The organism is Streptomyces parvulus (assembly GCF_014648855.1).
Classification (GTDB): domain Bacteria; phylum Actinomycetota; class Actinomycetes; order Streptomycetales; family Streptomycetaceae; genus Streptomyces; species Streptomyces parvulus.
Window position 1 is genome coordinate 1 of record NZ_BMRX01000016.1, and the last position, 115,343, is coordinate 115,343.

The window sequence follows — 115,343 nt, forward strand, 5'->3', positions numbered from 1 at the left end:
GGTAGGCGGTGAACTTCGACAGGTAGTGCGAGTACGGCAGCACCGCGTGCGACTGCGCGTCGAGGAAGTCGCCGTACCAGATGCCCAGCAGGCCGAGGAGGAGCGGGGCGTTCGCCGGGGCCTCGGCGTTGCGGAAGTGCTCGTCGACGATGCGGAAGCCGTCGAGCATCTCCCGGAAGCGGTCCGGGCCGATGGCGATCATCAGGGACAGGCCGATCGCCGAGTCGTAGGAGTAGCGGCCGCCGACCCAGTCCCAGAACTCGAACATGTTGGCCGTGTCGATGCCGAACCCGGACACCTTCTCCGCGTTCGTCGACAGCGCCACGAAGTGCTTCGCCACCGCCTTCTCGTCGCCGTCGAAGGCGTCGAGCAGCCAGGAGCGCGCCGAGGTCGCGTTCGTGATCGTCTCGATCGTGGTGAACGTCTTGGACGCCACGATGAACAGCGTCTCGGCCGGGTCCAGGTCCCGGACCGCCTCGTGCAGGTCGGCGCCGTCCACGTTGGACACGAACCGCAGGGTCAGCGAGCGGTCGGTGAAGGCCCGCAGCGCCTCGTACGCCATCGCCGGACCCAGGTCGGAGCCGCCGATGCCGATGTTGACGACGTTGCGGATCCGCCGGCCGCTGTGACCGGTCCACTCGCCGGAGCGGACCTTCTCCGAGAAGGCGGCCATCTTGTCCAGGACCGCGTGGACCTTGGGCACGACGTTCTCGCCGTCGACCTCGACCACCGCGTCCCGCGGGGCGCGCAGCGCGGTGTGCAGGACCGCCCGGTCCTCGGTGATGTTGATCCGCTCGCCGCGGAACATGGCGTCCCGCAGCCCGAACACGCCGGTCGCGGCGGCCAGGTCCTGGAGCAGCGCCAGGGTCTCGTCGGTGACGAGGTGCTTCGAGTAGTCGATGCGCAGGTCTCCGACGCGCACGACGTACCGCTCCGCGCGCCCCGGGTCGGCGGCGAACAGCTCGCGCAGGTCCGGTCGCGCCATGGCGTCCGTGCGGTGGTCCGCGAGCGCGGTCCACTCGGGGCGCCGGTTGAGCTTCGGGGAGTCAGACATGGACGGGGGTCTCCTTGCCGGCCTCGCCGCGCAGGGCGATGGCGTACATCTCGTCGGCGTCGAGGCGCCGCAGCTCCTCGGCGATCAGTTCGGAGGTGGGGCGCACCTTCAGGGCGAGGGAGCGCGGGGGCTGACCGGGCAGGGTCATCGTGGCGAGCGGGCCCTCCGGGCGGTCGATGACGATCTCGCCGTTCGCGGTGCCGAGCCGGACGGCCGTGACCACCGGGCCGTCGGTGACCACGCGGTCGACGGTGACGCCGAGGCGTGCCTCCAGCCAGCGGGCCAGCAGTTCGGCCGCCGGGTTGTCCGCCTCGGCCTCGACCACCGCCGAGGTCACCGGCACCCGCGCCTGGTCCAGCGCGGCCGCCAGCATGGACCGCCACAGGGTCAGCCGGGTCCAGGCGAGGTCGGTGTCGCCGGGCGCGTAGCAGCGGACCCGGCGGGCGAGGACCTCCATCGGCCGCTCGACCGCGTACAGGTCGGTGATCCTGCGCTGCGCCAGCGCGCCCAGCGGGTCGCCCGCGGGGTCGTCCGGGGCGTCCACCGGCCACCACACGACGACCGGGGCGTCCGGCAGCAGCAGCGGCAGCACGACCGAGTCGGCGTGCTCGGACACCTCGCCGTACATGCGCAGCACGACGGTCTCACCGGTGCCGGCCTCGGAGCCGACCCGGACCTCGGCGTCGAGGTGCGAGCGGGTGCGGTCCCGCAGGTTGCGGGGGTGGCGCTTGATGACGACCAGGGTGCGCGAGGGGTGCTCGTGCGAGGCCTCCTCGGCCGCCTTGATCGCGTCGTAGGCGTTCTCCTCGTCGGTGACGATGACCAGCGTGAGCACCATGCCCACGGCCGGGGTGCCGATGGCCCGGCGGCCCTGCACCAACGCCTTGTTGACCTTGCTTGCCGTGGTGTCGGTCAGGTCGATCCTCATGGCCTGCGCCAGCTCCGTCCGTCTCGTGCGAGCATCTCGTCGGCTTCCCGCGGTCCCCAGCCGCCCGAGTCGTACTGTGCGGGCCTGCCGTGGGTGTCCCAGTACTCCTCGATCGGGTCGAGGATCCGCCAGGACTCTTCCACTTCCTGGTGGCGCGGGAACAGGTTGGCGTCGCCCAGAAGGACGTCCAGGATCAGCCGTTCGTACGCCTCGGGACTCGATTCCGTGAACGACTCGCCGTAAGCGAAGTCCATGGAGACGTCCCGGATCTCCATCGACGTGCCCGGCACCTTCGAGCCGAAGCGGACCGTCATGCCCTCGTCGGGCTGGACGCGGATGACGATCGCGTTCTCGCCCAGCTCCTCCGTCGCGGTCGAGTCGAAGGGGGAGTGCGGGGCCCGCTGGAAGACGACCGCGATCTCCGTGACCCGGCGGCCCAGGCGCTTGCCGGTGCGCAGGTAGAAGGGGACGCCCGCCCAGCGGCGGTTGTCGACGCCCAGCTTGATCGCCGCGTAGGTGTCGGTGGTGGAGGCCGGGTCGATGCCGTCCTCCTCCAGGTAGCCGGGGACCTGCGCGCCGCCCTGCCAGCCGCCCGCGTACTGGCCGCGCACGGTGTGGTCGCCGAGGTCGTCGGGCAGCCGCACCGCCCTGAGCACCTTGAGCTTCTCGGTGAGCAGGGAAGCCGCGTCGAAGGAGGCGGGTTCCTCCATCGCGGTGAGCGCCATCAGCTGCAGGAGGTGGTTCTGGATGACGTCGCGGGCGGCGCCGATGCCGTCGTAGTAGCCGGCCCGGCCGCCGATGCCGATGTCCTCGGCCATCGTGATCTGCACGTGGTCGACGTAGGACCGGTTCCAGATCGGCTCGTACATCTGGTTGGCGAAGCGCAGCGCCAGGATGTTCTGGACGGTCTCCTTGCCCAGGTAGTGGTCGATGCGGAAGACCTGCTCCGGGTCGAAGACCTCGTGCACCAGCGCGTTCAGGTCCCGGGCGCTGTCCAGGTCGTGCCCGAACGGCTTCTCGATCACCGCGCGCCGCCAGGAGCCCTCGGGCGCGTCGGCCAGCCCGTGCTTCTTGAGCTGCTGGACCACCTTCGGGAAGAACTTCGGCGGCACCGAGAGGTAGAAGGCGTAGTTGCCGCTGGTGCCGCGGGAGGCGTCCAGCTCCTCCACGGCCTTGCGCAGCTGTTCGAAGGCGTCGTCGTCGTCGAAGTCGCCCGGGATGAACCGCATGCCCTCGGAGAGCTGCTGCCAGACCTCCTCGCGGAACGGCGTCCGGGCGTGCTCCTTGACCGCGTCGTGGACGACCTCGGCGAAGTCCTGGTCCTCCCAGTCCCGGCGGGCGAAGCCGACCAGCGAGAAGCCGGGCGGCAGCAGACCGCGGTTGGCCAGGTCGTACACGGCCGGCATCAGCTTGCGGCGGGACAGGTCGCCGGTGACGCCGAAGATGACCAGCCCGGAGGGGCCCGCGATGCGGGGCAGGCGGCGGTCCTGCGGATCGCGCAAGGGGTTGCTCCAGTCGAGCGGTGTCACGGGTGTGACGCCCTTCCCGTCCGCGGCCTTCCCCTTCGCGCTCTTGGCGGCGCGGGCCGGCGCGGTCTTCTTCGCGCCCCGCCGTGCCTTGGCCGGCCCGGCCGGTTTCGCCCCGCGGGTCGCCCCGGCCTCCTCGGCCTGCTCGGCGTGGAGCGGGCCGGCGGCCTCCTGGGCCATCCGGGCCTCCTTGGCCTCCTTCGTCGCCTTGGTCTCTTCGACCGTCGTAGCGGGAAGGTCCTCGCTCATTCCCCGTCAACTCCCTTGCTGTCGAGGGACTTCGTCACGGCACCGAGCAGGTCCCGCCAGGCGTCCTCGAACTTCGCCACGCCCTCCTGCTCCAACTGCTCCACCACCTCGTCGTACGGCACACCGAGCCGCTCCACGGCCGCCAGGTCCGCCCTCGCCTGGGCGTACCCGCCGGTGACCGTGTCACCCCTTACGTCGCCGTGATCGGCGGCGGCGTCCAGGGTGGCCTCCGGCATCGTGTTCACGGTGCCGGGGGCGACCAGCTCCTCCACGTACAGGGTGTCCCGGAATGCCGGGTCCTTCACCCCGGTCGACGCCCACAGGGGACGCTGGGGGTTGGCGCGGGCCCCGGCCAGGGCGGTGAAGCGGTCCCCGGCGAAGACCCTCTCGTACGCCTCGTAGGCCAGTCGCGCGTTGGCCAGCGCCGCCCTCCCGCGCAGGGCGAGGGCTTCCTCGGTGCCCAGCAGCGTCAGCCGCTTGTCGATCTCCGTGTCGACGCGGGAGACGAAGAACGAGGCGACCGAGTGGATGCCCGCCAGGTCGAGCCCGGCCGCGCGGGCCCGCTCCAGACCGGCGAGGTAGGCGTCCATCACCTCGGCGTAGCGCTCCAGCGAGAAGATCAGCGTGACGTTGACGCTGATGCCGGCGCCGATGACCTCGGTGATCGCCGGGAGCCCCGCCCGGGTCGCCGGGATCTTGATCATCACGTTGGGGCGGTCGACCAGCCAGGCCAGCTGGCGGGCCTCGGCGACCGTCGCCCGGGTGTCGTGCGCGAGGCGCGGGTCGACCTCGATGGAGACCCGGCCGTCCCGGCCGCCGGTCGCGTCGTACACCTCGCGCAGCACGTCGGCGGCGGCGCGGACGTCGGCGGTGGTCATCATGCGGACCGCCTCGTCGACGGTGACGCCTCTGGTCGCCAGGTCGGCCAGCTGCTCGTCGTAGCCCTCGCCGGAGCCGATGGCGGCCTGGAATATCGACGGGTTGGTGGTCACGCCGACCACGTTCCTCGTCCTGACGAGCCCGGCGAGACCGCCGGACTCGATCCGCCGCCGCGACAGGTCGTCCAGCCACACGGACACGCCCTGGTCGGCCAGGCGCTTGAGTGCTCCCGCGGTCGCGGTTGCTTGGGTCACAGTGATCATCTTCTCTTTCTGCGGTCGGACCGGTCGATCCGGTCGATCCGGTCGGCTCAGCCGCGGGCGGCGGCCAGGGATTCCCTGGCGGCGGCGGCCACGTGTCCGGCGGTGAGGCCGAACGCGGTGAACAGGGTCTCGGCGTCGGCGGAGGCGACGAAGTGCTCCAGGGAGACGATGCGCCCTGCGTCCCCGACGTACTTGTGCCAGGTCAGCCCGATCCCGGCCTCCACGGCCACCCGGGCCCGCACCGACGGCGGCAGCACGCCCTCGCGGTACGCGCGCGGCTGCTCCTCGAACCACTCGACGCACGGCATCGACACCACGCGCGTGGCGGTGCCCTCCGCCTCCAGGGCCTCCCGCGCGGCCACGGCGAGCCGCACCTCGGATCCGGTGGCGATCAGGACGACGTCCGGGGTACCGGTGGACGCCTCGGCGAGGACGTGGCCGCCGCGCGCCGCGTCCGGCGCGGGCGCGTACGTCGGCACGCCCTGGCGGGTCAGGACGAGGCCGTGCGGGGCCGGGTGGGCGGTGTGCCGCCGGAGGATCTCCGCCCAGGCCGCCGCGGTCTCGTTCGCGTCGGCCGGCCGGACCACGTTCAGACCCGGGACGGCGCGCAGCGCGGCCAGGTGTTCGACCGGCTGGTGGGTGGGGCCGTCCTCGCCGAGGCCGACGGAGTCGTGCGTCCACACGTACGTCACCGGCAGCTGCATCAGCGCGGACATGCGCACGGCGTTGCGCATGTAGTCGGAGAAGACCAGGAACGTTCCGCCGTGGACGCGGGTGTTGCCGTGCAGCGCGATGCCGTTCATCTCCGCCGCCATGGAGAACTCGCGGATGCCGAAGTGGACCGTGCGGCCGTACGGGTCGGCCGTGGGCAGCGGGTTGCCCTCGGGCAGGAAGGAGCTGCCCTTGTCGATGGTGGTGTTGTTCGAGCCGGCCAGGTCGGCGGAGCCGCCCCACAGCTCGGGCAGCACCGGGCCGAGCGCCTGGAGCACCGCGCCGGAGGCGGCACGGGTGGCCAGGGACCGGCCGGGCTCGAACACCGGCAGCGTGTCCTCCCAGCCCGCGGGCAGCCGGCCGGCCACCACGCGGTCGAACAGCGCAGCTCGCTCCGGCCGCTCCCCGCGCCAGGCCGCGATCCGCTTGTCCCAGGCGGCGTGCGCCTCGGCACCGCGGTCCAGGGCGGCGCGGGTGTGGGCCAGGACCTCGTCCGCGACCTCGAAGGAGCGGTCCGGGTCGAAGCCGAGGAGGCGCTTGGTGGCGGCGACCTCGTCCGTGCCCAGGGCGGAGCCGTGGGCGGCCGCCGTGTTCCGGGCGTTCGGGGCGGGCCAGGCGATGACCGTGCGCAGGGCGACGATGGAGGGGCGCCCGGTCTCGGCGCGGGCCTCGGTGAGCGCCGCGTACAGCGCGCGCACGTCGACGTCGCCGTCCTCGGCGGGTTCGACGCGCCGGGTGTGCCAGCCGTAGGCCGCGTACCGCGCCAGCACGTCCTCGGAGAACGCGGTGGCCGTGTCGCCCTCGATGGAGACGTGGTTGTCGTCGTAGAGGAGGACGAGGTTGCCGAGCCGCTGGTGCCCGGCGAGCGAGGACGCCTCGGCGGAGACGCCCTCCTGGAGGTCGCCGTCGGAGACGATCGCCCAGACGGTGTGGTCGAAGGGGGACTCGCCCGCCGGCGCCGCCGGGTCGAACAGGCCGCGCTCGTAGCGGGCGGCCATGGCCATCCCCACCGCGTTGGCCACGCCCTGGCCGAGCGGTCCGGTCGTCGTCTCGACCCCGGCGGTGTGCCCGTACTCGGGGTGGCCGGGCGTCTTGGAACCGTGCGTGCGGAAGGCGCGCAGGTCGTCCAGCTCCAGCTCGTACCCGGCGAGGTAGAGCTGGGTGTAGAGGGTCAGCGAGGTGTGGCCGGGGGAGAGGACGAAGCGGTCACGTCCGGTCCACTCCGGGTCGGCGGGGTCGTGCCGCATCACCTTCTGAAAGATCGTGTACGCGGCGGGGGCCAGGGCCATCGCCGTGCCCGGGTGGCCGTTCCCCGCCCTCTCCACCGCGTCGGCCGCCAGAACACGGGCGGTGTCGACGGCACGCCGGTCGAGTTCGGTCCATACGAAGGGGTCCGCGCCGTCCGCTGTCCGCGTGCTCATCTTCAAGAAATCCTCGATCGGAGCGGGAGAACTGATCTGACGCCTTCAAACTTAAAAGTCTGACTTTTGGGAGTGAAGGTCGTCCTGTGCCAGCCTGTGGTGAAACTGGGACACGCCCCGGCTCCGGGGCGCACGGGCGGGACGGCGCGAGAAGGACATGGCGGACAAAAACGGTCGGGGTGGCGGCGAAGGCGGCGACGGGATCAGAACGTTCCCCTTCCCGGTCGATCTCAGCCTCCTCGGCGTCGGCATGCAGGTCGGTCCCATGGGCTCGGGGCGCACCTGGCATGCCCACGCCCCACTGCACCGCGTCCACCGCATCGACTTCCACGTCGTCATGCTCTTCACCGGCTCCCCGGTCCGCCACATGATCGACTTCACCGAGTACGAGGCCGCGGCCGGCGACGTGCTGTGGATCCGGCCGGGCCAGGTCCACCGCTTCTCGCCGGACAGCGAGTACCGCGGAACCGTGCTCACCATGCAGCCCGGCTTCCTGCCACGCGCCACCGTGGAGGCCACCGGCCTCTACCGCTACGACCTCCCGCCGCTGCTGCGCCCCGACGAGGCGCGGCTCGCCGCGCTGACCGCCTCGCTCGGGCAACTGCGCCGCGAGTACGAGGACGCGACGACCCTGCCGCTCAGCCTGCACACCGCGGTGCTGCGCCACACGCTCTCCGCGTTCCTGCTGCGCCTGGCCCACCTCGCGGTCAGCTCCGCCCGCCAGGCGCGCGAGGGGCGGGCGGACGCGCCGTGGGACACGACCTTCACCCTGTTCCGCGACGCCGTCGAGCGGGGCTTCGCCACCAATCACAGCGTCAGCGCCTACGCCGACGCGCTCGGTTACTCCCGCCGCACCCTGGTCCGCGCGGTGCGCGCCGCCACCGGCGAGACGCCCAAGGGGTTCATCGACAAGCGCGTGGTCCTGGAGGCCAGGCGGCTGCTCGCCCACACCGAGATGCCGATCGGCCGGGTCGGCGCGGCCGTCGGCTTCCCGGACGCCGCGAACTTCTCCAAGTTCTTCCAGCAGCACACGGACCAGACGCCGGCCGCCTTCCGGGCGGAACTGCGCTGAGCTCGGCGGCGGAACGCGACGGACACGACGAAGGGGCCCCACGGACGCGTGGAGCCCCTTCGCCCTCCTGCGGGGGCCGGTCGCCGCTCAGCGGCCGAAACTGAACCAGTTCACGTTGACGAAGTCGGCCGACTGGCCGCTGCTGAACGTCAGATACACGTCGTGGGTGCCCGTCACCGCGCCGATGTTCGCCGGGATCGTGCGCCAGGACTGCCAGCCGCCCGTGTTGCCCACGGCGAAGCTGCCGACCGGCGTACTGGTCCGGCTGTCCAGGCGCACCTCCACCAGTCCGCTGACGCCGGCCGGGGCGCCGCTCGCCACCCGGGCCTTGAACTGGGTGGCCGGGGTCGAGCCGAAGTCGACGCCCTTGTACTGGACCCAGTCCCCGTTCGCGAGGGCGCCGAGGTTGCGTCCGCCGCCCGAGTCCGAGGTGCCCTCGGTCATGGTGCCCGACTGGGCGTCGTACGACTCCGCCTCGACCGCGGCGTAGGCGTCGCGGCCGCCGCCGGACGGCGGCGGGGTGGTGCCGCCCCCGCCGGACGACAGCACCTGGACGTAGTCCACGAGCATGGAGTGGCCGGGCTGCGTGCCGGCGTCCGGGCCGCCGCCGAAGGCGTCCGGGAAGCCGCCGCCCATCGCCACGTTGAGGATGATGAAGTAGCCGTGGTTGGTCGCGTTGGCCCAGGTCGTGGCGTCGACCTGGTTGGCGCGGACGGTGTGGAAGTTGTTGCCGTCGACGTAGAAGCGGATCTCCTCCACGGCGGTGGAGCGGTCCCACTCCATCCGGTAGGTGTGGAAGGCCGCCTGGCAGGTGGCGCCGGGGCAGGCGGTGCTGCCGCCGATGCCGCTGGTCTCGTTGCAGGGGCCGCCCGGCGATGTGCCGCAGTGCATCGTGGACCACACGGTGTTGAGGCCCTGGGTGTTCTCCAGGATGTCGATCTCGCCGACTCCGGGCCAGTTCCAGTAGTTGCCCCGGTAGGGGCCGCCCAGCATCCAGAACGCCGGCCAGTAGCCCTTGGCCGCGGCGCCGGTGACGTTCGGGACCTGGATGCGGGACTCCACCCGCAGCTTGCCGCCGGCCGGCGGCTCGAAGTCGGTGCGCTTCGTCTCGACGCGGCCCGAGGTCCAGTTGCCGGCGGCGTCGCGGCGCGGGGTGATGCGCAGGTTGCCGCCGCCGTCCAGGGAGACGTTGCTGGTCGACGACGTCATCGTCTCGATCTCGCCGGTGCCCCAGTTGGCGGGGCCGCCGGGGTATCCGGTGCCGGTCGCGTACTGCCAGTTCGCGGTGTTCACGCCGGAACCGGCCGCGCCGTCGAAGTCGTCGGCGAAGACCTGGGTCCAGCCGGACGGGGGCGGCGGGACGGTGGCGTTCGCGGACGGACCGGTCACCGCGGTCGCGGTGGCGGCGAGCGCGAGGGTGCCGACGACGGCCACCAGCGCCCGGCGCAGCGGCCGGCGCCCGGGCGGGTTGCCGGATCTCTCTCTCATGGGGGGTCGCCTCTCGAATGCGGGAGTGGGAAGCGGTACGCCCCGAGGGCGCGGCGTCTTGAGAGCGCTCTCAGAGTGCGGCCAATGTGCTCTCGGGCGCGGCCGCCGTCAAGAGGTGAAGCCGAGAAAGTCCGCTCCGTGCGGGGGAGTTCAGTCCGTGAACGCCGCGAACGCGGCGAATCCGCGCAGCCCGCGACGGCATCCGCGGCACCCGGCACCCCGGCGCCCTTGCGGGCGCCCCGTGCCGGTCGTGCGGGGCCGCGGGCCCTCGGTGTCCGGCACCCGGCGTCCGTCGGGTCGCTCGGTGCGCGTGTCATGATCGGCGGCAGGTGGAGGTTCGGCCGGAAGAGGGAAGGGCACTGCCGTGAGGCTGACGATTCTGGGCGGCGGCGGGTTCCGGGTGCCGCTCGTGTACGGGGCGCTCCTCGGCGACCGGGGCGAGGGGCGTGTGACCCGTGTCGTGCTGCACGACCTGGACGCGGCCCGGCTGTCCGCGGTCGGCCGGGTGCTGGCCGAGCAGGCCGCGGGCGTGCCCGACGCGCCCGAGGTGAGCGTGACGACCGATCTGGACGAGGCGTTGCGCGGCGCCGACTTCGTGTTCTCCGCGATCCGGGTCGGCGGCCTGGAGGGGCGCGCCGAGGACGAGCGGGTGGCGCTCGCCGAGGGCGTGCTCGGGCAGGAGACCGTCGGCGCGGGCGGCATCGCCTACGGCCTGCGGACCGTCCCGGTCGCCGTCGACATCGCGCGCCGCGTGGCACGGCTGGCGCCGGACGCCTGGGTCATCAACTTCACCAACCCGGCCGGCCTGGTCACCGAGGCCATGTCCCGGCACCTCGGCGACCGCGTCATCGGCATCTGCGACTCGCCGGTGGGCCTCGGCCGCCGCGTCGCCCGGGTGCTGGGCGCCGACCCGGACCGCGCCTGGATCGACTACGTCGGCCTCAACCACCTGGGCTGGGTGCGCGGCCTGCGCGTGGCCGGCCGCGACGAACTCCCCCGGCTGCTCGAAGACCCCGCGCTGCTGGGCTCGTTCGAGGAGGGCCGGCTCTTCGGCCCGGACTGGCTCCGCTCGCTCGGCGCGATCCCCAACGAGTACCTGCACTACTACTACTTCAACCGCGAGACGGTCCGCGCCTACCGCGAGGCCGACCGCACCCGGGGTGCCTTCCTCCGCGACCAGCAGGCCGGCTTCTACGACGAGATGCGCGACCCCGGGGCCCCGGCGCTGGCCGCCTGGGATCGCACCCGCGCCGAACGCGAGGCCACCTACATGGCGGAGAACCGGGAGACCGCCGGCGCCGGCGAACGCGAGGCGGACGACCTGTCCGGCGGCTACGAGAAGGTGGCCCTCGCGCTGATGCGGGCGGTCGCCCGCAACGAACGCACCACGCTGATCCTCAACGTCCGCAACCGCTCCACCCTGTCGGTCCTCGACCCCGACGCCGTGATCGAGGTCCCCTGCCTGGTCGACGCGGGCGGCGCGCACCCGGTGGCCGTCGACCCGCTGCCGGGCCACGCCACCGGCCTGGTCTGCGCGGTCAAGGCCGTCGAGCGGGAGGTCCTGGCGGCGGCGGACACGGGCTCCCGCACGGCGGCCGTGCGCGCCTTCGCCCTGCACCCCCTGGTCGACTCGGTCGCCGTCGCCCGCCGCCTCCTCGACGGCTACACCGCGGTCCACCCGGGACTGGCGTACTTGCGCTAGGGCGCCGGGAGTCCTGGGACCCCGGGAGTCCTAGGGCGCCGGGGCCACGGCGTGGGCGGCGAGTGGGGCCGGTGCGGTCGGGGCGGGGGCTGGTGCGGTGGTGAGGTCCGCGCGCTGCTGGGGCAGCGACACCGGCCGCAGCGGCCGGGGACCGGACACCACCGTGTAGTCCTGGCCGAGGAAGGGCGGCTCCAGCTCGCCCGGGTCGTCGCCGAGGGCCAGCCGGACGGCCGCCCACGGCACGTTGACCCCGCACAGCGCCAGCTGGTGCAGCCCGCCGGCCGGCCGGGTGTTGACGTCCATCAGGACGGGCCGGTCCCCGTACATCCGGAACTGCACGTTAGACAGGTGGTGCAGCCCGAAGGCCTCCGCGATCCGCCGCGCCGGCCCGAGCCACCGCTCGTGCAGCGTGAAGCCGCGGCGGCGGCCGTTCTTGGTCCGCCCCACTGCCAGGCGTACCCGGTCGTCCGGGCCGGTGAGGCAGTCCACCGACACCTCCGGCTGCTCCAGTCGAGGCATCACCAGCCAGTCGACCGGCTCCTCGGCCGCCCGCAGCGCCTCGACGACCAGCGGCAGCGGAACGGACGGGCTCGGGAACCCGTTCAGGTGCGTCAGCGAGAACGGGTCCCGGGTGACCATCCGGAACCCCACGCCTCCGGCGCCCGAGGCCGGCTTGAAGCAGGCCCGGTGCCCGAGCCCCTCCAACTCCTCGACCGCGCACACCAGTTCCTCGGCCGTACGCACCCGCCACCACGGCGGCACCGGCACACCGACCGCGCGGACCGCCTCGTAGGCGACCACCTTGTCCTGGAAGACGGCCACCGCCTTCGGGGGCGGCGCGAGCAGTGCCGTACCGGCCGCCTCGAACTCGGCGCGGTGCGCCACGACGGCGGACTGGTGCAGGCGCGGCACGAACACGTCGATGCCGCGGCGCGCGCACTGGTCCAGGGCGTACTCGACGTAACCGGCCGGGGACAGGCCCTCGGGCTCCAGCTCGGCGGTGTCCGCGGCGGCCAGCACCGGGGAGTCCGGGTCGCCGTGGGTGGCGTGGATCTCGACCGCCCGGTCGGCGGGATTTCTGCGCAGCTGATCCATGAAGAAGACGTTCTCCGCGTACGTGCGGTTGAGCCAGACGCGTACGGGAGAAACCATGCAGGCCGCCTTCCGGGGTTCGCGGGCAGGGCGGAGCGGGCCGTGCCCGGCCAGGGGGTTGGAGGGACACCGGGGCCGCTCGGCGTGAAGCCAGAGTCGGGGCAGCGGTGTTGGGGCGATCATAGGGGTACCCGCGGCCCCGAGCGCAACGAGCGTCACACGGATGCCCCGGGCGGCCGCATGCCGCTCTTGTGACCGGGTGGGGTATGTGATCTTGTGGCGTCCGAACGCGTGTGACGAAGGGGTGGCGGATGACGTCGGGGTCCGGTGCCCGGGGCCGGCTGCGGGCGGTCGGCGACCTGCACGTGGGGTACGAGGAGAACCGGGCGGTGGTCGAGCGGACCCGCCCCGGCTCCGACGACGACCGGCTCCTGGTCGCCGGCGTCGTCGCGGAGACGGTCGCAGGCATCCGCTGGGCGCTGAGCACCCTCGCCGGCCGCTTCCGCCGGGTCGTCCGGATCCCCGGCGACCACGAGCTGTGGACGCACCCCAGGGACCCGGTCGCCCTGCGCGGCGTCGCCCGCTACGAGCACCTGTTCGAGACGTGCCGCGAGCCGGGCGTCACCACCCCGGAGGACCCCTGGCCCGTGTGGGAGGGCGAGGGCGGTCCGGCGGTCTGGTGCGGCACCGACCGGACCGTCGAGTGGCACCGCCGGTTCCGGGTGGCCACCATGGTCTACGGCCACCTGCACATCCCGCGGACCACCTGGCACGAGGGCGTCCGGTTCGAGGAGGTGCCGGTGGGCTGTCCGCGTGAATGGCGCAGACGGACCGGGTCTCCGGGACGACCGCGCCGCATCCTGCCGCCGCCGTCGCCCGAGGAGGCGTCCCCTTGACCGTCCCCCTGCTCGAGGAACTGCTGCCCGGCACGGTCGCCGTGGTGGAGGCCCGGGACCTCGACGGCACCGGATACCTCCCGCTCCTCCCGGAGGAGGAGCCGCTGGTCGCGCGGGCGGTCGCCAAGCGGCGGCGCGAGTTCACCGTGGTCCGCTCCTGCGCCCGCCGCGCCATGGAGAAACTCGGCGTGCCCCCGCAGCCCGTGCTGGCCGGCGACCGCGGGGCGCCCCGCTGGCCGGACGGCCTGGCCGGCAGCATGACCCACTGCGACGGCTACTGCGCCGCCGCGCTGGTCCGCCTCACCGACCTGGCCTCCCTCGGCGTCGACGCCGAACCCGACGGGCCGCTCCCGGAGGGCGTCCTGGCGAGCGTGGCGCTGCCCGCCGAGGTGGAGCGGCTGCGGCGGCTGGCCGAACTGCGGCCCGGCATTCACTGGGACCGGCTGCTCTTCAGCGCCAAGGAGTCGGTCTACAAGGCGTGGTTCCCCCTCACCGGGCGGTGGCTGGACTTCTCCGAGGCGGACATCGAGATCACCGTCGACCCGGAGGATCCGCGCCGCGGCACCCTGCGCGCCGACCTGCTGGTACCCGGCCCGACCGTGGACGGACGGCGCCCTGCCCACTTCGACGGCCGCTGGAACGCCCACGACGGGCTCGTCGCCACCGCGGTCACGGTGCCGCGCGCCTGACGCGCCGCCCGCGGCGGGCCCGCCCCCCCCCGACGCTCAGGCGTGCGGGCCCGCGCCGCGCAGGAGCCGGAAGAACTCCTCCTCGTTGCCCGTCAGCCCCGCCGCCTCCAGCGCCCGGTCGGCCTCCGCGAGCACCGAGGGCGGGACTACCGGCGGGCGGGCGGCACCGGCCGGCCCCGCCGCGATGTCGAAGCCGGCCCGCACGGTGTGCAGGAGGCGCAGATAGGCCTGAACGGCGGTGCGCTCGTGGTCGGTCAGTACGGCGGCGGTGGTCATCGGCCGGCTCTCCCCACAACGACGTCAGCGGTCACGCGCCCCCGCACGGCGGTGGCACCCTTCCAGCTTGCCGCCCACCACTGACAATCCCCTCCGGTCACGCCCGCGCGGGCGGTCCGTTCCTCCCGCCGGGGGCCTCAGCCCAGGTAGCCCAGCGACGCCCCGATCCGCCCCGCCAGATGGTCGCGCTGCACCGGGCCGCGCAGCGCCGAACCGGCCAGCCAGGTACGGCACTTGCTGGCCAGCAGCAGGCCGAAGGCCTCCGCCTCCTTCTCGTCGGCGAGGTCGAAGCGGGAGCGCGCGGCGACCGCGCGCACGGTGGCGCGCAGCGCGTCCTCGTCCCGCCGCGCGCCGTCCCCGGCCGGCAGCCGGGCCGCGACGCCGGCGCCGTCGACGTGGTGGTGGCCGCGGTGCCCCGCCTTCATGTGCCACAGCTCGTGACCCAGGATCACCAACTGGTGTTCGGGTGCCGTGCGTTCCTCGACGACGACCAGGTCCCGGTCGGCCATGTCGAGCCACAGCCCGCTGGCGGTCCCGGGAGGAAACACGGCCGTGCGGAACACGACGGGACGGCCCCGCCGGCGGCTCATCGCCCCGCACAGCGCCGCGTACAGCTCCGCGGGCGGCGCGGGCGCCGGGAGGACCAGCTCCTCGACCAGCTCACCGCACAGACGGCGCATGCCCTTGCCGATGCCCACGGTTCTCCCCATGCTCACGACGGGCTCACGACTCGGGCCGCTTGACGCTCTCCAGGAGCATGTCCAGCCACTCGGCGACCTTGTCGCGGTGCTGGTCGGTGGGCAGCTGGGCGGCGCGCCAGGCGATGCCGCGCACCCCGTGGTCCTGGAGCAGCCGCTCCAGCGGGTCGCCGGCGACGGCCGCCGCCCTGCGCTCGCGGTCGGCGAGCTGCTGGAGCAACTCCTGCTCGGTGTGCTGGAGGGCGCCCACGAGCGCCTCGGGGTCCTCGGCCGTGAGGAACCCGGCGTGCACGCGGAAGAAGCGCTGGATCGCGTCGCAGTGCTCCATGGTCGGCCGCCGGTCGCCGTTGATGAGCGCGCCCGCCTGCTGCCGCGACATGCCGGCGCCGTCGGCGATCTCCTGCTGGGTGTACCTGCGGCCGTTCGGCTTCAGCCGGGTGCGGCGCAGCAGGTCGAGGCGCTGCACGAACCGCGTCTGCACGTCGGGCTCACCCGCCGGGCGCCCGCCGAGCAGGGCGCCGACCACGGGCTCGGGGACGCCGGAGGCCGCGGACAGCCGTCCGACGTCGAAGACCTCGGCGTGCGGCACGCCGAGCCGGTCCGCGAGCGCGGCGACCCGGGCGACGACGGCGGCCGGCGCGGTGGCCGGCAGGGCGCCCGGATCCTCGAAGCCACCCGTCACCGACAGCTCCCCTATGTCTCTCACAGGCCTCACAGGCTTCTCACGAGCGGTTGCCGTGAACTCCCGGAGAGTAGCCTGCCGCTCGAACTCACATCCAGGTCTCGCCACAACTGTGGCCTATTTCAGCCGTCAACAGGCACGAAATGCCACGATAGTTGACACGCCTCGCGTCGGGGCACCAGGATCGGGACGCCGCGAGAAGGCCGCATAGGCAAGAGGGGTGACCTCCCGATGGCATTTCAGGCAGGAGGGCAGCGGCCGGCGCCGCCGCCCGGCCCCGCGACCCCCGAGACCCAGGCGTATCTCCAGGACTACACGGTCCTCCTGGACGCCCTGCCCTTCCCCTCTCTCGTCGTCGACCACCGCTGGGACGTGGTGCTGGCGAACAGCGCCTTCCGGACACTCTTCCGGTGCGCGGGACCCCACCCGACGGCCATGCCGGACGACAACTTCCTGCGTTTCGTGCTGTTCCACCCCGACGCCGCCGAGATCCTCGGGGAGCACGAGTCGAGTTGGTGCCTGCCCATGCTGGCGCACTTCTCCGCCGCCCTGGAGCGGCACGGCCACGACCCGGGCCTCCAGGCGGTCCGCCGCGACATCGCCCAGGACCCGATCATGGAGGCCGCCTACCGCCAGGGTCTGCCGCACTGGATCCGCGCGGTCGGCGCCCGCGCCGTCGAACACGACGGTGCCGTACGCCCGCTGCACCACCCCGACCCGCGCCGCGGCACCACCGAGTGCCGGGTCGTGGTCGAGACGCCGCCGGTGCTGGAGGAGTTGGGCTACACCCGGCTCACCCTCGTCCTGCGCGAGCCCCGCCGCAGCCCGCACCGCCCGCCGCGCGCCCGCGCCGCCTCCCACCTGAGGGTCGTCCCCACCGCCGAGTGAAGGACCGTACGGCCGCCCGTCGCACTGTTCCCAGAACCTGTGCTGTGTGACATAGTACTGGCGTGAAGGAGCCGCTGACCTGCGATGTCGTGGTGGTCGGAGCCGGAATGGTGGGCGCCGCCTGCGCCCTGTACGCCGCCCGCGAGGGGCTCGACGTGACCGTCGTGGACCGCGGCCACGTGGCCGGCGGCACCACCGGAGCGGGGGAGGGCAACCTCCTCGTCTCCGACAAGGAGCCCGGCCCCGAGCTGGAACTCGCCCTGCACTCCGCCCGCCTGTGGACCGCGCTCGCCTCCGAACTGGGCCGGGAGGTCGAGTACGAGGCCAAGGGAGGCGTCGTGGTCGCCGCCACCGCCGAGGCGCTGGCCGGCCTGGAGGCCTTCGCCGCGGGCCAGCGGGCGGCCGGGGTGGAGGCTCGGGCCGTGCCCGCCGACCGCCTGCACGACCTGGAACCCCGGCTCGCCCCCGGCCTGGCCGGCGCCGTGCACTATCCGCAGGACGCCCAGGTCATGCCCGCCCTCGCCGCCGCCCACCTGCTGCAGACCTCCGGTGCCCGCCTGCACACCGGCCGCACCGTGACCGGCGTCCTGCGCGGCCCCGGCGGCGCGGTCCGCGGGGTGCGCACCGACCGCGGCGACCTGCACGCCCCCGCGGTCGTCAACGCGGCCGGACCCTGGGGCGGCGAGGTGGCGGCGCTGGCCGGCGTACGGCTCCCCGTCCTGCCCAGGCGCGGCCACGTGCTCGTCACCGAACCGCTTCCGCCCCGGATCCGGCACAAGGTGTACGCCGCGGACTACGTCGCCGACGTCGCCAGCGACTCGGCGGCCCTCCAGACCTCACCGGTCGTCGAGGGGACCGCCGCCGGGCCGGTGCTGATCGGCGCCAGCCGCGAACGCGTCGGCTTCGACCGCTCGCTCTCCCTCCCCGCCCTGCGGGCCCTCGCGGACGGCGCCACCCGGCTCTTCCCCTTCCTCGCACGGGTCCGGGCCGTACGCGCCTACACCGGGTTCCGGCCGTACCTGCCCGACCACCTCCCGGCCGTCGGCCCCGACCCCAGGGTGCCCGGCCTCTACCACGCGTGCGGGCACGAGGGCGCCGGTATCGGCCTGTCCACGGGCACCGGGCATCTGATCGCCGCGCTGCTGAGCGGCGGGCGGCCCGCTCTCGACCCCGTCCCCTTCCGCCCCGACCGCTTCGCCGAGGAGGTCCGGTGAATCCGCTGCGACTGGCCCGGGCTCGGCCCGCGCCCCCCTTCACGGTCACCGTCGACGGCAGGCGCACCGAGGCGCTGCCCGGCCGTACGGTCGCCGCCGTGCTCTGGGCGGCCGGCATCACCTCCTGGCGCAGCACACGGGGAGCGGGCCGCCCGCGCGGGGTGTTCTGCGGCATCGGGGTGTGCTTCGACTGCCTGGTCACCGTCAACGACCGGCCCAACCTGCGCGCCTGCCTGGTGCCCGTGCGGCCGGGTGACGTCATCCGCACCCAGGAGGGCACCGGCCATGCGGACTGACCTCGTGGTCGTGGGCGCCGGCCCGGCCGGGCTCGCGGCGGCCCTGGCGGCGGACGCGCGCGGGGTACGGGTCACCGTCCTCGACGGCGCGGACCGGCCCGGCGGGCAGTACTACCGGCAGCCCGCCGAGGCCCTGGACGCGCGTCGCCCCGAGGCGCTGCACCACCAGTGGCGTACCTGGGAGCGGCTGCGGGACGGGCTCGCCGCCAGTGGCGTGCGCGTCCTGACGGGCCACCACGTCTGGTACGTGGAGGCGTGCTCCGAGGGCTTCGCCGTGCACGCGCTGCTCGGCCCCGGGCAGGAGGAGCCGGCCACGGTGCGCGCCGGCGCGGTGCTGCTCGCCACCGGCGGCCACGAACACGTCCTGCCCTTCCCCGGCTGGACGCTGCCCGGAGTCGTCACGGCCGGCGGCGCCCAGGCCATGCTCAAGAGCGGGCTCGTGGTGCCCGGACACACCGCCGTCGTCGCCGGAACCGGCCCGCTGCTGCTGCCCGTGGCGGCCGGGCTCGCGGCGGCCGGGACGCGCGTCGCGGCCCTCGTCGAGTCGGCCGACCCGTGGCACGTCGCCCGCCGGGCCCGTGCCCTCGCCGGCAAGGCCCCCGAGGCCGCCGGTTACGCCGCCCGGCTGCTGCGCCACCGCGTCCGCCCCCGCACCCGGCACGCCGTCGTCCGCGCCCACGGCGACGACCGTCTCACCGGCGTCACCGTCGCCGCCCTCGACGCCGGGGGACGCGTACGCCGCGGCACCGGACGGTATCTGCCCTGCGACACCCTGGCCGTCGGCCACGGCATGCTCCCGCACACCGACCTCGCCGACGGGCTCGGCTGCCGTACGGACGGACCGGCGGTGGCCGTCGACGCGGAGCAGCGCACCAGCGTCCCCGGCGTGTGGGCGGCCGGCGAGACCACGGGCATCGGCGGCGCCCAACTCTCCCTGGCCGAGGGGCACATCGCCGGGCTCTCGATCGCCGCCCGGCTGCGCGGCACCGAACCCGACCCCGCCCGGTGGGCGCCGGCCGCCAGGCGCCGGGCGGGGCTCCGGCGGTCCGCGGACGCCCTCGCCGCCGCCTTCGCGTCACCCGCCGGCTGGACCGCCCAGGTCACCGACGACACCCTCGTCTGCCGCTGCGAGGAGGTCACCGCGGGCGCCGTCCGCGAGGCCGTCGGCGAGCTGGGCGCGGGCGACGTACGCACCGTGAAGCTGCTCACCCGGGCCGGCATGGGCTGGTGCCAGGGCCGGATGTGCGGTGCCGCCGTCGCCGGCCTCTGCGGCCACGAACCGGGCCCCGCACGACGCCCCTTCGCGCACCCCGTCCCACTGGGCATCCTGGCCCGGCAGGAGCCCGTCCCGCACGCGGATACGGCCCCGCACGCGGAGCACGCCTCGCCCCGGGACGCGGCCTCGCACGCGGAAGAGACCCCGCACGCGGATGCGGCCCCGCACGCGGAGCACGCCTCGCCCCGGGACGCGGCCTCGCACGCGGAAGAGACCCCGCGCCCGGATGCGGCCGCGCACGCGGAGCAGGCCTCGCCCTGGGACGCGGCCTCGCACGCGGAAGAGACCCCGCGCCCGGATGCGGCCGCGCACGCGGAGCAGGCCTCGCCTCGCGACGCGGCCCCGCAGACGGAAGAAGCCTCGCACTCGGACGACGCCTCGCACTCGGACGACGCCTCGCGCCCGGACGACGCCTCGCGCCCGGACGAGGCCCCGCGCCCGGACGAGGCCCCGCGCCCGGACGCGGCCCCGCACGCAACACACGCCCCGCCCCCGGGCACCGCCCCGCCCCACGAAGAAGCCCCGCAGGCACAGGCATCCCCGTCCGCACCACAGCCCCCGCGCGCACAAGAACCGGACCAGACGGAAAGAGGATCCTCATGAGCGAGCACCGTCCCTGGCGCGGCGTCCTCGTCGCCACCGCGCTTCCGCTGCACGACGACCTCTCCGTCGACCACGACGCCTACGCCGAGCACTGCGCCTGGCTGATCGCCAACGGCTGCGACGGCGTCGTGCCCAACGGCTCCCTCGGCGAGTACCAGGTGCTCACCCCCGAGGAACGCACCCGGGTCGTCGAGACCGCCGTCGCCGCCGTCGGCGGCGAACGCGTCATGCCCGGCGTCGCCGCCTACGGGTCCGCCGAGGCGCGCCGCTGGGCCGAGCAGGCGGGCGAGGCGGGCTGCGGCGCGGTGATGCTGCTGCCGCCCAACGCGTACCGCGCCGACGAGCGTTCCGTACTCGCCCACTACGCCGAGGTCGCCCGGTCCGGGCTGCCGGTCGTCGCCTACAACAACCCCATCGACACCAAGGTCGACCTGGTGCCCGAACTCCTCTCCAGGCTGCACGGCGAGGGGTACGTCCGGGCCGTCAAGGAGTTCTCCGGCGACGTCCGCCGCGCCTACCGCATCGCCGAACTCGCCCCCGACCTCGACCTGCTGATCGGCGCCGACGACGTCCTGCTGGAACTGGCGCTGGCCGGCGCGAAGGGCTGGGTCGCCGGCTACCCCAACGCCCTGCCCGCCTCCTGCGCCGAGCTGTACCGCGCCGCCCTCGCCGGCGACCTGGACACGGCCACGCCCCTGTACCGCGCCCTGCACCCGCTGCTGCGCTGGGACTCCAAGGTCGAGTTCGTCCAGGCCATCAAGCTGTCCATGGATCTCGCCGGGCGGCGCGGCGGCCCCTGCCGGCCACCCCGCGTGCCGCTGCTGCCCGCGCAGGAGGCCGCCGTCCGCGCCGCCACCGAGAAGGCCCTCGCGGCCGGACTGGCGTAGCCGGAGCGACGACGAGGAGCAAGGAGCCCCATGCGCAGCAAGCTCGTCCTGCACGCCGTCGACTCGCACACCGAGGGCATGCCCACCCGGGTGATCACCGGCGGTATCGGCACCATCCCGGGCGCGACCATGAACGAACGGCGGCTGTACTTCCGCGAACACCGCGACGACGTCAAGCGGCTGCTGATGAACGAGCCGCGCGGCCACGCCGCCATGAGCGGCGCGATCCTCCAGCCGCCCACCCGGAGCGACTGCGACTGGGGCGTCGTCTACATCGAGGTCTCCGGCTACCTCCCCATGTGCGGCCACGGCACCATCGGCGTCGCCACCGTCCTGGTGGAGACGGGCATGGTCGAGGTCGTCGAACCCGTCACCACCATCCGCCTCGACACCCCCGCCGGAGTCGTCGTCGCGGAGGTCGCCGTCGAGGGCGGCGCCGCCCGCGCGGTGACCCTGCGCAACGTGCCGTCCTTCGCCGTCGGCCTCGACCGCCGGGTCACCCTGCCCGACGGCCGCACGGTGACGTACGACCTGGCCTACGGCGGCAACTTCTACGCGATCCTGCCGCTGGAGCGGCTCGGCCTGCCCTTCGACCGGTCCCGCAAGGACGACATCCTCGCCGCCGGCCTGTCCCTGATGGCGGCGATCGACGCCGAGGACGGCGGACCCGTACACCCCGAGGACCCCACCATCCGCGGCTGCCACCATGTCCAGGTGACCGCACCCGACTCCACCGCCCGCCACAGCCGGCACGCCATGGTGATCCACCCCGGCTGGTTCGACCGCTCGCCCTGCGGCACCGGCACCAGCGCCCGCATGGCCCAGTTGCACGTCCGGGGTGAACTCCCCACGCACACCGAGTTCGTGAACGAGTCCTTCATCGGGACCCGGTTCACCGGCCGGCTGCTCGGCACCACCGAGGTCGGCGGACTCCCCGCCGTGCTGCCCAGTTTCACCGGGCGCGCCTGGATCACCGGCACCGCCCAGTACCTGCTGGACCCCGAGGACCCCTTCCCGGCGGGGTTCGTGCTGTGAGCGCCTCCGGTCCCGCGCTGCCCGTCCTCGGCGGCCGCAAGCCCAGCCACCGCGAGCGGGTCGTCGAGGCGCTGCGCGCCGCCCTGATCGCGGGCGAACTGCGCCCCGGCGAGGTCTACTCGGCGCCCGGCCTCGCCGCCCGTTTCGGTGTCTCCGCCACCCCCGTTCGCGAGGCGATGCTCGACCTGGTCCGGGAGGGCCTGGTCGACACCGTGCCCAACAAGGGCTTCCGGGTCACCGCCGTGTCCGAGCGGCAGCTCGACGAGTACACCCACGTCCGCTCGCTCATCGAGATCCCGACCACCGCCCAACTCGCCGCCACCGCCGACACCGACGCCCTCCGGGCCCTGCGCCCGGTGGCCGAGGAGATCGTCGCCTCGGCCCTGGCCGGCGACCTCATCGCCTACGTCGACGCCGACCTCCGCTTCCACCTCGGCCTGCTCGAACTCGCGGGCAACGCCCACCTGGTGGAGGTTGTCCGGGACCTGCGCCGGCGCTCCCGGCTGTACGGGCTGACGGCGCTCGTGGAGCAGGGACGGCTCCAGGCGTCCGCCGAGGAGCACCTGGAGATCCTCGACGCGCTGCTCGCCCGCGACGAGCGGGCCGTGCGGGCGGTGATGACCCGGCACCTGGGCCACGTGCGGGGGCTGTGGGCGGCGCCCGGACCGGTGAAGCCACCCCGATAGGGCCACCGGGACCACTTCCGTCCTGCGGAAACACGCCGCCCGGCGAACCGCTCCGGCAAGTTACCCGTGCGTTCCGCACGTCGGAGTCATGACAGCGGTAACTGTCCGCAGCGGTACGCCGCGTGACAGCGTCATCCCCGTCACCGACCGGTGGGAGGGAGAAGGCGTGAACAAGGGCTACGCCGTGTACTGCGACGCGGATCCGTCCTTCTACGACGCTCCGCACCGCACCGCCCAGCGGACCGGCACCCGGGACTCCCGGTACGCCGCCGCCTCGGCGCCCGTGCCGGCCGGATGGCAGCGCAACGAGAGCGGGGACTGGCTCGCCCTGCGCCCGGTGGAGACCGGCCTGCCCGACCAGGGCTGGAAGATCCACGTCTCCGCCTGCCTCGACAACGCCGAGCGGGTGCTGGAGCGGGTGTGGCGGCACTGCGTCGAGGGCGGGACCGCCTTCAAGTTCGTGCCCAGCCGCTACCTGCTGCACCAGCGCAACGCGAAGTACGCCGACCGCGCCGGCAGTGGCAAGTTCATCACCGTGTACCCGGCCGACGAGGCGGAGTTCGAGCGGCTCGTCGGCGAGCTGTCCGCCCTGCTGGCGGGCGAACCCGGCCCGCACATCCTGAGCGACCTGCGGATCGGCGACGGCCCCGTGCACGTGCGCTACGGCGGCTTCACCCGGCGCAACTGCTACGACGCCGACGGCGAGCTGCGGCCGGCCGTGACCGGCCCCGACGGAGTCCTGGTGCCCGACCTGCGCGGCCCCGTCTTCCGGGTGCCGGACTGGGTGAGCCCGCCCGCCTTCCTGACCCCGCACCTCGACGCCCGCTCCGCGGTGACGGTGGCCGAGCTGCCGTACACCATCGAGTCGGCGCTGCACTTCTCCAACGGCGGCGGCGTCTACCTCGCCCGCGACGGCCGCACCGGCGAGCAGGTCGTCCTCAAGGAGGCCCGCCCGCACGCCGGGCTCGCGGCCGACGGCGCCGACGCGGTGGCCCGGCTGCACCGCGAACGCCGGGCGCTGGAACTGCTGTCGGGCCTCGGCTGCACGCCCGAGGTGCGCGACCACTTCACCGTCGGGGAACACCACTTCCTCGTCCTGGAGTACCTGGACGGCAAACCGCTCAACACGTTCTTCGCCCGCCGGCACCCGCTCATCGAGGCCGACCCGGGCGAGCGCCGACTGGCCGAGTACACCGACTGGGCCCTCGGCGTCCACGCGAGAGTGGAGCGCGCCGTCGCCGACGTGCACGCCCGCGGCGTGGTCTTCAACGACCTGCATCTGTTCAACATCATGATCCGCGAGGACGACAGCGTCGCCCTGCTGGACTTCGAGGCCGCCCACCACGTGGACGAACCGGGCCGGCAGACCGTGGCCAACCCCGGCTTCGTGGCCCCCGCCGACCGGCGGGGCGTGGCCGTGGACCGGTACGCGCTGGCCTGCCTGCGGCTCGCGCTGTTCCTCCCGCTCACCAGCCTGCTCGCCCTCGACCGGCGCAAGGCGGCCCACCTCGCCGACGTGGTGGCCGAACAGTTCCCGGTGGACCGGGCCTTCCTGGACGCGGCCGTCGACGAGATCACGGCCGGGGCCGACGGCACCCCCGCCGCACACCGCGCCGCCGGGCCCGTGGCACCGGTCCGCCCGGACGACTGGCCCCGCAGCCGCGACTCGATGGCCGAGGCCGTCCGGGCCTCCGCGACGCCGTCGCGCACGGACCGCCTCTACCCCGGAGACATCGCGCAGTTCGCCACCGCCGGCGGCGGCCTCGCCTTCGGCCACGGCGCGGCCGGGGTGCTGTACGCCCTCGCCGAGAGCGGCGCGGGGCGGCACGAGGACGGCGAGCAGTGGCTGCTGGAGCGGACCAAGCAACCGCCGTCGGGCATGCCGCTCGGCTTCCACGACGGCCTCGCGGGCGTCGCCTGGACCCTGGACCGGCTCGGCCACCGCGACCGCGCCCTCGACCTCGCCGAACTCCTCCTCGACCAGCCCTTCGGCGACCTGGCGCCCGACCTGCACAGCGGCACCGCGGGAGTCGGCCTCGCCCTGGACTCGCTCGCCGCCACCACCGGGGAGAGCGCGCTGCGCTCGGCGGCCCTGGAGTGCGCCGACCTGACGGCGGCCGCCACCCGGGCCGGGGAGCACGAGACCCGCCGGCCCCGCGCCGGACTGCTCCACGGCGCCACCGGCCGCGCCCTGCTCTTCCTGCGGCTGTACGAACGCACCCGCGACGGCGCCCTGCTCGACCTCGCCCGCGACGCCCTGCGCCAGGACCTCGCCCGCTGCGTACGCGGCGCCGGCGGTGCCCTCCAGGTCGACGAGGGCTGGCGCACCATGCCCTACCTGGGCGCGGGCAGCGTGGGCATCGGCATGGTCCTCGACGACTACCTGGCGCACCGCGAGGACGAGGAGTTCGAGCGGGCCAGAGGCGAGATCGTGGCCGCCGCGCAGGCCATGTTCTACGCCCAGCCGGGCCTCTACCGGGGCGTGGCCGGCATGGTGCTCCACCTCGGCCGCACCACCGCCACGGCACCCGGCACCGGCCCCGAGGCCGTCCGGCGCCAGCTGGACGCGCTGTCCTGGCACGCCATGTCCTACCGCGACCGGCTCGCCTTCCCCGGCGAGCAGATGATGCGGCTGTCCATGGACCTCTCCACCGGAACGGCCGGATGCCTGCTGGCCGTCGCCTCCGTACGCGGCGACGCGCCCGCCTCCCTGCCGTTCCTCCCGCCGCCGGGCACACCCGGCGGCCCACCGGCTCGGCCCCGTCAGGGGTCGTGAGTAAAGCAAACCCGTTGCCGTACGAAGGGAAAAGTCATGAACCTGTACGACCTGCAGTCGATGGAGACCCCCAAGGAAGAGGCCATGGGCGACGTCGAGACCGGCAGCCGCGCGAGCCTGCTGCTCTGCGGCGACAGCAGCCTGAGCGTCACGACCTGTAACTGACGCCGGAGCTGACCGCCGCGGCGGCACGGTGAGCCGTGTCGCCCCGGCACTGGCGCCCCGGGTTCTCCCGGGGCGCCGACGCCTGCCCGCGCGCCCCACGGCCGTACGGCCCCCGGGGCGCGCGACCGGCGTCCCGGCACCGTGGGACGGACGGAAGGTCGTGGCTGGTGCGAACGAGCAGGTCCCGGGCGTCGCGGGCGCCCGAGGCGCGGGACGGGGCCGCCGCCGGTCCCGGGCGCGCGCCCGAAGTACTGGTGCTGCTGTGCTCGGTCGCGGCGGCCCTGGCAACGGTGGCCCAGCCGGTCGTCCTCGGCCGCACCCTCGACCTGCTGCTCCGCGACGGCGACGCGGCACCCTGGCTGGCACTGAGCGCCGCACTGCTCGTCAGCGAACTCCTCCTGGACAGCCTCACCGCGCTGTTCACCGGGCGCTGCAACGCCACCTGGACGGCACACGTCCGCGCCCGCGCCCTCACCGGCCTGCTGGACGCCGTACCGGACAGTGCAAGGCCCTTCTCCCCGGGGGACGTCGGAACCCGGCTGACCCTCAACGCCACCGACGCGGGCGGCGCCCCCGCGGCGCGAGCCGCGCTGGCGGCCTCCCTGGTCACCCCGCTGGGCGCCCTCGTGGCCCTGGCCCTCGTCGACCCGTGGGTCGCGGCCTGCGTATGCGCCGGCCTGCCCGCGCTCGCCCTCGTACTGCGGACCTTCGCCCGCGACACCGGCGCCTCCGTCGCCGCCTACCAGCGCACCCAGTCCCGGATCGCGTCGGCGCTGCTGGAGGCCCTGGACGGCACGGCGACGATCGGCGCCGCGGGGACGGGGAAGCGGGAACGCGCCCGGATCCTGGCACCGCTGGCCGAACTCGCTGCCCAGGGACGGCACATGTGGGCCCTGCACGGCCGGGCGCTGGCCAGGAGCGGCGTCCTCGTCCCGCTGCTGACCCTCGTCGCCACGGGCGTCGCCGGACTGCGCCTGGCCGCCGGCGACCTGAGCGTGGGCGAACTGCTCGCCGCCGGTAGGTACGCGCAGCTCACGGCCGGAGTCGGCGGCGCCGCGTCCCTGCTGGGCGCGATCGTGCGGGGCCGCGCGGCCCGCGACCGGACCCGCGAGCTGGAACGGCTGCCCGCGCTGGCCCACGGCACGGAGCTACTGCCCCCGGCCGGTACCGGCGAACTCGAACTGCGCGCGGTGCGGGTGGTGCGCGACGGCAGGGAGGTGCTGCGCGCCGACCACCTGAGAGTCCCGGGCGGCAGCACGGTCGCCGTGGTCGGCCGCGGCGGCGCGGGCAAGAGCGTCCTCGCGGCCGTGGCCGGACGGCTGATCGACCCCGACGAGGGGCAGGTGCTGCTGGACGGTGTCCGCCTCGACCGGCTGACCCGCGAGGCGCTGCGCACCGAGGTCGCCTTCGCCTTCGAACGACCGGTGCTCGGCGGGGGAACCATCGCCGACGCCGTCGCCGCCGGGGCGCGGCGGGCGTCCCCCGACGAGGTGGAGCGGGCGGCGTGCGCGGCCGGCGCCGACGGCTTCGTACGCCGCTGACCGGGGCGCCGCTCTCGGGCGGGGAGCACCAACGGCTCGGTCTGGCGCGTGCGTTCGCCCAGGCCGGGCGGCTGTTGGTGCTCGACGACGCGACGTCGAGCCTGGACACCGCGACCGAGCACGAGGTGAACCTCGCCCTGCGCCGCTCGGTGCGGCCCGGGACCCGGCTCGTGATCGCGCACCGCCCGTCCGTCGCGGCCCGCGCGGACCTGGTGATCTGGCTGGAGGCGGGGGGAGTACGGGCCCTCGGCACCCACCACGAGCTGTGGCACACCGCCGACTACCGGGCGGTCTTCGGCCCCGCCGACGGCGCGGCCACCGCCGAAGCCACGGCCACCGCCGAAGCCACGGCCACTGCCGAAGGCGCGGCTCCCGTCGACGGCACGGCCACCGCCGAAGGCATGACCACGGCCGAAGGCACGGCTCCTGCCGACGGCACGGCACCCGTCGACGGCGCGGCTCCCACCGCGGGCGTCGGCCCCGCCCGGCTGCCGGAGCCGCGTCCCAGGCCCGAGGAGGCACGCCAGTGACGCCCCCGCCCCCGCCCCCGTCCACGTCCGCCGGAGACCGGCCCGCCCCCGCACCGGCGGACGACGGATCGGGATCGCTGCGCCGCATCGCGCCGCCGGCCCGGCGGTTCCTCGCCCGGCGCCGGGGCGTGCTCGCCCGGCTCGCGCTGTGGTCACTGGCCGAGTCGGTGCAGGCCTTCCTGGTCGGCTTCGCCGTCGCACACGCCGTCGACGAGGGCTTCCTGGCCGGCGACACCCGCCGGGGCCTGCTGTGGCTCGCGGTCGCCCTGGCCGCCGTGCTGTCGGGCGCTCCGGTGGTACGGGGAGTCTTCGCGCAGCTCGCCGGGTTGACCGAGCCGCTGCGGGACGCGCTGGTGCGGCGTGCGGTGGACCGTTCCATGGCCCTGGCCGCCCGGGGCGGGCCCGGCGCCACGGACCGCGCGGCCGTCTCCCGGCTGACCAACCAGGTCGAGATCGCCCGGGACAGCTTCGCCGGGCTCGTCCTCACCCTCCGCTCGTTCGTCTTCACCGCCGCGGGTGCCCTGATCGGCCTGCTCTCGCTGGACCCGGCGCTGCTCCTGGTGGTCCTGCCGCCGCTGGCCGCCGGCCTCGGGCTGTTCCTGGCCACCCTGCGGCCCATGGCTGCGGCTCAGCGCCGTGCCCTGGCCGCCGACGAGGCGCTGGGCGACCACGCGACGCGGTCGCGGGCGGCCCTGCGCGACCTCACCGCCTGCGGGACGGGGCCCGAGGCGGAACGCGGGGGCGCCGAGCTGGTCGCCGAGGCCGCCGCGACCGCCCGCACCCTGGCCCGCTGGGCGGCGGTGCGCACCACGGCGCTCGGTGTCGCGGGCAATCTGCCCGTACTGGCGCTGCTGGTGGCGGTGCCGTGGCTGCGCGGCCGGGGCGTGACGGCGGGGGCGCTGCTGGGAGCCTTCACGTATCTCGTCCAGTCGCTGCTGCCCGCGCTGCACACCCTGATGACCGCCCTCGGCGCGGCGGGGGCGCGGCTGCTGGTGGTCCTGGACCGGATCCTGGGCCCCGCGCCGTCGGAGGAGGTCAAAGCCGCCGGGAGCACGCGAGACGCGACGATCACGGTGCCGCTCGCGGCCGGCGCGGCGGCCGTCACCCGCGCACCCGCACCCGGCCGTCCCGTCCCTGCCGTGGAACTGCGGTCCGTCACCCTCTCCTACGGCGCCCGCGCCGAACCCGTGCTCGACTCGCTGGACCTGCGTGTGGCCCCGGGCGAACACCTCGCCGTCGTCGGCCCGAGCGGCATCGGCAAGTCGACACTGACCCGCCTCGTCGCCGGTACGCTCGCCCCGAGCCGCGGCGAGGTCCGGGCGGCCGGACGGGCGGTGACCGGGCGCGCCCTCACCGAACTGGCCGCCCTGCGCACGCTGGTGCCCCAGGAGGCGTACGTCTTCACCGGCACCGTCGCCGACAACCTCGCCTACCTCCGGCCGGACGCGGACCGGGCGGACCTGGACACCGCCGTCGCGGCGCTCGGGCTCCGTCCCCTGGTCGAGCGCCTGGGCGGACTGGACGGTGCGGTACGCCCCGCCGAACTGACCCCCGCCGAGCGCCAGTTCCTCGCGCTGGCCCGCGCCCACCTGTCGCCCGCCCCCCTGCTGCTGCTCGACGAGGCCACCTGCCACCTCGACCCGGCCGCCGAGGCCCGCGCGGAGGAGGCGCTGGCCCGGCGGCCGGGCACGCTGGTGGTGGTGGCGCACCGGCTGTCGTCGGCGGTGCGGGCGGACCGGGTGCTCGTCCTGGACGGCGTGACGGCGGTGTGCGGCACCCACGAGGAGTTGCTGGACCGTTCGCCGCTCTACCGCGACCTGACGGGCCACTGGCAGGGCGAGCCGCCGCGCCGGCCGTGACCGCGGACGTCCGGGCCGCCCGCGGTCGCCGCACCGTGCGGCCGGGTCACGTCCAGCCGGCGCTCTGGACGATGCGTATCGCGTCGACGCGGTTGCGGGCGCCGACCTTGCGGATCGCGGTGGCCATGTAGTTGCGGACCGTGCCCCGCGACAGGTGCAGCCGCGCGGCGATCTCCGCGATCGGCGCCCCCTGGGAGGCCAGCGACAGCACGCCCAGCTCGCGGGTGGTCAGCGGCATCTCCGCGCCCTTCAACAGGGCGACGGTGAGCGTCTCGTCAAGGAAACGTTCCCCCTTGGCGACCGTGTGCACCGCCGTGATCAGCCGGTGGGTGGGGGCGTTCTTGTCCACGAGTCCGAGCGCGCCCCCCTCGAACGCCCGGCGCAGCACCCCGGGCCGCTTGGCGGTCGCCAGGACCACGAGCCGGTCCCCGTACCGGCCCCGCAGTCGCTCGCCCCGTACCTCGTCCTGCCCCTGCAGGCACTCGCCGTCCACGACGCACACGTCCGCCGGTAACTCCTCGGCGTCCGGCGTCCCGGTGTCGGGACAGTGGGCGGAGACCTCCAGTGTGTCGTCCGATCTGAGCAGCTGTGCCAGCGCCGACCGCAGCAGTTCCTCGTCGTGCACCACGACCGTACGAACCATTTCCCCCACCCCTTGTCCCGGCCGCCCGGACGAGCGGCCGATGGTCTGGCGTCCCCGCGCCACGAGCCATCTGCCCTGATCTGTTCCGGTGGAACACGTTGCGTACGCACGTGCGAACCGCACCCGAGTCAATTCGCCTTTGTCAGCGCCCGCCCGGGGCCGGAATGAAAGAGTCCGTACGGGAGAACTAGGCGGAGAACACACCAATCCGCAGCCGGTTCGGCTCCGTGTGCGACCCGCCGGACGCACCACCCCCGCCCGCCGGCCACCCCGGCAGCCCGGCCACGCTGGCACATCCCGCCGCCGACCTGTTCCCGCCCCGCAAACCGGACGGACCGAACAGCCATACGGTTGAGCAAGAATCGGCCGGAAACAGCCGTCCCCCAATCTGGCGCGAATCCACCGCCCGTTCCAGGGCGCTCGGAGGCCGCGCCGGGGAGCGTCGGCACGGGTCCCCCGGTCCGTCGCCAACATCGCGGCGACGCGACCCCGTTGGGTTCAGCCGACCGACCCCTTCGTCCCCGCCCCGCGGGGTGAGGCGTGCCAATGAACCGCACCGCGCACGCCCAGCCACTGCTCGGCATCCCAAGCACGGAACCGCTCCACCCGGGTGAACCCCAGCTTCGCCGCGAGGCGCATGGAGCCGGTGTTGGCGGTCTGCGTGGCGAGCACCACCGGCTCGCCGGGCAGTGCGCCGTCGAACCAGTCCAGTGCCGCCGCGCACGCCTCTGCGGCGTACCCGGCCCCCCAGGCCCGGGGCAGGAACAGGTAGCCGAGTTCGGCCTTCCCCGCGGCCGCGGGCCGATGGCGCTCGGACGCCCTCCTGAGCAGGATCTGTCCGATCATCGCGCCGTCGAGTTCGACGACGAAGCTCCCCGGCCACCGCTCGGGCACCACGGGCAGCTCGCGCTCCAGTTCCGCACGCGGCCTGGGGCCGCCGAGGTAGGTGTGCACCTCCGCGGAGGCGAGCAGCTCGACGAACACGGCCCGGTCCCGCGCCTCGGACCCGCGGAGTACCAGCCGCTCGGTCCTGATCGGGGCGGGAGGCCAGGCGACGGACCCGAGCTCGGTCATGCCGGCAAGCCAACCAGGCGCCCCGGCCGTGATCAACCCCCGCGCCCCGCCTCGCCGCCGACGATCCAGGTCAGCGACGCAGCTCCCGATGTGCCGTCTCCGGCAGGCGCAGGTACACCGCCGAGGAGAGCAGGCACAGGACGGCGACGTACCAGGGGAACAGGCCCGAGTGGCCCAGGTCCTTGAAGAGGGTTCCCACGTACGGGGCCGTGCCGCCGAAGAGGGCCACCGTGAGTGAGTAGGGGAAGCCGATGCCGGCCGCTCGCACGCGGGGCGGGAAGATCTCCGCGTTGACCGCCGCGCTGATGGAGGTGAAGCCGGTAAGCAGGATCATGCCCGCGCACTGGACGAGCAGCAGAACGGCGAAGGAGTCCCGCAGGGCGTGCAGCAGGGGGACGCTCAGGAGGGCGAAACCCAGGCCGAAGAAGAGGAGCAGGGGGCGGCGGCCGAAGCGGTCGGAGAGCAGGCCGCCGAGCGGCTGGAGCAGCGCGAAGAAGGCCAGCGAGATCGTGCCCGCGAGCAGCGCGTCGGACTTGTCGATCCCCGCGTTGAGTTCGGCGTAGGTCGGCAGGTACGACGTCCAGGTGTAGTAGGCGATCGTGCCGCCCGCCGTGATGCCGCAGATCAGCAGGGACTCGCGCGGGTGCCGGCGCAGCGCCTCGAACAGCCCCGGGCGGGGTCCCTGCCGCTGCTCCTCGCTCCGGGTCTCCCGCGCGCCCTGCCGGATCCAGAAGCCGACCAGACTGAGCACGGCCCCGAGGACGAAGGGGACGCGCCACCCCCAGCCGTTCATCCGCTCGTCGCTCAGCGTGTTCACCAGCACGGTCGCGACACCGGAGGCGACCAGCTGCCCGGCCGTCGTCGAGACGTACTGGAAGCTGGAGAACAGCCCGCGCCGGCCGGGGCCCGCCGACTCGACCAGGAAGGTCGTGGACGCCGCGAACTCGCCGCCCACGCTGAGACCTTGGAGCAGCCGTGCCACGACCAGCACCACGGGAGCCAGCACACCGGCCGCGGCGTACGTCGGGGTCAGGCCGACCAGCAGACTGCTGCCGCCCATCAGCAGGATCGTGACCGTCAGCGCGGCCCGCCGGCCGCGGCGGTCGGCGATCGCGCCCATCAGCAGTCCGCCCACGGGCCGCATGAAGAAGCCCACCGCGAAGACGGCGAACGTCGACAGCAGCGGCACCAGCGAGTTGTCCGCGCTCTTGGGAAAGACCTGGTCGGCGATGTAGGTGGCCAGGAAGGTGTAGGCGTACCAGTCGTACCACTCCACCGCGTTGCCGACGGAGGCGGCGAGGAGCTGGCGCAGCGGACGAGCGGGCCTGGTCTTGGTCGCGATGGTCTCCGTCATGATCCTGACCCCTGCCCAGAAGGATCCCCACCCACGCGCGGGAGCCGGCAGACGACCGGCGGGCGGGCGGCCGGCCTCGCGTCACCTCTCGGCCCGCAGCGCGGTGAGGTGGGTGCCGTCGGCGTGGACGAGCCGGTCGGGGCCCAGGAAGAACGGCGGGCCGCCGACGGTCCGGCGCCAGGTGATCTCCCCGTACACATCCACGGCGATCACCGTGCCCCGGCGGGCGGCACCGGGCACGTACCAGATCCCGTTTCCCAGCGGCTCCGCGTCGGGTGGGAGCTGTGCGGGGCGGAGCGCCGCGTCGTCCGGCTTCGCGGGGTCCGGATCCCGGAATCCGCGGCCGGCCCGGTAGGCGAGGACGCGGCCTTCGTGGGCCACCGGATACTCGCCGGGCCGCAGTCGCAGCCTGAACTCACCGTCGTAGTCGTCCCCGACCAGCGCACCCTCCGCGTCCGGCAGGGTGAGGCGGAAGCCCATCAACAGCGGGATCGCGGGATCCCGGCGGCAGCCGTCGCGGACCGCCGCCTGCGGTTGCTCCCAGACGAAGTCCCGCTGCCAGACCGGCGCGGGAGCCTGCTCCACCGTGTCGTACGCCGCCACCCGCACCCGGCACGCGGGGCCGTGCGGGGCCGTCACCACCAGGGTGCGGTAGGTGGTGGTGTACACCTGCGCGACCTCGCCCGGCGGCAGGTCCACCCGCCGGCCGTGGAGCCGCTGCTCTCCTTGGCCGAGGACTTCGATCCGGCCGTCGGCGACGAAGGTGAGCGGGCGGCAGGCGTCCTGCCCCGGCAGGCCCGGCACCTTCCGGCCGCGCTGTTGCCCGCAGGGTGCGGTGAAGACGGCGGAGCCGACCGTCCGCCGCGTCCACTGGACCTGGCCGGAGTACGGGTCCCAGGCGACCAGCGTGCAGGAGCCGCGCGTGCGGCAGGTCGCGGCCACGGCCTGGCGCGCGGAAGACAGGGTGATCATGCGCAACTCCCCGGCGGGACGCGACGGGGACGGCGCCAGCCGGAGGAACCGGCCGGTGCTCGGGTCCACGGAGGCAAGGGCCGGCAGCATGCCCGGCGGGGCGGCACCGACCAGTACGGTCGGGCTCGTTCCGGACGCGCCCGCGTGCGGCCGGCCGGGGTTCGCGGTCAGGGCGAACTCGGCGGGCAGGCGGGTCCGCCACAGGGTCCGTCCGTCCTCGTCGATCCTCGCGATCCATCTGCCCTGCCCGACGACCCCGTTGCGGGCGTCGACCAGCGACCAGTCACCCACCTCGTCGGTCGGTACGGGCAGCGGCACGCTGAAGGCACGTTCCGGCACCTCCGACGCGCTCAGGTCCGGCGGCTGGGGCGCGAAGCAGCCGCCGAGCGCGGCCAGCAGCACCAGGAGAGGCGGGACACGACGTCTGCGCATACGCGCCACGGTGCCCGAAGCGCGGCCGGCCGCGTGAGCACGGGACGCCACCGGATCGATCACAGTTCGGCGCCCGGGCCCCGCGGGCCCCGGCTCGGGCCGCCGTCGGCACCCGCTCCCGCCGGTCGGTAGCCTCTGCCCCCATGACGCGTGCCTGGACTCTGCCCATTCTGCTCGTACTCGGCGGCGCGGCTGTCGCGACCGGGCAGATCCGCGGCGGGAGCCCCGGCACGGCCATGGTGTTCCTGCCGGTCTTCCTGGCGCTCGCCGCCGTGTACTCACCGCTGGTCTTCCCGAGGCCGATCGGCGCGCGGGAGGCACAGCGCCGCAGCGAGGCCGACGGCCGGCCGGTCGTCTACTGGCGGCCGGGCTGCAAGTACTGCATCCGGCTGCGCCTCAAGCTGGGCCGCGGCGCCCGCCGGCTGCACTGGGTCGACATCTGGCGCGACCCGGAGGGAGCGGCGGCGGTGAGGGCGGCGAACGACGGCAACGAGACAGTCCCGACCGTCGTCGTGGCAGGCCGGCCGCACACCAACCCCGATCCCGCGTGGGTACGCGAACAGCTCTCCCGCCCCGTGTGAGCGGGCGCGGCCATCCCGTGGCCGACCGCCCGGCACACCCCGCGTACCGACGACTTTCACACCAGGGTCACCGCACCCTTCCCTGACGTTTGCTGCTCCTGGAACACTCCTTTCGCGCGCAATCCGTCATCATCCGGCACCGTCCGGCCGGTTGAACCCCCCAAGGCGAGAGGTCTCCCACCCCCATGCCAGATGTCAACCGGCGCAGGTTCCTCCAACTCGCGGGTGCCACCTCCGCGTTCAGTGCGCTGTCCGCGAGCATCGAGCGGGCCGCGGCCCTCCCGGCGAACCATCGCTCCGGGACGATCGAGGACGTCGAGCACATCGTCGTCCTGATGCAGGAGAACCGTTCCTTCGACCACTACTTCGGCAAGCTGCGCGGCGTCCGCGGCTTCGGCGACCCGCACCCCGTGGCCCTGGGCAACGGAAAGTCGGTGTGGCACCAGCCCGGCAGCGACGGCAAGGAGGTGCTCCCCTTCCACCCCGAGGCGGACGACCTCGGCATGCAGTTCCTCGAAGGGCTCCCGCACGGCTGGTCCGACGGTCAGGACGCCTACCACGACGCGAAGTACGACCGCTGGCTGCCCGCCAAGGGCACCACCACGATGGCGTACCTCACCCGTGAGGACATCCCCTTCCACTACGCGCTCGCCGACACCTTCACCGTCTGCGACGCTTACCACTGCTCCTTCATCGGCTCCACCGACCCCAACCGCTACTACCTGTGGTCGGGTCACACGGGCAACGACGGCAAGGGCGGCGGGCCGGTCCTCGGCAACGACGAACTGGGCTACGACTGGACGACGTACCCCGAGCGGCTGGAGGCGGCCGGGATCTCCTGGAAGATCTACCAGGACATCGGCGACGGCCTCGACGCCGCCGGCCACTGGGGCTGGATCGACGACGCCTACCGCGGCAACTACGGCGACAACTCGCTGCTGTACTTCAACAAGTACCGCAACGCGAAGCCCGGCGACCCCCTGTTCGACAAGGCCCGCACCGGCACCGACGCCAAGCGCGGCGAGGGCTACTTCGACCGGCTGCGGGCCGACGTCAAGGCGGACCGGCTGCCGAAGATCTCCTGGATCGCCGCCCCCGAGGCCTTCTCCGAGCACTCCAACTGGCCCTCGAACTACGGTGCCTGGTACATCTCCCAGGTCCTCGACTCGCTCACCGCGAACCCCGCGGTGTGGGCGAAGACCGCCCTGTTCATCACGTACGACGAGAACGACGGCTTCTTCGACCACCTGGTGCCGCCGCTGCCGCCGAAGTCCGCCGCGCAGGGCCTGTCCACCGTCGACGTCTCCCTCGACGTCTTCAAGGGCAGCTCCAGCCACCGCGAGGGTTTCTACGGACTCGGCCCGCGCGTGCCCATGCTCGTCGTCTCGCCCTGGAGCAAGGGCGGCTACGTCTGCTCCGAGACCTTCGACCACACCTCGGTCATCCGGTTCATGGAGCGCCGCTTCGGTGTGCGCGAGCCCCAGATCTCGCCGTGGCGGCGCGCCATCTGCGGCGATCTGACCAGCGCCTTCGACTTCTCCCGCAAGGACACCCGCCCGGTCGGCCTGCCGGACACCGACGCCTACGAGCCGCCGGACCGCGAACGCCACCCGGACTACCGTCCGACGCCGCCCGCGGACCCGGACATGCCCCGCCAGGAGCGCGGCACGCGCCCCACCCGGCCGCTGCGCTACGCCCCGCACGTCGACGGCGCCGTGGACGCCGCGGCCGGGAAGTTCAGGCTCACCTTCGCCTCCGGCGCCGGGGCCGGCGCCGCCTTCCTCATCACCTCCGGCAACCGCACCGACGGGCCCTGGACGTACACCGCCGAGGCCGGCAAGAGCGTCGCGGACACCTGGAACTCGGCGTACTCCAAGGGCGCGTACGACCTGACCGTGCACGGGCCCAACGGCTTCCTGCGCGTCTTCAAGGGCCCCAACAAGAGTGCGGGCCCCGAGGTCACCGCCCGGCACACCGGCTCGACCGCGCCGAGGCACTGTTCACCGAGGCCCTGCGCGCCTACGAGACCTCGGGCTGGAGCGGCGGCCACCTCTCCCTGGCGCACGCCTACGTCGGCCTCGGCCACCGCAGGCGCGGCCGGCTCAGGGAGGCCGAGAAGTCCCTGCGCGAATCACTGCGCATCGCCGAACGCGTGGGCCGCGGACTGCCGTTGTACTGGTCGGCGATCTGCAACCTGATCGACACGCTGCTCGCCCGCGGCCACGTCGCCGAGGCCGCATCCCTCGCCGACCAGTACGGCTTCGCCCCGCCCTACCCGTCGACGATCGTGCTGCCCGACCCGCGCTCCGTGCGCGGCCGGCTGCTGCTGGCGACCGGCCGCACCGAGGAGGGCGTCAACGAACTGGAGGCCGCCGAGAAGGCGGCGGCCGCCCGCGGCAGACACAACCCGGTCGTGGTGCCCTGGGCGACCGACCTGGCCCGTGCCCTCGCCACCGAGGACCCCGGCCGGGCCGCCCGGCTGGCCTCCGACGCCCGCCGCCAGGCCGAGCGCTTCGGCACGGACACCGCCATAGGAGAGGCACTGCGCTGCGCCGCAGCGCTGGAGACCGGCCAGCGCGCGGTCCGGCTCGCCGCCCAGGCCGTCACCTACCTGGAGGCCTCGCCCTGCCAGTACGAGCACGCCGCGGCCCGCGTGGAGTACGGCATCGCGTCCCGCTCCGCGGCCGAGCTGCACCGGGGCCTGGACCTGGCCGAGTCGTGCGGCGCGGACGGGCTGGTGGCCCGGGCGCGCGAGGCGCTGGCGGTGGTGCACGCGGGCTGACCCGCGCGCACCACCCCGGGGCTCAGCCGGCCGTGCCGTCCTCCTCGGCCAGCACCCGCTGGGCCGCCGCGAACGCCGAGTTCGCCGCCGGCACCCCGCAGTACACCGCCGTCTGGAGCAGCACCGCACCGATCTCGTCCGGCGTGAGCCCGTTGCGCCGCGCGGCCCGCACGTGCATGGCCAGCTCGTCGTAGTGGCCGTGCGCGACCAGCGCCGTCAGCGTGATCATGCTGCGCTCGCGGCGGGACAGCGTGGGGTCGGTCCAGATCTCGCCCCAGGCGTAGCGCGAGATGAAGTCCTGGAACCTGGCGGTGAAGGGGGACTGGCCGGCCTGCGCCCGGTCCACGTGCGCGTCGCCGAGCACCTCGCGCCGCACCGCCATGCCCCGCCGGGCGTCACCGCCGAGATGGGCGCGCAGGGCGGTCAGCACCGCCTCCGGCCGTTCGGCGGGCGCCAGGTGGGAGGCGCCCGGGATCTCCGTCAGCGTCGCCCCCGGCACCGCGTCGGCGATCTCCCGCAGGTGCGCGGGTGGCGTGGCCGGGTCCTCCCGGCCGGCGATCAGCAGCGTGGGAGCGGTGATGTCACCGAGCCGGCCGCGCAGGTCGAAGGCGGCGAGCGCGTCGCAGCAGGCGGCATAGGCGGCGGGATCGGCCTCCCGGTGGTCGCGCACCAGCCGGGGCACCGTGAACCCGGGGGTGAACCACCGCTCGTCCGCCCCGTCCGCGAGCCGCGCCAGCCCTTCCGCACGCACCTGCGCGGCCCGCTCCCGCCACGGCCTCGCCCCGTTGAAGTGCGCCGAAGAGCACACCACCGCCAGGGACGACACCCGCTCGGGAGAGTGCACCGCCAGGTGCAGGCCCACGGCCCCGCCCAGCGACACCCCGGCGTAGGCGAACCGCTCCACGCCGAGCGCGTCGGCCAGCTCCAGCACCAGCCCGGCCAGGTCGCCGACGGTGGCGCCCGGCGCGACGAGGTCCGCCGCCGAGCCGCCGTGCCCCGGCAGGTCCCAGCGGATCACCCGGTGGCCGGCCGACAGCTCCGGTGCCACCGCGTCCCACAGCGCGTACGAGGTGCCCAGCGACGGCCCGAGCAGCAGCGGGGGAGCGGAGGCGGGGCCTTCGGACAGATGGGCGAGCAGGGTCAACGTCGCTCCAGGGCACGGTCGGTCAGGGCTCCCGCGGAGCCGGTGTAACGCGCGGGATCGGTCAGGGCGTCGAGGTCCAGGCCGCGCAACTCCGGTACCTCGGCGAGCAGTTCGCCCAGAGTGCGGTCCTCCGTGTACGTGCGCGCCGCCAGTTCGGTCAGCAGCGACCCGGCGCGGGACCGCCCGAGGACCGGCGTCAGCTCGGCGGCGAGCCGCTCGGACACGATCAGCCCGCGGGTCAGGCCCAGGTGCCCGCGCATCACGCCGGGCCGCACCCGCAGGCCCTCGGCCAGTTCCGCCGCGTCGCGGGCCGCGCCGCCGGCCAGCCGCAGCAGGTCGCGCAGCGGCTCCCACTCGGCGTGCCAGGCGCCCGCCGGCCGCTCGTCCTCGGCGGTCATCGAGCCGTACAGCACCGCCGCGAGCTGCGGCGCGCGCCGGGCCGCCGCCGCGATCAGCGTGGACCGCACGGGGTTGGCCTTGTGGGGCATCGCCGAGGAACCGCCGCCACCGCCCTCGAAGACCTCGCCGTTCTCGGTGCGGGAGAGTGCCAGGACGTCCGCGGCGATCTTCCCGAGCGCCCCGGCGGCGAAGGCGAGCGCGCCCGCCAGGTCGGCGACCGGGGTGCGCAGCGTGTGCCAGGGCAGCAGCGGCGCCCGCAGGCCCAGTTCGCGGGCGTACGCCGCGGGCAGCGCGGTGGGGTCGGGGGCGCCGTACGCCCCGAAGGCGGCCAGGGTGCCCGCCGCGCCGCCCAGTTGCACGGGCAGCGCGTCGCGTACGGCGGTGACGCGGTCGCGCGTGTCCAGGACCAGCGCGCGCCACCCCGCCGCCTTCAGCCCGAAGGTCGTCGGCACGGCGTGCTGGGTGAGGGTGCGACCCGGCATCGGTGTGTCCCGGTGCTCTGCGGCGAGCGCGGCCAGGGCCCGTTCCGTGCGGGTGAGATCGGGCAGCAGCACGTCCAGGGTGCGGGCGGCGACCAGCATCGCCGCCGTGTCCAGGATGTCCTGGCTGGTCGCACCCCGGTGCACGTACGGCCCGTACTCCGTGCCGACCGCCTCGGTCAGGTCGGCCACCAGCGGGATGACCGGGTTCCCGCCGGCCCGGGCCCGTTCGGCCAGCGCATGCATGTCGAAGGAGCCGGGATCGGCGGCCACGCTCACGGCGTCCGCCGCCTCGGCCGGGGCCAGTCCCAGCGCGGCCTGGGCGCGGGTCAGGGCCGCCTCCGCGTCCAGCAGGGCACGCAGGTAGGCGCGGTCGCCGGTCGCCGACGCGGCCGGCGAGCCCGTCCACCCGGGCGCGAGCAGGCTCGTGCCGGTGTCGCCGGGCTCCTCGGGTGATGTCACTGGAACTCCAGGAAGACCGTCTCGCCCTCGCCCTGAAGGCGGATGTCGAAACGGTACGTGCCCCGCCCCTCGTCCGCCGCGACCAGCGTGTCGCGGCGCTCCGCCGGCAGCCGCGCCAGCAGCGGGTCGGCGGCGAGCGCCGTCGCGTCGTCCGGCAGATAGATCCGGGTGTACAGGTGCACGAGCAGGCCGCGGGCGAAGACGCACACGCTGACGTAGGGCGCGCTCCGCCCGCGCGCCCCGGGCCGCAGCGTCCGGGCGTACCAGTGGCCGTTCGCGTCGGTCTGGATCCGGCCGAAGCCGGTGAACTCCACGCCGTTGCGGCCCAGGAAGCCGCCCGAGGCGGGGTCGCGGCGCAGGGAGCCGTCCATGGAGGGCGTACCGCCCTCCGGGTCCGGCCCCCACAGCTCCACGAGTGCGTCCGGCAGCGGGGCGCCCTCCCCGTCGTACACGTACCCGTGCACGGTGACGGCGTCCGGATGCCCGGCCGGTGCGATGTCCTCACCGCCGGGGAAGGGCAGCGCGTACCCGTAGAACGGGCCGACCGTGTGCGACGGCGTGGGCGGTACCCGTCCGGGCCCGGTGGTGTCGATCCTGGTCATGGGTCAGCGTCCTTCCTCGATCCAGGTGGCGCTCGGACCGTCGAGCACGATGTCCCAGTGGTAGCCGAGCGAGAACTCCGGCACGGACAGGTCGTGGTCGTACGTCGCCACGAGCCGCCGGCGGGCCGCGTCGTCCGTGACGGACTGGAGGATCGGGTCGTACGGGAACAGCGGGTCGTTCGGGAAGTACATCTGCGTGACCAGCCGCTGGGTGAACGCGGAACCGAACACCGAGAAGTGGATGTGCGCCGGACGCCACGCCCCGACGTGGTTGCGCCACGGGTACGGGCCCGGCCGCACGGTGGTGAAGCGGTAGCGGCCGTCGTCGTCGCTCAGGGTGCGGCCCACGCCGGTGAAGTTCGGGTCCAGGGGGGCGTCGTGCTGTTCGCGCCGGTGCGCGTACCGGCCCGCCGAGTTGGCCTGCCAGATCTCGACGAGCTGGCCGCGCACGGCCCGCCCGTCGCGGTCGAGCAGCCGGCCGGAGACGGTGATGCGCTCGCCGACGGGTTCTCCGGTGTGCTGCCGGGTGAGGTCGTTGTCGAGCGCGGAGAGGTCCCGCTCCCCGAAGGCGGGGGAGGACAGCTCCACCAGCTCCGGGTCGTGGCGTACGTCGATGGCGACGGGCGGCCGCTTCGGGTGGCGCAGCAGCGAGGAGCGGTAGGGGGCGTAGTCGCGGCGCGGGTGGTGTTCGACGGGCGCTCCGCCGGCCACCCGCTTCAGGTAGGCCGCGTGCTCGGCCGCGATCTCCGCGTCGATGTCCTGCTGGGTGAGAGGCATGGGGGTTCCCGTGGGTGATGCGTGCTTCACGTCGGCTCCGTAGCGGTCTCCGGCTGCCCGGCCGCTCCCGCCCCGCGTGCGGCGACGAGCCGGGCACCGGTCCTGGCGGTGATCTCCTCGACGCTCACGTCCGGCGCGGTCTCGGCCAGGACCAGGCCCTCGGCCGTGACGTCCAGGACGCCGAGGTCGGTGACGATCCGGTCCACGCACGCCCGGCCGGTCAGCGGCAGCGCGCACTCCTCGACGATCTTGGGTGAGCCGTCCTTGGCGGTGTGGGTCATCACCACGATCACGGTGCGGGCCCCGTGGACCAGGTCCATCGCCCCGCCGATCCCGGTGATCATCTTGCCGGGGACGGCCCAGTTGGCCAGGTCGCCGCCCGCCGACACCTGCATCGCGCCCAGCACGGCGACGTCGATGTGCCCGCCCCGGATCATGCCGAAGGACAGCGCCGAGTCGAAGAAGGCGGCACCCGGCAGCACCGTCACCGTCTCCTTGCCCGCGTTGATCAGATCGGGGTCCACCTCGGCCTCGGTCGGGTAGCGGCCGGTGCCGAGGATGCCGTTCTCCGACTCCAGGGTGACCTCGACGCCCTCGGGGAGGTGGTTGGGGATCAGCGTCGGCAGGCCGATGCCGAGGTTGACGTACTGGCCGTCCCGCAGCTCCCGCGCGGCGCGCGCCGCCATCTCCGCACGCGTCCAGGCCATCAGGTGCTCACCGTCCGCCGCTCGACCGGTTTCCGCGCCGCCTGCTCCGTCGTCAGCGCCACCACGCGCTGCACGAAGATGCCGGGCAGGTGCACGGCGTCCGGATCGATACCGCCGGGTTCCACCAGCTCCTCCACCTCCGCGATCGTCACCCGCCCGGCCATCGCGGCCAGCGGGTTGAAGTTCCGGGAGGACTTCGCGAACACCAGGTTCCCGTGCCGGTCGCCCCGGGCCGCCCGCACCAGCGCGAAGTCGGTGCGGATGCCGCGCTCCAGCACGTACTCGGTCCCGTCGAACTCGCGGACCTCCTTCGGCGGGGAGGCCAGCGCGACCCCGCCGGACCCGTCGTAGCGCCAGGGCAGGCCGCCGTCGGCCACCTGGGTGCCGACTCCGGCGGGCGTGTAGAAGGCGGGGATCCCGGCGCCGCCGGCCCGCAGCCGCTCGGCCAGCGTGCCCTGCGGGATCATCTCCACCTCCAGCTCCCCGGCGAGGTACTGGCGCGCGAACTCCTTGTTGGCGCCGATGTAGGACCCGGTCACCCGGGCGATCCGGCCCGCGGCCAGCAGCACCGCGAGCCCGGACTCCATCGCCCCGCAGTTGTTGGAGACGACCGACAGACCGCCGGTGCCGCGCTCCTGAAGCGCCTCGATCAGCACGTTCGGCACACCGCTCAGCCCGAAGCCGCCCACCGCGAGCGACGCGCCGTCCGGCACGTCGGCCACCGCGGCACCGGCCGTGGCCACCACCTTGTCCATCCGAGAAGCCCTCTCTCCGACGCCGGTTAATCAGCGCACTGAGTATTTCGGCGAGATGCTCCACACGCTGCCATCGGCCGGCCGGGCCGTCAAGGGCCCGAGGAATGACGCACAGAACGCCCCGCGCGACGTACGGCGGTCGGTCATGGCGCGAGGTATCGTCAGTACACCTACGAAGTGACCACGGGAGAGCGCATGGCAGCGGTCGATCTGACCACCCATCCGGGCCACCTGGCCCGGCGGCTCCAGCAGGCGCACCACCTGCTGTGGAACACGATGGTCTCCGAGGAGACCACCTCGCCCCAGTTCGCCGTCCTGAACGCCCTGGTCGCCGAGCCCGGCCTGGACCAGCGCACCGTGGGGGAGCGGGTGGGCCTGGACCGGTCGACCATCGCCGAGGTGATCAGCCGCCTCGACCGCCGGGGACTGCTCGGCAAGGTCCGCGACCCGCAGGACGGCCGCCGCTTCCTGCTCCGCCTGACCGACGAGGGGCTGCGCGCCCACCGCAGGCTGAGCATGCGCGCCGCCCGGATGAACCAGGTGTTCCTCGCCCCGCTCTCGGCCGACGAGCGGACCGCGTTCTTCGACCTGCTCCGCCGGGTCGCGGACGCCGCCGAGGGCCTGCGCAACCCGGAACCGTCCGGGGTGGCGGGCTGAGGCGGGGCCGTACGGCTCAGGAACCGTCCGCGAAGACCACCCACACCTGGCCCTCGGCGAAGTCGAGCGCACCGCCGTCGGCGCCGGTGAACGTGGTGCCGTCCTCGGCCGTCCCGCGCCGCCAGGTCGCCTCGTACGTCCGGCCGTCGCGCAGCACCTCCGCGCGGCCCGAGCCCACCGACTCGACGTAGGGGGAGTTGCTGCCGCGGAAGTCGCGGAAGGCGGACTCGCGCACGGTCACGTGCTGCACGACGACCGTGGCCGGCGCCAGGCGCCCGCCGTCGGCCGAGCGTGCCGGTGAGCCGTCCAGCGAGACCAGCCACCGGTCGCGGCTCCCCGACCAGGTGAAGGTGAAGCTCGTCGCGGGGTAGTCCACCGTGCGCGAGGACTCCGCCCGGCCGCCCCCGGGCGCCTCGCCGAAGGTGAAGCCCGTGGTGAGCGCCCCGGCGCCGGCGGGCTCGGCCGGCAGTTCCGCGGGCCGCAGATACAGGTTGTGCGGGGCCTGCCGGTCACCGGCGCGGACGTAGGCGTCGGGTGCGTCGCCCGGGGTCACGGCGCGCAGCGGGGCCTCGTCGACGAGCGGCAGCAGCTTGCGCTGGGCGCCGGAGAACGCCAGGGTCGGCCGGTCGAACTGGCGCAGCAGCTCCAGGTCGGACTCGCGGGCGCTGCGCACCGGCCCGACCTCCTCGGGCAGCTCGGTCGCGTAGAGGGCCATCAGGCGGCTGAGCCCGCCCTCCACCGGCTCCGCGTAGACGACGTCCGCGTCCTCCAGGCCCGTCTGGGGACGCGCCTCGGGGGCGTTGTCGACCTTCACGGCGAGCACCGGCCCGGTGACCGGCGCCGTGGTGTGCGAGCGCTCCGGCTCCGGTGCCCGCCCGTTGTCCCCGGTGCCGGGCCCCGGCGTGCAGCCCGCGGCCAGCGCGACCGCCGCGGCCATGGTCACCAGTACGGCGCCGCGCGCTCGCCGCCTGGCCCGTGTGTCCCGTCCGCACGTCTCTCGTCGCATGCCGGTCATCCGTCCGCCTGTCCCGTGTCATTGATTGTGCGCCTGGTGCAGCATTCAGTGCCATACATGACTGATTCCGACAGGGCACGCGGAACGGGGCAGATAATCCGCTGTTCGGTCGAAACGCCCGCCCGGTTCGGCGGCGGAGCCCCGGGTACCCGGCCGCCGCACGGACCGACGCGAAAGGCGACAGAGGGAGCGCGGGCGATGAAGGCACTGACATGGCAGGGCAAGCGCGACGTCCGGGTCGAGGAGGTGCCCGACCCGCGCATCGAGGAACCGACCGACGCCGTCATCCGCGTGACCTCATCGGGTCTGTGCGGCTCCGACCTGCACCTCTACGAGGTACTCACCCCGTTCATGACCCCCGGCGACATCCTCGGCCACGAGCCGATGGGCATCGTCGAGGAGGTCGGCCCGGAGGTGACCGGCCTGAAACCGGGCGACCGGGTCGTCGTGCCGTTCCAGATCGCGTGCGGCCACTGCTACATGTGCGACAACGGCCTGCCCACGCAGTGCGAGACCACCCAGGTCACCGGCGAGGGCATGGGCGCCCCGCTGTTCGGCTACACGCGGCTGTACGGCGCGGTGCCCGGCGGCCAGGCCGAGTACCTGCGGGTGCCCCAGGCGCAGTACGGCCCGATCAAGGTGCCCGAGGGGCCCGCCGACGACCGCTTCGTCTACCTCTCCGACGTGCTGCCCACCGCGTGGCAGGCGGTCGCCTACGCCGAGGTGCCCAAGGGCGGCACCGTCGCGGTGCTCGGCCTCGGCCCGATCGGCGACATGGCCTGCCGCATCGCCCTGCTCAAGGGGGCCGGCCGGGTGTTCGGCGTGGACCTCGTGCCGGAACGGCTGCGGCGGGCCCGCGAGCGGGGCGTGGAGACCTTCGACCTGCGGGCGTTCGACAACGAGAAGGAACTGGTCGCCGCCATGCAGGAGGAGACCGGCGGCCGCGGCCCCGACGCCGTGATCGACGCGGTCGGCACCGAGGCGCACGGCGGGACCGTGGCCAAGCTGGTCCAGCAGGCCGCCGCGGTGATGCCCCGGTCCGTCAGCGGCCCGCTCGCGGAGCGTTTCAGCGTCGACCGGCTCTCCGCCCTGTACACCGCGATCGACCTGGTCCGCCGCGGCGGCACCATCTCGCTGTCCGGCGTGTACGGCGGCATGGCCGACCCGATGCCCCTGCTGACCATGTTCGACAAGCAGATCCAGCTGCGCATGGGGCAGGCCAACGTCCGCCGCTGGAGCGACGAGATCATCCCCCATCTGACCGACGACGACCCGCTCGGCGTCGACGACTTCGCCACCCACCGGGTGCCGCTCGCGGAGGCGCCGCGCGCGTACGAGATGTTCCAGAAGAAGCAGGACGGCGCGGTCAAGATCCTGATGAAGCCCTGACGCCCGACCCGCCCGGCCCGCCCGGAGGAGCGTTCACGGTCCGCCCAGGATCTCCGCGAGGTCGTAGCGGACCGGCTCCTCCAGCTGGGCGTAGGTGCAGCTCTCCGGGGTGCGGTCCGGGCGCCAGCGGCGGAAGCGGGCCGTGTGCCTGAAGCGCGCCCCGTTCTCCATGTGGTCGTAGGCCACCTCGACGACCCGCTCGGGCCGCAGCGGCACCCACGAGAGGTCCTTCTTCCCGGACCAGCGGCTCGGGGCACCCGGCAGCCGGGCCCCCTCGTGCGCCGACTCCTCGGCCCAGGCGGCCCACGGATGGCCCCGGGCGTCGTCCATGCGCAGCGGCTCCAGCTCCTCCACCAGCTCGGCCCGGCGCTTCATGGTGAAGGCCGCGCTGACCCCGACGTGCTGGAGCACACCCCGGTCGTCGTACAGGCCGAGCAGGAGCGAACCGACCACCGGCCCGCTCTTGTGCAGCCGGTAGCCGGCGACGACGACGTCGGCCGTGCGCTCGTGCTTGATCTTGTACATCGCCCGCTCGTCCTGCCGGTAGCGCCCGTCCAGCGGCTTGGCGACGACCCCGTCGAGCCCCGCGCCCTCGTACTGCTCGAACCACTGCCGGGCCACCTCGATGTCGTCCGTCGCCGGAGCCACGTGCACGGGCGGCGAGACCCCTTCCAGGGCCCGCACCAGCAGCGCCCGCCGGTCGGCCAGCGCCACGTCGAGCAGCGACTCGTCGTCCAGGGCCAGCAGGTCGAAGGCGACCAGGGAGGCGGGCGTCCGCTCGGCCAGCGTCCGCACCCGCGAGTCCGCCGGATGGATCCGCTCGGTCAGCGCGTCGAAGTCCAGATGCCCCTCCCGCGCGATCACGATCTCCCCGTCGACCACGCACCGCTCCGGCAACCGTTCGAGCACCGCCGCCACCAGCTCGGGAAAATACCTGGTCAAGGGCTTGCCGGTGCGGCTGCCCAGCTCGACCTCGTCCCCGTCCCGGAACACGATCGCCCGGAACCCGTCCCACTTGGCCTCGTAGTGCATCCCCGCCGGGATCTTCGCCACGGACTTGGCGAGCATCGGCTTCACGGGGGGCATGACGGGAAGATGCATGCTCCGACTCTATGAGCGGCGCGCGGCCCCCGCCTGATATGCGAAGCGCGCACCCTGCGCCTACCGTGGCTCGCATGGCGGAAGCGGTGGAGCTGGAGGCGGGCGGACGCAGCGTCAGGCTGTCCAGTCCGGGGAAGGTCTTCTTCCCGGAGCGCGGATACACCAAGCTCGACGTCGCCCGGTACTACCAGGCGGTGGCGCCCGGCATCCTGCGCGCGCTGCGCGACCGGCCCACCACCCTCCAGCGCTACCCGGACGGGGTGGGCGGCGAGTGGTTCTACCAGAAGCGCGCGCCCAAGGGCATGCCCGACTGGATCCCGACCGCGCACATCACCTTCCCCAGCGGGCGCAGCGCCGACGAGATGTGCCCCACCGAGGAGGCGGCCGTCCTGTGGGCCGCCCAGTACGGCACCCTCACCTTCCACCCCTGGCCGGTGCGGCGCGCCGACGTCGACCACCCCGACGAACTGCGCATCGACCTCGACCCGCAGCCCGGCACCGACTACGACGACGCGGCCCGCGCCGCCCACGAACTGCGCGGCGTGCTGGAGGAGTTCGGCGGGCTGCGCGGCTGGCCCAAGACCTCGGGCGGGCGCGGCATCCACGTCTTCGTGCCCATCGAGCCGCGCTGGACCTTCACCCAGGTGCGGCGGGCCGCCATCGCCGTCGGCCGGGAGATGGAACGGCGGATGTCCGACCGGGTGACCATCAAGTGGTGGAAGGAGGAGCGCGGCGAGCGCATCTTCATCGACTACAACCAGACCGCCCGGGACCGCACCATCGCCTCCGCCTACTCGGTGCGCCCCCGCCCGAACGCCCCGGTCTCCGCCCCGCTGACCTGGGACGAGGTGGGCGTCGCACACCCGCAGGACTTCGACATCACGACCATGCCCGCGCGCTTCGCCGAACTCGGCGACGTGCACGCGGGCATGGACGACCATCGGCACTCCCTCGACGCCCTGCTCGAACTGGCGACGAAGGACGAGCACGACCACGGGCTCGGCGACCTGCCGTACCCGCCCGAGTATCCGAAGATGCCCGGCGAGCCCAGCAGGGTGCAGCCGAGCCGGGCCAGGAAGCGCGCTCCCGGCCCGGACGGGCCTACAGCTCCTTGATGCGGACGTCCCGGTACGAGATCACGTCCGAGGTGCTGTGCACCTGGAGTCCGACGTAGCCGGAGGCGAAGCGCCGCCCGTCCGTGCCCGGGTCGTCCGAGCGCGGCGGGGTGAAGAGCTGGCCGCCGGTGTTGTCGAACTCGTTGATCAGCACTCCGTTGCGGAAGACCGAGTAGTGCTGGTCCTCCACCCGGATCTCGTAGTCGTTCCAGGTGCCCTTCTCCGTGACCCCCGCGCCGGCCAGGCCGACCCGGTCGAAGCCGTACACGGAGCCGGACTTGTACATGTCGCCGGTCGGGCCGTCGAACGCCTGGATCTCGTGCCCGTACTTGATGGCGACCCACTCCGGACGCGACTCCTCCGGGTGGTCGTGCACCTGCGGGAAGCGCACGAAGACGCCGCCGTTGGTGTTGGCCGTGCCCGGCGCGTCGTCACGCCACTGGAGCTTCAGCGAGAAGTTCCCGTACTTGCGCTCGGGGAACCACAGCATGCCCATGCCGGCCGTGCTGGTGCTGGAGGTGATCGACCCGTCCGCGTTCAGCGCGAACGAACCGCCGCCCACCTGCTCCCACTTGTCGAAGGACGCCTGGGTGCCGTCGAGGATCGCGCGGTAGCCCTCGTTCTGACCGGGCGTGCCGATCCCGGACTGCTTGGCGGCCTTGTTGATCGCCTTGACCTCGCGGCCGTCGACGACCCCCTCGTCCCGGAGGGTGTCCAGCACCTCGCGCACGTGCTTGAGGAAGAGCTGCTGCGACGACCACTCCTTCTCGTCCTCGATCATCTCGTTGATCCGGCACCGGTTGTTGGTGACGCGGTTCGGCACACCGGTGTCCACGGTGCCGACGATCACCGTCAGGCGCTCGTCGTACTCCGGGCAGGGCGGTGCCGGCACCCCGCCGGCCACGACCGTGAAGCTCACGCTCACCGGCTCGGAGGTGTTGCCCGCCTCGTCGCTCGCCCGGTACGCCACGGTGTGCCGGCCGACGCGGTCGACGACCACGGGGTCGGTGTACGCCAGGTAGGGCCCGGCGTCCAGGGAGTACTCGACACCGGCGACGCCGGAGCCGCCCTCGTCGGTGGCGCTGACGGTCACCTTCGCGCTGCCGACGTACGCGCCGGCGGAGTTCTTGGTGCCGTCCACGGTCGCGCCGGTCACCGGCGGGGTGGTGTCCTGCGGGGGAGCGGCGACCACGGTGAAGGCGACGCTCTTCTCCGCGGCGACGTTGCCCGCCTTGTCGGTGGCCCGGTAGCGGACCGTGTGCTCGCCCGCCTCGTGCACCATGACGGGCGCGGTGTACGCCTGCCAGGCGCCGTCGCCGACGGCGTACTCGATGGTGTTGACGCCGGAACCGGTGTCGGAGGCGGTGACGGTCACCGTCGCCATGTCGATGTAGGCGCCGTCCGGGTTCTTCTCGCCGCTGACCGTCGCCGAGGTCTCCGGCGCGGTCGTGTCGTCGGTGTCGGGCGCGACCACCGTGAAGTCGACGCTCTTCTCGGCGGCCGCGTTGCCCGCCTTGTCGAACGCCCGGTAGCGCACCGTGTGGTCGCCGACCTGGTCGACGACGACCGGCGTGGTGTACGGCTGCCAGGCGCCGTCCGCACCGATCGCGTACTCGACCCGGTCGACGCCCGAGCCGCCGGCCTCGTCGGTGGCGGCGACGGTCACGCTCGCCGAACCGACGTACTGCCCGTCGGCGTTCTGCGTGCCGCCCACCTCGGCCGAGGTCTCCGGCGCCGTGGTGTCCTCGCCGCCACCGCCCTCGGTCACGGTGAGCACGCCCGTCATCTGGCCGTGCCCGGGGATCGTGCAGTGGTACATGTACTTGCCCGGGGTCAGGGTGACCTCGGCGGTGTGCTTGCCGCCCTGGGCGTCGCCCGGGTTGGCGAGGATGTTCAGCTGGACGTCGCTGTTGTACTCCGGGTCGCTGGTCATGAACGTCAGCGTGTGCGGCATGCCCGTGGTGTTGCCGGTCGCCTCACTGTTCTCGAAGACGATCGTGGCCGGTCCGGCCACCGCCGTCTCCGGCGCGGACGTGTACTTGGTGATGTCGTCGCCCGCGGTCCAGGTCAGGACCTGGTCGGCCGCCTCGGCCCGCGGCGCCGGCCGCCCGTCCTGGGCGGACGCCGTCTGCAGTCCGAGCATCATCAGCAGGCCCGCCAGCAGCGCGGCCCACATTCTTCGTTGGCGTATCACTCGGTCCCCCTCGCCAGCTGTCCGGCGGCCGGCGTCGGTCCGCCGCCCTCGTAGGTGACCCGCCACAGCGCCGACTTGGCGTCCGAGGTGAAGAAGCCGCGGCCGTAGTCCAGGACGTACAGCGCGCCGTCCGGGCCGAACTTCCAGCCCATCAGGTTCTTGATGCCGTCGTTGCCGATCGGCACGATCTTCTTCAGGGACTCCGAGTGCACCGGCAGACCGCCGTCGCCCTGGGTCTTCGGGTCCATCAGCACCGCGTTGCGCGGCTGGTCGGAGTCGTAGAAGTCACCGACGAACCACTTGCCGTCCCAGTAGGCCGGCCACTTGGTGGTGCTGGTGCTGTCCGCGTCGTAGCGGTAGACCGGGCCGTTCATCGCGGCCTGGCCGCCGCCCTTGAGCCAGGGCAGCTTGTAGGTGGCCTCGTCCTGCTTGTACGAGGGGACGCCGTTCTCGTCGCGCGGGAAGTCGGGGCCGCCGCCCTGGGGCGAGTACCAGATGTTGTTGCCGGTCACCGGCGGCAGGTTGACCAGGCCGTCGTTGTTCGGCGACTCGTTCTTCGGGGCGTCGCAGTCGTACCAGCCCAGCGGCTTGGTCGGGTCCGGCAGGTTCCGGTCCCGGTAGGGCTGCTTGTTGCCCATGCAGTACGGCCAGCCCCGGTTGCTCGCCTTGGTGATGGTGGCGAACGTGTCGTACTTCGCCGGGCCCCACGTGGTCGAGGGAGCGCCGGCGTCCGGGCCGACCCAGCCGGCGTAGAGGGTGTCGGTGGCCTTGTCGACGGAGATGCGCGCCGGGTTGCGGACGCCCATCACGTAGATCTCGCCCCGCGTCTTGCCGCCGCCCTCGGCGGTCTCCTTGCCGGTGAAGAGGTTGCCCTCGGGGAGCGTGTAGGTCCCGTCCGGCTCCGGGTGGATGCGCAGGATCTTGCCGTTGAGGTTGTTGGTGTTGCCCGCGGTGCGGCGCGCGTCCGCGAAGGAGACGCCCTTGAAGTTGGGCTGCGGGTTGTTGCCGGAGTAACCGTCGCTGAAGCCACTGGAGTTGTTGTCACCGGTGGCGATGTACAGGTTCCCCTTGGAGTCCCAGGCCATCCCGCCGCCCGCGTGGCAGCAGCTGTGGATCTGCACCGGCCACTTCAGCAGCACCTTCTCGCTGCCCAGGTCCAGCTTGTTGGTCGCCTGGTCCAGGGTGAAGCGCGAGACGCGCCGCTCGGCCATGTGGGTGTCGCGGTTGATCTGCGAGTGCGGCGTGTAGTGCAGGTACACCCAGCCGTTCTCGGCGAAGGCGGGGTCCAGCTCGATGCCGAGCAGGCCCTCCTCCACCTTGACCAGCTCGTCGCCGCCGCCCTTGTTGCCGAAGACCGTCAGGGCTCCGGCCAGGGTGACCTTCTTGGTCTTCGGGTCGTAGACGTGGACCTCGCCCTTGCCCTTGCCGATGTCGGGGTTGTTCCAGTCGGTGATCACCGGCTGGGAGGAGTCGGCACCGCCGCGGCCGATGTAGAAGACCCGTCCGTCGGACGCGGTGACCAGGCCGTGCGGTTCGCCGATCTGGTCGTTCTGGCCCGCCTGGTTGGGCTGGGTCAGCCGCTCGGCCTTGTAGTTGCCGGTGATGGTGGCCTTGCAGTCGGCCTGCGCCAGCCGCGACGTCCACAGCAGGGCGCCGCGCAGGTGGGTGCGGAACTCCGTCTCGTCGTACGACGACACGGTGCCGCCCATGCCCGTGTAGAAGGACCGGCCGCCGTCGTAGTCCCGGCACCAGCTGACCGGGTGGTCCCAGCCGTTGGCGCTCGCCCCGGGCACGTACGTCGACTCCCGCACCCGGGCGACGGTGTGGACGTCACCGGACGGGTTCTGCTGCCAGTTGAGCCACTCGTCGGGCCGCTTCCACTCCGCCGGCAGGTCCTTGGCGGCCGGATGGCGCCGGTCGCCGACCTCGACGGTGGCCCGCTGGACCTTGGTGGGGCTGGAGGCGGCGGGGCGAGCGCCGACCAGACCGGTGAACCAGTCCGAGTACGGCTCCGCGCGGGCCGCGTCGTGGACGCCGACGAATCCGCCGCCGGCCTCCATGTACGCCTCCAGGCCCGCCTCCTGCGCCGGATCGAGGACGTCGCCGCCCCCGGTCAGGAACACGATGGCGTTGAAGCGGCCCAGCTTCTTCTCGTTGGTGAAGACCGAGGCGTTGTCCGTGGCCTCGACCGTGAAGCGCTCGTTCGCCGGGCCGGACTGCCCGATCCGCTCGATGGCCGCGATCCCCGCGTTCACGACCGGCGACTCCTCGCCGGACGCGGCGGAACCGTAGAACACCAGCACACGCACGTTGGAGCCGCCCGGGGGCGACTTGATCGACATCGTTGTCAGGGACGGGTCCGGCGCCGGACGTGCGCTGGCGCTAGGGCCGGCCAGCAGTCCCGCGGCGACGAAACCGGCGGTGGCGAACGCCGCCCACCCTCTTCTTCTCGCGCTCAACCCTCTCAAGGGCATGTGCTCCTCCTCGGTCACGGCAGCAGCGCCAAGGAAGCTAGACCTCTTTGCGCGGTTCGCCAATAGGTATGACCGGGATCCAACGAACTTTGTCCTGAGTGTGGATAAACGCGGCGGCAGCCGGTACGGTCCCACAGGCTCATCACAGCCAATCAGTACTACGGCTCCGCAAATTCCGTAACTGCGTGGGGAGTTCGGCATGGACAGGCGAGGCTTCAACCGACGGGTACTGCTGGGCGGCGCGGCCGTCGCGACATCGTTGTCCATCGCTCCGGAGACCGCAGGCGCAGCCGGGGACGCCAAGGCGGTCAGTGCGCGGACGGCGCCCGCCGGGGGCGAGGTGAGACACATCAAGATGTACGCCGAGAAGCTGGCGGACGGTCAGATGGGCTACGGCTTCGAGAAGGGCAAGGCCTCCGTCCCCGGGCCCCTGATCGAGCTGAACGAGGGCGACACGCTCCACATCGAGTTCACCAACACCATGGACGTGCGCGCCAGCCTCCACGTGCACGGCCTGGACTACGAGATCTCCAGCGACGGCACCGCGATGAACAAGAGCGACGTCGAGCCCGGCGGCACCCGGACCTACACCTGGCGCACCCACAAGCCGGGACGGCGCGCGGACGGCACCTGGCGCTCGGGCAGCGCCGGTTACTGGCACTACCACGACCACGTCGTCGGCACCGAGCACGGCACGGGCGGCATCCGCAACGGCCTCTACGGGCCGGTGATCGTGCGCCGCAAGGGCGACGTGCTGCCGGACGCCACGCACACCATCGTCTTCAACGACATGCTCATCAACAACCAGAAGCCCCACACCGGTCCCAACTTCGAGGCCACCGTGGGCGATCGCGTCGAGATCGTCATGATCACGCACGGCGAGTACTACCACACCTTCCACATGCACGGTCACCGCTGGGCCGACAACCGCACCGGCATGCTCACCGGTCCCGACGACCCCACGCAGGTCATCGACAACAAGATCACCGGACCGGCGGACTCCTTCGGCTTCCAGATCATCGCGGGGGAGGGGGTGGGGGCAGGCGCGTGGATGTACCACTGCCACGTGCAGAGCCACTCCGACATGGGGATGGTGGGACTGTTCCTGGTGAAGAAGACGGACGGCACGATCCCGGGCTACGACCCGCACGAGCACGCCCACGGCGGCGGTGAGCAGACCGCCGAGGCACCCGCGCACCAGCACTGAGAGCCGCGCGGAGCACCCTCTTCGCCTCCGGCGGCTGCGGCTATCCTGAGCCGCAGCCGCCGACGAGGAGCCAGCGAGTGAGCGAGACAGTGCCCCGCCCCACACTGGAGGCCGTGGCCGAGCGCGCCGGGGTCTCGCGGGCCACCGTGTCCCGTGTGGTCAACGGGGCGCACGGGGTGCGCGACGCGCTGGCCGACCGGGTCCGGCGCGCGGTGGAGGAACTCGGCTACGTGCCCAACCAGGCCGCCCGCAGCCTGGTGACCCGACGGCACGACGCCGTCGCCGTCGTCGCCGCGGAACCGGAGACCCGGGTCTTCGCCGACCCCTACTTCGCCCAGCAGTTGCGCGGCATCAGCAAGGAACTGACGGCGCACGACAACCAGTTGGTGCTGCTGCTCACGGAGGGCCGCGAGGACCACGCCCGGGTCGGCCGCTACCTGGCCGGCGGGCACGTCGACGGCGCCCTCGTCTTCTCCCTGCACCTGCACGACCCGCTGCCCGGTCTGGTGCGCGGGGCAGGGGTGCCGACCGTGTTCGGCGGGCGCCCCGACTGGGAGGACGACGGGGGCGACGTGGTGTACGTCGACAGCGACAACCGCGGCGGCGCCCGCGCGGCCGTCCGCCACCTGGCCGGCCTCGGCCGCACCCGGATCGCGCACATCACCGGCCCGCTCGACCAGACCTCCGCCGCCGACCGGCTGGCCGGCTTCCGCGACGTCCGGGCCGGCGCCGACCCCGGGCTGGTCGCGCACGGCGACTTCACCCCCGGCGGCGGCGAGCGGGCCATGCGGGAGCTGCTCGACCGGTGCCCGGACCTGGACGCCGTGTTCGCGGCCAACGACCTCACCGCCGCCGGCGCCCTGCGGGTGCTGCGCGAGCGGGGGAGGCGGGTGCCGGACGACGTGGCGGTGGTGGGCTTCGACGACATGCTGCCCGTCGCCGAGCAGACCGACCCGCCGCTGACCACCGTCCGGCAGGACATCGAGGAGATGGGCCGCCTGATGGCCCGCCTGCTCCTGCGCGGCCTCGACCCCCGCGCGGCCGACGCCACCCCGGAGACGGTGCCCACGGCCCCGGGCACGCCCGGCGTCATCCTGCCGACCACGCTGGTCCGGCGCGCCAGCGCGTGAGCACGCGGATCAGCTGCCCGCCTCGCCTCCGGCGCCCGTCCCGCCACCGGCGAACCGGCGTAGCCCGCGCCTGACGGTGCTCGGCGTCCTGCCCGGCAGGTCGCCCGCGCCTGACGGTGCTTGGCGTCCTGCCCGGCCCGGCCCTCCTCCGACCGGCCACCCTGCATTCCGCCGATCCGGGCCCCGGCACGCGGACCCGGGACCCGCCTCGCCCCCCTCGGTGCCGGGGCCCCGGCGTCCCTACCCCTGCCGCGGCAGGGGCCTGAGGACCGCGAAGCGGGCTCCGGACGGGTCCGCGATCCTGGCCACGCGGCCGACGTCCGGGATGTCGGAGGGTGCCATCGCCACCGTGCCGCCCAGCTCGCGGGCGCGCGCGACCGTGGCGTCCGTGTCGTCCACCGCGAAGTACGGCAGCCAGCCGGACTCGGTCGGCTCCGGGTCGTCGGCGAGCGCGACGACGCCGCCGAACATGGCGTCCTCGCCCTGCCCGCCCGGGTTGACCGAGGTGTACGAGCCGCCGGGGAAGGACACCGCCGACGTCTCCAGCCCCAGCACCGCGCGGTAGTACGCGGCGGCGGCCGCGACGTCCGCCGTGTGCAGCTCGACCCAGCACAGGGCGCCGCTCTCGCCGACCACGCCCAGACCCGGCAGCCCCGCCGGCTGCCAGACGCCGAACGGCAGCCCGGCCCGGTCGGCGAGGATCGCCATGGTGCCCTGGTCCATCACGTCCATGGGCTGCGCGAGCACACCTCCGTGGGCCTGACCGGAGGCCTGCGCCGCGGCCCGGGCGTCCGGGGCCTGGAAGTACACCGTCCAGGACGGCGGACCCTGCTCGGCCGTGGTCCGCATGCCGCCGGCCGCGATCCTGCCGTCCAGTTCGAAGAAGCCGTAGCCCCCGGCCTCCGGGCCCGCCGAGCGGAACCGCCAGCCGAAGAGGCCGCCGTAGAAGGCCGTGACGCGGTCGAGGTCGGACGCGCCGACGTCGACCCAGTTCGGGGCGCCGGTGACGTAACGGGTGGTGAGCATGATCGCCCTCCTCGGAAGGGTCCCGTTGCCTGCACTGCCGAGTCTTCCACCGACCACCGGCCCGCGCTTCCGCGCGCCGCCGTGCGCCACGGCGTGCCGCGGAGGACCATCCGGAGGGGGCGGGCCCGCCGGCCGCGTTGATCCGGCGTTGAGGGAACGTTTTTCGCCGCCCGGCACGCTCCTGTGCATGCAGATGGAGACGATCGCCACGCCGGACCTCGACTGGCAGGAGGAGGCGTTGTGCGCACAGACCGGAGCCGAGTTCTTCTTCCCCGAACCCGGCAGCTCCGTACGGGACGCGAAGCGGATCTGCGCCCTCTGCCCGATCCGCCCGGCCTGCCTGGACTTCGCGCTGAGCAACGACGAGCGTTTCGGAGTGTGGGGCGGACTGTCGGAGAAGGAACGGCTGGAGCTGCGGCGCGCCACCCGCTGAGCGCCGCTCTCCCGCCCGGCCCGACCCGCAGGTAATTCGCTGTGCCGGGCCCGCCCCGGCAGGCAGAATCCCCGCATGGCACGAACCGCGGTCCAGCACGAGGCCGACAGTCTGCTGCACGCCCTCGACCCCCTCTCCCATCCTTCGCGCATGCGCGAACTCGTCGCGCGCGCCGGTGAGTCGACCGATGCGCGGGCCCTGCTCGCCGAGCTGGAGACGCGCGGCCCCTACGGGCGCCGCCTCGCCGTCGTCGCCGCGTCCGCCGCGCGCGACACCGGGTGGATCGCGGACCGGATCGCCGATCCGGACCCGTACGTGCGCGGCCACGCCCTGCGGGTCGCCGACAGCCTGGGCGTCCCGGACGCCGCGTTCGAGGCGGGCCTCGACGACGCCTCGGAGGCGGTCCGCCGCGCCCTGCTCCGCGCCGTCGTCGCCGGCGGGCGCACCGGCCTCGCCGACCGCCTGGTCGACGGCGTGCGCCGCGACCGGGGCGACACCGAGGCCACCCGCCTGCTGCCGGGCTGCACCGCGCCGACGGTCGCCCGGCTGCTCCCGGCGCTGCTGTACGCGGTGCGGGCCTGGTCGCCGCTGGCCAAGCGGCACCGCGCGGCGCTCCTCGGAGCCCTGGAGCGGGAGCTGACCGCGCTGCCCGAGGCCCGCCGCGACACCTGGTGGCGCCGGTACGCGCACCCGATGTGCGTCCTCGCCCCCGCCGAACCGGCCCGGGTGCTCGTGCTGCTGGAGGAGTACGGGCCGGACCGGCTGCCGCACGAACTGCTCGGCGTGCTCCCCGCGTTCGCCGCGGCGGACCCCCGGCGGACGCTGCGCCTGCTCCCCACCCCCGCCTGGAGCGCCGTCACCGGCGTGCACCGCCTGGGCCGCACGGTCCTGCACCGGCTGACCCGGTGGGACTCGCCCGAACTCCTAGCCTACGCCCGCTTCCTGCTGCCCCGCGGCGACCTGCCGCGGCTGCTGAAGGCGCTCCCGCCGGCCCGGCGCCCCGGCCTGTACGAGGCCGTCCGCGAGGGACGGGGGACCGGCGCCGTCCTGGTCGACGAGCCGCTCCTCGAGGTGCTGCCGCGCCCCGAGGCCGCCCGGGAGGCGCGCGAGGCGGCGGCACGCGCGCGCGAGGCCGGCGCCGGCGCGTACGCGGTGCTGACCGCCGAGTCCTTCCTGCCGGTGGCCGAGGTCCACGACCGGCTGCTGGCGGCCACCGCCCGCCCCGACGCCGACGACCGGGCCCACGCCTGGCGCCTGCTGATCCGCAACGCCGCCCGCTCCGGCGACCCGGCCGCCGTCACCGCCGTACTGCGGGACATGGCGAGGCTGGCCAACGAACAGGACCCGGTGCGCTGCGCCGCGCTGCGAGCGGCGGAGCGCGTCCCCGCCGCCCTGTTCACCGAGGAGGCCGCCGAGCACCTGGACGGCGTCGCCACCGACGCCGTCCAGGCCCGCGACTCCTCGCCCGACACCCGCCGCCTGCTCAGCGGCCTCGCCCTGGGCGTCCTGCGCGAGCACGCGGCCGGCGGCACGCGCGACCTGGTCAACTGGGCGCTGCGCACCCTCGTACGCATATCCGGCACCACCGGCGGCGCCGATCTCGGCCGCCTCGACCGCACCCTGCGACGCGGGCAGGAACAGCAGGTGTACGAGGCGCTGCGCCCGTGGATCGAGGCCGGGGCCGAGAAGTCCGACTACGGCCTGGTCTTCGCGCTCGCCCGCGCGGTGGGCCCCCGCGCCGCCGGCCTGCCCGAACTCCAGGACCTGCTCTGGCAGGCCGTCCGGTACGGCAACGACACCACCGCGCGCACCGCTGTGGGCCTGTGGCTCGAACCGACCGCCACCCGCGACGAACGCGCGGCCCGCCTCCTCGCCCACGAGCCGTCGGCGGCCGTGCTGGCGCCGGTGCGCGACGTGCTCGTCCGGCGCCGCACCGACCTGCTCGACCCGCTGCTCGGGGAGACTCCGCCGTACGGCCGGTTCCTCACCGAGGGCGCGCGCTGGTCCCTGCGGGCCGACCCGCACGAGGTGAGCCGATGGGTGCCGCGCCAGCAACGGGCCCTGCTGCGCCGGTACGCGGCGTGCGCGGCCGACGCCGGACTGCCCCTGAACGCGCGGGCGGGCGCCCTGACCGGGGCCGCGGCGATACCCGACGAGGGAGCCGCCCTGCTGCGCCGCTGGACCGGATCCGCGGAGGTCGTCCTCGCCGAGGCCGCGCTCGCCGCCCTGGCCGGCAGCGACCGGGCCGCCGAGTCACTGCCCGAACTGCTGGCCCACGCGGGCGGCGACCGGGCGCGCGTGGCCGTGTACGCGGTCACCCGCGCGTCCCGGCAGGCGCCTCCCTCGGTCCTCGCCGGGCACCTGCGGGAGGTGCTGCGGGCGCCGGAGGCCAAGGTCACCAGCCGCAAGGAGGCCGTCCGGCTCGCCGCGGTCCGGCTGCCCGTGCCGGACGCCGCGGCCCTGCTCACGGAGGTCTACGGCTGCCCCGGCACCCACCCGGACGTCCGCGCCGCCTGCGTCGCCTTCACCGGGCGGCTGCTCGCGCACGAGGAGGTCTGGGACCTGCTGCGCGACGCGGCCGGCGGAGCCACGGTCCTGCGGACCGCCCTGGTGCGGGCCCTGCCGCTCGACCTGCCCGAGGACCACCGCACCCGCTACGCCGCCCTGGTGCGCGACGTCGCCGCCGTCTCCGGCGCGGACCCGGCCGCCGGGATCCTCGCCTTCCAGGCGCTGGCCCGCTGGGCGCCCTGGTCGCCCGAGGCACCCGGCGTGCTGGCCGCGGCGGTCACGGACCTCGCGAACCGCGGGACCTGGGCGGCCGCGGCGGGCGCCCTGACCGAGGCGGCGTCGAGCACCCCGCACGGACTGGCCGGCCTGCTGGACGCGCTGTCCACCCTGGCGGGGACCGAGGCCGGGGCGGGTGAGGACGCGGAGGAGACACGTGACCGGCCCGCCCACCGCCGCGTCGAGGCGCTCGTCGCGCGGCTCGGTACCCGCTACTCGCCCCGCCCGGACGCGCTCCGTCCGGCCGCCCTGGCCGCAGCCGAGCTGCTGGCCGGGTACGACGCCCACCTGGCGCGGGCCGCCGTCCTCGCCGCGCACCACGTCGACCTGAACGCCGCAACGCCCCATCTGGACCGGGTGGCCGGCCTGGCGGGGCCCGACCGGCCGGTGCTCGCGGAACGGGTCGCCGGCACGCTGCGGGAGCGCCTGGAGAGCCGGGACCAGCCGGGGGACCCCGTGGTCCTGCTCGCCGAGGCTCGGGCGCTGGCCGCACACGGAGACCACGCCCGGGGGCTGGTCGCGGTGGCCGTCACCGGCGCGCTGGGCGACCGGGAGGACTGGCCGGCCCCCTGGCGCGCACTGCTGCGCGCCCTGCGCCGGCATCCCGTGCCCGACGTGCGCGACGCGGCGCTGGAGGAGAGGACGGCCCACGAGTGAGGGCCCACGAGTGACGGCCGCGGGTGTCCCGCGGCCGTCACTCGTGGGCGGGGCCGTCGGTGCCGGCCCGGCCGGTCGCCCGGCCGATGGGTCAGCCGGCCGCGCGGGCCGCCATCCGCGCCTTGCGCGCCGCCAGCTTCTCGTCGAACTTGGCGGCCTCGGAGTCCAGCCCGCCCATGTACAGCCCCAGCTCCTCCTGGGCCCGCACACCGTCCGGGCCGAGCCCGTCGATCTCCAGGACCCTCAGGAAGCGCAGCACCGGCTGGATCACGTCGTCGTGGTGGATGCGCAGGTTGTATACCTCGCCGATCGCCATCTGCGCGGCGGCCCGTTCGAAGCCGGGCATGCCGTGACCGGGCATCCGGAAGTTGACGACCACGTCCCGCACGGCCTGCATCGTGAGGTCGGGCGCGAGCTCGAACGCCGCCTTGAGCAGATTGCGGTAGAAGACCATGTGCAGGTTCTCGTCGGTCGCGATGCGGGCCAGCATGCGGTCGCAGACCGGGTCGCCGGACTGGTGGCCGGTGTTGCGGTGCGAGATGCGGGTGGCCAGCTCCTGGAAGGCGACGTAGGCCACCGAGTGCAGCATCGAGTGCCGGTTGTCCGACTCGAAGCCCTCACTCATGTGGGCCATCCGGAACTCCTCCAGCTTGTCCGGGTCGACCGCGCGGGAGGCGAGCAGGTAGTCGCGCATCACGATGCCGTGCCGGCCCTCCTCGGCGGTCCAGCGGTGCACCCAGGTGCCCCAGGCGCCGTCCCGGCCGAAGAGGCTGGCGATCTCGTGGTGGTAGCTGGGGAGGTTGTCCTCGGTCAGCAGGTTGACCACCAGCGCGATCCGGCCGATCTCGGTGACCTTGGACTGCTCCTTCTCCCAGGCCTCGCCGTCCTCGAAGAGCCCCGGGAAGTTCCGCCCGTCGCTCCACGGCACGTACTCGTGCGGCATCCAGTCCTTGGCGACCTTGAGATGCCGGTTGAGTTCCTTCTCGACCACTTCCTCCAGCGCGTACAGCAGCCGGGCGTCGGTCCAGTCGGCGGAGGAGCCGAGGTGCGGGGAGACGATCGTCACGGATAACTCCAGGGGACGTGCGACAGTGCGGAGCGGCCGGCGAGCGGTGCCGGGAACCTACGGGATCGTAGGCTACGAAACCGTAGGTTACGAGGGCGTAGGTTAAACGCCCTGTAAAGGGCGCTGATCAGCCAGGGTCCCGTGGGGCGCGCCGGGGTGCCGAGACACGCAGGTCCCGGCGCCGGACGGGTGTTCTACCGGCGAGTTCAGGAGTACAGCTCGCGCAGCCGGACCGAGAGGCATGTCACACAGCCCTCGAGTTTCTCGAACTCCCCGATGTCGACGAGGACGGGGTCGTGGCCGAGGCCGGCGAGCAGTTCCGCCGTCTTCGGGGCGCTCGCCGCCATCAGCAGTCTGTCCCCGCCGAGCAGCACCACGTGCGCCCCGGACTCCTCCGGCACCGGCAGGAACCGCGGGAACAGCGACGGCACGTCGGTCTGCGGGAGGTGTCCGAGGACCGTGCCGTCCGGCAGCGCGGTCACCGCCGACTTCAGGTGCAGCACCCTGCTCACCGGTACGGCGACGACCCGGGCGCCCAGTGGCTCGAACACGGCCCGCAGCTGCCGCACCCCGGCCGCGTTGGTGCGCCCGCCGCGCCCCACGTAGACCGTGTCGCCGATCTTCAGGACGTCGCCGCCGTCGAGCGTGCCGGGCTCCCAGATCCAGTTGACCGAGCAGCCGAGCCGGGCCACGGCCTCCTCGACGCCGGCCGTCTCCGCCCGCCGGGACTCGGCGCCGGGCCGCGTGATCAGGGCGACGTTGCGGTACATGACGACCGCGTCCTCGACGAACACCGAGTCGGGGCACTCGTCGGCGGGGTCCACCTCCAGCGTCTCCCAGCCGTTCGCCGCCAGGGCCTCGACGTAGGCGTCCCACTGCTCGACCGCCAGGGCGTGGTCGACCGGCTCCCGCTCCAGGTGCGTCACCAGGCCTTCCGCGAGCCTGGGGCCGGGGCGGCGGACGAGGGCCTTCTTGCTGGGCACGCGGGGGCCTTCCGTGTCGGCGCCGGACGGTCGGGCGCCGGTGGCCCGGCGCCGGTTCGCCATCATGCAGCCCCGACGCGGGCCGGCGGAACCCCCGTCAGCCGCTCGTGGCCCTCCTGAGATGCTCCGCCGTGCTGGAGCCGCGGGCGGCGAGCAGGTCCCGCGGGGTGCCCTCGAAGATCACCCGGCCACCGTCCCGGCCGCCGTCGGGGCCGAGGTCCACGACCCAGTCGGCGTGCGCGACCACGTCCAGGTTGTGCTCCACGACCACCACCGTGTTGCCGGTGTCGACCAGCCGGTCCAGCAGCGCGAGCAGCCCCTGGACGTCGGACATGTGCAGTCCGGTGGTCGGCTCGTCCAGGACGTAGACCGCGCCGGTGCGGTGCAGGCGGGTGGCCAGTTTGATGCGCTGCCGCTCGCCGCCGGAGAGCGTGGACAGCGGCTGTCCGAGGGTGAGGTAGGTGAGACCGACGTCGTGCAGCGCGCGCAGCCGCCGCCGCAGGCCAGGGTCGGCGAAGTAGTCGAGCGCCTGGCCCGCGGTCATCGCCAGCACGTCGGCGACCGACCTGCCGTCCACCGTCAGCCGCAGCACCTCCTCCCGGAACCGCCGGCCCTCGCAGTCGTGGCAGGTGGTCGTCACCGGGTCCATGAAGGCGAGGTCGGTGTGGATGACCCCCCGCCCCTCGCAGGTGCCGCACGCTCCCGCCGAGTTGAAGCTGAAGAAGCCCGGCTCGGTGCCCGTCTCCCGCGCGAAGTGCTTCCGTACCGTGTCCATGATCCCGAGGTAGGTGGCCGGGGTGGACCGCGCGGAGACGCCGATGGCCGACTGGTCGACGGCCACGGCGTCCGGGTGGGCGGCGGTCAGCTCCGCGACCAGCGTGCTCTTGCCCGACCCGGCGACGCCGGTGACCGCGGTGAGCACCCCGGTCGGGAAGGCCACCGTCACGTCCCGCAGGTTGTGCCGGCCGGCGCCCTTCACCCACAGCCGCCCGTCCGCCTCCCGCGGCTCCGCTCTCACCGCCGTGCGCCGGCCCAGGCACCGCCCGGTGAGGGTGTCCGACGCGGCCAGCTGGGCCGGCGTCCCCTCGAACACCACCCGGCCGCCGTCGGCCCCGGCCCGCGGCCCCATGTCGACCACGTGGTCCGCCAGCGCGATGACGTCCGGGTCGTGCTCGACGACCAGCACGGTGTTGCCCTTGTCGCGCAGCCGCAGCAGCAGGTCGCCCAGGCGCCCGACGTCGCGCGGGTGCAGTCCGACGCTGGGCTCGTCGAAGATGTATGTCATCCCGGTCAGGCTGGAGCCGAGGTGCCGAACGGTCTTCAGCCGCTGCCCCTCGCCGCCGGACAGGGAGGACGTCTCCCGGCCCAGGCTGAGATAGCCGAGCCCGATCGCCTCGACCCGCTCCAGGGCCGCGACGGCGGCCGCCGCGATCGGCAGGGCCACCGGGTCCTCGATCCTCCGCAGCACCGCGATCAGGTCGGTGACCTCCATGGCCGAGCAGTCGGCGATGGAGTGGCCGTCGATCAGGGTGGCGCGCGCCGCCGCGTTCAGGCGGGCCCCGCCGCACTCGGGGCAGGCGCCCTCCACCAGGAACCCCCGTACGAGGTCCCTGGTCTTCTCGCTCATGCCCGACAGGTCCCGCTTGAGGTAGAGCCGCTCGAAGCGGTCGGCGAGGCCCTCGTACTCGGTGGTCCAGGTGCCGCCCGAGCCGTTGACGGTGACCTTGCTGCCGGGCCGCCCGCGCATCAGGAAGGCGCGCTCGGCCTCCGTGAAGTCGCCCACCGGGCGGTCCGGGTCCAGTTCGGCCGAGTTGGTGTACGCCTGCCCCTGCCAGGTGCCGGCCGCGAACGGCGGGAAGCGGACCGCCCCGCCGGCCAGCGACCTGGCGGGGTCGAGGATCCGGTCCCAGTCGGGCCGCACCGTGCGGCCCAGCCCGTCGCAGCCGGGGCACATGCCCGCCGGGTCGTTGAACGAGTACGCCGTGGCCCCGCCGGCGCAGGGGGTGCCGTGCCGGGAGAACAGCACCCGCAGCACCGAGTGGATGTCGGTCATCGTGCCGACCGTGGACCGAGAGTGGCCGCCGACCGGCCGCTGGTCGACGACGATCGCGGGGGAGAGGTCCTCCAGCGCCTCGGCGTGCGGCCGCTCGTACTTCGGCAGCCGGTTGCGCACGAACCAGGTGAACGTCTCGTTGAGCTGGCGCTGCGACTCGACCGCGATCGTGTCGAAGACGACCGACGACTTCCCCGACCCCGAAACGCCGGTGAACACGGTCAGCCGGCCCTTCGGGATGCGGAGGGTGACGTCCTGGAGGTTGTTCTCCCTGGCTCCGGTGATGCTGATGAACTCGCTCATGCGCGTGACGCTAGGCGGGATACCCGACAGCTTCCGGCGTGATTTCCCGCAGTTCTCCCTCCTCGAACAGCAGCCATCGGGTGATGCCCAGCGACTCCAGGAACGGCATGTCGTGGCTGGCCACGATCAGCGCCCCCTCGTAGGACTCCAGTGCGCCGGTGAGCTGCCGGACGCTCGCCATGTCCAGGTTGTTCGTCGGCTCGTCCAGCATCAGGAGCTGCGGCGCGGGCTCGGCCAGCATCAGCGCGGCCAGCGCCGCCCGGAAGCGTTCGCCGCCGGACAGCGTCGCCGCCTTCTGGTCGGCTCGGGCGCCCCGGAACAGGAAGCGGGCCAGCCGCGCCCGGATCCGGTTGTTGGTGGCGCCCGGCGCGAACCGGGCCACGTTCTCGGCGACGGTCAGCTCCCCGTCGAGCACGTCGAGGCGCTGGGGCAGGAACCGCAGCGGCACGTGCGCCGTCGCCTCGCCCGCCACCGGCGCCAGCTCCCCGGCGACCGTGCGCAGCAGCGTGGTCTTGCCCGCGCCGTTGCGCCCGATCAGCGCGATCCGCTCGGGGCCGTGCAGATCGAAGCCGCCCTCCACCCGTGCCCCGTACCGGAGTTCCAGGTCGCGCAGGGTGAGCACGGACCGGCCCGGCGGTACGGCCGTCGAGGGCAGGTCGACGCGGATCTCGTCGTCGTCCCGCACGGCCTCCACCGCGTCGTCCAGGCGCTCCCTGGCCTCGGCGAGCTTCTCCTCGTGCATGATGCGGTGCTTGCCCGCGGACTCCTGCGCCGCGCGCTTGCGCGCACCCATCACGATCTTCGGTTCGCGCTTCTGCTCCCACATCTTCTGGCCGTACCGCTTGCGGCGGGCCAGCTTGACCTGGGCGTCGGCCAGTTCGCGCTTCTGCTTGCGCAGATCGGACTCGGCGACCCGCACCATCCGCTCGGCCGCGTCCTGCTCCACGGCCAGCGCCTCCTCGTACGCCGAGAGGTTCCCGCCGTACCAGGTGATGCCGCCGGAGCGCAGGTCGGCGATCTGGTCGACCAGCTCCAGCAGCTCCCGGTCGTGGCTGACCACGACCAGGACGCCCGGCCAGGAGGTGACGGCGGCGTACAGGCGTCGGCGGGCGTACAGGTCGAGGTTGTTGGTGGGCTCGTCCAGGAGCAGGACGTCGGGCCGGCGCAGCAGCAGCGCGGCCAGCCGCAGCAGCACCGACTCGCCTCCGGAGACCTCGCCGACGGTGCGGTCGAGTCCCACGTGGCCGAGCCCGAGTTCGCCGAGGGTGGCCAGGGCACGCTCCTCGACGTCCCAGTCGTCGCCGACGGTCTCGAAGTGCTCCTCGGACGCGTCGCCCGCCTCGATGGCGTGCAGCGCCGCCCGGCGCGCGGCGATGCCGAGGGCCTCGTCGACCCGCAGCGCGGTGTCGAGGGTGACGTTCTGCGGCAGGTGGCCGATCTCGCCGCTGACGCGGACGAGGCCGTCGGCGGGCGTGAGCTGCCCGGCGATCAGCTTCAACAGGGTGGACTTGCCCGCCCCGTTGACCCCGACCAGCCCGGTCCTGCCGGGGCCGAACGCGGTGTCCAGCCCTTCGAAGACGGGTGTGCCGTCGGGCCAGCCGAAGGACAGGGACGTACAAGTGATGGATGTGGACATACGGGTCTCCGCGGTTGCTCGAAGCCGACAGGGGCAAACGCGTATCGAGACACCGGAAGGGCGGTGGCGGTCCCCGGACGGGAGGAAGGAGCGGTCCCGGAGGAACGGTCCGGGCATGAAGAACGCCCTGTTCCGCGAGGGGACGGCTCGAACGCCGAGGTCGCACGCCGCGCACCCACACGTGCGGTGTGGCGCGGTGTCTCAGGACCTCAGACGAGCAACGTCCTACTCCGATCGGCGGCAACAGAAGCGACATACACCGTACGAACGACCGGGTGGCCCGTCAACACGTTTTAGGCGGACCCGGTCCCACGGCCCCGAGGAGGCCCCCGTGCCCAATGGCCCGCTCTCACTGCCGGCCCGGCTCTGCCTGCTCGCCTGGGACCCCGCGAGGTCCGGGGCCGCCGACACCGCCCGGGTCCACCACCTGGTGCGCGCCGGCGCGCTCACCGAACTGGCCCGGCGCGGCCTGCTCACCGACGAGGACGGCATCGCCACCCCTGTCGACCTGGACTCCCGCACCGGCGACGCGGTCCTCGACGGGCTGCTCGACCTGATCCGCGAGTCGCTGCCGCGCCGCTGGCGGACATGGGTCGCGCTGCACGCGCGCCTCACCTTCGACGCCGTCAGGGAGCAGCTGGTGGCCGAGGGCCATCTGCGGGCCGAGAAGAAGCGGGTGCTCGGGGTCTTCCCGTCCGTGGAGTACGTGCTGGCCCGTCCCGCCGCGGCGAAGGTGCTGCGGGAGGAGACGCGGTCCGTGCTGGAGGGCCGGGTGCCGGCGGCCGAGGTGTCCGAGCGCGACGCGGCGGTGGCCGTGCTCCTCGCCGCCGCGTCACTCGGGGCGCCGGCCGGCGCGGGCCGGGGCGCGGGGGACGGAGGGCGCCGGGAGGCGCGGATCGCCGAACTGACCGAGCGGGGCGGGGCGGCGGCGCCCGGGCTGCGCAAGATCGTGGCGGAGGTCTGGGGCGCGGTCAGCGCGGAGAGCGCCCGCGCCGTGGCGTCGTCGGGGCGCTGAGGCCGGGGCCCGGGTCCGGGCCGCGGCGGGGGAGCGGGGCGGCGGTGGGTCAGCGGCTGCCGCGCAGCAGCTCCGCGAGGTCCTGCTCCAGGTCGAGGTGGAGGTGTTCCAGGCCCACGGGGACCAGTTCGCCCGTGGCCGCCAGGAAGCGGCGCAGCTCACCGGAGCGCACGTGGATCACGGCGGTGCCCTCCGGTGCGTGGAACTCCAGCACGGTTCGGTCGTACCCGTACGGGCGCACCCGCACGTCGCCGTGGCCCTCCGGCTCCCGCATGCCGGCGATCAGCAGCTCGCGGGAGAAGGTCCAGCAGACCTCGACGCCTTCCAGGGTGGCGGGCGCCGGGAAGGTCATGCGGACGGCGAAGGGGTCGCCGCGGTCGTAGTGCAGGGTGGCGGGAATGCTCGGCATACGCGGTGCGGCGGCGACGAGACGCGCCTCGACCGGCTGCTCGATGACGGTGGACAACGCCTTGCTCCCTCGGGACGGCTGGACGGGCTTCGGGGTGGTGCGGGCCGGGCACTTGAAGAGACGTCGGAAACGGCCGATCCGTGCACACGAGCACCAAGTGACCTCTGTCACCGCGTTCATGCACCGGCGTGACAAGGCTCTCCTCGCGCGCCCCGTACGGCACTTGCGCCACGCACGTGCCGGGGAGGTCCTCTGGACGCACCCACCCCGGTGGGCTAGCTTCGCCCGCCATGAGGCGCTTGGGAACCACGCGACGCACGGCACGGCCCGCCCGAACCGCGCGCGGGCGTACGGCCCGTACGGCACTGGCGGGGGTGGCCTGCGCGGCGGCGCTGGCCGCGCTGACGGCCGTACCGGCCGAGGCGCGGCAACCGGTGCGCGGGGAGGCGCACCGGCCGCACTGGGAGCCGACCGACACCGGCGCGCCCGGCGTCCGGTTCCGCGGACTGGCCGCCGTCAGCCGGCACACCGCCTGGCTGGCCGGCACCGGGGGTACCGTCCTGCGCACCACCGACGGCGGCGGCACCTGGCGCGACGTCTCCCCGCCGGGCGCGGACGGCCTGGAGTTCCGGGACGTCGAGGCCTTCGACGCCCGCCGGGCCGTGGTCCTCGCCATCGGGGAGGGCGAGGCGTCGCGGGTCTACCGCACCGCCGACGGCGGAGTCACCTGGACCGAGTCCTTCCGCAACACCGACCCCCGGGCCTTCTACGACTGCCTCACCTTCTTCGACTCCCGGCACGGCCTCGCCATGAGCGATCCCGTGGACGGACGGTTCCGCATCCTGTCCACCCGCGACGGCGGCCGCTCCTGGAAGGTGCTGCCGGACCGGGGCATGCCGGCCGCACAGGAGGGTGAGGCCGGGTTCGCGGCCAGTGGCCAGTGCCTGGTCTCCGCCGGCCCGAGGGACGTGTGGCTGGCCACCGGCGGGGCCGCACGCGCGCGTGTGCTGCACTCCGCCGACCGGGGCCTGACCTGGACGGCCACCGACGCGCCGGTGCCGGCGGGCGACCCGGCGCGGGGCGTGTTCGCCCTCGCCTTCCGCGACCGGGCCCACGGCCTCGCGGTCGGCGGCGACTACCGCCCCGACCAGGCGTCCCCGGTGGCGGCGGCCCGCACCGCGGACGCGGGCCGCACCTGGCGTCCCGCGGACCGGCCGCCGCCGGCCTACCGCTCCGGCGTCGCCTGGCTCCCGCACAGCCGCACCGCCGCCCTCGCCGTCGGCCCCACCGGCACCGACCTCACCACGGACGGCGGCCGCACCTGGCGGACCGTCTCCACGGGCTCCTTCGACACCGTGGACTGCACCCCGGACCTGGCCTGTTGGGCCGCCGGCGAGCAGGGCAGGGCCGCCCGTCTGGAACGGTGAGGCCGGGCGGGGCGGGGTGTACGTCCGCGAGGTGGGTACCCGCCCACCGGACGTGAGAGGAAGTGAGCGGACATGCCGCGCGGTTCCAGCACCAAACGGGAACGCCAGTACGAGCACATCAAGGACAGCGCCGAGGACCGCGGCGCGAGCACCGGCCGGGCCAAGGAGATCGCCGCACGGACGGTCAACAAGGAGCGCGCCCGGTCGGGCGAGTCGAAGACGGCCAGTCGCGTCTCCACCCGGGACATGTCGCCGGGCGAGCGCGGTGGGCGCCGGTCGGGCCGCGGCGAGGGCCCCCAGGGACCCACCTACGACCAGCTCTACGAGGAGGCCAAGCGCCGGGGCGTGCACGGCCGTTCCAGCATGAACAAGGGCGAACTGCGGCGCGCCCTCGGCAAGTGAGCCGTACCGCCCGCTAGGAAGCGGACTCCCGGTACGCCTCCAGGGCCGGCGCGGTCTTCGTGGCGACGAACTCGGTGACGCGGTACTCGCACACGCCGGCCCGGACGAACGGGTCGCCCGCGGCGATCTCCTCCATCCGCGCCCGGTCCCCCGCGACGGCGACGATCACCCCGCCGTCGCGGGGCTCCTTGCGTCCGGAGGCCAGGAACACCCCCCGCTCGTACAGCTCGTCGAGCCAGGCCACATGGTCCGGGAGGACGGCGTCGACGGCCTCGAGCGGGGCGGTGTAGGACAGCTCCAGTACGAACATGATCGCGAGCCTACTGCGGGCTCCTCTAGGCTTGCCCCACCATGACGCCCGTGACCGCGCAGATCCCCGCCGACTGGCCCGCGACCGAGGAGCGGGCGCGCGCCGTCCAGGACGGGCTGCGCGCGCGGGTCGTCCTCGACGAGACCGGCCCGCCGCCCGGTACGGGCACGGTGACCGGCGTCGACGTGGCCTACGACGACGAACGGGACGTGGTCGCGGCGGCGGCCGTCACGCTGGACGCCGCGACCCTCGCCGTCCTCGCCGAGGCCACCGCGGTCGGACGGATCTCCTTCCCGTACGTGCCGGGGCTGCTCGCCTTCCGGGAGATCCCCACCGTCCTCGCCGCGCTGGACGCCCTGCCGTGCCCGCCCGGCCTGGTCGTCTGCGACGGGTACGGCCGGGCCCACCCGCGCCGCTTCGGCCTCGCGAGCCACCTGGGCGTCCTCACCGGGCTCCCCACGATCGGCGTGGCGAAGAACCCCTTCACCTTCGCGCACGACGACCCGGACGCCGCGCGGGGCAGTACGTCCCCCCTGCTCGACGGTGCCGAGGAGGTCGGGCGGGCCGTGCGCACGCGCGAGGCGGTCAAGCCGGTCTTCGTCTCGGTCGGCCACCGGGTGAGCCTCGAAAACGCCTGCGCGCACACGCTGGCGCTGGCCCCCGGCTTCCGGCTGCCGGAGACGACCCGCAGGGCCGACGCCCTGTGCCGCGCGGCCCTGCGGGCGGCCGCCTATCCGGCCTGACCCTCGACGCTCCAGCGGCCCACCTCCTGGTACGCCGAGTCGTACACCGCCGAGCCGTCGCCGGGCTGCATCGCGTAGTGGTGCAGGTTGCCGCCCCAGTAGCGCAGGATCCGCTGCAACTCGCCCGTGGGGTCCTCGGCGAGCGCGCCCTCGTCCATGGTCACTTCAAGCAGGAACTTCATGCCTTCCAGGGTTTCATTGAACTTCCCTTTGGCACTTCGGCCGTGTCCCCACCCGCCATGGCGGGGGAAGAGGGGCTGAAAGTCTCAAAGCGGGGTCATCGCGAACGCGGAGGAGGACCCGGCTCGTCTGAGTATCCGTACGGATGTGCCGCCCCCGCCGCACCGGCAGGGTGGAGCGCATGACGACACGAAGGACACCCGAGTACCGCGCCCCCGCGGGCCGCCCCGTCGGCCGGGCCGCGGCCGCGGGTCTGGCGCTGGCGGTGGTGGCGGGGCTGGCCTGGGTCGGCGGGATGGTCTGCACGCTCGTCGGCTGGGCGGGTTGACCCGCACGCCGCCGGGCGCCGGGGGCGCCGCCCGGCGGGCACCGGCCGGGCCCGTCAGCGGGTCGCCGCCACCCGGAAGCCGATGCCGGCCGCCCGCAGCCGTTCGGTCAGCGCGTCGCCCATCGCGACGGCCGTGGTGACCTGCCCGGACGTCGGCGGCAGTGCGTCGAGGGCGAGGCAGAGCGCCGCCTCGGCGAACATCTTCGCCGTCTCGTCGTAGCCGGGGTCGCCGCCCGAGACCTCGGTGAACACCCTGCGCCCGCCGCCCTCGCCGACGAAGCGGACGGAGAACCAGCTCCTGGCGCGCTTCTCCGCGCTCGGTCCCTCGCCCGGCCTGAGCCGCCCGGACAGCCAGCGCCGGGCCGGCGGCACCTGGGCCGCCGCCAGCAGCGCCCCCACGGCCGCCACCCCGCCCACCGCCACCGGCAGGTGCCGGACGGCGGCGTAGTGGCGGTAGCGGAAGTCGGGGCCGTAGCGGTCCAGGGCCTTCGCCGAACGCCGTACGACCTGCGCGTCGATGGTGGGCAGCGGCAGCGCCCAGGCCCCCACCTCCCCGGCGAAGCGCGGGGCCCCCGTCGGCGTCACCGCGCGGCGACCCACCAGGCGGGGCTCGTGCCGGCGGCGCTCCACCGCGGCGGCCCGCAGCTGCCGCCCGCGCGCGAACTGGCCCAGCGCCGAAGCGAAGGTGCCGCCGGAGAAGGTCGCGTCCACGCTCACGAAGCCGTCGACCGTCAGCGGCACGCCCTCCGGCAGCTGCCGGACGGTGAAGTACACGCCGAGGTCGTGCGGGACCGAGTCGAAGCCGCAGGCGTGCACCAGCCGGGCGCCCGTCTCCCGCGCGCGGGCGTCGTGGCGCACATAGGTGAGGTCCACGAACTCCGGCTCGCCCGTGAGGTCGAGGTAGTCCGTGCCGCTCTCCGCGCAGGCGGCGGCCAGGGCGTCGCCGTACCGGACGTACGGGCCGACGGTGGTCGCCACCACCCGGGCCCGCCCGGCGAGTTCGCGCAGCGAGTCCGGGTCGGACACGTCCGCGCGCAGCACACCCGGGTCCGAGCCGCCCGGCAGGCCCGCGCGCAGCCGGCCCAGCTTCTCCTCGTCGCGTCCCGCGACCGCCCACCGCAGCCCCTCGGGGGCGTGTGCGGCGAGATACCGCGCGGTCAGCTCCCCGACGAACCCCGTCGCCCCGAAGAGCACGATGTCGTACGGCCGGTCGGCCTTTTTCAGCCTGCTCATGACATCCCTTCGTCACCCGTCGGCACCGCCCGGGTCCGCAGCACGCGCCGTCGCCGGTGGCCGAGGCTAGCGTGAGGGACCTGGAGTCCGTCGACGGCCCCGGAGCATAATGGGCTAAGCGCTTGCTCGTCCGGGTCTTGTGCCCAGTGGAACACGTTCTTAGCATCACTGGTGTTACATCGGTTGTGTCACAGAGCTGGGGATGCGATGCCGAAAGCCAGGACGCCTGCCCGGGCCACGGGTCAGGGCCCGCTCTCCGGCGTGCGCGTGGTCGAGCTGGCCGGCATCGGCCCGGGGCCCTTCGCCGCCATGCTCCTCGCCGACCTCGGCGCCGACGTCGTCCGCGTCGACCGGCCCGGCGGCCCCGGGCTCGGCATCGACCCGGCCCACGACGTCACCAACCGCAACAAGCGGTCCGTGCTCGTCGACCTCAAGGCCCCGGACGGACCGGAGCGGGTCCTCGCCCTCGCCGAACGCGCCGACGTGCTGATCGAGGGCTACCGCCCCGGCGTGGCCGAACGGCTCGGCGTGGGCCCCGAGCCCTGCCACGCCCGCAACCCCGCGCTCGTGTACGGCCGGATGACCGGCTGGGGCCAGGAGGGTCCGCTCGCCGAACGCGCCGGGCACGACATCGGGTACATCGCGCTCACCGGCACCCTCGGCATGATCGGCGATCCCGGCCGCCCGCCCGCGGTCCCCGCCAACCTCCTCGGCGACTACGCCGGCGGCTCCCTCTACCTCGTCGTGGGCGTCCTGGCCGCCCTGCACCACGCCCGCGCGACGGGCACCGGCCAGGTCGTGGACGCCGCCATCGTCGACGGCACCGCGCACCTCTCCTCGATGATCCACGGCATGCTCGCCGCCGGCGCCTGGCAGGACCGGCGCGGCGCCAACCTCCTCGACGGCGGCTGCCCCTTCTACGGCACCTACGAGACCGCCGACGGCGCCCACATGGCGGTCGGCGCGCTGGAGCCGCGGTTCTACGCCGAGTTCGCCGAGCTGCTCGGCCTCCCCGCCACGGCGCCGGCCCGCGACGACCCGGCCCGCTGGCCCGAGCTGCGCGCGGCCGTCGCCGAACGGTTCTCCTCCCGCACCCGCGACGAGTGGACGGCGGTGTTCGCGGACTCGGACGCCTGCGTGGCCCCCGTCCTGACGCTGCGCGAGGCACCGCACCACCCCCACCTCGCCGCCCGCTCCACCTTCACCGACCACGACGGCCTCACCCAGCCGGCCCCCGCGCCCCGCTTCTCCGCGACCCCCACCGCCGTCCGCACCGGACCCGCCCGGCCGGGCGCCGACACCGACGCCGTGGCCCGCGACTGGGGCCTGCCCCGCGAGGGGGAGACGGAGCGCGCCCCTCACCCGAACAGCCCAGTGACGAACCCTCAGTGAAAGGCCTGCCAGTGACCACCGAAGCGTACGTGTACGACGCGATCCGCACCCCGCGCGGACGCGGCAAGGCGAACGGCGCCCTGCACGGCACGAAGCCCGTCGACCTGGTCGTCGGCCTCATCCACGAGATCCGCGCCCGCTTCCCGGACCTGGACCCCGCCGCGGTCGACGACGTCGTCCTCGGCGTCGTCGGCCCCGTGGGCGACCAGGGCTCCGACATCGCCCGCATCGCCGCCATCGCCGCGGGGCTGCCGGACACCGTGGCGGGCGTCCAGGAGAACCGCTTCTGCGCCTCGGGTCTGGAGGCCGTCAACCTCGCCGCCGCCAAGGTGCGTTCGGGCTGGGAGGACCTGGTCCTCGCGGGCGGCGTCGAGTCCATGTCCCGGGTGCCGATGGCCTCGGACGGCGGCGCCTGGTTCAACGACCCGATGACCAACCTCGCCACCAACTTCGTGCCGCAGGGCATCGGCGCCGACCTGATCGCCACCATCGAGGGCTTCACCCGCCGCGACGTCGACGAGTACGCCGCCCTCTCCCAGGAACGCGCGGCCGCCGCCTGGAAGGACGGCCGCTTCGAGCGCTCCGTCGTGCCCGTGCGGGACCGCTCCGGCCTCACCGTCCTCGACCACGACGAGCACCCGCGCCCCGGCACCACCGCCGACTCCCTCGCCGGCCTCAAGCCGTCCTTCGCCGACATCGGCGAACTCGGCGGCTTCGACGCCGTCGCGCTCCAGAAGTACCACTGGGTCGAGAAGATCGACCACGTCCACCACGCGGGCAACTCCTCCGGCATCGTGGACGGCGCCTCCCTGGTCGCCATCGGTTCCCAGGAGGTGGGGGACCGCTACGGTCTGCGCCCGCGCGCCCGGATCGTCTCGGCCGCCGTGTCCGGCTCCGAGCCCACCATCATGCTCACCGGCCCCGCCCCCGCCACCCGCAAGGCGCTCGCCAAGGCCGGCCTGACCATCGACGACATCGACCTCGTCGAGATCAACGAGGCGTTCGCCGCGGTCGTCCTGCGCTTCGTCAAGGACATGGGCCTGTCGCTGGACAAGGTCAACGTCAACGGCGGTGCCATCGCGCTCGGCCACCCCCTCGGCGCCACCGGCGCGATGATCCTCGGCACCCTCGTCGACGAACTGGAACGCCAGGACAAGCGCTACGGCCTCGCCACCCTGTGCGTGGGCGGCGGCATGGGCATCGCCACCATCGTCGAGCGCGTCTGACCCCCTTCCCGACGGATACGACGGATCACCTGGAGCACACCCTCATGAGCACCGAGCCCACCACCATCCGCTGGGAACAGGACGACACGGGCGTCGTCACGCTCGTCCTCGACGACCCCGGCCAGTCCGCCAACACCATGAACCAGGCGTTCCGCGCCTCCCTCGCGGCCGTCACCGACCGCCTGGAGGCCGAGAAGGACTCGATCCGCGGCGTCATCGTCACCTCCGCCAAGAAGACCTTCTTCGCCGGCGGCGACCTGCGCGACCTGATCCGCGTCACCCCGGAGACCGCCCAGGACCTCTTCGACGGCGGCATGGCCATCAAGCGCGACCTGCGCCGCATCGAGACCCTCGGCAAGCCCGTCGTCGCCGCAATGAACGGCGCGGCCCTCGGCGGCGGCTACGAGATCGCCCTCGCCTGCCACCACCGCGTGGCCCTCGACGCCCCCGGCTCCAAGATCGGCTGCCCCGAGGTCACCCTCGGCCTGCTCCCCGGCGGCGGCGGAGTCGTCCGCACCGTCCGCATGCTCGGCATCACCGACGCGCTGCTCAAGGTGCTCCTCCAGGGCACCCAGTACAACCCGCGCCGCGCCCGGGAGAACGGCCTGGTCGACGAGGTCGCCGACAGCCGCGAGGACATGCTCGCCAGGGCCCGCGCCTTCATCGACGCCAACCCGGAGTCCGCGCAGCCCTGGGACAGGCCCGGCTACCGCATCCCCGGCGGCACCCCGTCGCACCCGAAGTTCGCGGCCAACCTGCCCGCCTTCCCCGCCAACCTGCGCAAGCAGACGGCCGGCGCCCCCTACCCGGCGCCGCGCAACATCATGGCCGCCGCCGTCGAGGGCTCCCAGGTCGACTTCGAGACCGCCCAGGTCATCGAGGCCCGCTACTTCGTCGAGCTGGCCGCCGGGCAGACCTCGAAGAACATGATCCAGGCGTTCTTCTTCGACCTCCAGGCCGTCAACTCCGGCGCCAACCGCCCCCGGGGCATCGAGCCCCGCAAGGTCACCAAGGTGGCCGTCCTCGGCGCCGGCATGATGGGCGCCGGCATCGCCTACTCGTGCGCACGCGCGGGCATCGACGTCGTCCTCAAGGACGTCGCCCTGGAGGCCGCCGTCAAGGGCAAGGGCTACTCGGAGAAGCTGTGCGCCAAGGCCGTCGCCAAGGGCCGCACCACCCAGGAGAAGGCCGACGCCCTGCTCGCCCGCATCACGCCGACCGCCGAGGCCGCCGACCTCGCCGGGTGCGACGCGGTGATCGAGGCCGTCTTCGAGGACACCTCGCTCAAGCACAAGGTCTTCCAGGAGATCGAGAGCGTCGTCGCCCCCGACGCCCTGCTCTGCTCCAACACCTCCACGCTGCCCATCACCGCGCTGGCCGAGGGCGTCGAGCGCCAGGGCGACTTCATCGGGCTGCACTTCTTCTCGCCGGTCGACAAGATGCCGCTCGTCGAGATCATCAAGGGCGAGCGGACCGGTGACGAGGCGCTCGCGCGCGCCTTCGACCTGGTCCGGCAGATCAACAAGACGCCGATCGTCGTCAACGACTCGCGCGGCTTCTTCACCTCCCGGGTCATCGGCCACTTCATCAACGAGGGCGTGGCCATGGTCGGCGAGGGCGTAGAGCCCGCGTCCGTGGAGCAGGCGGCGGCCCAGGCGGGCTACCCCGCCAAGGTGCTCTCCCTGATGGACGAGCTGACGCTCACCCTCCCGCGGAAGATCCGGGCGGAGACCCGGCGGGCCGTCGAGGAGGCCGGCGGCACCTGGACCGAGCACCCCGCGGACGTCGTCATCGACCGCATGGTCGACGAGTTCGGGCGCCCCGGGCGCAGCGGCGGCGCCGGGTTCTACGAGTACGGCGAGGACGGCGGGCGCGGCGGCCTGTGGCCGGGGCTGCGGGAGCACTTCACCAAGCCGGGCTACGAGATCCCGTTCCGCGACATGCAGGAACGGATGCTCTTCGCGGAGGCGCTCGACACCGTCCGGCTCCTGGAGGAGGGCGTCCTGACCTCCGTCGCCGACGCCAACATCGGCTCCATCCTCGGCATCGGCTTCCCCGGCTGGACCGGCGGCGTGCTCCAGTACGTCAACGGCTACGAGGGAGGGCTGCCCGGCTTCGTGGCACGCGCGCGTGAACTGGCCGACCGCTACGGCGATCGCTTCACGCCGCCCGCGCTGCTGGTGGAGAAGGCCGGCAAGGGGGAGGTCTTCACCGACGGCCGCTGAGGAACGCCTCAGTCCGCGGCGGCGGGGCCGTCCTCGCCGGCGCCGTCGATCCACTCCCTGATCTCCTCGCGCAGCGACCGCTGGAAGGTGGTCAGCAGGGCCTGCACGACGAGCGGGTGCATGTGCGCGGACAGTGACCGCACGTCCCGCGCCCCGCGCTCGGCGACCGCGTCGCGCAGCAGCCGCGACAGGTCCCGGGCGGCGGCGCGGGAGTGCTCCAGGAGCGCGGTGCGGGCGGCCAGCACCGTCTCGGGGGAGAAGGGGACGTCGAGCAGTTCGACGCCGAGCCGCAGCAGCCCGCCGTCGACCCGGTACGCGTCGCCGTCCGGCGCGTCCGCGTCCCGCGCGACCACGTCCATCGCCGCCAGCCGGTCCACCTCCTCGCCGGTCAGCGCCCGGCCCGCACGCCGGTCCAGCTCCGCGCGCGTGACGCTCTCCACCGTCTGCGGCGCCCACGAGGCCACCACCGCGCGGTGCAGCGCCAGGTCGTGTTCGCTCAGGTCGGGGGGCAGCTGCCCCAGGTAGCGCTCGATCGCGGCCAGCGTCATGCCCCGGTGCTGCAGCTCCTCGATCAGCGCGAGCCGGGCCAGGTGCTCCCGGCCGTAGTGCCCCACCCGCCGGGCCCCGATCACCGGCGGCGGCAGCAGCCCCTTGGTGCCGTAGAAGCGGACGGTGCGCACCGTGACGCCGGCCCGCGCGGCCAGCTCGTCGATCGTGAGGGTCGGCTCCCCGGCGTCGGTCGTCGTCATGTGCAGCAGTATCGCTGTCCCACCAGTGCTGTGAAACCTCTTGCGCACCGGGTGGAGGCCGCGGAGGGATCTTGTGAGAAGTCACGCTGTGTGACATGAGCCACCGCATGTCGACGCAGCGTCGTGGGAAGGTGCCGTCTTGGTCTGTGCCGCGTCAAGGGTGGTGCGGGCCCGACGCACAGGTACGGACGACCCGGGCGCACTCCGCCCGGGCGCACCAGAGAGTGGAACCACCCGTGAGCAAGGACGCCGTAGACACGGCACAGGTCGCCGCCCATCCCGAGGCGGCCGGGACCATCCCCGCGGACGCGGGCGACGCCGGATACAGCAAGGGCCTCAAGGCCCGCCACGTCAACATGATCGCCATCGGCGGCGCCATCGGCACCGGCCTCTTCCTGGGCGCGGGCGGCAGACTGCGCGACGCGGGCCCGGCGCTCGCGATCGCCTACCTCGTCGCCGGCGTCTTCGCCTTCTTCGTCGTCAAGGCCCTCGGCGAGCTGGTGCTCTACCGGCCCTCCTCCGGGTCCTTCGTGTCGTACGCGCGCGAGTTCCTCGGCGAGAAGGGCGCGTACGTCGCCGGCTGGATGTACTTCCTGAACTGGTCGACCACCGGCATCGCCGACATCACCGCGATCGCGCTGTACACGCACTACTGGTCCATGTTCACCAGCATCCCGCAGTGGGTGCTCGCCCTGATCGCCCTCGCGGTGGTCCTGGCGGTGAACCTCATCTCGGTGAAGATCTTCGGCGAGATGGAGTTCTGGTTCGCGATCGTCAAGGTGGCCACGCTCATCGGCTTCATGCTGATCGGCATCTTCCTGCTGGCCACCCAGCACGAGGTCGGCGGCCAGACCCCGGGCATCGGCATGATCACCGACCACGGCGGAATGCTCCCGCACGGCGTGATGCCCGTGGTCCTCGTCATGCAGGGCGTGATCTTCTCCTACGCCGCCCTGGAGCTGGTCGGCGTCGCGGCCGGCGAGACCGCCGAGCCGGAGAAGATCGTCCCGCGCGCGGTGAACTCGATCATGTGGCGCGTCGCGCTCTTCTACGTCGGCTCGGTCGTCCTGCTCGCGCTGCTGCTGCCCAGCTCGGTCTACTCAGGCGACCAGAGCCCGTTCGTCACCGTCCTGTCCAAGATCGGCGTCCCGGCCGCCGGCGACGTGATGAACCTCGTCGTCCTCACCGCGGCGATGTCGTCCCTGAACTCGGGCCTGTACTCCACGGGCCGCATCCTGCGCTCCATGGCGATGTCCGGCTCCGCGCCCAGGTTCACCGGCGTGATGAGCCGCAGCCAGGTGCCCTACGGCGGCATCCTGCTGACCTGCGCGGTCTGCGTCCTCGGCGTCGGACTGAACTTCCTGGTGCCGAGCAAGGCCTTCGAGATCGTGCTGAACGTCGCCTCCCTCGGCATCATCAGCACCTGGGTGATCATCATGATCTGCCATCTGGTCTTCGTCCGCCGGGCCCGCGCGGGCCTGGTCGAGCGCCCGCACTTCCGCCTCCCGGGCAGCCCCGTGACGGAGATCGTCACGATCGCCTTCCTGCTCGCCGTGATCGGCCTGATGTGGAACGACGAGGAGGTCGGCCGCAAGACCGTCCTGCTGGTGCCCGTGATCGCGGTGATGCTGGTGGCCGGCTGGTTCGGAGTCCGCCGCCGCGTGTCCCAGGAGGCCGACAGGCAACGGCTGGGCGGGCCCCAGGGGTAACAGGGGCCACCGCGCCACGCTCGGCCACCGTGCCGCGCGCCCGGCCACCGCACCGCGCTCGGCCGCCTCACCCGCGAGGCGGCTGAGCCCGGCGCGACCGGCCGTCAGTGCTCGTGCACGTCGTTCGTCGCGGTGATCCGGCGCCAGGACCGGGGCTGTGCCGGCGTGTCCGAGGCCGGGGCCCGGGAGGCCGTGCGCGCCGCCGGAGTGGCCGGCTTCGAGGGCTGGAACAGCCAGGTGTCGAAGAGCGCCGCCAGCGGCTTGCCGGAGACCTCCTCGGCGTACCGCTGGAAGTCCGCGACCGACGCGTTGCCGTGCGCGTACCGCGCGGGCCAGCCCTTGAGGACGGTGAAGAAGTCCTCGTCGCCGATCTCGTTGCGCAGCGCCTGGACGGCGAGCGCGCCCCGGTCGTACACGGCGGCGTCGAACTGGTTCTCCGGCCCCGGGTCGCCGGGCCGCACCGTCCAGAACGGGTCGTCGGCCGGGTGCGAGGCGTACGTGTAGTCGGCCAGTTCCTGCGCCGTGCCCTCGCCCTCGTGCTCGGACCACAGCCACTGGGCGTAGCGGGCGAAGCCCTCGTTGATCCAGATGTCCTTCCAGCCCCGCACGGACACCAGGTCGCCGTACCACTGGTGGGCCAGCTCGTGGACGACGACGGACACGTTCGAGCCGCCCGCGAACTGCCGCGGGCTGTAGAACGGCCGGGTCTGCGTCTCCAGCGCGTACCCGGTGTCCGTGTTCGGCACGTAACCGCCGAGCGCGTTGTAGGGATACGGCCCGAAGTAGCCGGTCAGCCAGTCCGCGACCTCCCCCGTGCGCTCCACGCTGGCCCGCGCCGCGCCGTCGTCGGCGCCCAGGTCCTTGCTGTAGGCGTTGACGACCGGGATCCCGCTCTCCGTGGTCCCGGTGGTGAGGTCGAACCTGCCGACCGCCAGCGTGGCGAGATACGTGGCCTGCGGCTTGTCGGACCGCCAGTTCCAGCGGGTCCACCCGAGCCGCGAACTCGTCGACTGGAGCGTTCCGTTGGAGATCGCCTGGGTGCCGTCCGGCACCTGCACGGACACGTCGTAGGTGGCCTTGTCGCGCGGATGGTCGTTGGCCGGGAACCACCACGCCGCGGCCTCGGGCTCGTTCGCGGCGACGCCGCCGTCCGGGGTGCGGTGCCAGCTGGTGAAGCCGAACGCCTCCTTCGAGGACGGCACCCCGCTGTAGCGGACGACCACGGTGAGGGCCGCGCCCTTGGCCAGCGGCTTCGCCGGCGTGATCTCCAGCTCCTGCTCGCCCGAGGCCGCGAACGACGCCTTCGCGCCGTTCACCCGCACCTCGCCGACGTCCAGCAGGAAGTCCAGGTTGAACCGCGACAGGTCCGCGGTGGTGCGGGCCAGGATCGTCGCCGTACCCTCCAGCCGGTCCGTGGCCGGCTGGTACTTCAGGCGCAGGTCGTAGTGGGAGACGTCGTATCCGCCGTTGCCGTAGGCCGGGTAGTAGGGGTCGCCGATCCCCGGAGCGCCGGGGGAGGGGGCCGCCGCCGACGCCGGGATCGCCAGCACGAGCGAGGCGGCGCCCAGTGCGCCCGGCACGATGATTCTGCGGTGCACGAAAGCTCCAAGTCGTAGGGGCACGAAGTCTGTTCGGAGCCTATTCAGCCCCTGTGCGCACCGTCATGTCCACGGCCACCGCTGTCACACGATCGCCATCCGGCCGTCATCGGCCACCCGTTGCCCTCTTCTGCGCGGGAGTTGACCGATGTACCGTCCGCGCATGCCGATACGCACGCGCTTCACGACCTGGAGAACGCTCGCGACGGCGGCCATGGCCGCACTCCTGGCGACCTTCCTCACGCCCGCCGCGACGGCGCACCCCGCACCCCGGCAGAGCCAACCCGTGTACTCCTACGCGAACGCCGTCCGCGAGGCCGTCTGGGTGGACACCGGGTACGACGGGGACGGCGACGGCGCGGACGACCGCGTCGCCGTCGACATCGTCCGCCCGCGCGAACCGGCGCGGCAGGGGCGCAAGGTCCCGGTCGTCATGGACGCCAGCCCGTACTACTCCTGCTGCGGGCGCGGCAACGAGAGCCAGAAGAAGACCTACGACGCGGACGGCGACGTCGTCGGGATGCCGCTGCACTACGACAACTACTTCGTGCCCCGCGGCTACGCCTTCGTCGGCGTCGACCTGGCCGGCACCAACCGCTCCGACGGCTGCGTCGACGTCGGCGGCCGCTCCGACGTCCAGTCCGCCAAGGCCGTCGTCGACTGGCTCAACGGCCGCGCCAGGGCCTACACCAGCCGCACCGGCGGCGAGCGCGCCGCGGCGACGTGGACCAACGGCAGGACCGGCATGATCGGCAAGAGCTGGGACGGCACCATCGCCAACGGCGTGGCCGCGACCGGCGTCGAGGGCCTGGAGACCATCGTGCCGATCGCCGCCATCTCCTCCTGGTACGACTACTACTTCAGCCAGGGCGCCCCGCTCTACGACTCCGGACCCGACTGGCTCTCCGACTACGTCGACAGCCCCGACGCCCGCGCCCGCTGCGGGGCCGTCCAGCAGCGGCTCGTCGACGGCGCCCCGCGCAGCGGCGACCTGACCCGGCTGTGGAGCGAGCGCGACTACGTGAAGGCCGCGGGCAAGGTGAAGGCCAGCGTCTTCCTCGTCCACGGCATGCAGGACCTCAACGTCCGCACGCAGCACGTCGGCCCGTGGTGGGACGCCCTCGCGAAGCAGGGCGTCGACCGCAAGATCTGGCTCTCCCAGACCGGTCACGTCGACCCCTTCGACTTCCGCCGGGCCGAGTGGGTCGAGACCCTGCACCGCTGGTTCGACCACGAACTCCTCGGATACGACAACGGCATCGACCGCGAACCCGTGGCCGACGTCGAACGCCACCCCGGCCAGTGGGAGACGTCGAGCAGCTGGCCGCCGCGCACCACGGCCCCCGCGACCCTGCGCCCGGCCGACGGCGACCGTCCGGGCGTCGGCACCCTCGGCCTGCGCCCGGACCGCGGCACCGAGACCTTCACCGACGATCCCGCGCTGAGCGAGACGGACTGGGCCGCGCACGTCGACGCGTCCACGCCCGAGAAGGCCGGCTTCGTCACCGGCCCCCTCACCCGCGACCTGCGCCTGGCCGGCGCCTCCCGGGTCACCGTCACCGCACGGTCGAGCACCCCGACCGCCCACCTGTCCGCCGTACTCGTCGACCTCGGCCCCGACACCGTCCGCGACTACGCGGCCGAGGGCGAGGGCATCAGCACCCTCACCCACCGCACCTGCTGGGGACCGCGGACCGAGGGCGACAGCTCCTGCTACCTGGAGACGGCGGCGAAGACCACCGACGTCGAGTACACCGTCGTCAGCCGCGGCTGGGCCGACCTCGGCAACCACGCCTCCCGGTGGCAGGGCCGCCCGCTCACCCCGGGCAAGGCGTACACCATGACGCTCGACCTCGCGGCCACCGACCACGTCGTGCCGGCCGGTCACCGGCTCGCCCTGATCGTCGCGGGCACCGACCGGGGCCTCATCGACCCGCCCGCCGACACCCCGACGCTCACGCTGGGCCTCGCCAGGACCTCGGCGAGCGTACCGTTCGTCGGCGGCACCGACGCCTTCGCCCGCGCCACCGCCGGCACGGCGGCCACCGCCGCCGCACCCACCCCCCTCGACGGCGTGACCGCGCCGCCCCGCACCCCCCACCGCGTCCCGAAGGGAGCCCGGTGAACCGTCTGCGCGTCCTCACCGTGACCACCGCGGCCCTCGCCGCGTCCCTCCTCACCGCACCCGCCCAGGCCGCCGGCTCCGCACACCAACCGCCCCGCACCGGCTTCGAACAGAGCGGCGGCGCCCGCTGGACCACCCAGGCCGAGGAAGCGGCGCTGCTGGCCGCCGCCGACCGCGCGAGCGGCCGGGTCGACGTGGACCGCATCGGCACCACCAAGCAGGACCGGCCGCTGCGCCTGGTCACCCTCGGCCGGGCCTCCGCCCCCAACAAGGTGCTCCTCGTGTGCAGCCAGCACGGCGACGAACCCTCCGGCCGCGAGGCCTGCCTGTCCACGGTCCGGGACCTGGCCTGGGCCACCGACCCCCGCACCCGGCACTTCCTCGACCGCACCGCCGTGCTGGTCGTGCCCACCGCCAACCCCGACGGCCGGGCCGCGAACACCCGGGGCAACGGCGACGGCGTCGACGTCAACCGCGACCACCTCGCGCTGGAGACCGCCGAGGCCCGCGCCATGGCCGCCGTCGTCCGCGACCGGCGCCCGGACGTCGTCTACGACCTGCACGAGTACGGCGCCACACCCCCGTACTACGACAAGGACCTCTTCGACCTCTGGCCCCGCAACCTCAACACCCACCCGCGCGTCCACGACGAGGCCCGCACCCTCTCCGGGGCATACGTCCGCCCCGCCGCGCAGCGGGCCGGCCACTCGACCGGCACCTACGGCATCTGGACCGACCCCGTCACCGGAGACCCCGTCAAACAGACCGCCGGCGACGGCCAGGAACGCATCCTGCGCAACATGTCCGGCGTGAAGCACGGGGTCGGCCTGCTCATCGAGAGCCGCGTCGACGCGCTCACCGACGCCGAACGGGACGACCCGGCCCTGAACAACCGGCGCCGGGTCGACTCCCAGCTCGCCGCGCTCGACGGCATGTTCCGCTTCGCGGACCGGCGGCGCGGCCAGGTCGAGGCGGCCACCGAGACCGCCCGCCGCGCCGGCGGCACCGGCACCGGTCCCGTCTACCTCGGCGGCGCCGACAACGACCCGGCCGAACCCGCCGAGGTGATCCAGGACCCGCCCTGCGGCTACCGGCTGACGGCTGCCCAGTACAAGGACATTGGGGACGAGCTTTCCCTGCACGGTGTACAAGTGCGTCCGAGCGGGGAGAAGGGCGCCTACGTACCGTTGCGCCAGCCGTTGCGCGCCCTCGTGCCGCTGCTCCTAGACGAGCGGGCGGCGTACCACCTGACGGCGGGTGAACCCGACGCCCGCTGCTGACGGGGTGAGTTCCGCGTCGCACGTGGTATGGGCGTAGCGGACGACTATTCTCGGCCTCCCCGACTTGAAAGGTGCCGCCTGTGACACAGGACCCGAGCGACAAGGAAGAGCACGAAAGAGGCACGCTGCCGGGGTCGGAGGCGGGCCTGGCGGGGCACGAGCACAAGCCCCGGACCGACCGCGTCGTCTTCGGCGTCACCGCGGCCCTCACCCTGGCCTTCGTCGTCTGGGGCGCGGCCGGCACCGATTCGCTGGAGGACGCCTCCGGCACCATGCTCAGCGGACTGATGCACAACGGCGGCTGGGCGTTCGTACTGGCCGCCTCCGGATTCGTGGTCTTCGCCCTCTGGCTCGCGGCCAGCCGGTACGGCCGCATCCACCTCGGCGCCGAGGGCGAGGAACCCGAGTTCCGGACCGTGTCCTGGATCGCCATGATGTTCAGCGCGGGCATGGGCATCGGCCTGATGTTCTGGGGCGTGAGCGAGCCGCTGGCGCACTTCGACACCGCGCCGCCCGGCACCGACCCCGCCGACGCCGGCGACCGGATGACGACGGCGATGGCCACCACCCTGTTCCACTGGACGCTCCACCCGTGGGCGATCTACGCGGTGGTCGGCCTCGGCATCGCCTACAGCACGTTCCGCAGGCGCCGCCGCCAGACCATCAGCGCGGTCTTCACACCGCTCATCGGGGAGAAGCACGCCAACGGCGTGAGCGGCCGCGTCATCGACATCCTCGCCATCATCGCGACGGTCTTCGGCTCCGCGGCCTCGCTCGGCCTCGGCGCGCTCCAGATCGGCTCGGGCGTGGAGCAGCTCGACTGGATGGACAAGGTCAGCACCGGACTGCTGGTCGGCATCATCGCGGTGCTGACGGTGGCGTTCGTGGCCTCCGCCATCTCCGGCGTCGAGAAGGGCATCCAGTGGCTGTCCAACACCAACATGGTGCTGGCACTGCTCCTCGCCGTGTTCGTGTTCGTGGCGGGCCCGACCATCCTCATCCTCGACCTGCTGCCGACCTCGATCTTCGGCTACCTCGGCGACCTGCCCGCGATGGCCGGCCGCACCGAGATCAGCGGCGGCGAGGGCGTCGCCGACTGGCTGGGCAGCTGGACCGTCTTCTACTGGGCGTGGTGGATCTCCTGGACGCCCTTCGTCGGCATGTTCATCGCCCGTATCAGCCGGGGCCGCACCATCCGCCAGTTCATCGGCGGCGTCATCCTCGTCCCGAGCACGGTCAGCCTGGTCTGGTTCGCCATCTTCGGCGGCTCGGCGATGCGGCTCCAGGAGCAGAACCGCCTCGGCGACGAGACCACGCCCGAGGGACGGCTCTTCGCGGTGCTCCAGGAGTACCCCATCGCCACGGCCACCAGCCTGCTGGTGATGATCCTGGTCGCCATCTTCTTCGTCTCCGGCGCCGACGCGGCCTCCATCGTGATGGGCACCCTCTCGCAGCGGGGCGCGCTCGAACCCAGCCGCTGGACCGTCGTGTTCTGGGGCGTCGTGACCGGCGCGGTCGCCGCCATCATGCTCCTGGTCGGCAGCGGCGAGGGAGACGCGCTCACCGGTCTGCAGAACCTCACGATCCTCGCGGCGGCGCCCTTCGTCATCGTGATGATCTTCATGTGCTTCGCGCTCATGCGCGACCTGCGCCGCGACCCGCTCATCGTCCGCGGCGAGATGGCCTCCGAGGCCGTCGAACTGGCCGTCATCGAGGGGCACAAGCGGTACGAGGGCGAGTACGAGATCCGGATCGGCCCGGGGGCCGGCACGGACGTGGAGGGCGACCCGATCGGCGAGCACCACCACCACTGATCCCCACCACCGGCCCCAGCACGATCGACCCACAGCACGATCCCGAGCGAGACCGGGGGCGGGCCCCGAGAGGGGCCCGCCCCCGCCCGTGTCAGGGGGTGGCGAGCCCGGCCGCCTCCTCGGCGCAGCCCCAGGCCACGGTCACCCCGGCGCCGCCGTGACCGTAGTTGTGCACCAGCAGCCGCCCGTCCGGCAGCGTCTCCCGCTCCAGCCGGACCGCGTCCCGCGCCGGCCGCAGCCCCACCAGGTGCCCCAGCACCCGCGCCCCGGCTATCTCCGGCCGCAGCTCCGCGCACCGCCGCACGATCGCCTCCGCGATCCGCGGATCGGGATCCGTGGACCAGGCGTCCTCCTCGGCCGTGCCGCCCAGCAGCAGCCGGCCGGGCTGCGGCAGGAAGTACGTCGTCTCCCCGGAGCCCGCGTCGGCCGAGACCAGCCAGGTCCGGATGCCGGGGTTCTCCACGACCACCAGCTGCCCGCGCACCGGCCGCACCGCCGGGTCCGGCACCAGCTCCCGGGCGCCGAGACCCGTGCAGTTGACCACCACCGGCGCGTCGGCCTCGGCCAGACCGGCCACCGGCCGCGTCTCGACCACACCGCCCGCCGCCACCAGGCGCTCCCGCAGCCACGGCAGATGAGTCGACATGTCGATGAGCGGCAGCCGTGCCCACAGACCCGGACCCGCGTACTCCTCGGCCCGCGCCGCGCGCAGCCCCGGCAGCCGGGCCGACGCCCAGGCGCCCACCTCCTCCGGACGCGTCTCGCCGAGGACGCCCTCGACCATGCGCACGCCGGTCTCCGCGGGCCGCGCCGCCAGGTCCTCGTACACGTCCAGGGAGCGCAGCGCCCACGCCTGCGCCAGCGCGACCGGCTCGATCCGGTACGGCCACCACAGTCCGCCCGCCACCACCGAGGTGGTCCGCTCCACGGGGTCCCGCGTCCACAGCCGCACCCGCCGGCCGCGCTCGGCGAGCACGACGGCCGTGGTCAGCCCGGTCACACCGCCGCCGACCACGACGACCTCGTCATCCAGTTCGGTTTCCACAGGGGGACGGTAGCGGAACCCCCGGCGCCGGGACCCGGAGCGGACCGGCCGGCCGGCTCCGGCGGCGCCGATAGGATCGAGGGCCTGATGACTGCCACCCTCGTCGCCAAGAACCTCGCCGCCGGCCACGGCGACCGCTCCCTGTTCACCGGGCTCGACCTCGTCGTCGCCCCCGGCGACGTGATCGGCCTCGTCGGCGCCAACGGCGCGGGCAAGTCCACCCTCCTGCGGCTGCTCGCCGGCCTGGCCGCGCCGGAACAGGGCGAACTGCGCCTGTCCCCGCCGACCGCCACCGTCGGCCACCTCCCGCAGGAGCCGGAGCGCCGCCCCGGCGAGAGCGTCCGGGCCTTCCTGTCCCGCCGCACCGGCGTCACCGAGGCCCAGCGCGTCATGGACGAGGCCACCCAGGCCCTGGTCGACGGTGCCCCCGGTGCCGACGACGCCTACGCCACCGCCCTGGAGCGCTGGCTCTCCCTAGGCGGCGCCGACCTCGACGACCGCGCCGAGGAGACCGCCGACGCGCTCGGCCTCACCGTCGGCCTCGACCAGCCGATGGCCTCCCTCTCCGGCGGCCAGGCGGCCCGGGCCGGCCTCGCCTCGCTCCTGCTGTCCCGCTACGACGTCTTCCTGCTCGACGAGCCGACCAACGACCTCGACCTGGACGGCCTGGAGCGCCTCGAACGCTTCGTCACCGGCCTGCGCGCCGGCACCGTCGTCGTCAGCCACGACCGCGAGTTCCTCACCCGCACCGTCACCAAGGTCCTCGAACTCGACCTGGCCCAGCGGCGGATCAACCTCTACGGCGGCGGCTACGAGGCCTACCTGGAGGAGCGGGACGTGGCCCGCCGGCACGCCCGCGACGAGTACGAGGAGTACGCCGACAAGCGGTCGGCGCTCCAGGACCGGGCCCAGACGCAGCGCGCCTGGATGGACAAGGGCGTCAAGAACGCCCGGCGCAAGGCGGGCGGCGACAACGACAAGATCGGCCGCAAGTTCCGCAGCGAGGCCAGCGAGAAGCAGGCCGCCAAGGCCCGCCAGACCCAGCGCATGATCGAACGCCTGGAGGTCGTGGAGGAGCCGCGCAAGGAGTGGGAACTGCGCATGGAGATCGCCTCGGCCCCCCGCTCGGGCGCCGTCGTGGCCACCCTGCGCGACGCCGAGGTCAGGCGTGGCGGCTTCGTGCTCGGCCCGGTCTCCCTCCAGATCGACTGGGCGGACCGGGTGGCGGTGACCGGCGCCAACGGCGCGGGCAAGTCCACGCTGCTCGGCGCCCTGCTGGGCCGCGTCCCGCTCGACGCCGGACACGCGGCGCTCGGCTCCGGCGTCCTGCTCGGCGAGGTGGACCAGGCCCGCGAGCTGTTCCACGGGCCCGAGAGCCTGCTGGACGCCTTCCGCGCCGGAGTACCCGGCACCGAACCGGCGGACATCCGTACCCTGTTGGCCAAGTTCGGCCTCAAGGCGGACCACGTCGTGCGCGCCGCCGCCACGCTCTCGCCGGGGGAGCGCACCCGCGCGGCCCTCGCCCTGCTCCAGGGGCGCGGTGTTAACCTCCTGGTCCTGGACGAGCCCACCAACCACCTCGATCTGCCCGCCATCGAGCAGCTGGAGTCGGCCCTCGACGCCTACGAGGGCACGCTCCTGCTGATCACCCACGACCGCCGCATGCTGGACGCGGTCCGGGTCACGCGCCGCCTGGAGGTGGCGGACGGCAAGGTGACGGAGGCGTTCGCCTGAGCGGTCCGCCCCGTCTCCCCGCTGGGCGGCTAGGCCAGCCCGGCCCGCCGCAGTGCGTCGGCCATCGCGTCGTTCGACGGGGCCGGCGCGGCCGACGGCCGGCCCTTCCCGCCGCCGGAGCCCTGCTGCCGGCGGCGCTGCCCGGGCGGGCGGTTGCCGCCGCGCTCCTTCTTCTGCTCGCCCTGCGGGGCGGCCTCGTCGTCGAGGCGCAGCGTCAGCGAGATCCGCTTGCGCGGGATGTCGACGTCCAGCACCTTCACCTTGACGATGTCGCCGGGCTTGGCCACGTCGCGCGGGTCCTTGACGAACGTCTTCGACATCGCCGACACGTGCACCAGACCGTCCTGGTGCACACCGACGTCGACGAACGCGCCGAACGCGGCGACATTGGTGACGACGCCCTCCAGCACCATCCCGGAGGACAGGTCGGAGATCTTCTCCACGCCCTCCTTGAAGGTGGCCGTCTTGAAGGCGGGCCGCGGGTCGCGGCCGGGCTTCTCCAGCTCCTTCAGGATGTCGGTGACCGTCGGCAGACCGAACGTCTCGTCCACGAAGTCCGCCGGCCGCAGCGACCGCAGCACCGAGGTGTTGCCGACCAGGCCGGCCACCTCCTGCCCGGCGGTCTTCACCATCCGGCGCACCACCGGGTACGCCTCGGGGTGCACGCTGGAGGCGTCCAGCGGGTCGCTGCCGCCGCGGATCCGCAGGAAGCCCGCGCACTGCTCGTACGCCTTGGGGCCGAGCCGCGGGACCTTCTTCAGCTCGGTCCGGGAGCTGAACGGACCGTTCGCGTCGCGGTGGGAGACGATGTTCTCGGCGAGGCCGGAGGTGATGCCGGAGACACGGGCGAGCAGCGGGGCGGAGGCCGTGTTGACGTCCACGCCCACGCCGTTCACACAGTCCTCGACCACCGCGTCCAGGGAGCGGGAGAGCTTCACCTCGGAGAGGTCGTGCTGGTACTGGCCGACGCCGATCGACTTCGGGTCGATCTTCACCAGCTCGGCCAGCGGGTCCTGGAGCCGCCGCGCGATGGACACGGCGCCGCGCAGCGAGACGTCCATGTCCGGCAGCTCCTGCGAGGCGAAGGCCGACGCCGAGTACACCGAGGCTCCGGCCTCGGAGACCATCACCTTGGTCAGCTTCAGCTCGGGGTGCCTGGCGATCAGCTCACCGGCGAGCTTGTCGGTCTCGCGGGACGCCGTGCCGTTGCCGATGGCGATCAGGTCGACCGCGTGCTCCCCGGCCAGCCGGGCCAGCTTGGCGATCGCCTCGTCCCACCGGTTGGCGGGCACGTGCGGGTGGATCACGTCGGTGGCGACGACCTTGCCGGTCGCGTCGACCACGGCGACCTTCACCCCCGTACGGAAACCGGGGTCGAGTCCGAGGGTGGCGCGGGTGCCGGCCGGGGCGGCCAGCAGCAGGTCGCGCAGGTTCGCCGCGAAGACGTTCACCGCCTCGTCCTCGGCGGCCGTGCGCAGGCGCAGGCGGAGGTCGATGCCGAGGTGCACCAGGAGGCGGGTGCGCCAGGCCCAGCGGACGGTGTCCGTGAGCCACTTGTCGCCGGGGCGGCCGCGGTCGGCGATGCCGAACCGGCTCGCCACGATGCCCTCGTACGAGGACGGTCCCTCGGTGGCCTCCTCGGGCTCGAGGACGAGGTCGAGGACGTCCTCCTTCTCGCCGCGGAGCATGGCGAGGACGCGGTGCGAGGGCAGCGCGGTGAACGGCTCGGCGAAGTCGAAGTAGTCGGCGAACTTGGCGCCGGCCTCCTCCTTGCCGTCCTTCACCTTCGCCGCGAGCCGCCCGCGTCCCCACATCCGCTCGCGCAGCTCACCGATCAGGTCGGCGTCCTCCGAGAACTTCTCCGTGAGGATCGAACGGGCGCCGTCGAGAGCCGCCTGGGTGTCCGCCACGCCCTTGCCGGCGTCGACGAACGCGGCCGCCGCGGCGTGCGGGTCGACCGACGGGTCGCCGAGCAGGCCCTCGGCCAGCGGCGCCAGCCCCGCCTCCCGGGCGATCTGGGCCTTGGTGCGCCGCTTCGGCTTGAACGGCAGGTAGATGTCCTCCAGGCGGGCCTTGGTCTCGGCCGCGCGGATGGCCGTCTCCAGCTCCCCGGTGAGCTTGCCCTGCTCGCGCACCGAGTCGAGGATCGCGGTGCGCCGGTCCTCCAGCTCCCGCAGATAGCGCAGCCGCTCCTCGAGCGTGCGCAGCTGCGCGTCGTCGAGCATCTCGGTCGCTTCCTTGCGGTAGCGGGCGATGAAGGGCACCGTCGAGCCGCCGTCCAGCAGCTCGACCGCGGCCCTCACCTGCCGCTCCCGCACGCCGAGCTCCTCGGCGATCCTGCTTTCGATGGACCCTACTGCCTTGGACCCGCTGGACCCGGGTGTCGTCACGATCCCGTACCGCCTTCTCACTGAGGTTGCGCGGCAATTGTGGCAGGTGGCGCCGACAATCGGGGATCAGGGCACGACCGGGACGGTGGGACCGCCCGCCGGTGGCGGGCCCGGGTCAGGCCTTGCGGCCGCGGGCCGTGGACGAGGCCCCGCCGAAGAGCCGGGCCACGGCCCGGAAGGGAAGCGTCACCACGGTGGCGACTGCGCCACCGATCTGGCGCAGCACGTCTGCGATGGCACGGAACACGAGAAGCCCCTTTCGTTTCCCGGCCCCTCCGGCCGGACCACTCGGGTACCTCCGGACCGGCCGGTCATGCCTCCCGTCCGTGACCGGGCGTGTCCTCAGCCCTTGCCGAAGAGGTCGGCGGGGTAGGCGCCGGCGCCGAGTGCCGCGCGCGCGAAGGGCGTTGCCAGCTCCGTGAGCCGTGCCACGCCGTCCGCGCCGAGGTGCGCGTAGGGGCCCGCGTCGAGCCGGTCCGTCTCCCGTTCGATCCCGTCGCGCAGCTCGGTGCCGCGCCCGGTCAGCTCGCCCGCGTCGTCGATCAGCCCCCGCCCGCGCAGCCGGTCGCGCGCCGCGTCCCACTCCTCCTGCGTCCAGCCGCGGGTGGACAGGACCCACTTCGGGGCCATGCCGCGCCCGGTCGCGGTGTGCGTCACCAGGGCTTCGAGGCCGTCCAGGTCCGCGGCCAGCAGCGCGGCGAGGTGGCCGTCGCCGCGGTGCTCGCGCAGCAGGGTCGCCGCGTGCCAGAGCCTGAGGTGCGGCGCCTCGGGGAGCGGGAGGTCCGCGTGGGCCGCGTAGAGCGGACGGCCGCTGCGCGAGCAGCCCTCGGTGGCGCGCAGCGCCAGTCCGGCCGCCTCCGCCATCTCGGCCGAGGCCAGGACCTCCTCGCCCAGCAGCCGGCGCAGGGTCGCGTCGACGGCGCGCATGCGCGCCGCCACGGCCTGCTCCGGGGTGACCGTCTCCCAGACGGCGGGCACGTGCCGGGCGACCAGTTCGTACTTGTAGTTGTAGAAGGCCGCCGTCACCGCGCCCGCCCCGGCCGCGCCCAGCGCGGCCGCGCGCACCGCGAAGTTCACGGCGCGCGGGTCGGTGACCCCGAGGGCGGCCAGTTCCCGGCCCGTGTCGGGCGAGAAGTAGTGCGTCGAGTGCAGCGAGTTGAGCGTGTTGTGGCAGCGGCGTCCGGCGCGGGTGTCCATGGCGGCAGTTGTCATGCCCGGCACGTTACCAACCGCTCAGTACGTCCTCCACGGGGGCGACCGGATGGCAGGAAAGGTGGGATTCTCGTCATTGCGGCCGCCGCACGCGGGGCGAAGAATCGGGCCATGGCCCAGCGAACCGTCCTCGTCGTCCTCTTCGACCAGGTCCAGAGCCTCGACGTCACCGGCCCCGTGGAGGTCTTCGCGGGCGCCGAGCGGCACACACCGGGGACGTACCGCGTCGTCACCGCCTCCCCGGCCGGCGCCCCGGTGCGCACCTCCAGCGGTCTGACCGTCGTACCGGACGGACCGCTCGCCGACGCACCCGAGGCGGACACCCTGGTCGTGCCCGGCGGACACGGCACCAGGGCCCCCGACCCCGGACTGACCGACTGGCTGCGCGCGCACGGACCGCGTGCCCGGCGCCTGGTCTCCGTGTGCACCGGCGCCGTCCTGCTCGCCCGGGCGGGCCTGCTGGACGGACGCCGCGCGACCACCCACTGGGCGTACTGCGACCGGCTCGCCCGCGAGCACCCGGCCGTGGACGTCGACCCCGACCCGATCTACGTCCGGGACGGCCGCGTCGCCACCTCCGCGGGTGTCACCTCCGGCATCGACCTCGCCCTCGCCCTGGTGGAGGAGGACCTGGGCCGGGACACCGCCCTGACCGTCGCCCGCCATCTCGTGGTCTTCCTGCGCCGCCCCGGCAACCAGGCCCAGTTCAGCGCCCAGCTCGCCGCCCAGACCGCGTGCCGCGAGCCGCTGCGGGAACTCCAGCAGTGGATCACCGAGCACCCCGGCGCGGACCTGGGCGTGGACGCCCTCGCCGCCCGCGCCGGACTCTCGCCCCGCCACTTCGCCCGCGCCTTCCGGGCGGAGACCGGCACGACCCCCGGCCGGTTCGTCGACCGGACCCGGCTGGAACACGCCCGCCGACTGCTGGAGGACACCGGCGACGGCGTCGGGCAGGTCGCCCGCGCCAGCGGCTACGGCACTCCGGAGGCCATGCGCCGCGCCTTCGTCAAGATCCTCGGCACGTCACCGGCCGAGTACCGCCGCCGCTTCCGCCCCGCGCCCGCCCCCTGAGGCCCGCCGCGGCCGAGCAGCGGCGCCCCGGACCGGAAGCGGCATCCCTCCGACCGAACGCGAAAGGAACCCCGTGCAGATCGCCATCGTCCTCTTCGACCGCTTCACCGCGCTGGACGCCGTGGGCCCCTACGAGACCCTGGGCCGCCTCCCCGACGCGGAGACCGTCTTCGTCGCCGAGCGGACCGGGCCGGTGCGCACCGACACCGGGAACCTCGCGCTCACCGCCGACCGCACCCTGGCCGACGTGCCGGCCCCCGACATCGTCGTCGTCCCCGGCGGTCCCGGGCAGACCCCGCAGATGGAGAACGAGCCCCTCCTCGACTGGCTGCGCACCGCCGACGCCACCAGCACCTGGACCACCTCGGTGTGCACCGGCTCCCTGCTGCTGGCCGCCGCCGGGCTGCTGCGCGGGCGCCGGGCGACCTCGCACTGGCTGGCCCTGGAGCACCTCCGCCGCTTCGGCGCCGAGCCGACCGGGGAGCGGGTGGTCACCGACGGCAAGTACGTGACCGCGGCGGGCGTCTCCTCCGGCATCGACATGGGCCTGACGCTGCTCGGCCGGATCGCCGGCGACGACCACGCCCGCGCCGTCCAGCTGCTGACCGAGTACGACCCGCAGCCGCCCTACGACGCGGGCTCCCCGCAGAAGGCACCCGCGGACCTCGTGGCGCGGTTGCGCGAAGCGAGCCGCTTCACCCCCGGTCGGTGACGTTCCAGCCGAACCGCGGTGCCCGGCGCTCCAGGAAGGCGGCGACCCCCTCGGCGGTGTCGCCGCCGGCGCGTGCCTGGCCGGTCCAGTGGGCGTCCCGGTCCGTGCGCCCGTTCGCGAACTCCTTCGCCGCGGCCTGGGTCAGCAGCGAACGGGACACCAGGATCCGCGTGAACTCCGCGACCCGCTTGCCCAACTCGCCGTCCGGCAGCACCTCGTCGGCCAGCCCGGTGCGCAGCGCCCGCGCGGCGTCGATCAACTCCCCGCTGAAGAGCAGGTACTTGGCGGGCGCCGGGCCGGTCAGCGCGACCAGCCGGCGGGTCGCGGACGCCGGATAGACCACCCCCAGCTTCGCCGGGGTCACCCCGAACAGCGCCGACTCCTCGGCGAAGCGCAGGTCGCAGGCGGCGGCCAACTGGGTCCCGCCGCCCACGCAGTGACCGCGGACCGCCGCGAGCGTCGGCTTGGGAAACGCGGCGAGCGCCTCCTCGGCGAGCACCGCCAGCCGCTGCGCCCGCTCGGGCGACTCCCGCAGTGTCGAGATGTCGGCGCCCGCGCAGAACGTCGAGCCCTCACCGGTCAGCACCAGGGCCCGCACCGCCGGATCAGCGGCCAGACCGTCGAGCAGCGGCGGCAGCGCCCGCCACATCTCCGCGGTCATGGCGTTGCGCTTGGCCGGGTCGTGGATCACGACGGTGGCGACCGAGTCGGCGACCGAGTGCAGCAGCTGCGGCTCCATGCGCCGGATGCTATCCGGCGCCCCGCCGGTCCGAACGGTCGGGCAAGCCAGGACAGGAACGGTCCCATGACCGACCGTGTCATACGCAGGCGGTCAGAACCGTTCGATATCCGCTGACTTGTGTTCAGTCATCCGGGGCGGGGTCGCGCGTTACCAAGACTCTGGGTGTGGTGACAATCGAGCCCAGGGGTGGCGACCGGACGATGGACGAGACCGGGCCCGCCGGGCCGCTGCCGTACGAAGGTGTCTGGCGGTTCACCGCCCCCGCGGTCGACGCCTCCGTGCCGCAGGCCCGGCACGCGGTGCGGGACCTGCTGACGCGCCAGGGGGTGCCGGTCTCCGACGACGTGGCGCATGCGCTGCTGCTGATCGTCTCGGAGCTGGTCACGAACGCGGTCCGGCACGCCGCCGTCCTGTCCCCGGTGCTCGCCGTGGAGGTCGCCGTCGGCCCCGAGTGGGTGCGGGTGGCGGTGGAGGACGAGCACCCCTACCGCCCGACCGCTCTGGAGACCGACCACGGGCGGACGGGCGGGCGCGGACTGCTGCTGGTGCGGGAGATGACCCGGGAGGCGGGCGGAGCCTGCGACGTGGTCCACACGGCGAGCGGCGGCAAGGTGATCTGGGCCGCGCTGCCGCTCAAGCACGCGCTGTCCTAGGGCGAGGGGCCCGGCCCTCACCAGCCGGCGGACGGGCCCGTCAGCTCGCGCACGGCCGGACGGGCGGCGTCCAGCACGGTCATGAACCACGCCGAGAAGGTGTCCCGCGCGTGCCGCTCGGACAGCTCGGCCGACGACACGAAGGCCGTGCCGGCGACCTCCTCGGGGTCCGGCCGGGTCTCCGCCTGGACCAGGCCGACGAAGAGGTGGTTGTACTCCTGCTCGACCAGCCCGGAGGCCGGGTCGGGGTGGTTGTAGCGCACCGTGCCGGCCTCGGCGAGGAGGGAGGGCGAGACACCCAGCTCCTCGTACGTGCGCCGGGCGGCCGCCGCGAACGGCGCCTCCCCGGGATAGGGGTGGCCGCAGCACGTGTTGGACCACACACCGGGGGAGTGGTACTTGCCGAGCGCCCGCTGCTGGATCAGCAGCCGGCCCCGCTCGTCGAAGAGGAACACGGAGAAGGCGCGGTGCAGCCGCCCGGGGGGCTGGTGCGCGGAGAGCTTCTCCGCGGTGCCGATCGTCACGCCGTTCTCGTCGACCAGTTCCAGCAAAATCGCGTCTGCGGTGCCGTTCGACGAACTGTGCGTCGCGGTGGCAGGAGTGATCGGCATACCCATCCTTCACATCGGTCCTCGCGCCCCAAGTGTGCCGTACGAATCCGGCGCTCCCGGGACCTGACGGCGCACCCGCATGTCCCGCGCGCCTGCGCGGAACCGGCGGACGCCACCGGTGAGGACGCCGGGGAGGGGCCCGATGGGTGATCGTGCCCGGCCCCGCCGCGCGGGAACCGCCGGAGACGGGACCCGGAGGGTGACACGGGGGCACCGGGGGCGACCGCCCGGCGGACGGAGGCGCCGAACGGCGTGCGGCCACGCCCGCGCGCCCCTCTCAGTGGCAGAGGCGGGCCTCGTGCTCGGCGTGCCCGCCGGGCTCCAGCTGGAAGGTGCAGTGCTCCACGTCGAAGTGGTCGCCAAGGCAGCCCTGCAGCTCGTGCAGCATCTTCTCGTGGCCGATCGCGCTGAGCGTCTCGCCGCTCACCACCACGTGCGCCGACAGCACCGGCATGCCCGAGGTGATCGTCCAGGCGTGCAGGTCGTGCACGTCCTCCACCCCGTCCAGCGCCAGTATGTGGGCGCGCACCTCGGCGATGTCCACGCCCTTGGGAGCCGCCTCCAGCAGCACATCCAGGGTCTCGCGCAGCAGCCGCAGGGTGCGCGGCACGATCATCAGGCCGATGAGCAGGGACGCGATCGGGTCGGCCGGCTGCCAGCCCGTGGCCAGGATCACCAGCGCCGAGACGATCACCGCGAGGGACCCCAGCGCGTCGGCCGCCACCTCCAGGAAGGCACCGCGCACGTTGAGGCTGTCCTTCTGGCCGCGCACCAGCAGGGACAGCGACACCATGTTCGCCACCAGGCCGATCGCACCGAAGACGACGGTCAGCCCGCCCTGGGTGCCCGCGGGTGTGATGAACCGCTCGATCGCCTCGTACAGCACGTACCCGCCCACCCCGAGCAGCAGCAGGCAGTTGGCCAGCGCGGCGAGGATCTCGGCGCGGGCGTAGCCGAAGGTGCGCCGGTCGCTGGCCGGACGGCTCGCGAAGTGGATGGCCAGCAGGGCCATGCCCAGGCCCAGGGCGTCGGTCGCCATGTGCGCGGCGTCGGCGATCAGGGCCAGCGAGTCGGCCAGCACCCCGCCGACGATCTCCACGACCATGACGGTGAGGGTGATCCCCAGCGCCACCCGGAGCCTGCCGCGGTAGGCGGCCGTCGCCGTCCCGCCGGGCGGTGCCCCGTGCGCGTGTCCGTGATCGTGCCCAGCCCCCATGAGAAAGCCGCCTCCCTGTCTGTCCGGTGTCCGGCTCCCGGCCTCCGGATCACAGTCAACTACGGGTAGGGGGTATCGGGCAACGCGGCACTGAACACCGTTGTCATGTGCCCTGACCTGCGCAAACGTTGTGCAGGTCAGAGGCTGGACGCCGTCGCTGCCAGCCGCCTGCCCCGGTCGGGCGAACCCCGGCCCGCAAGCCGCCCTGACCCTGCGCGAACAGGCGCGGACGCTGTGCGATGTCCGTGATGCCCGGTCTGGGAGCGCGGTTTGTGAGCGGGGGCCCGGATCCACGATGATGATCGCGGCAAAGGCGGGTGCAAGCGGCGCCGACCGGCTGTGAAACGGGCGGTGAACACGGCGTTCCCGGCATCCGATAGCCTCTGCCGACACGCCGCCCGGGTGCCGCCGGCACGGGCGAACCACCATGCACAGGCCCGGCGTCCAGCCACCGGGCACCAGGGAGTGAGTTCGGTTGCCGACCGCCATCCTCACCGGTCAGCCGGTCCCCGGTTCGTCGATCGAGAGCGAACTGCGGTCCCTGGGCTTCGACGTGCAGTACGCCTCCGGCGCCGCCGACACCGAGACCCTGCTGGCCCGCGTCCCGGCCGCCGAACGGGTCGCCGTCGTCGACGCCCGCTTCGTGGGCCACCCGCACGCCCTGCGCCTCGGCCTCACCGACCCCCGCTTCCCGCTCTCCGCCGTCCCGGGCGCCGTGACCGCCCGCCCCGAGGGCAGGCAGGCCCTGACCCGCGCGATGGCCCGCGAGAACTCCGCGGGCGGCGGCACCGCGCTCGCCGTCGACAACCTCGCCGACCGGATCACCGCCGCCCTCGACGCGGACGGCGCCGACGTGCACCGGCCCGAGCTGGGCAGCCTCGTCGCCGCCGTCCCCGCCGACCCCCAGGCCCGCAACGAGGCCCGGCAGGCGGTCGCCGCCGTCGACGACGAGGCCGTACGGCTGAAGTCGGCGGTCAAGGCCCGCGACGGCTTCGTCACCACCTTCGCCATCAGCCCGTACTCCCGCTACATCGCCCGCTGGTGCGCCCGGCGCGGACTGACCCCCAACCAGGTCACCACCGCCTCGCTGCTCACCGCGCTGATAGCGGCCGGCTGCGCGGCCACCGGCACCCGCGGCGGCTTCGTCGCCGCCGGCGTCCTGCTGATCGCGTCCTTCGTCCTCGACTGCACCGACGGGCAGCTCGCCCGCTACTCCCTGCAGTACTCCACGCTCGGCGCCTGGCTGGACGCCACCTTCGACCGCGCCAAGGAGTACGCGTACTACGCGGGCCTCGCCCTCGGAGCCGCCCGCGGCGGCGACGACGTGTGGGCCCTCGCGCTCGGCGCGATGGTCCTCCAGACCTGCCGGCACGTCGTGGACTTCTCGTTCAACGAGGCGCACGTCGGCAGCACTGCCGCCGCCAACACCAGCCCCACCGCCGCCCTATCCGACCGGCTCGACAGCGTCGGCTGGACGGTCTGGGTGCGCCGCATGATCGTCCTGCCCATCGGCGAACGCTGGGCCATGATCGCCGTCCTGACCGCGGTCGCCACCCCCCGCATCACCTTCTACGCGCTGCTGATCGGCTGCGCCTTCGCCGCGACGTACACCACGGCCGGCCGCGTCCTTCGCTCGCTGACCAGGAAGGCGACGCGTACCGACCGGGCCGCGAAGGCGCTGGCCGACCTCGCCGACTCCGGGCCGCTCGCGGAGGCCGGCGCCAGGAGCCTCGCCGGTTCCGCGCGCCGCCTGCCCGCCTTCGCCGCCCCCGCCGTCGCGCTGCTCGGCGGTGCCGCCGTCGTCGCGACGGCCGCGCTCACCGACTTCGGCGGCCCGTGGCCGCTCGTCGCCGCGGCCGTCTACGTCGTGACCTCGTCCCTCGCCGTCGCCCGCCCCCTCAAGGGCGCCCTCGACTGGCTCGTCCCGCCGTTCTTCCGCGCCGCCGAGTACCTCACGGTCCTGGCACTGGCGGCGAAAGCCGACGTGAACGGAGCCCTTCCGGCGGCTTTCGGGCTGGTGGCCGCGGTCGCCTACCATCACTACGACACGGTCTACCGCATCCGGGGTGACGCGGGCGCGCCGCCTGCCTGGCTGGTGCGGACGGCCGGGGGGCACGAGGGCCGCACGCTGGTGATCACCGCGCTGGCCGTGCTGCTCACCGCCACACAGTTCAAGGTCGCGCTCACGGTCCTCGCCGTGGCCGTGGCACTCGTGGTGCTCGCCGAGAGCATCCGCTTCTGGGTCGCCGCCCACAAGGTCGGCGCACCCGCCGTACACGACGAAGGAGAACCCGCATGATCGGCCTCGTGCTGGCGGCCGGCGCCGGACGCCGTCTGCGCCCCTACACCGACACCCTGCCCAAGGCACTGGTCCCGGTCGGCCCCGAGGGCGCGGAGGACAGCATCACGGTGCTGGACCTGACGCTGGCGAACTTCGCCGAGGTCGGCCTGACCGAGGTCGGGATCATCGTCGGCTACCGCAAGGAGGCCGTGTACGACCGCAAGGAGGCGCTGGAGCAGAAGTACGGCGTCAAGCTCACCCTCATCGACAACGACAAGGCCGAGGAGTGGAACAACGCCTACTCCCTTTGGTGCGGCCGTGACGCCCTCAAGGACGGCGTGATCCTCGCCAACGGCGACACCGTGCACCCGGTCTCCGTCGAGAAGACGCTGCTCGCCGCCCGCGGCGACGGCAAGAAGATCATCCTCGCCCTCGACACGGTGAAGAACCTCGCCGAGGAGGAGATGAAGGTCGTCGTCGACCCCGACAAGGGCGTCCAGCGCATCACCAAGCTGATGGACCCGGCCGAGGCCACCGGTGAGTACATCGGCGTCACGCTCATCGAGGGCGACGCCGCCGCCGAACTGGCCGACGCCCTGAAGACCACCTTCGAGCGCGACCCGCAGCTGTACTACGAGGACGGCTACCAGGAGCTGGTCAACCGCGGCTTCAAGATCGACGTGGCTCCGATCGGCGACCTCAAGTGGGTCGAGATCGACAACCACGACGACCTCGCCAAGGGCAGGGAGATCGCGTGCCAGTACTGACGAGGCTCATCCCGTCGCCCGTCGTGGTGGACATCCGCGCGGGCGCCCTCGACGACCTCGGGTGCGTGCTCGCCGACGAGCGCATCTCCCACTCGGGCAAGCTCGCCGTCGCCGTCAGCGGCGGCTCGGGCGCCCGGCTGCGCGAGCGTGTCGCCCCGTCCCTGCCCGGCGCGGACTGGTTCGAGGTCGGCGGCGGCACCCTGGACGACGCGATCGACCTGGCCGGCGCCATGAAGGGCGGCCACTACGACGCCGTCATCGGCCTCGGCGGCGGCAAGATCATCGACTGTGCGAAGTTCGCCGCGGCGCGCATCGGCCTCCCGCTGGTCGCCGTCCCCACCAACCTCGCGCACGACGGCCTGTGCTCGCCGGTCGCCACGCTCGACAACGACGCGGGCCGCGGCTCCTACGGCGTGCCCAACCCGATCGCCGTCGTCATCGACCTGGACGTCATCCGCGCCGCGCCGGCCCGCTTCGTGCGCGCCGGCATCGGTGACGCCGTCTCCAACGTCTCCGCGATCGCGGACTGGGAGCTGGCCAACCGCGTCAAGGGCGAGCGCATCGACGGCCTGGCCGCCGCCATGGCCCGCCAGGCGGGCGAGGCCGTGCTCCGGCACCCGGGCGGCATCGGCGACAACGAGTTCCTCCAGGTGCTGGCCGAGGCGCTGGTGCTCAGCGGCATCGCGATGTCGGTGTCCGGCGACTCGCGGCCGTCCTCGGGCGCCTGCCACGAGATCAACCACGCCTTCGACCTGCTCTTCCCCACCCGCGCGGCCGCCCACGGCGAGCAGTGCGGTCTGGGCGCGGCCTTCGCGATGTACCTGCGCGGGGCCCACGAGGAGTCCGCCCACATGGCCGAGGTGCTGCGCCGGCACGGGCTGCCGGTGCTGCCGGAGGAGATCGGCTTCACCCCCCAGGAGTTCTTCCGGGCCGTGGAGTACGCCCCCCAGACCCGGCCCGGCCGCTACACGATCCTCGAGCACCTCGACCTGAAAACCGACCAGATCAAGGACCTGTACGCCGACTATGTCAAGGCCATCGGTAGCTGAACTACGTCCGGTCGTCCATCCCGCGGGGGTCAAGGACCGGCGCAGCGGTGAGCACTGGGCGGGACGCCTCTACATGCGCGAGGTCTCGCTGCGGATCGACCGCTACCTGGTGAACACCAGGATCACGCCCAACCAGCTCACGTACCTGATGACCGTCTGCGGCGTGCTCGCCGCACCGGCCCTGCTGGTGCCGGGGATCTGGGGCGCCGTGCTCGGCGTCGTCGCGGTCCAGCTCTACCTGCTGCTGGACTGCGTCGACGGCGAGGTCGCCCGCTGGAAGAAGCAGTACTCGCTCGGCGGGGTCTACCTGGACCGGGTCGGCGCCTACCTGACCGACGCCGCCGTCCTGGTCGGCCTCGGCCTGCGCGCCGCCGACATCTGGGGCACCGGCCGCATCGACTGGCTGTGGGCCTTCCTCGGCACCCTGGCCGCGCTCGGCGCCATCCTGATCAAGGCCGAGACCGACCTCGTCGGGGTCGCCCGGCACCAGACGGGCAAGGAGCCGGTCCAGGAGTCCGCCTCCGAGCCCCGCTCCTCCGGCATGGCGCTGGCCCGCCGGGCCGCCGGTGCGCTCAAGTTCCACCGGCTGATCCTCGGCATCGAGGCGTCCCTGCTCATCCTGGTCCTCGCGATCGTCGACGCGAGCCGGGGCGACCTCTTCTTCACCCGCCTCGGCACCGCCGTACTCGCCGGCATCGCGCTGCTGCAGACCCTGCTGCACCTGGTGTCCATCCTCGCCTCCAGCAGGCTGAAGTGAGCGGCCCCATGAAGGTCGGCGCCGTCGTCATCACGATGGGCAACCGCCCCGAGGAGCTGCGCGCCCTCCTCGACTCGGTCGCCAAGCAGGACGGCGACCCGGTCCAGGTCGTCGTGGTCGGCAACGGCTCGCCCGTCCCCGAGGTGCCGGACGGCGTGCGCACCGTCGAGCTGCCCGAGAACCTGGGCATCCCCGGCGGCCGCAACGTCGGCATCGAGGCCTTCGGGCCGGGCGGGAGCGAGGTCGACATCCTGCTCTTCCTCGACGACGACGGCCTGCTCGCCCGCACCGACACCGCCGAACTGTGCCGCCGGGCCTTCGAGGCCGACGACGAGCTGGGCATCATCAGCTTCCGCATCGCCGACCCGGACACCGGCGAGACCCAGCGCCGGCACGTCCCGCGGCTGCGGGCCTCCGACCCGATGCGCTCCTCGCGGGTGACGACCTTCCTCGGCGGCGCCAACGCGGTGCGCACCCGCGTCCTCACGCAGGTCGGCGGCCTGCCGGACGCGTTCTTCTACGCCCACGAGGAGACCGACCTGGCCTGGCGGGCGCTCGACGCGGGCTGGATGATCGACTACCGGTCCGACATGGTGCTCAACCACCCCACCACCGCCCCCTCCCGGCACGCGGTCTACCACCGCATGGTCGCCCGCAACCGCGTCTGGCTCGCCCGCCGGAACCTCCCCGCCCTGCTGGTCCCGGTCTACCTGGGCGTCTGGATGCTGCTCACGCTGCTGCGCCGCCCCTCGCGACCTGCGCTGAAGGCCTGGTTCGGCGGTTTCCGCGAGGGCTGGGCCACTCCCTGCGGTCCCCGCCGGCCCATGCGGTGGCGTACGGTGTGGCGCCTGACCCGGCTGGGCCGTCCTCCGGTGATCTGACAAGCTCGTACCCGAGAGCGGTCCGGCCCCGCCCGGGGCCAACAGGTCCACGCAGGCCGGTCCGGCCGAGCATTCCGAAGACGAAAGTTTCCACCAGTGAGTGAGACAACGCAGGACGGCACGGTCGCCATGACCAAGCCCGTGGCGCCCGACGAGGGCCTCACCCCGGCCCGGCTCGCCGCCAAGTACGGGCTGTCCGTGAGCGGTGCCCGGCCGTCCCTCGTGGAGTACGTCCGTCAGCTCTGGGGACGGCGGCACTTCATCCTCGCCTTCTCCCAGGCGAAGCTGACCGCCCAGTACAGCCAGGCCAAGCTCGGCCAGCTGTGGCAGGTGGCCACGCCGCTGCTCAACGCGCTCGTCTACTTCCTGATCTTCGGCCTGATCCTGAACGCGGGCAAGGGCATGCCGAAGGACGTGTACATTCCGTTCCTGGTGACCGGTGTGTTCGTCTTCACCTTCACCCAGTCCTCGGCCATGGCGGGCGTCCGCGCGATCTCCGGCAACCTCGGCCTGGTGCGCGCGCTGCACTTCCCGCGCGCCTCGCTGCCGATCTCCTTCGCGCTCCAGCAGCTCCAGCAGCTGCTGGCCTCGATGATCGTCATGTTCGCGGTGGTGATCGGGTTCGGCAGCTATCCGAAGCTGTCCTGGCTGCTGGTGCTGCCGACCCTCGTCCTGCAGTTCCTCTTCAACACGGGCCTGGCGCTGATCGTGGCGCGCATGGGGGCCAAGACCCCGGACCTCGCCCAGCTGATGCCGTTCATCATGCGGACCTGGATGTACGCGTCGGGCGTCATGTTCTCCATCCCGATCATGCTGGAGGAGCACCCGTCCTGGATCTCCGACGTCCTCCAGTGGAACCCGGCGGCGATCTACATGGACCTGATGCGCTTCGCGCTGATCGACGGCTACGGCTCCGAGAACCTGCCCCCGCACGTGTGGGCGGTCGGACTCGCCTGGGCCGTGGTCCTCGCGGTGGGCGGCTTCGTGTACTTCTGGAAGGCTGAGGAGAGGTACGGCCGTGGCTGAGCAGCAGCAGGGCGAGCGGGTGCCGACGGTCATCGCGGACGAGCTGCACATCGTCTACCGGGTCAACGGCGCCAAGACCGGCAAGGGCAGCGCGACCGCCGCCCTGAGCAGGATCCTCAAGCGCGGCTCCGACGACGCGGCGCGGGGCGTGCGCAAGGTGCACGCGGTGCGGGGCGTCTCCTTCACCGCCTACCGGGGCGAGGCCATCGGCCTCATCGGGTCCAACGGCTCCGGCAAGTCGACGCTGCTGCGGGCCATCGCCGGCCTGCTGCCCGCCGAGCGGGGCAGGGTCTACACCGACGGCCAGCCCTCGCTGCTCGGCGTGAACGCGGCCCTGATGAACGACCTGACCGGCGAGCGGAACGTCATCCTCGGCGGCCTGGCCATGGGCATGACCCGTGAGCAGATCAAGGAGCGCTACCAGGACATCGTCGACTTCTCCGGGATCAACGAGAAGGGCGACTTCATCACCCTGCCGATGCGCACCTACTCGTCCGGCATGTCGGCCCGGCTGCGCTTCTCCATCGCCGCCGCCAAGGACCACGACGTCCTGATGATCGACGAGGCGCTGGCCACCGGCGACCGCAAGTTCCAGACCCGCTCCGAGGAGCGCATCCGGGAACTGAAGAAGGAGGCCGGCACGGTCTTCCTGGTCAGCCACAACAACAAGTCCATCCGCGACACCTGCAACCGCGTCCTGTGGCTGGAGCGCGGCGAGCTGCGCATGGACGGCCCGACCGACGAGGTGCTCAAGGAGTACGAGAAGTTCACGGGCAAGTAGCGCGACACGCCGGGGCCTCGCCGGAACGCTTCCGGCGGGGCCCCGGACGCGTGCAAAGGAACCGTCAACTCCTGGTGTTCTGAGGAATCTTGGTGTGAATCGGTGTGTTCTTGTGATGCGCTGAGCACCCCGCCGGAACTCCGTGAGTTGTACAACGTAAGCTGGACCGGTCCTGAAACGCGGCACATGGGGCGATAATGCCCGACACCCTCCAGCGGGCCCGCCGCGCGGACAGCCGGGCGGCGTGTCCGAAATAGTGTGTATTGGGTCCGCAGTGTAGAACGGGAGATGTGACGGCAATGGCTACGGAAACTCCCCAGCTCCGCGGAGCGTGCGCCGTCCCCGCCCGGGACAGCCGGCGATGACGGTCACCGGTACGGCGCACGCCGTCGACGCGGAGCACGGCACCCTGGCCAAGGCCGCCGACGAGAACTTCCCCGTGGCACCCTTCTTCCTGCCGCGCGACTGGCGCACCGACCTCATGGCCGTCTACGGCTTCGCCCGCCTCGTCGACGACATCGGCGACGGCGACCTCGCCCCGGGCGGCGCCGACGCCCGCCACCTCGGCGTCCCCGAGGAGCACGCCGACGACCGGGTCCGCATGCTCGACGCCTTCGAGGAGGACCTGCGCAGGGTCTTCGACGGCACCCCGCGCCACCCCCTGCTGCGCCGCCTGCGGCCCACCGTCCGCCGCCGCTCGCTGACCCCCGCGCCGTTCCTCGGCCTGATCGCCGCCAACCGCCAGGACCAGCTCGTCGGGCGGTACGAGACGTACGACGACCTCCTCGCCTACTGCGAGCTGTCCGCCAACCCGGTCGGCCACCTCGTCCTCGCCGTCACCGGCACCGCGACGCCCGAGCGGATCCGCCGCTCCGACGCCGTCTGCACCGCCCTCCAGATCGTCGAGCACCTCCAGGACGTCGCCGAGGACCTCGGACGGGACCGGATCTACCTGCCCGCCGAGGACATGAAGCGCTTCCGCGTCCAGGAGGAGGACCTCGCCGCGCCCACCGCCAACGCCTCGGTGCGCGCCCTCATCGCCTACGAGGCCGGACGCGCCCACGACCTGCTGGACGAGGGTGCCCCCCTGGTGGGCAGCGTCCACGGCCGGCTGCGCCTGCTGCTCGCGGGCTTCGTGGGCGGCGGCCGGGCCGCGCTGCGGGCGATCGCCGACGCGGACCACGACGTACTTCCCGGCCCGCCCAAGCCCGGCAAGCTCCGATTGCTGCGCGAGACGGGCCTGGCCCTGCGAGGAGAGGGGTGATCGGGACCGTGGAGTCGTCAGTGAACATGCCGGCGCCGGTGCTCGCCGCCTACAGCTACTGCGAGGCCGTCACCGGTCAGCAGGCCCGCAACTTCGCCTACGGCATCCGGCTGCTGCCCACGCCGAAGCGGCGGGCGATGTCCGCGCTGTACGCGTTCTCGCGCCGCGTCGACGACATCGGCGACGGGACGCTGGCCGACGACGTCAAGGTCGCCCGGCTGGACGAGACCCGCGCGGTGCTCGCCCGGATCCACGAGGGCGCGGTCGACGAGGACGACACCGACCCCGTCGCCGTCGCCCTCGCGCACGCCGCGCGCGTCTTCCCCATCCCCCTCGAAGGGCTCGACGAGCTGATCGACGGCGTCCAGATGGACGTCCGCGGCGAGACCTACGAGACCTGGGACGACCTCAGGACGTACTGCCGCTGCGTCGCGGGCGCCATCGGACGCCTCTCCCTCGGGGTCTTCGGCACCGAACCGGGGGCGCACGGCGCCGACCGCGCGCCCGAGTACGCCGACACGCTCGGTCTCGCACTCCAGCTCACCAACATCCTGCGCGACGTCCGCGAGGACGCCGAGGGCGGCCGGACCTACCTGCCCGCCGACGACCTCGCAAAGTTCGGCTGCTCGGCCGGGTTCCACGGGCCGACGCCTCCCGCCGGCGCCGACTTCGCGGGCCTCGTGCACTTCGAGGTGCGTCGCGCCCGCGCCCTGTTCGCCGAGGGATACCGGCTGCTCCCCATGCTCGACCGGCGCAGCGGCGCCTGCGTGGCCGCCATGGCCGGCATCTACCGCCGCCTCCTGGACCGCATCGAGCGCGACCCGGAGGCCGTGCTGCGCGGCCGCGTCTCGCTCCCCGGCCGCGAGAAGGCGTACGTCGCCGTCCGCGGCCTGTCCGGACTGGACACCCGGCACGTCACCCGCCGGACCGTCAGGAGGCGCGCCTGATGGACACACCCGGCACACGCGACGCACCCGGCCCGGACCGGGCCCCCGTCGTGGACCGGCGGGCAACCCTCCGGTGGCGGTCGGCGTCCCTGACTGAGACGGTCGGCCGTACGCCGTTCAAACACCACGGCGACCGGACAGGGAAGGGCGCACGATGACGCACGCCGACGGCACGCGTGACGGGGGAGAGGTCACGGACGTCTCCGCCCCGCGTCCCGGTGCGCACACCGTGGTGGTCGGCGGCGGACTCGCCGGGGTCACCTCCGCACTGGCGCTCGCCGACGCGGGCGTGCGGGTCACCCTGCTCGAGGGGCGCCCGCGGCTGGGCGGGCTCGCCTTCTCCTTCCGGCGCGGCGACCTCACCGTCGACAACGGCCAGCACGTCTACCTGCGCTGCTGCACCGCCTACCGCTGGTTCCTGGACCGCATCGGCGGCGCCGGGCTGGCTCCCGTGCAGGACCGCCTCGACGTGCCCGTCCTCGACCTGGCCCGGCCCGAGGGCCGCCGGCTCGGCAGACTGCGCCGCGACCCGCTGCCCGTGCCGCTGCACCTAGGCCGCAGCCTGGCGACGTACCCCCACCTCTCGCTCGCCGAGCGCGCCGGGGTCGGCCGGGCCGCCCTCGCGCTCAAAGGGCTCGACCTCGCCGACCCGAGCCTCGACGACCGGGACTTCGGCAGCTGGCTGGCCGAGCACGGCCAGTCGCCGCGTGCCGTCGAGGCCCTGTGGGACCTGGTCGGCGTCGCCACCCTGAACGCGGTCGCGGGCGACGCCTCGCTCGGCCTCGCCGCGATGGTGTTCAAGACCGGCCTGCTGTCCGACCCGGGCGCCGCCGACATCGGCTGGGCCCGCGTCCCGCTGGGCGAACTGCACGACCGGCTGGCCCGCAAGGCCCTCGACTCCGCCGGCGTGCGCACCGAGGTCCGCACCCGCGTCACCGCCCTCCACCGGGACGGCGGCGGAGGCTGGGGCGTGCACATCCCCGGGGAGACGCTCCACGCCGACTCGGTCGTCCTCGCCGTACCCCAGCGCGAGGCGTACGACCTGCTGCCGGACGGCGCGCTCGACGCCCCGGAGCACCTGCTGGAGATCGGCACCGCGCCGATCCTCAACATCCACGTGGTCTACGACCGCCAGGTGCTCGCCGCACCGTTCCTCACGGCGCTCGGCACCCCGGTGCAGTGGGTGTTCGACCGCACCGAGGCCTCCGGGCTGAAGGAGGGTCAGTACCTGGCGCTGTCGCAGTCGACCGCGCAGCACGAGATCGACGAGCCCGTGGCCACGCTGCGCGAGCGGTACCTGCCCGAACTGGAGCGGCTGCTGCCGCGCAGCCGCGGTGCCGAGGTGAAGGACTTCTTCGTGACCAGGGAGCGCACCGCGACGTTCGCCCCCGCCCCCGGCGTCGGCCGCCTCCGGCCCGGCGCCCGCACCAAGGCACCCGGCCTGTACCTGGCCGGAGCGTGGACCGCCACCGGGTGGCCCGCGACCATGGAGAGTGCGGTTCGCAGCGGTGTCGGAGCGGCGGGCGCCGCTCTCGGCGCCCTGGGCCGGTCCCGCGGACTCCTTCCCGATTTCTTCGAGGAGGCGGCATGAGAGCCGACCCGCGCGGGGCCGACTCCCGCACTCCCGGTACCGCAACTGGAGGAAAGACTGTGCCCACCGCGCCCCCCGGCCCGAAGGCCGCTCCGAGGACCACGGTGGACGTGACCGCGCTGCTGGAGCGCGGCCGGACCCTGGCCACGCCGGTCCTGCGGGCGGCCGTCGACCGCCTCGCGCCTCCCATGGACACCGTCGCCGCCTACCACTTCGGCTGGATCGACGCCCAGGGCAACCCCGCGGACGGCGACGGCGGCAAGGCCGTCCGGCCCGCGCTCGCCGTGCTCTCCGCCGAGGTCACCGGCGCCGCGCCCGAGGTCGGCGTGCCCGGCGCGGTGGCCGTGGAGCTGGTGCACAACTTCTCCCTGCTGCACGACGACCTGATGGACGGCGACGAGCAGCGCCGCCACCGCGACACCGTCTGGAAGGTGCACGGCCCCGCCCAGGCCATCCTGGTCGGCGACGCCCTCTTCGCCCTCGCCAACGAGGTGCTGCTCGAACTGGGCACCGTCGAGGCAGGCCGCGCCACCCGCCGCCTCACCCGCGCCACCCGCGCCCTGATCGACGGCCAGGCCCAGGACATCTCCTACGAGCACCGCGACCGGGTCAGCGTCGAGGAGTGCCTGGAGATGGAGGGCAACAAGACCGGCGCCCTGCTCGCCTCGGCCAGCTCCATCGGCGCGGTGCTCGGCGGCGCCGACGAGCGCACCGCCGACACCCTGGAGAAGTACGGCTACCACCTGGGCCTCGCCTTCCAGGCCGTCGACGACCTCCTCGGCATCTGGGGCGACCCGGGCTCCACCGGCAAGCAGACCTGGAGCGACCTGCGCCAGCGCAAGAAGTCCCTCCCGGTCGTCGCCGCCCTCGCGGCGGGCGGCCCGGCCTCCGAACGGCTCGGCGAGATCCTCGCGGCCGACGCCAAGACCAGCGACTTCGCGAACTTCTCCGAGGAGGAGTTCGCGGCCCGCGCCGCCCTCATCGAGGAGGCGGGCGGGCGCGAGTGGACCGCCGACGAGGCGCGCCGCCAGCACACCATCGCCCTTGAAGCCCTCGACGCCGTCGACATGCCCGAGCCGGTACGGGACCGGTTCGCGGCGCTCGCCGACTTCGTCGTCGTACGAAAGAGATGATCATTATCGGTCGAATAGCCCTCGCGTAGTCGCCGGCCGGTGTCCTCGACGGACAGGCACCGGCCGACGGCGGACCCAAGCAGAGCACCGTATGCACACTGCACGAAGGGGAAGCCATGACAGCGACGACCGACGGAAGCACCGGGGCGGCCCTGAAGCCCCTCGCGCCCTCGGCCAGCGAAGAAGACATCACCGTCCCCGCCGCGGCGGCCGGGGTACCAGAAGCCGCCGCACGCGCCGTCCGGCGCGCCACGGACTTCCTGCTGTCGCGGCAGGACGCCCAGGGCTGGTGGAAGGGCGACCTCGAGACCAACGTCACGATGGACGCCGAGGACCTGCTGCTGCGTCAGTTCCTCGGCATCCAGGACGAGGAGACCACGCGCGCCGCCGCCCTCTTCGTCCGCGGCGAGCAGCGCGAGGACGGCACCTGGGCCACCTTCTACGGCGGCCCCGGCGACCTGTCCGCCACCATCGAGGCCTACGTCGCCCTCCGCCTGGCCGGAGACTCCCCGGACGCCCCGCACATGGCGCGGGCAGCGGAGTGGATCCGGGCCCGTGGCGGCATCGCGGCCTCCCGCGTCTTCACCCGGATCTGGCTCGCCCTGTTCGGCTGGTGGAAATGGGACGACCTCCCGGAACTCCCGCCGGAGCTGATCTACTTCCCCACCTGGGTACCGCTCAACATCTACGACTTCGGCTGCTGGGCCCGGCAGACCATCGTGCCGCTCACGATCGTCTCGGCGAAGCGGCCCGTGCGCCCGGCGCCCTTCCCGCTGGACGAACTGCACACCGACCCGGCGATGCCCAGCCCTCCGCGTCCGCTCGCGCCGGCCGCCAGCTGGGACGGCGCCTTCCAGCGCATCGACAAGGCGCTGCACGCCTACCGCAAGGTCGCCCCGCGCAGGCTGCGCCGGGCCGCCATGAACACCGCCGCCCGCTGGATCATCGAGCGCCAGGAGAACGACGGGTGCTGGGGCGGCATCCAGCCGCCGGCCGTGTACTCGGTCATCGCGCTGTACCTGCTCGGCTACGACCTCGAACACCCCGTGATGCGGGCCGGCCTCGAGTCCCTGGACCGCTTCGCCGTGTGGCGCGAGGACGGCGCCCGGATGATCGAGGCCTGCCAGTCGCCGGTCTGGGACACCTGCCTGGCCACCATCGCGCTGGCCGACGCCGGGGTGCCCGCCGACCATCCGCAGCTGGTGAAGGCCGCCGACTGGATGCTCGGCGAGCAGATCGTGCGCCCCGGCGACTGGTCGGTCAAGCGCCCCGGACTGCCGCCCGGCGGCTGGGCGTTCGAGTTCCACAACGACAACTACCCCGACATCGACGACACCGCCGAGGTGGTACTCGCCCTGCGCCGGGTCAGCCACCACGACCCGGAGCGGGTGGAGAAGGCCATCGGCCGCGGGGTCCGCTGGAACCTCGGCATGCAGTCGAAGAACGGCGCCTGGGGTGCCTTCGACACCGACAACACCAGCCCCTTCCCCAACCGCCTGCCGTTCTGCGACTTCGGCGAGGTCATCGACCCGCCCTCGGCCGACGTCACCGCGCACGTCGTCGAGAGCCTCGCCGTCGAGGGGCTCGCCGACGACCCGCGCACCCGGCGCGGCATCCAGTGGCTGCTCGCCGAACAGGAGCCGGACGGTTCGTGGTTCGGCCGCTGGGGCGTCAACTACGTCTACGGCACCGGCTCCGTCGTCCCCGCCCTGACCGCCGCCGGCTTCCCCACCACGCACCCGGCGATCCGCCGCGCGGTGACCTGGCTCGAGTCCGTGCAGAACGACGACGGCGGCTGGGGCGAGGACCTGCGCTCCTACCGCTACACCAAGGAGTGGAGCGGCCGGGGCGCCTCGACCGCCTCGCAGACGGCGTGGGCGCTGATGGCCCTGCTGGCCGCGGGCGAGCGGGAGTCGGGCGCGGTGGAGCGCGGCGTGGCGTGGCTCGCCTCCACCCAGCGCGAGGACGGCTCCTGGGACGAGCCGTACTTCACCGGCACCGGCTTCCCCTGGGACTTCTCCATCAACTACCACCTCTACCGGCAGGTGTTCCCGCTCACCGCGCTCGGCCGGTACGTCCACGGAGAGCCCTTCGCCGCGAAGAAACGCCCGGCCCCGAAGGCCGAGCGGCCCGCGGGCGCGCCGTCCACGGCCGAGGCCAAGGCCGGCTGATGAACCCCACGACCGGACCGTCGCCGCTGCTGATCGCCTGCGCGCTCGGCATCGAGCACCTCGCCCTGCGCACCGGCGACCGCCGCGGCGCCGGCGGGCCGGTCACCGTCCTGCGCACCGGCATGGGCCCCCGCGCGGCCGAGCGCTCGGTCGCCCGGGTCCTGGCCGACCCGGCGCTCGGCTCCGCGGCCGTGCTCGCCACGGGCTTCTGCGCGGGCCTCGCCCCGGGCATGCACCCCGGCGACCTGGTCGTCGCCGAGGAGACCCGGGACCCCCGCTCCACCGTCTCCTGCGTCGGCATCGACCGGCTCGTCAAGGAACTCGTGCGGGCCGCGCCGGGCCGCACCGTCCACACCGGGCCGCTGACCGGCTCGGACCACGTCGTTCGCGGCCCGGAGCGCGCCGATCTGCTCGCGACCGGCGCGATCGCCGTCGACATGGAGTCCGCCGCCACGCTCCTGAGCGCCGTACGGGCCGGCGAGCGCCCCGTTGCGGCCGTTCGTGTGGTCGTGGACGCTCCAGAACACGAACTCGTACGGATCGGCACCGTGCGCGGTGGAATATCGGCTTTCCGCGTTCTTCGATCCGTTCTTCCCGCATTTTTCGAATGGCACCGTTCTTTGCTGCTCCCCCGGAGGTGAGCCCAGATGGCCATGCCGCTGCGCCAGTCCGTCAAGGTCGCTACATACCTGGCCGAACAGAAGATTCGCCGACGCGACAAGTTTCCGCTCATCGTGGAATTGGAGCCGCTCTTCGCCTGCAACCTCAAGTGCGAGGGGTGCGGAAAGATCCAGCACCCGGCCGGGGTGCTCAAGCAGCGCATGCCGGTCGCCCAGGCCGTGGGAGCGGTGCTCGAATCGGGCGCCCCGATGGTCTCCATCGCCGGTGGCGAGCCCCTGATGCACCCGCAGATCGACGAGATCGTGCGGCAGCTCGTGGCCAAGCGGAAGTACGTCTTCCTGTGCACCAACGCGCTGCTCATGCGCAAGAAGATGGACAAGTTCAAGCCCTCCCCCTACTTCGCCTTCGCGGTCCACATCGACGGCCTGCGTGAGCGGCACGACGAGTCCGTGGCGAAGGAAGGCGTCTTCGACGAGGCCGTGGAGGCCATCAAGGAGGCCAAGCGGCGCGGCTTCCGCGTCACCACCAACTCGACCTTCTTCAACACCGACACCCCGCAGACCATCGTCGAGGTGCTCAACTTCCTCAACGACGACCTCCAGGTCGACGAGATGATGATCTCGCCCGCCTACGCCTACGAGAAGGCCCCCGACCAGGAGCACTTCCTGGGCGTGGAGCAGACCCGCGAGCTGTTCAAGAAGGCCTTCTCCGGTGGCAACCGGGCCCGCTGGCGGCTCAACCACTCCCCGCTGTTCCTCGACTTCCTCGAGGGCAAGGTCGACTTCCCCTGCACCGCCTGGGCCATCCCCAACTACTCCCTCTTCGGCTGGCAGCGCCCCTGCTACCTGATGAGCGACGGGTACGTGCCCACCTACCGGGAGCTGATCGAGGACACCGACTGGGACAAGTACGGCCGCGGCAAGGACCCGCGCTGCGCCAACTGCATGGCGCACTGCGGCTACGAGCCGACCGCCGTCCTGGCCACCATGGGGTCCCTCAAGGAGTCCCTGCGCGCCATGCGCGAGACCGTCTCCTCGAACCGGGAATGACGTCGTGACCGCCATCTCCCTGGGCGTCCCCGAGGTCCCGGTCCGGCCGATCGCCGAGCGGCGCGTGTCGCGGCGGATCCAGGTCGGGCCGGTGGCCGTCGGGGGCGGGGCCCCGGTGTCGGTGCAGTCGATGACGACGACCCGTACGTCGGACGTCGGCGCGACGCTCCAGCAGATCGCCGAGCTGACGGCGTCCGGCTGCGAGATCGTGCGAGTGGCGTGTCCGACGCAGGACGACGCGGACGCGCTGCCCGTGATCGCGCGGAAGTCGCAGATCCCGGTGATCGCCGACATCCACTTCCAGCCCAAGTACGTGTTCGCCGCGATCGAGGCGGGCTGCGCCGCGGTCCGGGTGAACCCGGGCAACATCAAGCAGTTCGACGACAAGGTGCGCGAGATCGCCAAGGCCGCTCGCGATCACGGCACTCCGATCCGCATCGGCGTGAACGCGGGCTCCCTGGACCGCCGGCTGCTCCAGAAGTACGGCAGGGCGACCCCCGAGGCGCTCGCCGAGTCCGCGCTGTGGGAGGCGTCGCTCTTCGAGGAGCACGACTTCCGCGACATCAAGATCTCGGTGAAGCACAACGACCCGGTCGTCATGGTCGAGGCCTATCGCCAGCTCGCCGCGCAGTGCGACTACCCGCTGCACCTCGGCGTGACCGAGGCCGGCCCCGCCTTCCAGGGCACCATCAAGTCGGCCGTCGCCTTCGGCGCGCTGCTCTCCCAGGGCATCGGCGACACCATCCGCGTCTCGCTCTCCGCGCCGCCGGTCGAGGAGATCAAGGTCGGCATCCAGATCCTCCAGTCCCTGGGGCTGCGGGAACGCCGGCTGGAGATCGTCTCGTGTCCGTCCTGCGGCCGTGCCCAGGTGGACGTCTACAAGCTGGCCGAGGAGGTCACCGCCGGCCTGGAGGGCATGGAGGTCCCCCTCCGCGTCGCCGTCATGGGCTGCGTCGTCAACGGTCCGGGCGAGGCCCGCGAGGCCGACCTCGGCGTCGCCTCCGGCAACGGCAAGGGGCAGATCTTCGTCAAGGGCGAGGTCATCAGGACCGTCCCCGAGTCGAAGATCGTGGAGACCCTCATCGACGAGGCCATGAAGATCGCCGAGCAGATGGAGAAGGACGGCGCGTCGGGGGAGCCGGCCGTCACCGTGAGCTGAGACAGCACGGACCGAAGGGGGCCCGAACGTGACGATTCTGGAGAACATCCGCGGACCACGCGACCTGAAGGCACTGTCCGAGACGGAACTCGCCGAACTGCCCGGCGAGATACGCGACTTCCTGGTGCACGCGGTCGCCCGCACCGGCGGTCACCTCGGACCCAACCTGGGGGTGGTGGAACTCACCCTCGCCCTGCACCGGGTCTTCGAGTCGCCGGCCGACCGCATCCTGTGGGACACCGGCCACCAGAGCTACGTGCACAAACTGCTGACCGGGCGTCAGGACTTCTCCAAGCTGCGGAGCAAGGGCGGCCTGTCCGGCTACCCCTCCCGCGAGGAGTCCGAGCACGACGTCATCGAGAACAGCCACGCCTCCACCGTGCTCGGCTGGGCCGACGGCCTCGCCAAGGCGCGCGACGTGCGCGGCCAGGACGGCCACGTCGTCGCCGTCATCGGCGACGGCGCGCTCACCGGCGGCATGGCCTGGGAGGCACTGAACAACATCGCGGCCGCCCGGGACCGGCCGCTGATCATCGTGGTCAACGAC

Annotated in this window: 98 protein-coding genes and 2 pseudogenes (1 of these 100 running past the window's edge); 58 read left to right on the forward strand and 42 right to left on the reverse strand. The window is 73.6% G+C overall.

The annotated features are described in order from the left end of the window. The 5 genes from pgi to tkt all read right to left on the reverse strand — a co-directional run. Window positions 1-1,054 (reverse strand): glucose-6-phosphate isomerase (gene pgi / locus IE108_RS28260; RefSeq protein ID WP_189397781.1); only part of this gene is annotated, 1,054 nt, incomplete at its 3' end. Then, window positions 1,047-1,982, reverse strand: a complete 936-nt coding sequence (gene opcA, locus IE108_RS28265; RefSeq protein WP_064730753.1) for a glucose-6-phosphate dehydrogenase assembly protein OpcA — start codon at window positions 1,980-1,982, stop codon at window positions 1,047-1,049. The genes opcA and pgi, both read right to left, overlap by 8 nt. After that, window positions 1,979-3,757 (reverse strand): glucose-6-phosphate dehydrogenase, encoded by a 1,779-nt coding sequence (zwf, locus tag IE108_RS28270; RefSeq protein WP_064730754.1) that lies wholly within the window; start codon window positions 3,755-3,757, stop codon window positions 1,979-1,981. Before zwf ends, opcA begins: the two co-directional genes overlap by 4 nt. Continuing rightward, entirely contained in the window at window positions 3,754-4,899 is a 1,146-nt protein-coding gene (gene tal / locus IE108_RS28275; protein WP_064730755.1) for a transaldolase, read from the reverse strand. Before tal ends, zwf begins: the two co-directional genes overlap by 4 nt. A gap of 47 nt (window positions 4,900-4,946) precedes the next feature. Continuing rightward, window positions 4,947-7,031: a transketolase gene (gene tkt / locus IE108_RS28280; protein WP_064730756.1), complete on the reverse strand. Its 2,085-nt coding sequence runs from the start codon at window positions 7,029-7,031 to the stop codon at window positions 4,947-4,949. Window positions 7,032-7,188: 157 nt separating this feature from the next. Here tkt and IE108_RS28285 point away from each other — a divergent pair, with 157 nt between their 5' ends. Beyond that, window positions 7,189-8,103 (forward strand): helix-turn-helix transcriptional regulator, encoded by a 915-nt coding sequence (locus tag IE108_RS28285; RefSeq protein WP_064730757.1) that lies wholly within the window; start codon window positions 7,189-7,191, stop codon window positions 8,101-8,103. Between the two features lie 87 nt (window positions 8,104-8,190). Here IE108_RS28285 and IE108_RS28290 read toward each other — a convergent pair whose 3' ends face one another. Continuing rightward, window positions 8,191-9,591, reverse strand: coding sequence for a glycoside hydrolase family 16 protein (locus IE108_RS28290; RefSeq protein ID WP_064730758.1), 1,401 nt, complete (start codon window positions 9,589-9,591; stop codon window positions 8,191-8,193). 364 nt (window positions 9,592-9,955) lie between these two features. Between IE108_RS28290 and IE108_RS28295 the strand changes: the two genes are divergently transcribed. Beyond that, complete coding sequence (locus IE108_RS28295; RefSeq protein ID WP_064730759.1) at window positions 9,956-11,293, forward strand: 6-phospho-beta-glucosidase; 1,338 nt, start codon at window positions 9,956-9,958, stop codon at window positions 11,291-11,293. 30 nt (window positions 11,294-11,323) lie between these two features. Here the strand turns inward: IE108_RS28295 and IE108_RS28300 are convergent, their stop codons facing one another. Next, window positions 11,324-12,445, reverse strand: a complete 1,122-nt coding sequence (locus IE108_RS28300) for an ATP-grasp domain-containing protein (protein WP_064730760.1) — start codon at window positions 12,443-12,445, stop codon at window positions 11,324-11,326. A gap of 251 nt (window positions 12,446-12,696) precedes the next feature. Between IE108_RS28300 and IE108_RS28305 the strand changes: the two genes are divergently transcribed. Beyond that, the gene (locus IE108_RS28305) at window positions 12,697-13,281 is read left to right on the forward strand and encodes a metallophosphoesterase (RefSeq protein WP_064730761.1); all 585 of its coding nucleotides are present in this window, start codon (window positions 12,697-12,699) and stop codon (window positions 13,279-13,281) included. Window positions 13,282-13,289: 8 nt separating this feature from the next. After that, complete coding sequence (locus IE108_RS28310) at window positions 13,290-13,970, forward strand: 4'-phosphopantetheinyl transferase family protein (RefSeq protein WP_064732046.1); 681 nt, start codon at window positions 13,290-13,292, stop codon at window positions 13,968-13,970. Window positions 13,971-14,006: 36 nt separating this feature from the next. Here the strand turns inward: IE108_RS28310 and IE108_RS28315 are convergent, their stop codons facing one another. The 3 genes from IE108_RS28315 to IE108_RS28325 form a co-directional block, all read right to left on the reverse strand. Next, complete coding sequence (locus tag IE108_RS28315; RefSeq protein ID WP_064730762.1) at window positions 14,007-14,246, reverse strand: hypothetical protein; 240 nt, start codon at window positions 14,244-14,246, stop codon at window positions 14,007-14,009. Between the two features lie 137 nt (window positions 14,247-14,383). Then, window positions 14,384-14,926 carry a hypothetical protein gene (locus IE108_RS28320; RefSeq protein WP_064732047.1) on the reverse strand — a complete coding sequence of 181 codons (543 nt, stop codon included), beginning with the start codon at window positions 14,924-14,926 and terminating at the stop codon, window positions 14,384-14,386. Between the two features lie 43 nt (window positions 14,927-14,969). After that, the gene (locus IE108_RS28325) at window positions 14,970-15,626 is read right to left on the reverse strand and encodes a helix-turn-helix domain-containing protein (RefSeq protein WP_064730763.1); all 657 of its coding nucleotides are present in this window, start codon (window positions 15,624-15,626) and stop codon (window positions 14,970-14,972) included. A 231-nt stretch (window positions 15,627-15,857) separates the two neighbouring features. Here IE108_RS28325 and IE108_RS28330 point away from each other — a divergent pair, with 231 nt between their 5' ends. From IE108_RS28330 to IE108_RS28380, 11 genes and pseudogenes are all read left to right on the forward strand, one after another. Then, window positions 15,858-16,514, forward strand: a complete 657-nt coding sequence (locus tag IE108_RS28330) for an MmyB family transcriptional regulator (RefSeq protein WP_064730764.1) — start codon at window positions 15,858-15,860, stop codon at window positions 16,512-16,514. Between the two features lie 62 nt (window positions 16,515-16,576). Then, window positions 16,577-17,728, forward strand: a complete 1,152-nt coding sequence (locus IE108_RS28335; RefSeq protein WP_064730765.1) for an NAD(P)/FAD-dependent oxidoreductase — start codon at window positions 16,577-16,579, stop codon at window positions 17,726-17,728. Then, entirely contained in the window at window positions 17,725-18,024 is a 300-nt protein-coding gene (locus tag IE108_RS28340; protein WP_064730766.1) for a (2Fe-2S)-binding protein, read from the forward strand. Before IE108_RS28335 ends, IE108_RS28340 begins: the two co-directional genes overlap by 4 nt. Beyond that, window positions 18,014-19,360, forward strand: a pseudogene (locus IE108_RS34915) (FAD/NAD(P)-dependent oxidoreductase); the annotation flags it as partial. The gene IE108_RS28340 and the pseudogene IE108_RS34915, both read left to right, overlap by 11 nt. 539 nt (window positions 19,361-19,899) lie before the next feature. Beyond that, window positions 19,900-20,790, forward strand: coding sequence for a dihydrodipicolinate synthase family protein (locus tag IE108_RS28350; protein WP_064730767.1), 891 nt, complete (start codon window positions 19,900-19,902; stop codon window positions 20,788-20,790). Window positions 20,791-20,820: 30 nt separating this feature from the next. Further along, complete coding sequence (locus IE108_RS28355; RefSeq protein ID WP_064730768.1) at window positions 20,821-21,825, forward strand: proline racemase family protein; 1,005 nt, start codon at window positions 20,821-20,823, stop codon at window positions 21,823-21,825. Next, window positions 21,822-22,511, forward strand: a complete 690-nt coding sequence (locus IE108_RS28360) for a GntR family transcriptional regulator (protein ID WP_064730769.1) — start codon at window positions 21,822-21,824, stop codon at window positions 22,509-22,511. The genes IE108_RS28355 and IE108_RS28360 overlap by 4 nt, the downstream gene beginning before the upstream one ends. A 166-nt stretch (window positions 22,512-22,677) precedes the next feature. Continuing rightward, on the forward strand, window positions 22,678-25,287 hold the full coding sequence (gene lanKC / locus IE108_RS28365) for a class III lanthionine synthetase LanKC (protein WP_064730770.1): 2,610 nt from the start codon (window positions 22,678-22,680) through the stop codon (window positions 25,285-25,287). Between the two features lie 36 nt (window positions 25,288-25,323). Beyond that, window positions 25,324-25,452, forward strand: coding sequence for a mycelium formation morphogenetic lantipeptide SapB (ramS, locus tag IE108_RS28370; RefSeq protein WP_064730771.1), 129 nt, complete (start codon window positions 25,324-25,326; stop codon window positions 25,450-25,452). A 185-nt stretch (window positions 25,453-25,637) separates the two neighbouring features. Further along, window positions 25,638-27,523 (forward strand): annotated as a pseudogene (locus IE108_RS28375) (ABC transporter ATP-binding protein); the annotation flags it as partial. Between the two features lie 86 nt (window positions 27,524-27,609). Next, entirely contained in the window at window positions 27,610-29,382 is a 1,773-nt protein-coding gene (locus tag IE108_RS28380; RefSeq protein WP_373297062.1) for an ATP-binding cassette domain-containing protein, read from the forward strand. Window positions 29,383-29,428: 46 nt separating this feature from the next. On the opposite strand, the gene IE108_RS28385 is transcribed toward IE108_RS28380, so the two are convergent. From IE108_RS28385 to IE108_RS28400, 4 genes are all read right to left on the reverse strand, one after another. Then, on the reverse strand, window positions 29,429-30,034 hold the full coding sequence (locus IE108_RS28385) for a response regulator transcription factor (protein WP_159394642.1): 606 nt from the start codon (window positions 30,032-30,034) through the stop codon (window positions 29,429-29,431). A gap of 489 nt (window positions 30,035-30,523) precedes the next feature. Further along, entirely contained in the window at window positions 30,524-31,099 is a 576-nt protein-coding gene (locus IE108_RS28390; protein ID WP_064730773.1) for a GNAT family N-acetyltransferase, read from the reverse strand. Window positions 31,100-31,169: 70 nt separating this feature from the next. Further along, window positions 31,170-32,453, reverse strand: a complete 1,284-nt coding sequence (locus tag IE108_RS28395) for an MFS transporter (RefSeq protein ID WP_064730774.1) — start codon at window positions 32,451-32,453, stop codon at window positions 31,170-31,172. Window positions 32,454-32,534: 81 nt separating this feature from the next. Further along, window positions 32,535-33,857, reverse strand: a complete 1,323-nt coding sequence (locus tag IE108_RS28400; RefSeq protein WP_159394643.1) for a PQQ-binding-like beta-propeller repeat protein — start codon at window positions 33,855-33,857, stop codon at window positions 32,535-32,537. A gap of 143 nt (window positions 33,858-34,000) precedes the next feature. Here IE108_RS28400 and IE108_RS28405 point away from each other — a divergent pair, with 143 nt between their 5' ends. The 3 genes from IE108_RS28405 (at window position 34,001) to IE108_RS28415 (ending at window position 37,220) form a co-directional block, all read left to right on the forward strand. Next, window positions 34,001-34,438 (forward strand): glutaredoxin domain-containing protein, encoded by a 438-nt coding sequence (locus tag IE108_RS28405; RefSeq protein ID WP_064730776.1) that lies wholly within the window; start codon window positions 34,001-34,003, stop codon window positions 34,436-34,438. Between the two features lie 185 nt (window positions 34,439-34,623). Next, window positions 34,624-36,636, forward strand: coding sequence for a phosphocholine-specific phospholipase C (locus IE108_RS28410; RefSeq protein ID WP_229852476.1), 2,013 nt, complete (start codon window positions 34,624-34,626; stop codon window positions 36,634-36,636). Further along, complete coding sequence (locus tag IE108_RS28415; protein WP_229852482.1) at window positions 36,591-37,220, forward strand: hypothetical protein; 630 nt, start codon at window positions 36,591-36,593, stop codon at window positions 37,218-37,220. Before IE108_RS28410 ends, IE108_RS28415 begins: the two co-directional genes overlap by 46 nt. A 22-nt stretch (window positions 37,221-37,242) precedes the next feature. On the opposite strand, the gene pcaDC is transcribed toward IE108_RS28415, so the two are convergent. The 6 genes from pcaDC to IE108_RS28445 are packed head-to-tail and all read right to left on the reverse strand — an operon-like array spanning window position 37,243 to window position 42,545. Then, window positions 37,243-38,364 carry a bifunctional 3-oxoadipate enol-lactonase/4-carboxymuconolactone decarboxylase PcaDC gene (gene pcaDC / locus IE108_RS28420; RefSeq protein ID WP_064730781.1) on the reverse strand — a complete coding sequence of 374 codons (1,122 nt, stop codon included), beginning with the start codon at window positions 38,362-38,364 and terminating at the stop codon, window positions 37,243-37,245. Then, window positions 38,361-39,704, reverse strand: coding sequence for a 3-carboxy-cis,cis-muconate cycloisomerase (pcaB, locus tag IE108_RS28425; protein WP_064730782.1), 1,344 nt, complete (start codon window positions 39,702-39,704; stop codon window positions 38,361-38,363). The genes pcaDC and pcaB overlap by 4 nt, the downstream gene beginning before the upstream one ends. Beyond that, on the reverse strand, window positions 39,701-40,306 hold the full coding sequence (pcaG, locus tag IE108_RS28430; protein WP_064730783.1) for a protocatechuate 3,4-dioxygenase subunit alpha: 606 nt from the start codon (window positions 40,304-40,306) through the stop codon (window positions 39,701-39,703). Before pcaG ends, pcaB begins: the two co-directional genes overlap by 4 nt. A 3-nt stretch (window positions 40,307-40,309) precedes the next feature. Further along, window positions 40,310-41,083, reverse strand: a complete 774-nt coding sequence (pcaH, locus tag IE108_RS28435; RefSeq protein ID WP_064730784.1) for a protocatechuate 3,4-dioxygenase subunit beta — start codon at window positions 41,081-41,083, stop codon at window positions 40,310-40,312. 26 nt (window positions 41,084-41,109) lie between these two features. Beyond that, a complete protein-coding gene (locus IE108_RS28440) occupies window positions 41,110-41,790 on the reverse strand; it encodes a 3-oxoacid CoA-transferase subunit B (RefSeq protein ID WP_064730785.1) in 681 nt (226 codons plus the stop codon). Continuing rightward, window positions 41,790-42,545, reverse strand: a complete 756-nt coding sequence (locus IE108_RS28445; RefSeq protein WP_064730786.1) for a CoA transferase subunit A — start codon at window positions 42,543-42,545, stop codon at window positions 41,790-41,792. The genes IE108_RS28440 and IE108_RS28445 overlap by 1 nt, the downstream gene beginning before the upstream one ends. A gap of 195 nt (window positions 42,546-42,740) precedes the next feature. Here IE108_RS28445 and IE108_RS28450 point away from each other — a divergent pair, with 195 nt between their 5' ends. Further along, the gene (locus IE108_RS28450) at window positions 42,741-43,202 is read left to right on the forward strand and encodes a MarR family winged helix-turn-helix transcriptional regulator (protein WP_064730787.1); all 462 of its coding nucleotides are present in this window, start codon (window positions 42,741-42,743) and stop codon (window positions 43,200-43,202) included. A 16-nt stretch (window positions 43,203-43,218) separates the two neighbouring features. Here IE108_RS28450 and IE108_RS28455 read toward each other — a convergent pair whose 3' ends face one another. Beyond that, window positions 43,219-44,217: a DUF3048 domain-containing protein gene (locus IE108_RS28455; protein ID WP_064730788.1), complete on the reverse strand. Its 999-nt coding sequence runs from the start codon at window positions 44,215-44,217 to the stop codon at window positions 43,219-43,221. Between the two features lie 198 nt (window positions 44,218-44,415). Between IE108_RS28455 and IE108_RS28460 the strand changes: the two genes are divergently transcribed. After that, entirely contained in the window at window positions 44,416-45,606 is a 1,191-nt protein-coding gene (locus IE108_RS28460) for a zinc-dependent alcohol dehydrogenase (protein WP_064730789.1), read from the forward strand. 33 nt (window positions 45,607-45,639) lie between these two features. Here the strand turns inward: IE108_RS28460 and IE108_RS28465 are convergent, their stop codons facing one another. Further along, on the reverse strand, window positions 45,640-46,707 hold the full coding sequence (locus IE108_RS28465) for an ATP-dependent DNA ligase (RefSeq protein WP_064730790.1): 1,068 nt from the start codon (window positions 46,705-46,707) through the stop codon (window positions 45,640-45,642). 74 nt (window positions 46,708-46,781) lie between these two features. Here IE108_RS28465 and ligD point away from each other — a divergent pair, with 74 nt between their 5' ends. Continuing rightward, window positions 46,782-47,822 (forward strand): non-homologous end-joining DNA ligase, encoded by a 1,041-nt coding sequence (ligD, locus tag IE108_RS28470; RefSeq protein WP_064730791.1) that lies wholly within the window; start codon window positions 46,782-46,784, stop codon window positions 47,820-47,822. On the opposite strand, the gene IE108_RS28475 is transcribed toward ligD, so the two are convergent. Continuing rightward, a complete protein-coding gene (locus tag IE108_RS28475; RefSeq protein ID WP_064730792.1) occupies window positions 47,809-49,998 on the reverse strand; it encodes an OmpL47-type beta-barrel domain-containing protein in 2,190 nt (729 codons plus the stop codon). The two genes, ligD and IE108_RS28475, sit on opposite strands and share 14 nt — an antisense overlap. A gap of 14 nt (window positions 49,999-50,012) precedes the next feature. Then, window positions 50,013-52,490: a ThuA domain-containing protein gene (locus tag IE108_RS28480; protein ID WP_189397782.1), complete on the reverse strand. Its 2,478-nt coding sequence runs from the start codon at window positions 52,488-52,490 to the stop codon at window positions 50,013-50,015. A 199-nt stretch (window positions 52,491-52,689) separates the two neighbouring features. Between IE108_RS28480 and IE108_RS28485 the strand changes: the two genes are divergently transcribed. Both IE108_RS28485 and IE108_RS28490 read left to right on the forward strand, forming a co-directional pair. Next, entirely contained in the window at window positions 52,690-53,697 is a 1,008-nt protein-coding gene (locus IE108_RS28485; protein WP_064730794.1) for a multicopper oxidase domain-containing protein, read from the forward strand. A gap of 77 nt (window positions 53,698-53,774) precedes the next feature. Next, entirely contained in the window at window positions 53,775-54,827 is a 1,053-nt protein-coding gene (locus IE108_RS28490; protein WP_064730795.1) for a LacI family DNA-binding transcriptional regulator, read from the forward strand. 240 nt (window positions 54,828-55,067) lie between these two features. Here the strand turns inward: IE108_RS28490 and IE108_RS28495 are convergent, their stop codons facing one another. Continuing rightward, window positions 55,068-55,853 (reverse strand): VOC family protein, encoded by a 786-nt coding sequence (locus IE108_RS28495; protein ID WP_064730796.1) that lies wholly within the window; start codon window positions 55,851-55,853, stop codon window positions 55,068-55,070. 187 nt (window positions 55,854-56,040) lie between these two features. Here IE108_RS28495 and IE108_RS28500 point away from each other — a divergent pair, with 187 nt between their 5' ends. Both IE108_RS28500 and IE108_RS28505 read left to right on the forward strand, forming a co-directional pair. Beyond that, window positions 56,041-56,286: a WhiB family transcriptional regulator gene (locus IE108_RS28500; RefSeq protein WP_064730797.1), complete on the forward strand. Its 246-nt coding sequence runs from the start codon at window positions 56,041-56,043 to the stop codon at window positions 56,284-56,286. Between the two features lie 75 nt (window positions 56,287-56,361). Next, on the forward strand, window positions 56,362-59,727 hold the full coding sequence (locus tag IE108_RS28505) for a hypothetical protein (protein WP_064730798.1): 3,366 nt from the start codon (window positions 56,362-56,364) through the stop codon (window positions 59,725-59,727). 91 nt (window positions 59,728-59,818) lie between these two features. Here the strand turns inward: IE108_RS28505 and IE108_RS28510 are convergent, their stop codons facing one another. From IE108_RS28510 to IE108_RS28525, 4 genes are all read right to left on the reverse strand, one after another. Further along, window positions 59,819-60,793, reverse strand: a complete 975-nt coding sequence (locus tag IE108_RS28510; protein ID WP_064730799.1) for an acyl-ACP desaturase — start codon at window positions 60,791-60,793, stop codon at window positions 59,819-59,821. Window positions 60,794-60,999: 206 nt separating this feature from the next. Continuing rightward, window positions 61,000-61,776, reverse strand: a complete 777-nt coding sequence (gene ddaH / locus IE108_RS28515) for a dimethylargininase (protein ID WP_064732050.1) — start codon at window positions 61,774-61,776, stop codon at window positions 61,000-61,002. 97 nt (window positions 61,777-61,873) lie between these two features. Next, window positions 61,874-64,132, reverse strand: coding sequence for an ATP-binding cassette domain-containing protein (locus IE108_RS28520; protein ID WP_064730800.1), 2,259 nt, complete (start codon window positions 64,130-64,132; stop codon window positions 61,874-61,876). Window positions 64,133-64,142: 10 nt separating this feature from the next. Next, window positions 64,143-65,768, reverse strand: a complete 1,626-nt coding sequence (locus tag IE108_RS28525; protein ID WP_064730801.1) for an ABC-F family ATP-binding cassette domain-containing protein — start codon at window positions 65,766-65,768, stop codon at window positions 64,143-64,145. A 331-nt stretch (window positions 65,769-66,099) separates the two neighbouring features. Here IE108_RS28525 and IE108_RS28530 point away from each other — a divergent pair, with 331 nt between their 5' ends. Continuing rightward, the gene (locus IE108_RS28530) at window positions 66,100-66,783 is read left to right on the forward strand and encodes a GOLPH3/VPS74 family protein (protein WP_064730802.1); all 684 of its coding nucleotides are present in this window, start codon (window positions 66,100-66,102) and stop codon (window positions 66,781-66,783) included. A gap of 49 nt (window positions 66,784-66,832) precedes the next feature. Here IE108_RS28530 and ssgD read toward each other — a convergent pair whose 3' ends face one another. Then, the gene (ssgD, locus tag IE108_RS28535) at window positions 66,833-67,249 is read right to left on the reverse strand and encodes a spore wall synthesis regulator SsgD (protein ID WP_064730803.1); all 417 of its coding nucleotides are present in this window, start codon (window positions 67,247-67,249) and stop codon (window positions 66,833-66,835) included. A 233-nt stretch (window positions 67,250-67,482) separates the two neighbouring features. Here ssgD and IE108_RS28540 point away from each other — a divergent pair, with 233 nt between their 5' ends. Both IE108_RS28540 and IE108_RS28545 read left to right on the forward strand, forming a co-directional pair. Then, on the forward strand, window positions 67,483-68,619 hold the full coding sequence (locus IE108_RS28540; RefSeq protein ID WP_373297060.1) for a WD40/YVTN/BNR-like repeat-containing protein: 1,137 nt from the start codon (window positions 67,483-67,485) through the stop codon (window positions 68,617-68,619). Window positions 68,620-68,691: 72 nt separating this feature from the next. Further along, window positions 68,692-69,021: a hypothetical protein gene (locus IE108_RS28545; protein WP_064730804.1), complete on the forward strand. Its 330-nt coding sequence runs from the start codon at window positions 68,692-68,694 to the stop codon at window positions 69,019-69,021. 13 nt (window positions 69,022-69,034) lie between these two features. Here the strand turns inward: IE108_RS28545 and IE108_RS28550 are convergent, their stop codons facing one another. Then, window positions 69,035-69,331: a YciI family protein gene (locus tag IE108_RS28550; RefSeq protein WP_064730805.1), complete on the reverse strand. Its 297-nt coding sequence runs from the start codon at window positions 69,329-69,331 to the stop codon at window positions 69,035-69,037. A gap of 41 nt (window positions 69,332-69,372) precedes the next feature. Between IE108_RS28550 and IE108_RS28555 the strand changes: the two genes are divergently transcribed. Continuing rightward, window positions 69,373-70,074, forward strand: a complete 702-nt coding sequence (locus tag IE108_RS28555) for an endonuclease V (protein ID WP_064730806.1) — start codon at window positions 69,373-69,375, stop codon at window positions 70,072-70,074. Here the strand turns inward: IE108_RS28555 and IE108_RS28560 are convergent. Continuing rightward, window positions 70,062-70,256: a hypothetical protein gene (locus tag IE108_RS28560; protein WP_064730807.1), complete on the reverse strand. Its 195-nt coding sequence runs from the start codon at window positions 70,254-70,256 to the stop codon at window positions 70,062-70,064. The genes IE108_RS28555 and IE108_RS28560 overlap by 13 nt on opposite strands. Window positions 70,257-70,435: 179 nt before the next feature. Between IE108_RS28560 and mmpA the strand changes: the two genes are divergently transcribed. Further along, a complete protein-coding gene (gene mmpA, locus IE108_RS28565) occupies window positions 70,436-70,582 on the forward strand; it encodes a morphogenic membrane protein MmpA (RefSeq protein ID WP_189397783.1) in 147 nt (48 codons plus the stop codon). 54 nt (window positions 70,583-70,636) lie between these two features. Here the strand turns inward: mmpA and IE108_RS28570 are convergent, their stop codons facing one another. Continuing rightward, window positions 70,637-71,815 carry a saccharopine dehydrogenase family protein gene (locus IE108_RS28570; protein ID WP_064730809.1) on the reverse strand — a complete coding sequence of 393 codons (1,179 nt, stop codon included), beginning with the start codon at window positions 71,813-71,815 and terminating at the stop codon, window positions 70,637-70,639. Window positions 71,816-72,022: 207 nt separating this feature from the next. Here IE108_RS28570 and IE108_RS28575 point away from each other — a divergent pair, with 207 nt between their 5' ends. The 3 genes from IE108_RS28575 to IE108_RS28585 are packed head-to-tail and all read left to right on the forward strand — an operon-like array spanning window position 72,023 to window position 76,658. After that, window positions 72,023-73,207, forward strand: a complete 1,185-nt coding sequence (locus tag IE108_RS28575) for a CaiB/BaiF CoA transferase family protein (RefSeq protein ID WP_064730810.1) — start codon at window positions 72,023-72,025, stop codon at window positions 73,205-73,207. 11 nt (window positions 73,208-73,218) lie between these two features. Then, window positions 73,219-74,433, forward strand: coding sequence for an acetyl-CoA C-acetyltransferase (locus tag IE108_RS28580; RefSeq protein WP_064730811.1), 1,215 nt, complete (start codon window positions 73,219-73,221; stop codon window positions 74,431-74,433). A 44-nt stretch (window positions 74,434-74,477) separates the two neighbouring features. Continuing rightward, entirely contained in the window at window positions 74,478-76,658 is a 2,181-nt protein-coding gene (locus IE108_RS28585; protein ID WP_064730812.1) for a 3-hydroxyacyl-CoA dehydrogenase NAD-binding domain-containing protein, read from the forward strand. Between the two features lie 8 nt (window positions 76,659-76,666). Here IE108_RS28585 and IE108_RS28590 read toward each other — a convergent pair whose 3' ends face one another. Further along, window positions 76,667-77,407, reverse strand: coding sequence for a MerR family transcriptional regulator (locus IE108_RS28590; protein WP_064730813.1), 741 nt, complete (start codon window positions 77,405-77,407; stop codon window positions 76,667-76,669). A gap of 236 nt (window positions 77,408-77,643) precedes the next feature. Here IE108_RS28590 and IE108_RS28595 point away from each other — a divergent pair, with 236 nt between their 5' ends. Continuing rightward, window positions 77,644-79,116, forward strand: coding sequence for an amino acid permease (locus IE108_RS28595; RefSeq protein ID WP_064730814.1), 1,473 nt, complete (start codon window positions 77,644-77,646; stop codon window positions 79,114-79,116). Window positions 79,117-79,220: 104 nt separating this feature from the next. Here the strand turns inward: IE108_RS28595 and IE108_RS28600 are convergent, their stop codons facing one another. After that, on the reverse strand, window positions 79,221-80,714 hold the full coding sequence (locus IE108_RS28600) for a M1 family metallopeptidase (RefSeq protein ID WP_189397784.1): 1,494 nt from the start codon (window positions 80,712-80,714) through the stop codon (window positions 79,221-79,223). Between the two features lie 163 nt (window positions 80,715-80,877). Here IE108_RS28600 and IE108_RS28605 point away from each other — a divergent pair, with 163 nt between their 5' ends. The 3 genes from IE108_RS28605 to IE108_RS28615 all read left to right on the forward strand — a co-directional run bounded on the left by IE108_RS28605 (window position 80,878) and on the right by IE108_RS28615 (window position 85,933). Next, the gene (locus IE108_RS28605) at window positions 80,878-82,839 is read left to right on the forward strand and encodes a Xaa-Pro dipeptidyl-peptidase (protein WP_064732052.1); all 1,962 of its coding nucleotides are present in this window, start codon (window positions 80,878-80,880) and stop codon (window positions 82,837-82,839) included. Beyond that, window positions 82,836-84,119: a M14 family metallopeptidase gene (locus tag IE108_RS28610; protein WP_064730816.1), complete on the forward strand. Its 1,284-nt coding sequence runs from the start codon at window positions 82,836-82,838 to the stop codon at window positions 84,117-84,119. The genes IE108_RS28605 and IE108_RS28610 overlap by 4 nt, the downstream gene beginning before the upstream one ends. 80 nt (window positions 84,120-84,199) lie before the next feature. Then, window positions 84,200-85,933, forward strand: a complete 1,734-nt coding sequence (locus tag IE108_RS28615) for a BCCT family transporter (protein ID WP_064730817.1) — start codon at window positions 84,200-84,202, stop codon at window positions 85,931-85,933. A gap of 91 nt (window positions 85,934-86,024) precedes the next feature. Here IE108_RS28615 and IE108_RS28620 read toward each other — a convergent pair whose 3' ends face one another. Next, on the reverse strand, window positions 86,025-86,978 hold the full coding sequence (locus IE108_RS28620; protein ID WP_064730818.1) for an FAD-dependent oxidoreductase: 954 nt from the start codon (window positions 86,976-86,978) through the stop codon (window positions 86,025-86,027). A gap of 87 nt (window positions 86,979-87,065) precedes the next feature. Here IE108_RS28620 and IE108_RS28625 point away from each other — a divergent pair, with 87 nt between their 5' ends. Then, window positions 87,066-88,712 carry an ABC-F family ATP-binding cassette domain-containing protein gene (locus tag IE108_RS28625; protein ID WP_064730819.1) on the forward strand — a complete coding sequence of 549 codons (1,647 nt, stop codon included), beginning with the start codon at window positions 87,066-87,068 and terminating at the stop codon, window positions 88,710-88,712. A 29-nt stretch (window positions 88,713-88,741) separates the two neighbouring features. On the opposite strand, the gene IE108_RS28630 is transcribed toward IE108_RS28625, so the two are convergent. From IE108_RS28630 to IE108_RS28635, 3 genes are all read right to left on the reverse strand, one after another. Continuing rightward, window positions 88,742-91,102, reverse strand: a complete 2,361-nt coding sequence (locus IE108_RS28630; protein ID WP_064730820.1) for a Tex family protein — start codon at window positions 91,100-91,102, stop codon at window positions 88,742-88,744. 115 nt (window positions 91,103-91,217) lie between these two features. Continuing rightward, complete coding sequence (locus tag IE108_RS35160; RefSeq protein ID WP_252100481.1) at window positions 91,218-91,349, reverse strand: LPFR motif small protein; 132 nt, start codon at window positions 91,347-91,349, stop codon at window positions 91,218-91,220. A 95-nt stretch (window positions 91,350-91,444) separates the two neighbouring features. Next, complete coding sequence (locus tag IE108_RS28635; RefSeq protein ID WP_064730821.1) at window positions 91,445-92,314, reverse strand: SCO6745 family protein; 870 nt, start codon at window positions 92,312-92,314, stop codon at window positions 91,445-91,447. 111 nt (window positions 92,315-92,425) lie between these two features. Here IE108_RS28635 and IE108_RS28640 point away from each other — a divergent pair, with 111 nt between their 5' ends. Further along, window positions 92,426-93,385 (forward strand): GlxA family transcriptional regulator, encoded by a 960-nt coding sequence (locus tag IE108_RS28640; RefSeq protein WP_064730822.1) that lies wholly within the window; start codon window positions 92,426-92,428, stop codon window positions 93,383-93,385. Between the two features lie 73 nt (window positions 93,386-93,458). Beyond that, on the forward strand, window positions 93,459-94,097 hold the full coding sequence (locus IE108_RS28645; protein ID WP_064730823.1) for a DJ-1/PfpI family protein: 639 nt from the start codon (window positions 93,459-93,461) through the stop codon (window positions 94,095-94,097). Here the strand turns inward: IE108_RS28645 and IE108_RS28650 are convergent. After that, a complete protein-coding gene (locus IE108_RS28650; RefSeq protein WP_064730824.1) occupies window positions 94,081-94,836 on the reverse strand; it encodes an enoyl-CoA hydratase/isomerase family protein in 756 nt (251 codons plus the stop codon). The two genes, IE108_RS28645 and IE108_RS28650, sit on opposite strands and share 17 nt — an antisense overlap. Before the next feature lie 203 nt (window positions 94,837-95,039). On the opposite strand from IE108_RS28650, the gene IE108_RS28655 reads away from it, so the two are divergent. Continuing rightward, complete coding sequence (locus tag IE108_RS28655; protein ID WP_064730825.1) at window positions 95,040-95,492, forward strand: ATP-binding protein; 453 nt, start codon at window positions 95,040-95,042, stop codon at window positions 95,490-95,492. Window positions 95,493-95,509: 17 nt separating this feature from the next. On the opposite strand, the gene idi is transcribed toward IE108_RS28655, so the two are convergent. Continuing rightward, window positions 95,510-96,103 (reverse strand): isopentenyl-diphosphate Delta-isomerase, encoded by a 594-nt coding sequence (gene idi, locus IE108_RS28660; RefSeq protein WP_064730826.1) that lies wholly within the window; start codon window positions 96,101-96,103, stop codon window positions 95,510-95,512. Between the two features lie 277 nt (window positions 96,104-96,380). Further along, window positions 96,381-97,319, reverse strand: a complete 939-nt coding sequence (locus tag IE108_RS28665) for a cation diffusion facilitator family transporter (RefSeq protein ID WP_064730827.1) — start codon at window positions 97,317-97,319, stop codon at window positions 96,381-96,383. A 475-nt stretch (window positions 97,320-97,794) separates the two neighbouring features. On the opposite strand from IE108_RS28665, the gene IE108_RS28670 reads away from it, so the two are divergent. The 17 genes from IE108_RS28670 to dxs form a co-directional block, all read left to right on the forward strand. Continuing rightward, complete coding sequence (locus tag IE108_RS28670) at window positions 97,795-99,618, forward strand: DUF5941 domain-containing protein (RefSeq protein WP_064730828.1); 1,824 nt, start codon at window positions 97,795-97,797, stop codon at window positions 99,616-99,618. Beyond that, the gene (locus IE108_RS28675) at window positions 99,615-100,367 is read left to right on the forward strand and encodes a phosphocholine cytidylyltransferase family protein (RefSeq protein WP_064730829.1); all 753 of its coding nucleotides are present in this window, start codon (window positions 99,615-99,617) and stop codon (window positions 100,365-100,367) included. The genes IE108_RS28670 and IE108_RS28675 overlap by 4 nt, the downstream gene beginning before the upstream one ends. Further along, window positions 100,355-101,416, forward strand: coding sequence for an iron-containing alcohol dehydrogenase family protein (locus IE108_RS28680; protein ID WP_064730830.1), 1,062 nt, complete (start codon window positions 100,355-100,357; stop codon window positions 101,414-101,416). The genes IE108_RS28675 and IE108_RS28680 overlap by 13 nt, the downstream gene beginning before the upstream one ends. After that, window positions 101,394-102,173, forward strand: a complete 780-nt coding sequence (locus IE108_RS28685) for a CDP-alcohol phosphatidyltransferase family protein (protein WP_079163868.1) — start codon at window positions 101,394-101,396, stop codon at window positions 102,171-102,173. The genes IE108_RS28680 and IE108_RS28685 overlap by 23 nt, the downstream gene beginning before the upstream one ends. Before the next feature lie 8 nt (window positions 102,174-102,181). Beyond that, a complete protein-coding gene (locus tag IE108_RS28690; protein WP_064730832.1) occupies window positions 102,182-103,054 on the forward strand; it encodes a glycosyltransferase family 2 protein in 873 nt (290 codons plus the stop codon). 96 nt (window positions 103,055-103,150) lie between these two features. After that, window positions 103,151-104,080, forward strand: coding sequence for an ABC transporter permease (locus IE108_RS28695; protein ID WP_064730833.1), 930 nt, complete (start codon window positions 103,151-103,153; stop codon window positions 104,078-104,080). Beyond that, on the forward strand, window positions 104,073-104,861 hold the full coding sequence (locus IE108_RS28700; protein WP_064730834.1) for an ABC transporter ATP-binding protein: 789 nt from the start codon (window positions 104,073-104,075) through the stop codon (window positions 104,859-104,861). Before IE108_RS28695 ends, IE108_RS28700 begins: the two co-directional genes overlap by 8 nt. Before the next feature lie 361 nt (window positions 104,862-105,222). After that, window positions 105,223-106,125 carry a squalene synthase HpnC gene (gene hpnC, locus IE108_RS28705; RefSeq protein WP_064730835.1) on the forward strand — a complete coding sequence of 301 codons (903 nt, stop codon included), beginning with the start codon at window positions 105,223-105,225 and terminating at the stop codon, window positions 106,123-106,125. Then, window positions 106,122-107,072, forward strand: coding sequence for a presqualene diphosphate synthase HpnD (gene hpnD / locus IE108_RS28710; RefSeq protein ID WP_064730836.1), 951 nt, complete (start codon window positions 106,122-106,124; stop codon window positions 107,070-107,072). Before hpnC ends, hpnD begins: the two co-directional genes overlap by 4 nt. Next, entirely contained in the window at window positions 107,072-107,230 is a 159-nt protein-coding gene (locus IE108_RS34925; RefSeq protein ID WP_226487304.1) for a DUF6380 family protein, read from the forward strand. The genes hpnD and IE108_RS34925 overlap by 1 nt, the downstream gene beginning before the upstream one ends. Next, window positions 107,227-108,663 carry a hydroxysqualene dehydroxylase HpnE gene (gene hpnE / locus IE108_RS28715; RefSeq protein ID WP_189397785.1) on the forward strand — a complete coding sequence of 479 codons (1,437 nt, stop codon included), beginning with the start codon at window positions 107,227-107,229 and terminating at the stop codon, window positions 108,661-108,663. Before IE108_RS34925 ends, hpnE begins: the two co-directional genes overlap by 4 nt. Then, the gene (locus IE108_RS28720) at window positions 108,660-109,796 is read left to right on the forward strand and encodes a polyprenyl synthetase family protein (RefSeq protein WP_107420324.1); all 1,137 of its coding nucleotides are present in this window, start codon (window positions 108,660-108,662) and stop codon (window positions 109,794-109,796) included. Before hpnE ends, IE108_RS28720 begins: the two co-directional genes overlap by 4 nt. A 116-nt stretch (window positions 109,797-109,912) precedes the next feature. Beyond that, window positions 109,913-111,967: a squalene--hopene cyclase gene (shc, locus tag IE108_RS28725; RefSeq protein WP_064730839.1), complete on the forward strand. Its 2,055-nt coding sequence runs from the start codon at window positions 109,913-109,915 to the stop codon at window positions 111,965-111,967. Continuing rightward, complete coding sequence (locus IE108_RS28730) at window positions 111,967-112,608, forward strand: phosphorylase family protein (protein ID WP_064730840.1); 642 nt, start codon at window positions 111,967-111,969, stop codon at window positions 112,606-112,608. Before shc ends, IE108_RS28730 begins: the two co-directional genes overlap by 1 nt. A 6-nt stretch (window positions 112,609-112,614) precedes the next feature. Further along, window positions 112,615-113,637 (forward strand): adenosyl-hopene transferase HpnH, encoded by a 1,023-nt coding sequence (gene hpnH / locus IE108_RS28735; RefSeq protein ID WP_064730841.1) that lies wholly within the window; start codon window positions 112,615-112,617, stop codon window positions 113,635-113,637. A gap of 4 nt (window positions 113,638-113,641) precedes the next feature. Further along, window positions 113,642-114,796 carry a flavodoxin-dependent (E)-4-hydroxy-3-methylbut-2-enyl-diphosphate synthase gene (gene ispG, locus IE108_RS28740; RefSeq protein ID WP_064730842.1) on the forward strand — a complete coding sequence of 385 codons (1,155 nt, stop codon included), beginning with the start codon at window positions 113,642-113,644 and terminating at the stop codon, window positions 114,794-114,796. A 28-nt stretch (window positions 114,797-114,824) separates the two neighbouring features. Then, a protein-coding gene (gene dxs, locus IE108_RS28745; RefSeq protein WP_064730843.1) for a 1-deoxy-D-xylulose-5-phosphate synthase crosses the window boundary here: on the forward strand, window positions 114,825-115,343 show its 5' portion. 1,407 nt of this gene lie beyond the right edge of the window; only the first 519 of its 1,926 coding nucleotides appear in the window; it begins with the start codon at window positions 114,825-114,827; the stop codon falls past the right edge of the window.

Bases quoted from the DNA above. Each gene is read 5' to 3' on its own strand.
- IE108_RS28590 (WP_064730813.1), bottom strand. From the start codon at position 77,407: ATGACGACGACCGACGCCGGGGAGCCGACCCTCACGATCGACGAGCTG.
- IE108_RS28475 (WP_064730792.1), bottom strand. From the start codon at position 49,998: ATGTGGGCCGCGCTGCTGGCGGGCCTGCTGATGATGCTCGGACTGCAG.
- IE108_RS28460 (WP_064730789.1), top strand. From the start codon at position 44,416: ATGAAGGCACTGACATGGCAGGGCAAGCGCGACGTCCGGGTCGAGGAG.
- IE108_RS28655 (WP_064730825.1), top strand. From the start codon at position 95,040: ATGGACGAGACCGGGCCCGCCGGGCCGCTGCCGTACGAAGGTGTCTGG.
- IE108_RS28465 (WP_064730790.1), bottom strand. From the start codon at position 46,707: ATGCATCTTCCCGTCATGCCCCCCGTGAAGCCGATGCTCGCCAAGTCC.
- hpnE (WP_189397785.1), top strand. From the start codon at position 107,227: ATGACGCACGCCGACGGCACGCGTGACGGGGGAGAGGTCACGGACGTC.
- IE108_RS28320 (WP_064732047.1), bottom strand. From the start codon at position 14,926: ATGCGCCGTCTGTGCGGTGAGCTGGTCGAGGAGCTGGTCCTCCCGGCG.
- IE108_RS28575 (WP_064730810.1), top strand. From the start codon at position 72,023: ATGCCGAAAGCCAGGACGCCTGCCCGGGCCACGGGTCAGGGCCCGCTC.
- tal (WP_064730755.1), bottom strand. From the start codon at position 4,899: ATGATCACTGTGACCCAAGCAACCGCGACCGCGGGAGCACTCAAGCGC.
- IE108_RS28315 (WP_064730762.1), bottom strand. From the start codon at position 14,246: ATGACCACCGCCGCCGTACTGACCGACCACGAGCGCACCGCCGTTCAG.
- IE108_RS28495 (WP_064730796.1), bottom strand. From the start codon at position 55,853: ATGCTCACCACCCGTTACGTCACCGGCGCCCCGAACTGGGTCGACGTC.
- hpnC (WP_064730835.1), top strand. From the start codon at position 105,223: ATGACGGTCACCGGTACGGCGCACGCCGTCGACGCGGAGCACGGCACC.
- opcA (WP_064730753.1), bottom strand. From the start codon at position 1,982: ATGAGGATCGACCTGACCGACACCACGGCAAGCAAGGTCAACAAGGCG.
- IE108_RS28730 (WP_064730840.1), top strand. From the start codon at position 111,967: ATGAACCCCACGACCGGACCGTCGCCGCTGCTGATCGCCTGCGCGCTC.
- pcaG (WP_064730783.1), bottom strand. From the start codon at position 40,306: ATGACCAGGATCGACACCACCGGGCCCGGACGGGTACCGCCCACGCCG.
- IE108_RS28355 (WP_064730768.1), top strand. From the start codon at position 20,821: ATGCGCAGCAAGCTCGTCCTGCACGCCGTCGACTCGCACACCGAGGGC.
- IE108_RS28505 (WP_064730798.1), top strand. From the start codon at position 56,362: ATGGCACGAACCGCGGTCCAGCACGAGGCCGACAGTCTGCTGCACGCC.
- IE108_RS28665 (WP_064730827.1), bottom strand. From the start codon at position 97,319: ATGGGGGCTGGGCACGATCACGGACACGCGCACGGGGCACCGCCCGGC.
- IE108_RS28350 (WP_064730767.1), top strand. From the start codon at position 19,900: ATGAGCGAGCACCGTCCCTGGCGCGGCGTCCTCGTCGCCACCGCGCTT.
- IE108_RS34925 (WP_226487304.1), top strand. From the start codon at position 107,072: ATGGACACACCCGGCACACGCGACGCACCCGGCCCGGACCGGGCCCCC.
- zwf (WP_064730754.1), bottom strand. From the start codon at position 3,757: ATGAGCGAGGACCTTCCCGCTACGACGGTCGAAGAGACCAAGGCGACG.
- idi (WP_064730826.1), bottom strand. From the start codon at position 96,103: ATGCCGATCACTCCTGCCACCGCGACGCACAGTTCGTCGAACGGCACC.
- IE108_RS28685 (WP_079163868.1), top strand. From the start codon at position 101,394: ATGTCAAGGCCATCGGTAGCTGAACTACGTCCGGTCGTCCATCCCGCG.
- IE108_RS28540 (WP_373297060.1), top strand. From the start codon at position 67,483: ATGAGGCGCTTGGGAACCACGCGACGCACGGCACGGCCCGCCCGAACC.
- IE108_RS28675 (WP_064730829.1), top strand. From the start codon at position 99,615: ATGATCGGCCTCGTGCTGGCGGCCGGCGCCGGACGCCGTCTGCGCCCC.
- IE108_RS28390 (WP_064730773.1), bottom strand. From the start codon at position 31,099: ATGACCGAGCTCGGGTCCGTCGCCTGGCCTCCCGCCCCGATCAGGACC.
- IE108_RS28290 (WP_064730758.1), bottom strand. From the start codon at position 9,591: ATGAGAGAGAGATCCGGCAACCCGCCCGGGCGCCGGCCGCTGCGCCGG.
- IE108_RS28550 (WP_064730805.1), bottom strand. From the start codon at position 69,331: ATGTTCGTACTGGAGCTGTCCTACACCGCCCCGCTCGAGGCCGTCGAC.
- ligD (WP_064730791.1), top strand. From the start codon at position 46,782: ATGGCGGAAGCGGTGGAGCTGGAGGCGGGCGGACGCAGCGTCAGGCTG.
- IE108_RS28650 (WP_064730824.1), bottom strand. From the start codon at position 94,836: ATGGAGCCGCAGCTGCTGCACTCGGTCGCCGACTCGGTCGCCACCGTC.
- tkt (WP_064730756.1), bottom strand. From the start codon at position 7,031: ATGAGCACGCGGACAGCGGACGGCGCGGACCCCTTCGTATGGACCGAA.
- IE108_RS28560 (WP_064730807.1), bottom strand. From the start codon at position 70,256: ATGAAGTTCCTGCTTGAAGTGACCATGGACGAGGGCGCGCTCGCCGAG.
- IE108_RS28450 (WP_064730787.1), top strand. From the start codon at position 42,741: ATGGCAGCGGTCGATCTGACCACCCATCCGGGCCACCTGGCCCGGCGG.
- IE108_RS28605 (WP_064732052.1), top strand. From the start codon at position 80,878: ATGCCGATACGCACGCGCTTCACGACCTGGAGAACGCTCGCGACGGCG.
- IE108_RS28585 (WP_064730812.1), top strand. From the start codon at position 74,478: ATGAGCACCGAGCCCACCACCATCCGCTGGGAACAGGACGACACGGGC.
- pcaH (WP_064730784.1), bottom strand. From the start codon at position 41,083: ATGCCTCTCACCCAGCAGGACATCGACGCGGAGATCGCGGCCGAGCAC.
- mmpA (WP_189397783.1), top strand. From the start codon at position 70,436: ATGACGACACGAAGGACACCCGAGTACCGCGCCCCCGCGGGCCGCCCC.
- IE108_RS28455 (WP_064730788.1), bottom strand. From the start codon at position 44,217: ATGACCGGCATGCGACGAGAGACGTGCGGACGGGACACACGGGCCAGG.
- IE108_RS28485 (WP_064730794.1), top strand. From the start codon at position 52,690: ATGGACAGGCGAGGCTTCAACCGACGGGTACTGCTGGGCGGCGCGGCC.
- IE108_RS28625 (WP_064730819.1), top strand. From the start codon at position 87,066: ATGACTGCCACCCTCGTCGCCAAGAACCTCGCCGCCGGCCACGGCGAC.
- IE108_RS28500 (WP_064730797.1), top strand. From the start codon at position 56,041: ATGCAGATGGAGACGATCGCCACGCCGGACCTCGACTGGCAGGAGGAG.
- IE108_RS28300 (WP_064730760.1), bottom strand. From the start codon at position 12,445: ATGGTTTCTCCCGTACGCGTCTGGCTCAACCGCACGTACGCGGAGAAC.
- IE108_RS28545 (WP_064730804.1), top strand. From the start codon at position 68,692: ATGCCGCGCGGTTCCAGCACCAAACGGGAACGCCAGTACGAGCACATC.
- hpnH (WP_064730841.1), top strand. From the start codon at position 112,615: ATGGCCATGCCGCTGCGCCAGTCCGTCAAGGTCGCTACATACCTGGCC.
- IE108_RS28640 (WP_064730822.1), top strand. From the start codon at position 92,426: ATGGCCCAGCGAACCGTCCTCGTCGTCCTCTTCGACCAGGTCCAGAGC.
- IE108_RS28400 (WP_159394643.1), bottom strand. From the start codon at position 33,857: ATGCGCAGACGTCGTGTCCCGCCTCTCCTGGTGCTGCTGGCCGCGCTC.
- IE108_RS28330 (WP_064730764.1), top strand. From the start codon at position 15,858: ATGGCATTTCAGGCAGGAGGGCAGCGGCCGGCGCCGCCGCCCGGCCCC.
- IE108_RS28440 (WP_064730785.1), bottom strand. From the start codon at position 41,790: ATGGCCTGGACGCGTGCGGAGATGGCGGCGCGCGCCGCGCGGGAGCTG.
- IE108_RS28720 (WP_107420324.1), top strand. From the start codon at position 108,660: ATGAGAGCCGACCCGCGCGGGGCCGACTCCCGCACTCCCGGTACCGCA.
- IE108_RS28525 (WP_064730801.1), bottom strand. From the start codon at position 65,768: ATGTCCACATCCATCACTTGTACGTCCCTGTCCTTCGGCTGGCCCGAC.
- IE108_RS28285 (WP_064730757.1), top strand. From the start codon at position 7,189: ATGGCGGACAAAAACGGTCGGGGTGGCGGCGAAGGCGGCGACGGGATC.
- shc (WP_064730839.1), top strand. From the start codon at position 109,913: ATGACAGCGACGACCGACGGAAGCACCGGGGCGGCCCTGAAGCCCCTC.
- IE108_RS28480 (WP_189397782.1), bottom strand. From the start codon at position 52,490: ATGCCCTTGAGAGGGTTGAGCGCGAGAAGAAGAGGGTGGGCGGCGTTC.
- IE108_RS28305 (WP_064730761.1), top strand. From the start codon at position 12,697: ATGACGTCGGGGTCCGGTGCCCGGGGCCGGCTGCGGGCGGTCGGCGAC.
- IE108_RS28395 (WP_064730774.1), bottom strand. From the start codon at position 32,453: ATGACGGAGACCATCGCGACCAAGACCAGGCCCGCTCGTCCGCTGCGC.
- IE108_RS28410 (WP_229852476.1), top strand. From the start codon at position 34,624: ATGCCAGATGTCAACCGGCGCAGGTTCCTCCAACTCGCGGGTGCCACC.
- IE108_RS28635 (WP_064730821.1), bottom strand. From the start codon at position 92,314: ATGACAACTGCCGCCATGGACACCCGCGCCGGACGCCGCTGCCACAAC.
- IE108_RS28690 (WP_064730832.1), top strand. From the start codon at position 102,182: ATGAAGGTCGGCGCCGTCGTCATCACGATGGGCAACCGCCCCGAGGAG.
- IE108_RS28520 (WP_064730800.1), bottom strand. From the start codon at position 64,132: ATGAGCGAGTTCATCAGCATCACCGGAGCCAGGGAGAACAACCTCCAG.
- IE108_RS28570 (WP_064730809.1), bottom strand. From the start codon at position 71,815: ATGAGCAGGCTGAAAAAGGCCGACCGGCCGTACGACATCGTGCTCTTC.
- IE108_RS28445 (WP_064730786.1), bottom strand. From the start codon at position 42,545: ATGGACAAGGTGGTGGCCACGGCCGGTGCCGCGGTGGCCGACGTGCCG.
- ramS (WP_064730771.1), top strand. From the start codon at position 25,324: ATGAACCTGTACGACCTGCAGTCGATGGAGACCCCCAAGGAAGAGGCC.
- IE108_RS28555 (WP_064730806.1), top strand. From the start codon at position 69,373: ATGACGCCCGTGACCGCGCAGATCCCCGCCGACTGGCCCGCGACCGAG.
- IE108_RS28405 (WP_064730776.1), top strand. From the start codon at position 34,001: ATGACGCGTGCCTGGACTCTGCCCATTCTGCTCGTACTCGGCGGCGCG.